Source organism: Corynebacterium ciconiae DSM 44920 (assembly GCF_030440575.1).
Classification (GTDB): Bacteria; Actinomycetota; Actinomycetes; order Mycobacteriales; family Mycobacteriaceae; genus Corynebacterium; species Corynebacterium ciconiae.
On sequence record NZ_CP047189.1, the window covers coordinates 633,607 to 747,750 of the forward strand.

Sequence of the window (114,144 nt, forward strand, 5' to 3'; positions counted from 1 at the left end):
AGGGCTTGGGCTTTGGCGCCGAGGTGCGCTCTCTTAAGCCGGATACGTCCAAGAATATCTTCACCGAGGTGCGTCCCGAGGATCTCGTGAAGTTCGGTCTCATCCCGGAGTTTATTGGCCGCCTACCTGTGGTGGCCTCTGTGGCCAACCTGGACCGTGAGGCCCTGGTTAAGGTGTTGACCGAACCGCGTAATGCCCTGGTCAAGCAGTATCAGCGCCTCTTCGAGATGGACGGGGTTAATCTGCAGTTTAGCGAGGAGGCCTTGGATTCCATCGCTGATCAGGCGCTCGAGCGTAAGACGGGTGCCCGTGGTCTCCGAGCAATCATGGAGGAGATCCTGGTGCCGATCATGTACTCGGTGCCCGACCGGGAGGACGTCTCCACCGTCACGATCACGGGCGCGGTTGCCCGCGGCGAGGGCGATCCCGAGTACTCAGCTGAAGGTGACGGCGCAGAAAAAACCGCCTAACAATGGCTGCGCCTAGCTATGTTGGGCGCATAAAGAAACGACACAAGGCCAGCTCCTCGTGGTGAGGGGCTGGCCTTAGTGCATGTGGGGAAGGGGAGCGTCGATAAGCGCTGGCCCTTAAGAGTTGCCGTAGAGGCTATCTTCCATGGAGTAGATGTCCTCGCCGCCGGCGTGGTTGTCGTTTTTGAGATGCGTTGTGGCATCGGCGCTGAGATAACTCATTCCGCCGCTGGATTGCATGTTGGAGGTGAGGAAGCTCAGCACGGTATCGACCGCCATACGGCGCATACCCTCGGTGTTGTCCTGGGAGAGCAGGTTCACGCTGTAAAGATTGAGGTAGGCGGCGTGGTAGGTCGAACGCATGAGGGTAAGCGCGATGATGATGGTGTAGATGTCAATGACGGAAATGCCCGGTCGGAACGCACCAGAATCTTGGCCCAGCATGAGCAGCTTCTCCATGTGCAGCATCGCCTGAGACTGGTCCGCAAAAGGCCCAGACAGCTCCATGTTGGCGTGGTTTTGCTGCGACTCCATCACCAGTAGGCGCGCTGCGAGCGGATGGGCGGTGATCTGGTCATAGATGGCCTCGGCCATAGAACGCATGCCCTCCACCGGCACCGCGGTTTCGAGGGCCTGCTCGTCGATGGCAGGGCGCAGATCAGCGATGGCGCGTTGAATCACGCGCACATACAGCCCGCGCTTATCGCCGAAGTGGTAGTGGATCATGCGCTTGGACATGCCCGATTCGCTGGCGATGGCCTTGAGCCGGGAATCTTTAAAGCCATAGGTGGCGAAGGTGCGTAGCGCCACCTCCACGACGTGCTCTGGGGTCACCCCCTCCTCGTTGTCTGGGCGCTCGGCCTCGACGAGGTCCGCCTCGGGGGTGCTGGGAAGCGGCATGCTGCCATCCTCAAAACTCAAGGGGGCGAGATCTTCTCCCTCGTACACCGAGGACTGCGGGGAGTTCGCGGAGGTGTAGGTGTAGGGCGAGGAGTCTGATGTCATGATTGCGCGTTATCCTCCTTCGGATCGGGCCACTGACGTCCGTATCGTGTGGGTTTAGCGGCCGTCACGTGCGGTGTTCCTTCACTTTTCTATCGTGCCCTAAAGCTCCTCGCGGTGAAGCGCACTGGGCAGCGGGTGGTGTCTTTTCCACCCCAAATGATGGTACTACCCGCACATTTGCTCCACGTCCGCTACGGAGCTCGCCACACCATTTAGGGGTTGGAACTCCCTCACCCGCGTGTGGTGTTGGGGCCGTACTTTTTCGCTTATCGACGCCCATTCGGCGGGGCCACCGGCATGTCCGCTTTGTTGACTCTATCCAATAAAATCGGGCAGTGAAAGTCCGAATCTGTGGCGTTTGGGCGGGTATTGGCCCCAAAAACAGACATGTGATGTGTGCAATCAAAGAAGCAAAACATGAACGGACTCGCTATGCTGGGCGTCAAAGTACTCTAGAGAGAAAGGGCAGAGAGCACATCATGTCCCAGACCCCCAAGAAGGTTGTCGTTACCGGCGCCGCCGGCCAGATCGCCTACTCCCTGCTGTGGCGCATCGCCAATGGCGATGTCTATGGCAAGGACGTTCCCGTAGAGCTGAAGCTCCTTGAGATTCCCGCCGCCGTGAAGGCCACCGAAGGTGTGGCCATGGAGCTGCTGGATTCCGCGTTCCCCTTGGTGAAGAACATCGACATCACCGATGATGCGAACGTTGCCTTCGAGGGCGCCAATGCTGCGTTCCTCGTGGGCGCCAAGCCGCGCGGCAAGGGCGAGGAGCGCTCCGCGCTGCTGCAGGCTAATGGCAAGATCTTTGGCCCCCAAGGTAAGGCCATTAACGATCACGCTGCGGAGGATGTCCGCGTGCTCGTGGTGGGCAACCCAGCGAACACCAACGCCTTGATCGCCATGTCTGCCGCCAAGGATGTCCCGAATGAGCGTTTCAATGCCATGATGCGCTTGGACCACAACCGTTCGCTGTCTCAGCTTGCCACCAAGTTGGGCAAGGACTCCGCCGACTTCGAGAACATGGTGGTCTGGGGTAATCACTCCGCCACCCAGTTCCCGGATATCACCTACGCCACTGTGGGAGGCGAGAAGGTCTCCGAGCTGGTGGACCAAGAGTGGTACCTCAATGAGTTCGTACCGCGCGTGGCCAAGCGTGGTGCCGAGATTATCGAGGTGCGTGGCAAGTCTTCCGCTGCATCCGCCGCCTCTTCTGCTATCGACCACATGCATGACTGGATCAATGGCACCAGCGCGTGGGCTTCTGCCGCAGTTCCGGGCACCGGCGCCTACGGTGTCCCCGAGGGCATCCTCGCTGGCCAGCCCACCATCGCTGAGAACGGCGAGTGGAAGATTGTGGAGGGTCTGGACATCTCCGAGTTTCAGGCCGAGCGCATCGCTGCCAACGTCAAGGAGCTGCTGGAAGAGCGCGCCGCCGTAGAAAACGCAGGGCTGCTCTAAAACGCAGCGCGCCGTCACATGCGGCGTGTGCTGTCGCGACCGCCAGATTTTCCCGAGAAATCTGGCGGTTTTTGCTTGCTTCCCTCCGTTTGGCCGATGTACATTAAACAAAGTTAGCCAAACCTAAAACTAGGAGGAGTCTCTATGAGCGCCCCGACGCACACCAGTGAGCTTCCGGTGGGGCGCTCGCTCAATAGCCACCACCTGTCCCCGCACGAATCCGCAGCGATTGCTGCGGCCTTCAAGGTGCTCGGGGATCCCACGCGTCTGCGCTTGCTCTCCTTGGTGGCATCGGATAATTCCATCTCCTCGGCGCAGCTGGAAGAGATCCTTGAGATTTCCCAGCCCACGGTGAGCCACCACCTGAAGAAACTGCACGAGGCGGGGCTGATTCACCGCTACCAACAAGGCCGGCGGGTGCGCTATACCATCAGCGATGAACAGTTCACCCACTTGGCACGTTTGCTCATGCCTTAAAGGCTCAGGTGGGCGTCGATAAGCGACGGGCTAAGATGGGTGAGATACGAACGACTTCTATTCTGAAGGGGGAGTGCCAACCCGTATGGCCAACCGCAGCGAGCAGCTTCCGAAGAGCTGGGACCCATCGAATGTTGAACACGAGCTCTACCAACGGTGGGTAGACGCCGGATACTTTACTGCGGACCCCGCCTCTGACAAGCCGCCATTTTCCATTGTGCTGCCTCCGCCGAATGTTACCGGCCAGCTTCACATGGGGCATGCCCTCGACCACACCCTGATGGACTCCATCGTGCGCCGCAAGCGCATGCAGGGATACGAGGTATTGTGGCTGCCCGGTATGGACCACGCCGGCATCGCCACCCAAACCAAGGTCGAAGCCATGCTCAAGGAGACTGAGGGCAAGGATCGCTTCGACTACACCCGCGAAGAATTCGTGGAAAAGGTGTGGGAATGGAAGCGCCAATACGGAGGCACAATTACTCGCCAGATGCGCGCCATCGGTGATTCCGTGGATTGGTCCAAGGAGCGCTTCACCATGGATGAGGGGCTGAGCGAGGCGGTGCAGACCATCTTCAAGCAGCTCTACGATGCCGGAATGATTTACCGCGCGAACCGTTTGGTCAACTGGTCGCCGGTGTTGGAAACGGCCGTCTCCGATATCGAGGTGGAGTACAAGGATGTTGAGGGCGAGCTCGTGTCCATTCGTTATGGCTCCCTCGACGATGCCGAACCGCACGTGATCGTGGCCACCACCCGCGTGGAAACCATGCTCGGCGATGTTGCCGTGGCCGTCCACCCCGATGATGAGCGCTACCGCGACCTAGTCGGTACCACCCTGCCGCACCCCTTCCGCGAAGATCTCTCGCTGGAGATCATCGCCGATGATTATGTAGACCCCGAGTTCGGAACCGGCGCGGTCAAGATCACCCCCGCGCACGACCCGAACGACTACGAGATGGGTCTACGCCACGACCTCGAGATGCCCATCATCATGGACAAGAAGGGGCGCATCGCCGATACCGGAACTCGCTTTGATGGCCTTAGCCGCGAAGAGGCCCGTGTGGCCGTGCGGGAAGCACTCGCGGCCGAGGGACGCATCGTGAAAGAGATCCGTCCCTATGTGCACTCGGTGGGCCACTCCGAGCGCAGCGGCGAGCCCATCGAGCCGCGCCTCTCCCAGCAGTGGTGGGTCAAGGTTGAAGAGCTGGCCAAGATGGCCGGCGATGCCATCCGCCAGGGCGATACCACCGTGCACCCCACCTCCCTTGAGCCACGCTACTTCGAGTGGGTGGACAACATGCACGACTGGTGCATCTCTCGTCAGCTGTGGTGGGGCCACCGCATCCCCATCTGGTATGGACCCGAGGGCGAGGTGCTCTGCCTCGGCCCAAGAGAAGAAGCCCCTGAGGGCTACGAGCAGGACCCGGACGTGCTGGACACCTGGTTCAGCTCGGCGCTGTGGCCGTTTTCCACCATGGGCTGGCCCGCCGATTCCGATCTGCTGGCCAAGTTCTATCCCACCTCCGTGCTGGTCACCGGCTACGACATCCTGTTCTTCTGGGTGGCGCGCATGATGATGTTCGCCAACTTCGCCGCGACCCTGGAGGGTTCCGAGCTGGGCACCGCCGAGGGGTCCGAGCGCCCGCAGATCCCGTTCAAGGACCTCTATCTGCACGGTTTGGTGCGCGATGAGCGCGGCAGAAAGATGAGTAAGTCCCTTGGCAATGGCATCGACCCCATGGAGTGGGTGGAGCGCTTCGGCGCCGATGCCCTGCGTTTCGCCCTGGCACGCGGTGCCAACCCCGGCGTCGATCTGCCCCTAGGTGAGGACGCCGCCCACAGCGCCCGTAACTTCGCCACCAAGCTGTTTAACGCCACCCGCTTCGCGTTGATGAACGGCGCCGAGGCAGGCGAGCTGCCCGAGCGCAGCGAGCTGAGCGACGCCGACCGCTGGATCACCGACCGCCTCAACGAGGTGGTCGCCACCGTCAACCGTTACCTCGACGATTATCAGTTCGCGAAGGCCAACGAGGAGCTCTACCACTTCACCTGGGATGAGCTCTGCGACTGGTACCTCGAGATCGCTAAGGTGCAGATCCCGCGTGACGCCGAAGCCGCAAGCGAGGCTGAGCGTCGTCGTGGGGCCACCACCCAGCGGGTGCTCGGCCATGCCCTCGACACCGTGCTGCGGTTGCTGCATCCCACCATGCCCTTCGTGACAGAGGTGCTGTGGACCGCTCTCACCGATGGCGAGAGTCTGGTGGTGGCCTCGTGGCCCGAGGCTGAGGAGCGCGATAGCGACGCCACCGCGCAGCGCCGTATCGACGACACGGTCAAGCTCATCACCGAGATTCGTCGTTTCCGTTCGGACCAGGGAGTTAAGCCCTCCCAGAAGGTGCCGGCACGGGTGGACTTCGCCCGCGTGGATCTGGACAACCAGCGCGAGGTGATCACCTCCTTGGCGCGTTTGGATGCTCCCGGCGAGGACTTCACCGCCAGCGCAAGTGTGGAGGTACGTCTCAGCGCCGGCACTGTGAGCGTGGATCTCGATACCTCTGGCACCGTGGATACCGCGGCGGAGCGTAAGCGCCTAGAGAAGGACCTGAAGAACGCCGAGAAGGAACTCGAGACCACCGCGAAGAAGTTGAACAATGAGAACTTCCTCGCCAAGGCCCCCGCGGCTGTGGTGGATAAGATCCGCGCCCGCCAGCAGGTGGCCCGCGAAGAGTTCGACCGTATTAGCAAGCGACTTGAGCAGCTCTCATGAATGATCACGAAGAATTCGGAGACCTTGAGCTCTCCGAAACTGGGTTGAGTTTGCCTATCGACGTCAACCAGGAGGTGGAAAAACCCGAATCTCCGGAGATCACCGCCGAGGACATGCAGGCGCTCGCCGCCTGCGAGGCGGAGCTGGATCTGCGTTGGCCAGAGACCAAGCTGGATCCCAGCCTCGAGCGGATCGAGAAACTCATGGATCTGCTGGGGTCGCCGCAGCGCAGCTATCCCACGATTCACGTGGCAGGCACCAATGGAAAAACCTCCACGGTGCGCATGATTGAGTCTCTGTTGCGCGCCTTCCACCGGCGCACCGGGCGCACCACCAGCCCGCACTTGCAGCTGGTGACCGAGCGCATAGCCATCGATGGCGAGCCCATTCACCCGCGGGACTATGTGCGCACGTGGGAAGAGATCAAACCCTATGTGGAAATGGTCGACGCCTCCTCAGAGGTGCCGATGTCCAAATTCGAAGTGCTCACCGCCATGGCCTACGCCGCCTTCGCCGATGCTCCGGTGGATGTCGCCGTGGTGGAGGTGGGCATGGGCGGCCGCTGGGATGCCACCAACGTGATTGACGCGGATGTCGCTGTGATTATGCCTATCGGACTCGACCACACGGATTACCTCGGTGAGAGCATCGAGGAGATCGCAGCAGAAAAGGCGGGCATCATCAAGGCCCGCTGGGATGCTTCTGATCTGCTTACTCCGCCGGACAACGTGGTGGTTGTGGGCAACCAGGAACCCGCCGCCATGGACGTGGTGCTGCAGCAGGCCGTGTCCTCCGATGCCTCCGTGGCCCGCCATGGCCAGGAATTCGGCGTGGTGAGCTCCACCGTGGCGGTCGGCGGCCAAGACATCACTATCCGCGGATTAGCTGGCGACTACGAGGACATCTTCCTGCCGCTATCAGGCGCACACATGGCCCACAATGCAGCGTGCGCCCTCGCCGCCGTGGAGGCCTTCTTCGGCGCCGGCCCGGGCCGTGAGTTGGACCTCAATACGGTGCGCGAGGGTTTTGGCACCGTCAGCTCGCCTGGGCGGCTGGAGCGAGTGCGCTCCACCCCAAGCGTGTTTGTCGATGCCACTCACAATCCGCATGGCGCCACTGCCTTGGCACAGGCGCTGGATCGCGATTTCAACTTCCGCCGCCTAGTGGGCGTGCTCGGGGTCTTGGGGGATAAGGACTCCCGCGGCGTCATGCAGGCCCTCGAGCCGGTGCTCGACGAGGTGGTCATCACCCAGAACACCTCGCCGAGGGCGATGGATGTCTACGATCTCGCCGATACCGCGCGGGAGATCTTCGGCGAAGAGCGCGTCCACGTGGCCGAGCAGCTACCCACCGCGGTGGAGTTGGCTATCGAATTGGCCGAGGACACCGGCGAGGTGGGGGAGATGGTCTCCGGCTCAGGTGTGGTGATCACCGGCTCGGTGGTGACGGCCGGCGAGGCCCGTGCCCTGTTTGGAAAGGAACCAGCATGAGCAAAAACGTGGAATACGGCCCCCTCGGCCCCGGCCATGCCCCGGAGAAGGATCCCATGAAGGGGCTGCGCGGGGTGATGGCGGGGATTTTGAGCATGGAGTCCATCTCCTTGCTGCTGGTTCTCACCGTGATTCTGCGCGTTGATGACGGCGCCTATTGGACCACATTCAACTGGATGTACGTGACCGTGGTGGGCGTGGCCCACATGGTGCTGGCATTCATGATGAAGGCTCGGTGGGCTCTGCCGGCGATTTGGGTGCTGCAAGTGCTGGCGCTCGCCGGTTTTGTGGTGCATGTGTCCATGGGCGTAATGGCGCTGATTTTCATCGCAGTGTGGGCCTACGTGTTTTATCTGCGCAAGAACATCCTCGAGCGGATGCGCCGAGGCTATCTCGCCAGTCAGCACTTCTAGGAGGTGGGGCGGAGGCATGCGAAACTCTCAACGCGATCTCTATCAGCTGATCACCCTCTCGGCGGTGGTGGTAATTGCCTCGCTGGCGGGGGTGCATCCCCTGATTACCTTGGCCCTGCTGCTGCTCATGCCTCTGCTCCTCGCCTCGTGGGCGCGGCATCGCCGCGATGAGCGCACCGGCACTATTCGCTTGTCCCGCCCCCAGCGCGCGCAGTTGCGCACCTTAGATCCCTCGGCGGCCGCAACCCGGGTGGCCTACTGGTTTCCTGGGGCCGGAGCCCGTGCAATAAAGAAAGCCCTCGAGAAGGAGAACGATGAGTAAGGACCTCGTGCTGAGTCTTGCCGGCTGGTTCTTAAGTGGGCTCTCGGCGGTGTTTTTGCTTATCGACGGCGCCATCGGCAGCTGGTTGTTCGTGGGAGCTATCACCCTATTCGTGATCTGCGGCGCCACCGCATGGTCACAGTATGTGCGTGCTCGACATCCCCGTCCCATCGAGCTCAGCGATTCGCAGCGTACTCACGTGCTTAACCTTAAAGCCGAGGACGCAGTTGCCGCGGTGAAGCAGGTACGACGCTATGATCGGCGGGCCACTGTGCTGGAAGCGAAAAACTATGTCGACGGCCTCTAAGGTGCTGCTGCACCGAGAGGGGGAGGATGTGCGCGCGCCGTAGCGTGGTGCATTAGAGTAAGACACCATGACTGAACGTACACTCATTTTGATTAAGCCCGACGGTGTCAACCGTGGACTGGTGGGCGAGATTCTCGCCCGTATCGAGCGCAAGGGCCTGAAGTTTGCTGCCCTGGATCTGCGCGTCGCCGATAAGGAGACCGCTGAGAAGCACTACGCAGAGCACTCCGATAAGCCTTTCTTCGGCGAGCTGGTGGACTTCATCACCTCCGCGCCGCTGATTGCCGGCGTGGTGGAAGGCCCCCGCGCCATCGAGGCGTGGCGCCAGCTGGCCGGCGGCACCGACCCGGTGTCCAAGGCCGCCCCGGGCTCCATCCGTGGTGACTTTGCCTTGGAGGTTGCCGAGAACGTGGTGCACGGTTCGGATTCCGCAGAATCCGCCGAGCGTGAGATCTCCATCTGGTTCCCGAACCTTTAAAGACACCCCGCGTATGCACGCACAAGCACTCCCCGCCGCTCGGCGGGGAGTGCTTGTGTCTTATGGTGGTGCCGCACTAGTCCAAGGCGGCACGTATCGCCTCTACGGAGGCTCGGGCATCGCCGAGCAGCATGTCCGCGTTGTCCTTATAGAACAGCGGGTTAGCCACCCCGGCATAGCCGGCGCCCATAGAGCGTTTGAATACCACCACGTGCGCTGCCTCCCACACCTTGAGCACGGGCATACCGGCGATGGGGGAGCCAGGCTCATAGGCGATCGGATTCACGGTGTCATTGGCGCCGATGACCAAGACCACGTCTGTGTCTGCGAAGTCCTCGTTCACCTCGTCCATGTCCAGCACAATGTCGTAGGGCACTGTGGCTTCGGCTAGAAGCACGTTCATGTGCCCAGGCAAGCGACCGGCAACAGGATGAATGCCGAAGCGCACGTCCACCCCGCGTTCACGTAGCGCGGCGCACAGCGCAGCCACCGGATGTTGGGCCTGGGCCACCGCCATGCCATAGCCGGGGGTGATCATCACGCGGCGGGCGGCGGCGAGCCGACGAGCCACCTCCTCGGGGGTGGTTTCGGTGTGGGTGCCCACATCACCGGCAGCGCCTGGGGTGGCGCTGTCTGTGCCGAAACCGCCGAGTATCACCGAGAGGAAGGAGCGGTTCATCGCCTTGCACATGATGTAGGACAGGTAGGCGCCAGAGGAGCCCACGAGCGCGCCGACGATAATGAGAAGGTCATTGCTCAGCATGAAGCCGGCTGCCGCCGCAGCCCAGCCGGAGTAGGAGTTGAGCATCGAGACCACCACGGGCATATCCCCGCCGCCGATAGCCGCTACTAGGTGCAGGCCGAGCAGTAGCGCCAGCACGGTCACGGCCAGCAGCGCCAGCCACGCCCACACCGAATGTGACTCGCCGATACGCACGAACACCACCACCGCGGCGAGCGCCAGCACAAGCAGGCCGAGGTTGATGGCATTGCGGCCCGGCAGTTCGAGTGGCGCGCCTTTCATGCGGGCCGAGAGCTTGAGATAGGCCACGATCGAACCGGTAAAGGTGACAGCACCAATGAAGATGCCCACGCTCACCTCGCCCAAGTGAAAGCCCAGCATCTCGTGGGGCACCGCGTGGGCGTGCATATAGGAATTGACGCCGATCAGTACCGCGGCGAGCCCGACGAAACTGTGCAGCGCGGCGATGAGCTCCGGCATGCCCGTCATCTCTACCTTGGCGGCGCGTAGCCAGCCGATGATCCCTCCGAGTGCCATCGCCACAGCCACCAGCATCAGGATCGTCAGAGGAGAGCGATAGTGGGAGGGCTCCTCGGCGGAGGCCATCATGGCTTGGGCGATGGTGGCGAGCACCGCGATGGCCATGCCACAAGCACCACATCGGTTGCCGCGGGCGGCGGTTGTTTGCCGCGATAGCCCTGCCAGCGCGAGGATGAAGAGCAGTGCCGCCGCCAGATAGGCCAGTTGAGTGATGCGATCGACAAGTTGTGCGCTATCCATTGCCTAGCCCTCCTGCCGAAACATGGTGAGCATGCGAGAGGTCACGCTGAACCCGCCGAAGATATTGATGGAGGCGATGGTGATGGCCACGAAGGACAAGGCAGAGACCAGTAGATTGGTGGACCCCACCTGCGCAATGGCCCCGAGGATCACGATTCCCGAGATGGCATTGGTCTCGCTCATCAGTGGTGTGTGCAGCGAATGAGTCACCGCTGTGATCACATAGAAACCCACCACGATGGCCAGCAGCAGCACGATATAGTGCGAGGCCACCGCCAGCGGACTGGAGAGCACCAAGGCCACAGCCGCCGCGGCACCGAGGAGATACCAGATGCGTGACGACGCCACCTTCGGCTCATCCACCACCTCCGGTGCCGCGGGCGGTTCGGGAGGTGTCTGAGCCTGCGAGACCTTCACCGGCGGAGGGGGCCAATAGATGTGGTGATCGTGGGTGACGGTGATGGCGCGGATGATCTCGTCCTCAAGATCCATCACGAAACGCCCATCGCGGTCGGGGCAGAGGAGGTCAATCAGATTGACGATGTTTTGACCATAGAGCTGGCTGGCTTGGGTGGGCAGCCGCCCCGCTAGATCCTTGAAACCGAGGATGGTCACCCCACCGGCGGTGGTGACTACCTCGCCGGGGCGGGTGAGCTCACAATTGCCACCACTCGCCGCGGCCATATCCACGATCACACTGCCTGGGGCCATGCGCTCCACATTCTGACGCGTGAGCAGCAGCGGGGCCCGAGTGCCGGGAATGTTGGCGGTGGTGATCACGATATCGGCCCCTGCAGCCTCCCGCGCGTAGAGCTCTGCTGCGGCCGCGGCCTGATCGGTGGTCATCTCAGTGGCGTAGCCATCTGTGGATTCTTCCGTTTCGGCCGGAATGGGCACGAACTCCGCGCCCATGGACTCCACCTGCTCGGCCGTTTCGGGGCGGAGGTCGGTGGCGCGCACGACCGCGCCCATGGAGTGTGCGGTGCCGATGGCGGCGAGACCCGCCACCCCAGCGCCGATGATGTAGACCGTGGCCGGTGGCATTTTCCCGGCGGCGGTGACTTGACCGGTAAAGAGACGGCCGAAGGCGGTGGCCGCCTCGATGACAGCGCGGTAGCCGGCGATATTGGACATCGATGACAACACGTCCATGGATTGGGCGCGCGAGATGCGAGGAATCGCATCCATGGCCAGCGCGGTGATTCCGCGTTCGCTCAGATGGGTGAGTATGTCTTCGTTCCGAGCGGGGTCCATGCGAGCTATGAGCGTGGCTCCAGTGCGCAGCGTGTTCAGAGCCTCTCTATCGGGAGTGTCGAGGCATGTGACGATGTCTGCCCGCCACACCTCTTGGCCAACCAGCCGGGCACCAGCTTGCTCATACAGTTCGTCCGGATACGCACTGGCTTCACCTGCGCCGCGCTGTACCTGCACGTCAAAGCCCCTTTTGATGAGCTTGGCTACGGTGTCGGGGGTGGCAGAGACGAGGGGTTGTGCGGGGTCGGTCTCCTGGGGGATACCTATCAGCATGACGCTGGTTCTCCTCACCTTGATGCAACCTAATGAATGTCTCTTTAGACTAACGCGGGCGTGAGGCGCATCCCTACCCCGAGGCCTGTGTTACCTGCCACACAACAGTTCGGTTTGCGCGATCTGCAACGCCGCGCCGGTCCAACACCCAGAGCGCCTAGGGGGATGTGCCACAATGGGAGGCAGAGATTTTCAGACAAGCAATAACTTCACACCGAACTTTCATCCAGATTTGAATCCCGCGCGGTCGAGCCGAGCTCCCCCGTGGATTCGTATAAAGGAGTAGAACGTGGCCGAAAAGCCCAACACAACTGAACTTGATATCGACCAGCTGGGGGAGCGGACCAGGGTTTTCGCTATGGCGAAGATGCTGGGAATGAGCTCGAAGGAGCTCATCATCGAGCTGGACAAAATAGGGCTGGTGAAGGTGGCGCAGTCCTCCCTCACTAAGGATGAGGTCTCGAGATTGCTCGAGGCGCTCCGCAGCGAGCCAGACACCGACACGCCGGAGGCGGGGGACGAGGCCCCCGAGGTGCGGATTCGTAAGCGCGTGGAAAATAACGTGAAAAACGAGATCAGCCAGATCGAGGAAAAGGTAGACAAGCAGCTCGCCAGCTACGCCTCGGAGGAGCTTCTCGAGGAAGTTGTTCCCGCGATCACCCCAGCGCCAGAGGATCCCTCGTCCGCGGCTGCCCCGATGCCGCTGTTTATGGCCCCGGCGGTGGAGGACACCCCAGTGGAGGAGCCGGCCCCCGCCGCCGTCAAGAAGTCAGCTCGGCGTGAGAAGTCCCGCGAGGCCAAGACTGCTGATGACACCCCCCGCGAGGAGAAGCCGAAGAAGGACAAGGCGCGCAAAGAGTCTCAGCCCGCTACACCACAGGCCGATCCCGAGCTCATCGATGAGCCCAAAGCCATCAAGGGATCTACGCGTCTCGAGGCGCAGCGGCGCCGGCGAAGTGAGCGTCGAGAAGCGCGCAAGAATGAGCGCCAGATCGTTAGCGAGGCCGAGTTTTTGGCCCGCCGCGAATCCGTGGAGCGCACCATGGTGGTGCGGGAGAAGGAACGCACCGATCACCCCGGTCGGGTGACGCAGGTTGGCGTGCTGGAAGACGGCATGCTGGTGGAGCACTTCGTTACCTCCGATACGCAGTCCTCGATGGTGGGCAATATTTACTTGGGTCGCGTGCAAAACGTGCTGCCCAGCATGGAGGCCGCCTTCATTGATATCGGCAAGGGACGCAATGGTGTGCTCTACGCCGGCGAGGTGGACTGGCGTGCCGCTGGCTTGGGTGGGCGCCGCCGCACCATTGAGCACGCGCTGAAAAGCGGGGATCAGGTGCTTGTGCAGGTAGTCAAGGACCCGATCGGGCACAAGGGTGCCCGCCTGTCTACCCAGATCTCGCTCGCGGGGCGTTTCCTGGTGTACGTGCCGGGTGGTCGCACTGCGGGAATCTCGCGCAAACTGCCCGCACCCGAGCGCGCTCGGCTGAAGGATATTCTCAAGCGCGTGGTGCCTGAACAGGGCGGAGCTATTATTCGCACCGCCGCTGAGGGGGTCAGTGAAGAGGCGATCGCCGCTGATGTGGCGCGGCTACACGCCCAATGGGAGCAGATCGACGAACGCACCAAGAAGGAAAAGTCCTCTAAGGGTGCCAAGCCGGTCACCATGTATGAAGAGCCCAACATGCTGGTGAAGGTGATCCGGGACCTCTTCAACGAAGACTTCTCCCACCTCGTGGTGGATGGTCGCAAGGCGTGGAATACCGTGCATGCCTATGTGCACTCGGTGGCCTCCGATCTCGAGGATCGGGTGGAGAAATACGATGCCGAGGCGCATGGCGGCGTCGATGCTTTTGAGCACTACCGCGTGGACGAGCAATTGGCGAAGGCGCTGTCGCGGAAGGTGTGGCTGCCCTCCGGCGGCACCTTGGTGATTGACCGCACCGAGGCCATGACCGTGGTGGATGTCAACACCGGCAAATTCACCGGCGAGGGCGGCAATCTCGAGGAAACCGTCACACGCAATAACCTCGAGGCGGCCGAGGAGATCGTGCGCCAGATGCGGCTGCGGGATCTCGGCGGGATGATTGTGGTGGACTTCATCGATATGGTCTTGCCTGAAAACCAAGATCTCGTGTTGCGTCGCCTCAAGGAAGCGTTGGGTAGGGACCGCACCCGCCACCAAGTTTCCGAGGTGACCTCGCTGGGTCTGGTGCAGATGACCCGTAAGAAGCTGGGGACGGGGCTGCTCGACACCTTTGCCACCGAGTGTGAGCACTGCGATGGTCGTGGCCTCATTATCCACACCGATCCGGTTGAGCACAGCGAGCAGCCAGCCCACAAGTCTCGCCGCCGCGACAAGGCCGAGAAGCCCGAGCGGCGCGAGAAGAAGGACCGGCAGGAGAAGAAGCGCACCAGCCACGATCCGGCCTCGCACCCCGCGGCGCTTGCCATGCACCGCGAGGACGAGCCAGAGAAGAGCATCGAGGAGCTTGCCGACGCCGTCATCGCCCTGAGCCCCGACGCGGAGGGCAGCGAGCCCCAGGCCGAGAACACGAGCCGGGATGATAAGCCTGCCAAGCGGCAGCGGCGCGGACGTCGCCGTAGCACCACGCGCAGCAGTGAGCGGGCAGACGGGCGAAAGGACTCCCGCCGTGGCGCCGATAGCAGTGCCGAAGATGTGCAGGCCATCGCTGCGAGCGCGGTGAGTACCGCCGATGCGGAGGATCCGGACGAGCCCTCGGGGGCGAACTACACCCCAGCCTCCTATGAAGAGGCCGTGGCGGAGTTCGAGCGCTCGCCGCGCCGCAAGCGTGCGACCCGCGGCAACTCCCGCTCCGATCACGCGCCCAAGCCGGAGGATTTCGGAACACGCAGTGGGGAGTCCTCCGCGGCAGCGCCCGCTGAGGAGGAGGCGCAAGAGAGCTCCGAGAAGCCACAGCGGCAGTCCGCGCGCCGGAGTCGGGGCGGAAAGCGCCGCAGCACCTCCCGGTCCGGCCGCGACTCGGCTGGGCAGCACTCTGGCGAGGTAGCGGATACTCGCGAGAAGACAGAGCAGGGCGCGCCACAGCAGGACGAGCCGGCGAATAAGCCTGAACAGAGCGATACCCCCCGACGTCGCCGTGGTCGCCGCCGCGCTGTGCGCACCCATGGCAGTGCCGCAGCGAAGAGCACTGAGAAGGCGTCTGGCGAGGCTGCTTCCGCCAAGCAGAAGTCGAGTGCGCAGCGCGATGCTGGGCGCGGCGAGGTGGCGTCGACAAGCAAGGGCCGGAGGCGCCGGGCGACACGCCGGAGCACAAACAAAAAGTAGCGGTTTGTGTTTTTATACGCGATAAAGGTAGTCTTGGACAGTCGCTGTTCGCAGTGCGTTCAGCATGAGATAAAGAACAAGTCCTTAAATCGGGCGCCTCGAGTGCCCGAGCCGAGTTTTTAGAAAAAGGGGTAGCCCTCCTATGTACGCGATCGTCAAGACCGGCGGCAAGCAGTACAAGGTTGCCGAAGGTGACCTCGTCAAGGTCGAGAAGATCGAGGGTGAGCCGGGTTCGTCCGTGGCTCTCACCCCGGTTCTTCTCGTCGACGGCGCCGATGTGACCACCGACGCTGATAAGCTTGCCAAGGTGGAAGTTTCCGCGGAAGTTATCGAGCACGTCAAGGGCCCGAAGATCCGCAACCTGAAGTACAAGAACAAGAGCCGTTACATGAAGCGTCAGGGTCACCGTCAGAACCTGACCGTCATCAAGGTTAGCGGCATCAAGTAGGCCGAGAAGGCTTAAAGGAGAAAAACCGTCATGGCACACAAGAAGGGTGCATCCAGCTCCAGCAACGGTCGTGACTCCGAAGCAAAGCGCCTCGGCGTGAAGCGCTTCGGCGGCCAGAAGGTTAACGCAGGCGAGATCCTCATCCGTCAGCGCGGCACCAAGTTCCACCCCGGTGAGAACGTTGGACGCGGCGGCGACGATACCCTCTTCGCCCTTGCAGCAGGCTCCGTCGAGTTCATCACCAAGCGCAACCGCCGCATGGTGAACATTGTTCCGACCGAAGCTGCCTAAAGCTTCTGGAGCTTAAGATCTAAGCCGCTTGCTTCCCATCTCCGGGAGGCGGGCGGCTTTAATCTTGTCCCCCAATGGGCTCCCAGTACCGCCACAGTGCTTTCCGGGGAAGTCGGCTGTAGGCAGCCAGCCTTCAAAGGAGCGCCGCGGCGGATAGCCCGGAGGGGGTGCCTTAGCCCCTAGTCATCTCCGCGGAACGGGGAAGTCTACGGAGATGGCGCGAGGTGGCCACCATAGTCAGCGAGACGATAAAGACCGCCACGCACATCAACATCCCCGGTGTTGCCCCATAGGAATCGAAGAGGAAACCGCCGGCAGTGGAGCCAGCGGGCATTAATGCCATGCCGGGCACGCCACAGGCCGCAGCGACGCGGCCTTCATTCTCGTCAGTGCAGCTTAAGGCCATGTACGCGCCCTAATCTGAGTTGAACAGCGGGAGGAAGAAGAAGGTGCAGAGCAACACCGCACAGCTCAGGGCGAGCGAGTTAAGTGTGAAGTTCAGGATCATCGCTCCCGCGGCCAGACTGCTCAAGGCCATGAGCGCGGCACTGAAGAAGGCGAATCTGTCCGCGTAACGCTCCGCAAAGAAAGCGCCCGCCACCATTGCCATGCCCATTGCGGCCGATAGGATTCCAAGCTTCCACGGTGCCGCCCCACGCACAATAGTCATCGGCGACAACGCCATGGCGAAGTTGCACAGCCCAGCTGTCATCGCGATAATCCGGAGCCAGTCGTCACGCAGGACAAATCGGAACCCCTCGGGGCGTCCATGGTAAAACCTTTGGGTCAAGTACGGTGGGGTGGTGTATCTGTTCTTTCTCAATCGTGGTTGATATCAGGGTCTGGTTCGGATCTGGTGCCCGTTCTTTAGGATGCTTTCTGGTAACCATCGTTGTGGTGACACGGTGGCGTATTCAGCGCCGCAAACACTGTCAGCCTGGGCGGATATCATCTGGTTGATGAAGCCTGCCAGCATCTGATCCGAGTTCGACGACAACGAGGGTATTGCTGGTGGTGGCGTACTGAGTGAAAAATGTGGTGAGAACAGCTTCGCTTTGTTCGATCCATTTGGATTGAACCGTTGTGGCATTCGAGTCGAGCACGCAGGCGTGGTGGAGCACTTTCCTGCATCCACGCTTATGACGTGGTCGTATGTCATGGGTATCTCCTAGCGGAGAACGTGGTTGGGTTGGGTTCGTTGCTGGGAAACTGGAGTTCGTCGGGCGTCACTCGCGGCTGGCAGCCACGGTACAAAGAGGCCTCACCGCATATTGGGGTGGGTCAGGTTCCTATGAGCAGTTTGGAGTGCGCCACTGCCTCCGGCGGCATCCACCCCCTCGGATCAGTTGATAGACAGCGAGGGCAATAGAGCCATGCCGGAGCAAGCGACTAGTTACTTTCTTTAGGGAGGGGAACGGAACTTAAGCGTAGCGCGGGGTGAATGCCCCTAGGGCTGTGCTGTGAGGACGGTTCCCTTCCGAACTGGAACTGGCTAGAACGTGATAGGGGTTGGGTTTGGGCAAGTGTGGGCTGGCCGCCTGTCAGACCGAGCTATGCGTAGTGAGCGAAACAAGGGGCTAAGAGGTCGGTCGTTGCAGGCCTTAGGTCGAGCGAGATGTTGTAACGACTCAATAACAATCGCAACTATGACATAGCTCACTAAGGAACATATAACTAGACTGAGCACACACTATTTTCAACCTAGTAGGAAGGGGGTTCGTGATGTCAAGAACCTACGATCTAAAAAGTATTGCCTGTATGCAGGCGATGGTGCTTCTCGTGGTAGGTGATAGTTTGACGCCTGTGGCTGCGGAAGAGTCCGGTCGAGGTGCCTCAACCTGTCAAGGAGCAGAGGTTTCTCGTAGCGATTTGAGTTCCGACGAAATCTCGAAAGAGTACACAGAATTTGGAAAGCTCAGTGCGATTAGCGCGGAGTGGACAGATTTTGGCCGCTACTCGAATAAGCTAGGGTCGTCGTCAGCATTGAAAGATGGCCGCACTATAGTCTCCTTAGCGGGGTTTAGCGAGGTTGATGGTGTTCTTCTTGTTCGAGAGATTGATACCAATGGTCAGACGCTGAGGTATCGTGCGCTGCGAATCTTCAATAACAACGGCGAACTCGCGGTTTCCTCAAAGGTTGAAAATAAGGCCAACAAGCGAAGTAAGCGTGAGGTTCGGTGTATTCGCTGGGATAACGCTTGCCTTGAGCGAGCCAAAAAACTGACTGTGCATCGCGGCACTGCAAATGGGTGTTCTGGAACCCATGGGCGTTTGACGCCTGTCTGTTCGCCTCCAGTATGACCCACTTCTACGATTGCTGTAGAGAATATGATGGCGGTGGTGCAGGTGGAACGGACTAGAAGTGATACTGCCGGAATTGCAGGCGCTATTCTCCTTGTTGTCATCCTAGCCCTCACTATCGTGCGGCAGCCTGACAATATCGAGCCACGTGCATTCGCTGTCGCCCTCACCATAGTGCAGCTGCTCGCCATTGCTTCGTATTGGCTTTTTTATCACGACCTAGCAGAGCGCTTAACGAAGTCCGCTGGTACCGCAGTATGCGTCGGCTGGGCTATCGTGCCGCTGGTTGTGATGGGGCTTGCCTTCGCAGTGGGGCAGTCGCCACTGAGTTCGCCCGTACTCTCCGCAGCGGGGATCGTATGGATTGCTGCAGCTTTGAGTTACAATCAGGTGCTTAAAGCTTCCTCGATCCAAAGGACCACATGAACCGTTTCGTAGACCGCGTTGTGCTGCACCTGCAGGCTGGTGACGGCGGGCACGGCTGTGCTTCTGTGCACCGCGAAAAGTTCAAGCCTCTCGGTGGGCCGGATGGTGGCAATGGCGGCCACGGCGGAGACATCATTCTTGAAGTTTCTGACCAGGCCCACACTCTGCTGGATTTCCACTATCGCCCCCACCTGAAGGCCTCCCGCGGCAACAATGGCGCCGGCGATCACCGCAACGGCGCCCGCGGTGAGGACCTCGTGCTCGAGGTGCCGCCGGGCACCGTTGTGCTCAACGAAGAGGGCGAGGTGCTGGCGGATCTGGTGTCCGTAGGTACCCGCTTCGTGGCCGCCTCCGGTGGTTTTGGCGGTCTCGGTAACGCGGCGCTGGCTAATAAGCAGCGCAAGGCCCCGGGCTTCGCGCTGAAAGGAGAACTAGGGGAGCAACGCGATCTGATCTTGGAACTGAAGTCCATGGCGGACGTGGGGCTGGTGGGTTTTCCCTCTGCCGGTAAATCCTCGTTGATTTCGGTGCTCTCAGCAGCACGGCCCAAGATTGGCGATTACCCCTTCACCACCTTGCAGCCCAATCTCGGCGTAGTGGACATGGGCAATGATTCCTTCACCATCGCCGATGTGCCGGGTCTGATTCCGGGCGCCTCCGAAGGCAAGGGGCTTGGTCTGGACTTTTTGCGCCATATCGAACGTACTGCCGTGCTCGCCCATGTGGTGGACCTAGCCACAATCGAGCCAGGACGCGACCCGGTCTCAGATATCGAGGCGCTGGAAAACGAGCTGGCAGCCTACCAATCGGTGCTCGATCATGACACCGGCCTAGGCGATCTGCGGGAACGCCCGCGCGTGATCATTTTGAATAAGGCCGATATCCCCGAGGCGCGGGAGCTGGCCGAGTTCGTATTGGAGGATCTCCGCGAGGCCTTCGGATGGCCGGTGTTTATCATCTCTGCCGTGGCGCACCAGGGTTTGGATGCGGTGCGCTACCGCCTCATGGAGCTGGTGAAGGAGCACCGGAAGAAGCATCCCAAGGCCGCCGAGCAGCGCACCGTGGTGCGCCCCGTGGCCGTGGATGCGCGCAAAAAGGACGACTTCCGCGTGGTTGCTGATCCCAATAACCCCGGCGGCTACGAGGTGCTGGGTGATAAGCCGCGCCGCTGGATTCAGCAAACGGACTTTGAAAACGACGAAGCGGTGGGCTATCTCGCGGACCGTCTGGCCAAGCTGGGCGTGGAGGACGCCCTGTACAAGATGGGCGCCCGCGAGGGGGCCGAAGTGACCATCGGCGAGATCACCTTCGAGTGGGAGCCGCTGACTACCGCTGGAGTGAGCGAGAGCGGTTCTCCCGCTACCGCCCGCGGTACGGATGCCCGCATTGGTCGTTCTACCCGCTCCACCGCTGCCGAGCGTAAGCGCGCCTCCCAGGCCCGCCGCGGCCTGATCGACGAGTTCGACTTTGGTGATGATGAGGCCTCCCGCGAGCGTTGGGAGGGCTAAAGCCAGCATGAGCGATAATTCGACACTGCCAACTTCTCCCTACGAGCTGAACGACACCCCGCCGGCCGAGTTCCCGCCAGCGGGTATTCCCGAGACCGTCCTGGCACAGCCGGCGACCGCTGGTCTGCGCGAAGAAATTGCTGGCGCCAAGAAGATCGTGGTCAAACTGGGAAGCTCCTCGGTAACGGATGACAACTATGCGGTCTCGCCGGAGAAAATCAACCGCTTCGTTGATGCCTGCCAGGCTCGCATGGAACGCGGCACCGATGTGATCATTGTTAGCTCCGGTGCGGTTGCCGCCGGCATGGCGCCGATGGGGTTGAAGAGCCGACCGAATGACCTCGCCACTAAACAGGCAGCCGCCGCGGTGGGGCAGGTGCATCTGGCGTATCAGTGGGGCCGTTCCTTTGCCCGCTACGGCCGCACCACCGGCCAGGTTCTGCTCACCGCCTCCGACGCAGCTGAGCGCTCGCGTGCCCGCAACGCTCAACGGACCGTGGAACGGTTAAGGCAGCTGCGCTGCGTGCCCATCATCAATGAAAATGACACGGTGGCCACCTCGGAGCTGCGCTTTGGCGATAATGATCGTTTGGCGGCGATTGTGGCTCACCTGATCAGCGCCGATGCGCTCGTGCTGCTCTCGGATGTGGACGGGCTCTATGATCGCAACCCTGCCGAACCCGGCGCCCAGTTTGTCTCCGACGTCACCGGGGTGGAGGATCTCGCAGGGGTGGTGGCCGGCGATGGCGGCCGGGTCGGCACCGGCGGCATGGCCTCGAAGGTCTCTGCGGCTCGTCTGGCCTCGCGTGGCGGTATCCCTGTGCTACTGGCCAGTGCGGACAATATCGGTCCGGCGCTATCCACCGCCCAGGTGGGCACCGTTTTCCACCCCGAGCAAGGGCGTGTGAAGGCGTGGAAGTTTTGGGCGCTCTATGCCGCTGACGTCTCTGGGGTGGTGCGCGTGGATGAAGGCGCAGCCCAAGTAGTGCAACGCGGTGGCTACTCGCTGTTGCCTGTGGGGGTTACTGAGGTGGATGGGGATTTCCGCTCTGGCGATATTGTGGAGATCCAGAATCCTCAAGGCACGACCATCGCCCGTGGCGAGGTGGCCTACGATGCCAAGACTCTGCACGGGATGGTGGGCAAGCACACCCACGAGCTGCCGGAAGGGATGAAGCGGCCGGTGATCCATGCGGATTACCTGTCGAGCTATTCCTCACATGCGTAGGGTGGGGTGCATGAAATATGCAATGGGACCAACCCACTGGGACACCGTAGAAGAACAATTGGCAGCCATCGGCGGCGAGCTCACCGACGATCTTTCCGAGGCCGAGCTGCTTGTCTATAACGGCTCGGCGGAAGATTTTCCTGATCTGCCCGACTCTGTGAAGTGGGTGCAGTTTGGTCTTGCCGGTATCGATGCCTACTTCAACCACGGCGCCATCGACGGATCGCGCCGGTACACGAACTGCTCGGGCACCTTCGCTCGGCCGGTGGCGGAGTCCGCCGTGGCGCTGTTGTTGGCCCAGCTGCATCAGCACACCCCCGTGGCGCGGGCGCAGTCGTGGAGCTGCCAGAAGCAGGTGGATAGCGCCACTCGGTGGCTCAGCGATAGCACGGTGAGCATCATTGGTGCCGGTGGTATCGGCCGCGAATTGGTGCCGATGCTCAAGGGCTTTGGCTGCACCGTGATCGCGGTGAATAATTCCGGCACCGCCGTCGAGGGCGCCGATAAAACCTACTCTTCCGAGCATCGCGATGAGGTTTTGGCCTCCTCGGATGCGGTGATTCTCGCCGCCCCTCTCACAGAGGACACCCACCACCTGATTAATGAGCGCACCCTGAAGCTCATGCCCAAGCACGCGGTGCTGATCAACGTTGGTCGTGGCCCGCTGGTGGATAGTGATGCCCTTGTCGAGGCCCTGAACAATGGTGAGATCGCCGGCGCTGGTCTCGATGTCACCGAGCCGGAGCCGCTGCCGGACGGACATCCGCTGTGGGAGATGGATCAGGTGGTGATCACTCCGCACACCGCGAACACCAAGGATTCGATTCGCCGGCTTATCGCCCCGCAGATCGTGGAGAATGTCAAGGCCTATCAGGCAGGGGAGACCATGCCCACCGAGGTCACGGTGGATCAGGGCTATTAACCCAACCGCGGCGGAGATGGGCCTGCGAGATGGCGTCGTAAAGCATGAGCACACGCTAGAGTTGTGATCTATGACTGCAGAGACCCCCACCATCGAGCTGGCCCTTGCCGCGCGCGAGGCAGCTACCACCATCGCGCAGTTGCGCTCCCCAGCAAAGAACGAGGTGCTGCTGGCCGCAGCCACAGCCCTCGAGGAGCGGACGGCTGAGATTATGGCCGCCAATGAGCGGGACCTCGAGCGCGAGCGTGCCGCCGGGACCTCCGAGGCGCTGCTTGACCGACTGGCGCTGAGCGCTGAGCGCATCACCGGTATCGCGGATGGGCTGCGCCTTGTTGCGGGCCTCGCCGATCCGGTGGGCGAGATCATTCGCGGCCACACCTTGCCGAATGGGCTGGTGCTTAGCCAGGTGCGCGTGCCCTTGGGGGTGATTGGCATGGTCTACGAGGCGCGCCCCAACGTGACTGTCGATGCCTTCGGTTTGTGTCTGAAGTCCGGCAACGTGGCACTGCTGCGTGGATCTAAGTCTGCAGTGGAGTCGAACACCGCCCTTGTGGCGATCCTGCAGGATGTGCTCGCCGAGCACAGTCTGCCGCGCGCCGCCGCGCAGCTTCTGCCCTGCGATAGTCGCGAGAGTGTCACCGAACTGATTACCGCCCGCGGGCTGGTGGATCTGGTGATTCCGCGCGGCGGGGCGGGTCTGATCAACGCCGTGGTCACCGGTGCTACGGTGCCGACCATCGAAACGGGCACCGGCAATTGTCACCTCTATATCGACGGCTCGGCTGATCTCGAGCAGGCGATCGCGCTGCTGATCAACGGCAAAACCCGCAGGGTGAGCGTGTGCAACGCCACCGAGACCGTGCTTATCGACGCCGCCCTGCCCACCCCCAGCCGCCGCGCCATCATTGATGCACTGGTGGCTGCAGGGGTGACGGTCCACGCCGATGAGAAGCTGGTGGACCTCAACGATGCGGTGGTGGCGGCCACCGCCGAGGATCTCGACACCGAGTATCTCTCCATGGACATCACCGCCGTGGAAGTGCAGGGAGTTGCCGGGGCCATTGAGCACATCGCCGCTCATTCCTCGGGACACACCGAGGCGATCGCCGCCACCGACAGCAGCGTGCTGGAACGCTTCGGCCGCGAAGTGGATTCTGCCGCGGTGATTCTTAATGCCTCCACGGCGTTCACCGATGGGGAGCAGTTTGGCTTTGGCGCGGAGATCGGCATCTCTACCCAGAAGCTGCATGCCCGCGGGCCTGTTGGCCTGCCGGAGCTGACCTCCACCAAGTGGATCGTGCGCGGGGAAGGACACACCCGGCCGTGAGCACTGTCGCACGCATCGGCATCATGGGCGGCACCTTTGACCCGATCCACCACGGCCACCTAGTGGCTGCCAGCGAGGTAGCCGACCGCTTCCAACTGGATCAGGTGCTCTTTGTGCCCACCGGTGAGCCCTGGCAAAAGGCCGGACGGGATGTCTCTGATGCCGAGGATCGTTATCTGATGACGGTCATCGCCACTGCCTCCAATCCCCGTTTCGCTACTTCTCGGGTGGATATAGATCGCGGGGGTAGCACCTATACCATCGACACGCTGCACGATCTTCGGGCACAGTTCCCAGCGGCGGAGTTGTTTTTTATCACCGGTGCGGATGCGCTGGCGAAGATCGTTACCTGGCGCGACTGGGAGGAGATGTTTAGCCTCGCGCACTTTGTGGGCGTCAGCCGCCCAGGCTATGAGCTAGAAGAAGACATCCTCCCTGAGGTAGATCGCAATCGGCTCTCCATTGTGGAGATCCCTGCCATGGCGATTAGTTCCACTGATTGTCGCGCCCGCGCCAGTGCCGGTCGGCCGGTTTGGTACCTTGTGCCCGACGGGGTGGTGCAGTACATAGCCAAGCGACAGCTCTATCGGCCCGAGGGCCGTGATCGCCTCTCGCAGCCATCCTTTGAGGCGCAGCGCGGCGCAGCTATGCCCGCAGCTCAGGGCGCGGGCGCGGAAACTCACGCCGAAGGCGGCCAATAGATTACGGTAGAAGAAGAATTTTAAAGGAGTTTTATTAAGTGACAGCACGAGAATCCGCTAAAAAATACGCATCGATCGCAGCGCTCGCGGCAAGCGAGAAGCTAGCTGAAGAGATCGCCGTGATTGATGTGTCTGAGCGCCTCGCCATTACCGAGTGTTTTGTGATTGCCAGCGCCGACAACGAGCGCCAAGTCAACGCCATCGTGGAGGAGGTCGAGGACCAGCTGGCTAAGGCTGGCCGGAACCACCCCACCCGCCGCGAAGGCACCCGCGAGGGACGGTGGGCGCTGCTGGATTATGAGGACATTGTGGTTCACATCTTCCGCGGCCCTGAGCGCCAGTTCTATGGCCTCGATCGCCTGTGGGCGGACTGCCCGCTGGTGGATGTTGAGGGCCTAGAAACCCTCACTCGCCCTGAGGATTGGGGCGATGAGGTAGATATCCGCCAGGTCAGCGACATCAATCAGATCCCCCTTGCCGGCGAGGATCCCTCCGAGAACGAAATCTAGAATCATGGGCCGACGACTTGTCCTGCTGCGGCACGGGGAGACCGAATACAATGCCACCGCTCGCATGCAAGGTCAGCTGGACACGAAACTCAGCGAGCGGGGTGTCATTCAGGCCCGTCAGGCGGCGCGCTACCTGTCGGGGCTGAACTTCGTGCGCGTTGTGTGCTCGGATTTGCAGCGCGCTCACGATACGGCGCGGGAAGTCTCGGCCTTGCTGGATGTTCCGCTTGTCACCGACGAGCGGCTGCGCGAAACCCACCTCGGTGAGTGGCAGGGCAAGTCGCATGCGGAGATCGACGCCGCCTCCCCCGGGGCGCGGGCTCGCTGGCGCCATGATGTGGCGTGGGCACCGCCCGGCGGAGAAACCCGCCTCGAGGTTGCCGCCCGGGCTCGGGCCGTGGTGGATCAGGCCATGGCCGAGTGTGAGGAATGGGAGGACGCCTCCATTCTGTTTGTGGCCCACGGCGGCACGATTAATGCGCTCACGGGATCGCTGTTGGGCTTCAGCACGGCGGAGGAGTTTTCCCGCCTGTCTACAGTGTCCAATACCTGCTGGGCACAGCTGCAGGCCCGCCCTCACTATGCCCCCGGCTCCTCTCGGCCGAAGTCTTTTACCCCAGAGAACATCGCCGATGCGCAGTGGTATCTCGAGGGGTGGAATGTTGGCGTCACCCCGGGACTTACAGTGTGTGAGGGCACGAACCCATGACGGTGCGCATCGTCACCGATTCCACCGCCTGTCTGCCGCACAAGCTCGCGGAGCAACTCGGCATCACGGTGGTGGATATTCATGTCACCCACTCCGATAAAGACAGCACCACTGCTGGGCTTTCGGCCCTCGAGCTGGTGGCCGCCTATGCCCGCCAGCTGGAGCGTGGCGGTGACGAGGGTGTGCTCGCCCTTCATATGTCTAAGGAGATTTCCTCCACGTGGTCTGCGGCTGTCACGGCCGCCGGGGTGTTTGACGAGAATATGGTGCGCGTCATCGACACCGAATCGCTGGGCCCCACCATCGGAAGTGCATGTGTGGCCGCGGCGCTTAAAGCGAACGAGGGCGCTGAGCTCGATGCCTGCTATGACGCAGCCATGGAGGTGCTAGAGCATTCCGAGGTGTGGTTTTATGTGCACAAGATCGATGACCTGCGCAAATCCGGCCGCCTTTCCGCCGCCAATGTGCTGTTCTCCGCCACTCTCGCTATTCGCCCGCTCATGCACCTCAAGCAAGGCCGCATCGAGATCGCGGCGAAAACCCGCACCCAAGCTAAAGCGCTGGCGAAGCTCGCCGAGGTGGTGGAGCTCTACTGCTGCGAGGAGCCCGCGGTGGTGACTGTGTTGCACCACGAGGCCCGTGAATCCGCCCGTACCCTGGCCACCCACATTGTCGAACGCATTCATCCTGCCTCCGCAGTGCGGCTCGATACCCTCGGCGCCGCCTTGGCCACTCACACCGGCCCCGGCACCATAGCGGTGAGTGTCACTCGCGGCAATCCCAGCGCCATCATCGCCGCCATGGCTGTGGATAACTAAACGTTCTGCACAGCCCTTCCCGCGCGCTTATCGACGCCATCTCCCTCACCCCTTAGCCTGCGGGCATGACTTCAGCCTCCCCTCTTGATCGCCTGCGCGCCCTTACCCGCCCCACCGGCGAAGAAGACCTGCTCCACGTTCGCTACCCCGATAACCCGCGCCTGCGCCTGACCCCGCGCCACGGGATCATCGCAGCTGTGGTCCTGCTTGTGCTCGGCGCGGCGTGTGTGCTGCCACAGCTGCGCGGTGCCGCCCCACCACCGGTGGAGTCGGTGGCTGTGTATGACGATGAGACTGTCGCGGACGAGCCGGAGGAGATCGTGGTGGCCGTGATCGGACATGTCGCCAACCCCGGGCTGCAACATCTGCCCGCGGGGGCACGCACCGATGATGCCTTGCGGCACGCCGCGCCGCTTCCAGAGGCGCAGCTTTCCGCCATCAATCTCGCCCAAAAACTCAGCGACGGACAGCAGCTCTACATCCCTGGGCCGGGCGAGACCCCAGCTCCCATCGGTGCCGCTGGCGGCGCCCCCGCTGATCCCGCTGCAGCCGCCGGCGGAAAAGTCTCGCTCAACAGCGCGGATAACACCGCCCTTGAGGCACTGCCCGGGGTCGGCGAGAAGACGGCCGCTGCCATCATCGCCCATAGAGAATCCGCCGGCCCTTTTACGAGTATTGAGCAACTCCGCGAAGTCAAAGGAATAGGGCCCGCAAAATTTGAGGCGCTCAAGGACGCAGTCACGTTGTGAACACCCCAGCCGCCTTCGTTGAACTACGCCTCGTGCCCCTTGCCTGCATGGCATGGGCAGTCACCTGGGTAGTGGTAGCCACCGACCACGGGATGGTGCTGGCTCCACTCCTCGGGCTCGCAGGGATCGCAGTAGCGATGGCATGGCGTGCGCCGGGTAGCGCGGTGGTGCTCGGTGTTTTGGCTGTGGTGCACGGCGGTGTCGCTCAGCTACGTCGGGTGCTCATCCATCAACACCCCGTCTCACATGCGCGCGGGCACTATGAGCTCAGGGGGCGTGTTATCAGCAGCGCCGAACTCAGCGGCGGGCGCAACTGCCTTACCCGGTTGCGACTGAGCCGCTACCCAGCTGATCTGCCCGTCTTTCACTCCTGCGAACGCTGGCAACCCGAACGCGGGGCGCAGGTGGAAGCGAGCGTGCAGCTCAGCGACGATACCCGCGCGGGGCTGAATGCCGTTATCGCCCGGTTGCAGGATGGGCGGGTGATTGCCGAGCCGCGTTGGTGGCATGACTGCGCGAATACCGTGCGCGCCCGATTCATTGACCTCGTGCAGCACACAGTGGGGGAGCGCTCTACTGGGCTTATCCCCGGCATGGTCTTTGGTGATACCTCACTGCAGAGTGAGAACGAGACCGCCGCCTACCTTGCTACGGGTCTTAGCCATCTCTCGGCTGTGTCTGGGGCGAATGTGGCCATGGTGACCACAGCCTGCGTGGTGCTGTGCCGGCTCGTTGGAGCAGGCCCGCGCCTGCAATGCACAGCTGCGGGATCCGCACTGGTGGCTTTCGTGCTGCTGGTGGGGCCGGAACCCTCGGTCAAAAGAGCAGCGGTGACGGGAACGGTGGGATTAGTGGTAGTGCTCACCGCCTCTCGTGCCGAACCGCTGCATACCCTGTCGGTGGCCATCATCGGCCTGTTGCTGTGGGACAGTGACCTCGCCGTCAGTTATGGCTTCGCTCTCTCCTGTGCAGCCACGGCGGGGATCGTGGCACTCAACCCGTATCTCTATCCGCGGCTGGCGCGACTACCCATCCCAGACATTGTGGCGCGCGCACTATCCGTAGCGATCGCTGCGGACATCGTGACCATGCCTCTCATTGCCCTCATGGCTGGGCGGGTCTCTCTCGTGGCGGTGGCAGCGAACGTGACCGTGGCCGCTGCAGTAGCACCCGTGACCATTCTGGGGCTGTGCGCTGTGGTGCTGGTGGCGGTGCGGGCTGAGCCGCTTGCAGCTCTGCTATTACATCTCATCGAGCCCTGCACCTGGTGGATCCACCGCTGCGCCGAATTCTATGCAGGCCTGCCTTGGGCCACCATCGATATCGACTCCGGCCCCCACTCCGTCATCGGCGTGGTGCTTGCCTGCTGCTGGTTCCTGGTGATGCTGCCTCCGCGGCGGAAGGGGGTGGGTAAGAAGGAAGGCGCGCCTCAGACCTCGTGAAGGCTAATGCAGGCACCATCGCTGCACTGCATTTTTTCAAGCCCCTGCGCTATTCGCGGCCGAGAGTGACGGCTCCACGCGGTAGTCGATGTTCACCTATTACGTGCGCTGCGTGATTATGGCGTTTATGGCGAGGGGGCTGGATTCAAATGAGCCCTATTGCTGAGAGATTCCAACACCTCGGTGAACCCCAGGTTGCTGAGGGCCTTACTCTGCCCGCTGTTGCTTCCCCCGTGGCGGCGCGTGGCATGATGGAGGGCGTGTCTGTACCAGCCTTGCACCTCGTTCTGGGCGAGGAGGAGTTTCTCGCCGAGCGCGCTCAGCGCGCGGTCGTTCGCGCCGTATCTGAGCAAGCGGGCCAGCCGGTGCCGGTAACCAAGCTGCGCGCCGGTGAGGTCACCACCAGTGAGCTCATCGAGCTGCTTAGCCCTTCGCTTTTTGCTGAGGAACGAGTGGTGGTGTTCACCCACGCACACGAGGCGGGGGAGGAGGCCGCGAAGCTGCTGCTAGAGGCGGCGGTGGACCCAGCGGAGGGCATTACGCTGATCGTGCTGCACTCTGGTGGGGGTCGGCAGAAAAAGATGGCCACCAAGCTGGCCAAGATCGCCACGGTGCACGAGGCGCACAAGATTAAGCGGCACGAGCTTCCCGGCTTCGTCAACGCTGAGTTCCGCTCCCACGGGGTGCGCCCCACCCCGGATGTGGTCACGGCCGTGCTGGAAGGCGTTGGCTCGGATCTCCGAGAGCTTGCCAGCGCGGTGAGCCAGCTGGTCTCCGATACCGATGGCGATGTCACCCTGCAGGCCGTGCGCACGTTCTACTCCGGCGTGGCAGAGGTTTCGGGCTTCGATATTGCCGATCTGGCCTGCGCCGGCCGAGTGGAACGAGCGGTGGCCTCCACCCGTCGCGCCTTGCAGCTTGGGGTATCTCCGGTGTTGATTTCGGCGGCCTTGGCTAACTCGGTGGGGGCGATTGCGCGGCTGTACTCGGTGCGCGGTCGAATCAATGGCCAAGAGCTGGCTCGGGTGGTGGGACTGCCGCCGTGGAAAGTAGAGAAGGTGGCCGCCGCGGCGCGGCGCTGGAGCAGCCGCAATGTCAGTGAAGCCGTCATCGTGGTGGCAGAACTCGACGCCGCGGTAAAAGGCCAAGGCCTAGAACCCAATTACGCGGTGGAGTTCGCCGTGCGTCGCATCGCGGAACTCGCCCGCTAGCATCCGCCGGTTCCGCCCCAGCCACCAGCGCAGAAAAAACCGCGCCGAGCACACAGAATGTGAGTGCCTACGGCGCGGTGGGGGAGAAGGCGTGCACGCCTTCTGGGAGGCTTTTAGCCCTCCATCTTGTTGAAGGCGTGAGCCATCTTGGACTTCTTGTTCGCCGCGTTGTTGCGGTGGAACACGCCCTTGGACACAGCCTTATCCAGCTTGCGGGAAGCAACGCGCAGCTGGGACTCAGCGGCAGCCTTGTCGCCGGCCTCGACAGCCGCGCGGAACTTGCGGATCTCGGTGCGCACAGCGGAGCGGATGGACTTGTTGCGCATACGAGCCTTCTCGTTGGTCAGGATGCGCTTCTTCTGAGACTTGATGTTTGCCATGGTCTAGAACCTCTTTATCGTTGGCGGAGTATGGTCACTGTCAGCCACGTTCGCGCTGGTATAAACCATGTCCGCCGCTCAAGAAAGCTCAGGGCGGACGCGTGGAGCAGGGAGATGAACTCAAGGTACTGAACATCTATTGCGCCACTCTGGCTCGGCGACCACCGACGATGTATCGGTAGTTCGCGCGCGCGAAAATGAACAACTCGACACACTCTAGCAGGAGGCGGTGGGGCCGACCAAACAGTCACTAACTCCAGCCGAACTCGGAGCGCAGCCGGTGCGCGATCTTGCCGAAACGCCGCCGCGGCAGAATCGCCCCTTGGCGCCTGATACCCAGTTCGGAGGCCTCGATCACTCGGTCAATGCGCACCCAAGACTGCCCGCCGGCGAGATCCCAGTTGCCGGAACCGATATCGAGCCACGAAGGATCGTTTTGATGCTCCGGGTTGGAGGAGATGAGCAGGCCTAAAATGGTTTGGCGGGTGCGTCCCACCACCACGAGGGCGCGGTCTTCCGGTTCGGAGGTTGCTTCCGTGCGCAGCCACACCCACACCACCTCGCCCGGCTCTGCTTGGCCGTCCATGTCTGCTGCGTAGTAGATGTTGCGCGAGAGCATGCGGCTATCGTGCACCAGCACCGAGGTGGCGGCGCGCAAGCGGCGCAAGTCTTCGGTGGTTTCGGTGCCGGAGATCCCGAGGCGTTCGCGCACGGTGTCGAGGGTATCGTCCAGGTCATCGTCGCTGGGAGGATGAAATTGTTCGGCGACATAGCGCACCGAGGACCGCAGCGAGGAAGCGATGGCGCCGAGTCTGTCTCCCATGCCTGCCCAGTTTATACGCCGTTGGCGTGGGCGTCGATAAGCCTCGGGTAGGGTATGAGGGGCTAAAACAGGGAAGGTTGAGATATGGCAATCAATTGTGCGGAAACTACGTTCACGGATCCGGCGCAGATCCGTAATTTCTGCATCATCGCGCACATTGACCACGGCAAGTCCACATTGGCGGATCGTATTCTGCAGCTGACGGGCGTGGTCGATGAGCGCGATATGCGTGATCAGTACCTCGACAACATGGATATTGAGCGCGAGCGCGGTATCACGATCAAAGCGCAGAACGTGCGCCTGCCGTGGGTGCCGCGCACCGGCGCCCATGCCGGGGAGCAGATCGTGCTGCAGATGATCGACACCCCCGGCCACGTGGACTTCACCTACGAGGTCTCGCGTGCCCTCGAGGCATGTGAGGGCGCAATTTTGCTTGTCGACGCCGCCCAGGGCATCGAAGCCCAAACCCTGGCGAATCTCTATCTGGCGATGGAAAACGATCTCGAGATCATCCCTGTGCTCAACAAGATCGACCTTCCCGCCGCGGATCCTGAGAAATACGCTTTCGAGATCGCCCACATCATCGGCTGCGAGCCGGAAGAGGTGCTGCGGGTCTCAGGCAAGACAGGCGAGGGCGTGGAGGCCCTGCTCGATAAGGTTTGTGAGCTCGTGCCTGCCCCCACCAGCGTGGTGCCGGCCACGGCACCGGCTCGCGCGATGATCTTCGACTCGGTGTATGACACCTACCGTGGTGTGGTCACCTACATTCGTGTCTTCGACGGCAAGCTCGAGCCGCGCCAGAAGCTGAAGATGATGTCTACCGGTGCCACTCACGAAACCCTCGAGATCGGCGTGATGAGCCCCACCGCGAAAAAGTGCCAAGGCCTCGGCCCCGGCGAGGTGGGCTATTTGATTACCGGTGTGAAGGATGTGCGCCAGTCCAAGGTGGGCGACACCGTCACTTGGGCCACCGGGGGTGCAGAGACGCCCCTGCGCGGCTACCAGGAGCCTAAGCCGATGGTGTATTCCGGTCTTTTCCCGATCTCCCAGGAGCAGTACCCGGATCTCCGCGATGCGCTGGAGAAGCTGCAGCTTAACGACGCCTCGCTGACCTTCGAGCCCGAGACCTCCGTGGCACTGGGCTTCGGTTTCCGTTGCGGTTTCCTTGGCCTGCTGCACATGGAGATCACCCGCGACCGCCTCGAGCGCGAATTTGACCTAGATTTGATCTCTACTGCGCCGAGCGTGAACTACCGCGTGGTTGATGAGGCTGGGGTGGAGTCGATCGTCTACAACCCCTCGGATTGGCCCTCGGGCAAGCTGCGCGAGGTGTGGGAGCCGATCGTGAAAACCACGATCATCATCCCCGCCGACTTCGTGGGCCCCACCATGGAGTTGTGCCAGTCCAAGCGCGGCCAGCTCGGCGGCATGGATTATCTCTCCGAGGACCGCGTGGAGCTGCGCTACACCATGCCTTTGGGCGAGATCATCTTTGACTTCTTCGACATGCTCAAGTCCCGCACCAAGGGCTATGCCTCCCTCAACTACGAGGATGCCGGCGAACAAGAGGCCGATCTGGTGAAGGTGGACATCCTGCTCCAGGGTGAGCCGGTGGATGCTTTTAGCGCTATTGTGCACCGCGATCACGCCCGCACCTATGGCAATAAGATGACCGTAAAGCTCAAGGAGCTCATCCCGCGCCAGCAGTTCGAGGTGCCGGTGCAGGCTGCGATCGGCTCGAAGGTGATTGCCCGCGAGAACATTCGTGCCCTGCGTAAGGATGTGCTCTCCAAGTGCTACGGCGGCGATATTTCGCGTAAGCGCAAGCTGCTGGAGAAGCAGAAGGCCGGTAAGAAGCGCATGAAAAATATCGGCTCGGTGTCGGTGCCGCAGGAGGCCTTCGTGGCCGCGCTGTCCACCGATGAAGGCAAATAGTTAGAGCAAAAAATAAGGGTGCGAGATCGCAGGCGCATGTCGCCGCGGTCTCGCACCTTGTGCGTCTGGAGGGGTTTACCAGGTGGTGGGGTCGGTCTTGCGCACCCAAGCGATCACGGCATAGGTGATGGGCATGACCACGATTTCCATGGCGGTCTTCCACACGAAGCCCACGATGGTGTAGTTGATGGCATCGCCCCAGGTAGTGATGCCGATGACAGAGGCGGCGATGGCACAGAAAATGATGGTGTCGGCGAGTTCGCCCACAACGGTGGAACCCAGCAGGCGGGCCCACAGGTTCTTTTGGCCGCTGCGCTTTTTCATCGACGCCAGCACGAAGGAGTTGAGCAGCTGGCCGACGAGATAGCCGGCGAGGGAGGCAATGAAGATCTGGGGGACCAAGCCCAATACCGTGGCAAAGGCCTCGTCATTGTCGTAGAAGTCCGCGGCAGGAAGCCAGATGGCGATGTAGAAGGTGACGATGGCCAGCACGGCGGTGCCGAAGCCGGTGAAGATCATCCGGCGGGTGTTTTTAAAGCCGTAGCATTCGGTGAGGACATCGCCAATCACATAGGCGAGGGGGAAGAGGAAGAAGGCGCCGTCGGTGACCAAGGGGCCGATGCTCACACCCTTGGTGGCGGTGATATTCGACAGCAAAAACACGGCGACAAACACGGCGCCGAAGATGGGAAACAGCGAGCGTTGTGGCTGAGGGCCACCGGAGGTAGACGCGGCGACGGAGGCTGTTGACTCCGCCGCCTGCCCAGATGCGGGCGCATTATGAACAGTCATAGCCAAGCATTTTAAGGCCGCACTGTCAGCGTCTGTGACAACACCCCGATCGGGCCCTTCTCGTCGTGCAGATGGGTGTGGGTGAGCCCATGGCCTGCGGGGCCGATGCTCATGGTGGTGTCCGCGCCAAACCAGTGGCCTTCGGGGGAGCGGAAGAGGTGAATGCTGAGATCGATATTGGGATAGGCCACCTCCTTGGGGTTGTGCTTGAGCACCAGCCCGTTCACGATGTCCACCACCGTCATTAGCTTCACTAGTGGCGACACCTTAACCCCCTCGAGCAGGGGCGTGCGTGAAGACAACCACCCCTGGGCATGGCCTGGGCTGATGACCGTGCGGTGCGCATCCACACTATCGACAAAGGCGCCCTCCCACGCCTCGAGGAAATTCCATGTGGGAATGGCGTAGCGGGAGGGCATGCGCTCCAGTGCAGTCGATTCGATGCGTGCGGTATCGAAGGCGGTGGAAAACCAGCCGCGGGCAATGGCCACGGGGCGATCGCCAATGATCAGCCGCGCCTGCACCAACTCGATGGTGCGGCCGGGGCGAATCACCTCGGTATCCACCCGCACCTCGCCAATCGGGGCGGTGCCCAAGATGTCAAAGCTGATCCGAGAGAGATCTAGGTTGTCCTCACCGCGGCGGGCGGCGAAATCCTCCTGCAGGATGTGAGTGAGCAGTCCCAACGCGGGGGCGATATGAATCTCTTTCGGATTCCACGCGCCGGCCGTGAGCTCAGTGGCAACAAACTCGGTGGCGCTCCTGCGAGTGAAATAGGCGTTTGACATAGGTCACACTCTACTCGGCTGCTTTACCTCGTCCCCCGTTTTTGGGCGAGTCAACCACCAGCTCGAGGGCCGGTCGGTGCCCACCCATCCAGCTGGCCTGCTGGGCGCGCAGGTGCTGGCCATGCACCTCAAGGGTGTCGCCTGAGGCGATGGGTTGGTGCGTCAGCGCCCACTGGCACACATCGGTCATCACGTTGTAGACCTCGCTGGGGCTGGCCGTCGAATGTAGCTGTAGCTCCGGATGCCCAGCTTCCACCATGCCGATGCTCATGCCCTGGGCCCCTGTGGCGGTGCGGGTGACAACCACATCCACCACATAGCCGGAGACCACATCGTGGCGCACCGCCTCGATAAACACCAGCGGATCCAGGGCGAAGGGGCGGCTTGCGCCGCGGAAGGCGTGACACACCGCGAGGGCATCGGGGCGGGCGGCCACGGCCGCGGCCAACTCGGCGTGCATATAGTTCAGTTCCCGCACATTCTCGCGGTGAGAAAGCAGTGGGCGCACATCGGAGTGCACGCCCACCTCAAGCACCGAGGCGGCGTCGGCAAGCGTGCGCTGCGGCCCGAGAACGGCATGCAGGTGAGGCGTGGGGTAGTTGCTGGCGCTGTGGGTGCTGAGGGCATAGCGCACCTGCTCATCGAGGACGCACCCAAGACCAGGGTGCTCGTCGAGCTGGGTAGCGAGACGGTCGCCGAATATCCCGTGCAGGTGGCTGCGTATCTCCTGCAAGGAGGGGGTATCGGTGAGCAGTACGCGATAGCTCGGGCGAGGGGTGAGGGCCGCGGGGTCGACGCTGATGGGTGTCAGCGGCGCGGAGGTAGACGGGCTCATGGATTTCTCCTTCTAGTGAGGGACAGCCTCCATGCTAGAGATCCGCACCGGCTAGTCGATTTCGGTGAACTTACGATCCCAGGCGGATCGCACCGGATTGGCGTCGGCAAGCACCATGTCGAAGCGGTCATTAGCGATCTCGACGATCTCGCTCAAAGTGCGGCGCAGCTCTTGTTCTTCGGAATTTTCGAGGCGGTGCACACCATCGGCGATGATGGTCTCGATGGTGGCATCGGTGCGCAGACAGGCCACCCAGGGCATGCCGAACTTCTCGCGATAGGAGTTGGCCAGCAGCTGCAGCTGCTCGGTCTCTACGTCATCGGCCTCGCCAAGCCCCACCGAGCCGCGGGCGCGGTGCAGGCGCTCATCCGCAGAATCAGTGGTGCTGAGCACGAGGGTGGCCATATCGGGGTAGTCGTCGATGAGGCGAATGCGCTCCTCCGGCTCGGCCATGAGCACGGCCACCTGTACCGCTTCGCGTAGGGCCTGGACATCCTCGAAGGGGCGGGCCTCCCAAGCGCGCTCCAGCGGCCACTTCTCCTCATTGAACAGCGGGGAGAGGGTGCGCACGAACTCCTCGCGGTCCATGTTGTTGACAGAGCTCAACGACACCCCGCGGCCATTATGCCGAGCCACATCCGAGCCAGCCTGGGCGCCGAGGTGGAAGAACACAATGTTGAGCACGATGGCGGTGATTGCGCCAATGGTCATGCCGGAGGAAACAAAGATGCGTGCCCATTCGGACAGGGCATCAGCGATCTCGGGTTTGAAGGTCACCAGCATCGCCAAGCCGAGCGCGGTGGTCACGATCACGGCGTTGCGATCGTCCTTCCAATCGGACTTGCCGATGGTTTGCATGCCCACCCAAGCGACGTTGGCGAACAAAGCCAGCGATGCACCGCCGAGCACCGGGGCGGGAATGGAGGCCACGATAGCGCCCGCCTTGGGCAGAAGGCCCAAGAGGATCATGAAGCCCGCGGCGGAGGCGGCCACCCAGCGCGACTTCACACCGGTGATGCGCACCAGCCCAACGTTCTGGGCGAAGCAGGTGTAGGGGAAGGAATTGAGAACACCACCGAGCAGGGTGGACAGGCCATCGGCGCGAATGGCGCGCTCCACATCCGGCTTGCCAATGCGCTTGCGCACGATCTCGCCGGTGGCGAAAACATCGCCGGTGGTTTCCACCATGGTGATCACCATGACGATGAGCAGGGAGACGATTGCGGCGGCGTTAAACTGCGGCACGCCGAAATAGAAAGGAGTGGTGATTCCCAGCGGGGCGGCATCGCCGACCTTGGACAGATCGGTATCCCCCAATAGCAGCGCCGCGGCGGTGCCCAGGACCAGGCCGAAGAGCACCGAGAGCGTGCCCATGAAACCACGGAAGAAGCGCTGCACCAACACGATGATGGCCAGGGTGCCGAAGGCGTAGGCGAGATCGCGGGAATCTGGGGTGCCCTCGGCGTAATTAGTGAAGTCATTGGCAGAGACCGCCAGCAGCGAGGTGCCCATCACCAGCAGCACGGTGCCGGTGACCACGGGCGGGAAGAAGCGCAGCAGGCGCCCAAACAGCGGCGCAACAAAGAAGGTGAAGAGGCCGGCGGCAATCACCGCGCCGTAGATGGTGGGCAGCGACTCCGCACCGCCCTGGCCGTCGGTCACGCCGAGGCCGATCGCGATGATCGGCGCCACCGCCGTGGTTGTGACACCCTGCACCAGCGGCAGCCGCACGCCCACGTGCTTGCCTATGCCCACCACCTGAATCAGGGTGGCGATGCCACAGGTCAGCAGATCGGCGTTAATGAGGTGAATAGTGGTTTCCGCGTCCAGATTCAGTGAGCTGGCGATCAGCAGCGGCACGATCACCGCGCCGGCGTAGAAGGCCAGCACGTGCTGCAGGCCGAGGGCCGCGAGCTTGCCGGGGGAGGGGACGTGGTGAACAGGATGGGTGCGCTGCACGGCGGTGGGGGTGGAAGTGGCCACGGCTGGCGTCTCTCCTTATCTCAGAAAAGAAGCTGGAAAGGGCAAAATATGCGCCTTTCACCTTAGAGCCTGCTGATAATCGAACCTAGCTGTGGGGCCGCAGCCTCACCCCCGCCACCGCGTAATGCACGGTGCTTATCGACGCTCACAAGCGGTGAACAGCGTTCGAGGTGGTGTGTTATCGTTGACACATCTGTTGCTAAACGATGTTCATCTCATGCAACACCATCGCCCACGACACAGGAGTACAGCTATGACCACGGCTACGCAGGACGCCCAGGGTAGCGCCCTTGATGAGAGCAACATTCTCGAGCTCGCACGCACCAAGGTGCTCGAGCGCGGCGAAGGACTGAACTACGAGGAGACTCTCGCGGTGCTGAATCTGCCCGACGAGAAGATCGAAGAGCTCCTCGAACTGGCGCACGAGGTGCGCGTGAAGTGGTGCGGCGACGAAGTTGAGGTGGAGGGCATTGTCTCGCTGAAGACCGGCGGCTGCCCCGAGGACTGCCACTTCTGTTCCCAGTCGGCCATGTTCAACAGCCCCGTGCGTGCCGCGCGTATTGACATCCCTGAGCTGATTGAATCGGCCAAGCAGACCCGCAAGACCGGCGCCAGCGAATTCTGCATCGTGGCCGCCGTACGCGGCCCGGACGAGCGGCTGATGAATGATCTCATCGACGCCACCCATGCCATTAAGGACGAGGTGGATATCGAGATCGCTGCCTCGGTGGGCATGATCACCCTCGAGCAGGCGCAGCGCCTCAAGGACGCCGGCGTGCACCGCTATAACCACAACCTTGAGACCAGCGAGTCCTACTTCCCGCAGGTTGTTACCACCCACACCTTCGAGGAGCGCATCGACACCCTCAAGAACGTGCGCCAGGTGGGTATGGAGGTCTGCACCGGCGGTATTTTGGGGCTGGGTGAAACCCGTGAGCAACGCGCCGAGTTCGCTCAAAACTTGGCCTCGGTGGACCCCACCGAGGTGCCCATGAACTTCCTCGACCCCCGCCCGGGTACTCCCTTTGCTGATAAGGAGCCCATGGAGGCCAACGAGGCCCTGCGTGCCATTGGTGCCTTCCGTCTGGCTCTGCCCAAGACCACCCTGCGCTTCGCCGGTGGACGCGAACTCACTCTCGGCGATCTCGGTGCCGAGCAGGGCTTGCTGGGCGGTATCAACGCGGTGATCGTGGGCAACTACCTCACCACCTTGGGCCGTCCCGCCGAAACCGACCTCGACATGTTGGGCAAGCTGCGCCTGCCGATCCGAGCCCTCAATGAGACGATCTGATTCGGACGAGCTGCTCATCGCCGTTCTCACCGGCGAGGCCCCCATCTATCACCCCAACACGGGCCAGCCGGTGGACGAGTCGGCTGAGCGCAACACCAAGGGGCTGAAGGAGCTGAGCCGCGGCGCCAAGATTGGCCTTGAGCCGCCGCGATTTTGTCAGATCTGCGGCCGCCGGATGATCGTGCAGGTGCTGCCCATGGGCTGGGTGGCGCACTGCTCGCGCCACGGCGAGCTCGATTCGCGCGCCCTCGAGCGCTAGCTCGGCAAAGTATCCTCCGCGCTCGGGTAGGAGGTTTGGGCTCCTGCGCGAGTTGCGGCGAAGGCGCCGACTCGACAGCCCAGCGCGGTGGCTTCCACCAGTTCTGCGCCGCTGTCGAGTGCCGCCACCAACGCCCCCGCGCAGGCATCCCCGCAGCCGGTGGTGTCTACTGCCTGCACCGTAGCGGCCGGCACCCGATGGATTCCCGCCGCGGTGGCCACCAGCGCCCCCTGCGCGCCCAAGGTGAGTACCACGCTGGCAAAGCCCGCCGCGCATAGTCGTTCCGCCAGTTCCTCGGGGCTGCCCTGGGAGTCAAGGTTGTAGTGCTGTGCAATCAGGCCCGCCTCGTGCTCATTGGCAATGAGCGGATCAGCGTGCAGCAGCGCCTGCCGATCCATCTCAATCACCGGCGCAAGGTTCACCACTACCCGCACCTCGTGGTGGCGGGCCAGTTCAATGGCCCGCTCGATGGTGGTGGCTGGGATTTCGCCCTGAAGTAGCAGGATTGAGGACTGAGCAATGAGGTCCTCGTGGGCATCCACCATCTCGGGGCTCAGGGCGGCATTGGCGCCCGGCACCACCACGATGCTGTTCTCCCCGTCCTCGGCCACGGTGATCACCGCCAACCCAGTGGGGCCGTCTACCGTGCTGATGCCCTCCTCACCCATGCCGGTCTGCTGCATGATGGCGCAGGCCGGTGCAGCATAGGAATCGGTGCCTACGGCGCCGATCATGTGCACCGTGGCCCCCATGCGGGCGGCAGCCACGGCCTGGTTGGCGCCTTTCCCACCGGGGGAGACGGTGCTGCTGGTTCCCAGCAGGGTTTCACCTGGGGCGGGTTGCCGCTGCACCGTCACGGTGAGATCGGCATTGATAGAACCTACGACAGCGATGCTCATGCCCCCGAATTCTAGCCGATAGCAGCGCAATCGAACGCAGCTACGAGTGGGCTACGTGGGGTGTCTGGGGGCTGTCTTAGAATGCGGTTGAAGCATGGTCTACACAGGTCGTGTTCGAGGATGAGGAAGAAGGAGAGCGCATATGGTCAGGTCACATCAGCTTGAACGAGCACGCGGCGCCCTGTACGGGCAGTTGATTGGGGATTCCCTCGGGAGCCTGGTGGAGTTCCAATCCGCGGAGTCCATCCATACCCAGTACCCGCAGGGGGTGCGCGCTCTCGCCGACGGTGGCACCTATGGGCTTAGTGCCGGCCAGCCCACCGATGATTCCGAGATGGCGCTGTCGCTGGCAGAGTCTCTGGTGCGACACAACGGTTTCGTGGTGGAGGATGTGGCCGCCACTTATCGACGCTGGGCGCACTCCGATCCCTTCGACATCGGGCTCACCTGTTCCTCGGCGCTCAACCGCGGAGAGAAGAACCCGAAGTCCCAAGCAAACGGTGCCCTGATGCGTGTCAGCCCGCTCGGCATCTTCGGCGCCCGCCTGTTGGAAGAGCCCGATGGGGCAGAGCAGCTGGCGCAGTGGGCGCGGGAGGAATGCGCGATCACCCACATCAACCCGCTGTGCACCGACATCCAAGCGGTGTATGTGCTGAGCATCGCCCGCATCATTTCCACGGGCGCGGACCGCGCCGAGGCCCTCGAGATCGTCCAGGCCGAGGCAGCATCGCATCCGGAAGTGGCGGCCTTGGTGCGCGAACACATCGACACGCCACCGGCCGAATATCTCATGCACCAGGGGTGGGTGACAATCGCCTTCGGCAACGCCGTCTATGAGCTCGCCTCGCCGCTGCGGGCCGAGGAATCTTTGGTGCGCACCGTGGGCAGGGGCGGGGATACCGATACCAATGCGGCAATCACCGGCGCGCTTGTGGGCGCGGTCGACGGCATGCACGCCTGGCCTTCTCGCTGGGTGGATGTCATCGACTGCTTCCACCAGGACGACAGCTCGCCTCGGCCCAGGCCCCGCGAATACTGGCCCAATCACGCCTATGCCTTGGCGGGCTCACTGGTGGGCGCCTAGGGGTGAAGCTGGGGGACGGCGTCGATAAGCGCGCGCGTGTAGCTGGCGCGGGGAGCGGAAAAGAGCGCGGCAACCTCTTCCTGCTCAATCAGCTCTCCTCGGCGTAGCACCATCACCTCGGAGCACAGCGCCTGGACCACCCCGAGGTCATGGGAGACAAACACCAGCCCCAGTTGATAGTCGTGTACGACCTGGGTGAGTAGGTTGATCACCTGGGCGCGGGCGGAGACATCGAGGGCAGAGACAGGCTCATCCGCCAGCAGCACTCGCGGACGCGGCGCCAGGGCCCGGGCCAGCGAGATGCGCTGGCGCTGCCCGCCGGAAAACTCGTGTGGATAGCGCTGGGCCACGTCCGGCTCCAACCCCACATCCGCTAGTACTTCCCGCACCCGCTCGGCCCGCTCCGCCGTGCTCATGCGCGCCGCGCGCAGCGGCTCGGCGATGCTCTCCCCAACGCGCATCCGCGGATCGAGTGAGGCGGCGGGGTCCTGAAACACCATCTGCGAGCTAGCCTGCAGCACGCCAGAGCTAGCTCGGCGTCCATCGACGCGTATCGCGCCGGTGTCACTGGTATCGAGTCCGGCGAGCAGGCGCACAAGGCTGGACTTGCCCGAACCAGACTCGCCCACCACTCCCAGCCTTTGCCCAGCCCGCAGCTGCAGCGACACCGGGGCCAAGGCCTGGGTGGTGCGGCGGGAACGGGCCCGCCACCCACGAAAGCGATAGCTCTTCGATATCCCATCGGCTTCCAGCACCACCGGCCCGAGAGCGGGAAACTCTGGGCGGGCATGGGCGTGGCCGGGGCTGTAGCTCTCATCCGCGCTGCCCACCGTGTACAGCCGTCCCTGGGGATCGCGCGCCGCCAGATCTGAGGCAGCCACCAGCCCCCGGGTGTAGCTATGGGTGGGCTCGTGCAATACCTGCTGGGTGCTGCCGCGCTCGACGATCTCGCCGCGGCGCATCACCATGACCCGCTCGCACATCCGCGCCATCACCCCAAGATCGTGAGTGATAAACAGCACCGCTGTGCCGCGCTGCTGGGCCAGCTGGGTCAGGGTGTCCAGAATGGAGGCCTGCACCGTGGCATCGAGGGCGGTGGTGGGCTCATCGCAGATGATGAGCTCGGGGTCGTTGGCTAGGGCGATGGCGATAAGCACCCGCTGTCGCTGGCCACCGGAGAGCTGGTGCGGATAGCGCCCGTACAACTCCTCTGGGTCCGGTAGGCGCACCTGGTCTAGCAGCTCCACGCTGCGGCGCCTAAGAGCGGGGGAGTCGAGATTCGGCTGGTGCAGCTTGAGCGCTTCTCGCACCTGCGGCCCTATTTTCATCAGCGGATTCAGCGCCGTCATGGGTTCTTGAAACACCATGGAGATCCGGCGGCCCCGCAGCCGCGCATAGCGGCGAGGGGAGTAGTCCAAGAGATTGCCGGGCTGATCGCGCAACGTGATATGCCCGCTGCTGTGCAGCGTGTGCGAGTGCAGGCCCATGATGCTCAGCGCGGTTAGTGACTTGCCCGAGCCGGATTCGCCAATAATGCCCACCGTTTCGCCGGGGGCGATCGACAGGCTCACCCCGTTGAGTAGCTGGTGCCCGTCTCTTGTGGACACCTTCAGATCCTCTACCTTCAGTACGGTATCGCTCATTGGCTGGCCTTTCGTGTCGAGTGCAGGCGGGGATCTAGGAGGTCGCGCAGCCCATCGCCGAGCAGGTTGAAGCCCAGCACCGTGGCGGCGATCGTCAGGCCCGGCCACAGGGCTAGCTGCGGGGCGGTATAGAGCGATGCCTGGGCCGATTGCAGCATTCGCCCCCACGAGGGCTCCGGCGGTGGGGTGCCCAAACCGAGAAAGCTCAAGCCCGCCTCGGCGAGAATCGCCAAGGCAAAAGCCACCGAGGCCTGGACGATCACCAGACTGAGAATATTGGGCAGCACATGCCGCAGCGCGATCGCCGGCCCCGAGGCCTGGGACATGCGGGCGGCGGCGATGAAGTCCTGGGAGAGCACGCTGAGAGTGGCGGCGCGGGCCACCCGCGCGAAACCTGGAATCGCGGCAATACCGATGGCCACCATCGCCGACCAGGTAGAAGTGCCCAGCACCGCCCCGAGCACAATGGCCAGCAGTAGCGCGGGGAAAGCCAGCAGCAGATCGGCGCCGCGCATCACCAACGCATCCACCATGCCCCCGCGCATCGCGGCGGTCATCCCGAGCGGGACCCCACAGAGCATGCCGATGCTCACCGCCACCATCCCCACGCCGAGAGTGATATGTGCCCCAGCCATCAACTGGGAGGCCACGTCCCTGCCATAGCGGTCGGTGCCCAGCCAGTGCTCGGCGCTCGGGCCTGCGAGCCGGTGCTGCGGCATCGCGTGTAGGGGATCGAAGGGCGTCCACACCAATGCCACCAGTGCGGTGAGCACCACCAGCGCTACGAGGGTGCCACCGATGATGAGGCTGGTGGGAAGGCGGCGGCGCGCGCCGCGGGGACCCCGAGAACTCCTAGGCATCTGCTTTTCTTCCTTTAAGTCTCAGTGTCCGGCGCGCAGGCGCGGATCGAGCAGGCTATAGGATACGTCGACAAGCAAGGTGGTGAGCAGGACAATCAGCACCAACAGCATTACGACGGATTGCACGGCGGTGAGATCGCGGCCGGTGACCGCGTCGAGCAGATAACTGCCCACCCCGGGTAGTACGAAGACGCGCTCGATCACGACCGCGCCCACGATCAGGGCCGCCATCTGCAGCCCGGTCACGGTGACCACCGGCAGCGCGGCGTTGCGCAGGCCGTGGGCGCGCATCGCCTGCCACACTGTCATGCCCTTGGCTAAGGCAGTGCGCATGAAGTCCTGGTGCAGCACGTCGAGCACTGCAGAGCGCACATAGCGGGTCATGATGGCCGCCTGCACGCTGGCAAGCGCCAAGGTGGGCAGAATAAGCCGGGCAATAAAGCCGGTGGGATCGGCCCCGGGTGGAACCCAGCCATTGGCGGGAAGCACCCCCCAGCGCACGGAGACCACGCTCACCAGCAGGATGCCGGCGAGGAAGCTCGGTAGTGCCACCCCCACTTGGCTCATCGCCGTGATGGCTACTCCATCTGGGCGGTGGCGTCGAATAGCTGCCCACATTCCCAGCGGCACAGCGATCGCTAGGGCCAGCGCCATAGACGTGCCCATGAGGATCAGGCTCACCTGGAGACGGTCCCACACGATGGGGGTGATGTCCTCGCCGGATTGCATGGATACTCCCCAGTGGCCGCTGAGCAGCCCGCCCATCCACGTCGCGTATTGCGCAATGAGGGGTCGGTCGGTGCCGAGCTCGGCCTGCTTCTGCCGAATGAGATCATCGGTGGCATTGACTCCTAGGGCAATGGCCGCTGGGTCGCCTGGGATCAATCGGAGCAGGACGAAGATCACCACGGAGGCCACCAGGGCGGTGAGGGTGAAGCGGGCGGCGGCGCGCGCCAGCAATCGGGGCATCAGCTGTGCTCCTTTGCTGCATTGTCGGTGCGGTGGATCGTGGCTAGCTCGAGGCCTTCGGTGATGCGCTCCGCTCGAACGCCCGTGATATCGCGGTCACTGACCACAATATTGGGGAAGTTGAACAAGGTGTCCGCACCGGCTTCGGCCATGATCTGATCCACGGCCTCTTTCATATAGCGCACCTGTTCGTCCTCGCTGCCCCGATCGGCCTGGGCGAGTAACTCGTGCACCGTAGGGGAGTCGAAGCCGAGGTAGTAGTCGGGGTTGCCGAAGAGCTGGGGGATATCGCGGGGCTCGATGTGCATGACAAGCGAGATGTCATAATCCTGCTGCTTCATCACCTCGTTCAGCCACACCGCCGGAAACTCGGTGGAGCGGATGGAGACATCGAGGCCGATATCGCGCAGCTGCGATACCACGATCTCGCTCGCGGCCACGGCATAGGGCAGCGAGGGCACGGAGAAGACCACCTGATTATTGCTTTCATCGATGCCCGCCTCGTCCAGCAGCTGCCGGGCTCGCTCGGGGTCGAAAGGGTAGCGAGTGGAAGGCTCGTACCACGGGTCGGTGGGCGGCACCGGCGCGCCGCCGGTATCGATGCCGTGGCCATCCCAGGCAGTATCGATCACCGCCTGGCGGTCGATGCCGTACATCACCGCTTGGCGCACCCGAACATCATCGAAGGGGGCGCGGTTATTGTTCATCGATAGCAGCACCTCGCCGGTGGTGGATCCCACCTCCACGGTGTAGCGCTCGGGGTCGAAGGTGTGCAGCAGCCCGGGCGATTGCATGGAATAGACCACATCCACATCGCCGGAGCGCAGCGCGTTGGTGGCGGCCACCGCGTCCGCGAAGTAGCGGATGGCGGCGCCCTCATTGAGCGGGGCCGGGCCCCAATAATCCTCGCGCGCCCGGAAAGACAGCGAATGCCCGAGCGCAAAATGACGCACCTCATAGGGGCCGGTGCCCACCGGGGCGGTGGCGAGGGTGTCCATGGCCGAGGGAGTCATCATTGCCCCCACCAACGTGGCCATATCCCACAGCCACTGCCGGGAGGGAGCCATCAAGCGCACAGAGACCTCGGTGGGGCTGTGTACGTTCACGGACTCGACGATGTCCATCTTCTTTTTCAGCCCATTGCTCCACGCATCGGAGCGCACGCGGTCGATGGAAAACTTCACCGTCTCGGCGGTGAAGGCATCACCATTAGAAAAACGGACATCATCGCGCAGCTGGAAGGTGTAGACCAACCCCTGCTCACTCACCTGCCAAGAGGTGGCCAGCCACGGCACGATCTCGCCGTGCTCATCGATGCGCACCAGGGTTTCGTACACATTGCTCATGAGCGCATCGGGTATCGCCGCGCCCGAGTTGGTGGTGAAGTCCAGCGACACCGGGGCGGTGGAGGTGGCCACCACAATATCGCCCGCCCCAGCTACCCGACCCACCTGCACCGCGGTGGAGCCGGCGCTGCAGCCACTCATGCCTACGGCGAGGGCCGTGGCCACCACGGCAGTCCGGCGAGCGGTGCGGGCACGCCGCACGCGGCGAGAGGGGAGATTCATACTTGCACAGGCTAGTCGCCCCTGAGTTCTTCCTAAGAATGAGGGGTTCGCTGCAGTCGCGGGTCGTAGCACGGCGAGCGTGGGCGGGCTGCCTAGAATGATCTCCATGACTGAGGCGGGACAGAGAAACCGGGACCAAGGCATCAGCGTGGTGCGCATAAGCGGCGCGGCGATCCTACGCTCCAAGACCACCGCCGTGTGCGTCGTCTCTGTACTGGTCTTCGGCCTCATCGGCGCGGCCTTGGTGGGCGCCTGGGCCTCAGAAACCCACGAAACACTGCGCACCCTCTATGGGGTGGCGGCCGCCCTGCCCATCGTGGGGGTGATCATCGCGCTGCTGCAATTTTGCCGTTTCGTGCTTCACGCCCGCACCCGCCGGCTCATCGTGGGCCGCATGATCACCATCCCCGCCACGGGGGTGAGCTTTCATCGCGATCAACTGCGCCGCATCGACATTTGGTCAGAGCAGCGCGCCGGGGTGATCACGACCTTCATGACTCTGGTGCCGGAGCACATCGAGCAGCGGGTAGATGCGCACAGCCTCGCCCACGGGGTGCCCGCACAGCTGCGGGACTATTGCGTGCGCCTGCCGCTGGGCACCCGTCCCACGGCCTATGAGCTGGCCGATAACCTGCGCGAGAGCTCCCCGGCTCTCGAGGTGAACAAGATCGGCAAGATCGCCTAGGCCGCAGCCGGGGTCTTTCGGGTTGCGGGAGCGTGATCGAGGATGAGTCCTACCACGATGAGCCCGATAACCGGCAGCAGCCAGCCGAGCTGCTGCTCATGCATGGGCGACCAGCCAATGAGACTCTCGATGCGTGCGCTGGCTACTCCCACCGAGGACAGTGAGGCCAGCAGTGACCACACCACCGCACCCCACACGCCGAGGCGAAAGGTGTAGTACAGGCGGCGCTGCCACAGCGGCGCGAGCAGGGTAATGGCCACCAGGGTGATGGCCGGCGGATAGAGGAATCCGATGATCGGCCCGGCGATCGCCAACACCGACTGCAGCCCCACGGTGGAGACCGCGAAGGAGACCAGGGTGAACACCAGCACCCACTGCTGGTAGCTCACGGCCGGCAGCAGGCGGTGAAAGAAGCCGGAGGTGGAGCCGATCAGCCCCGCGGCAGTGCCGATGCAGGCCAGCAGCACCACCGATCCGAAGAGCACTCGGCCTGGCTGGCCCATGGTGGCGTAGGCGATATCGGTGAGGATGGCGGCACCGTCCTCGTACTGCTCCGGATGAGGCACGACTCGGCCCACCAGCCCGAGAGCGATGTAGACGGCACCGAGTAGCGCCCCAGCGCCGATTGCGGCGATGATCGCAGCCCGTCGCAGGCCCATGCCACCGCCGGCGCCGATGCCCTTTTCCCGCAGTGCGGAGATCACCACGATGCCAAAAGCGAGAGCAGCCACCGAGTCCATGGTCAAATAGCCCTCGATCAGGCCGGTGGGCCCGGGGTGCTCGGCGAATTTCTCCGCGGCCGCAGCCCCAGTGGGCTCCAGCTGGCGCAGGGCCATGAGCACCATGAGCGCCAGCAGGACCAGCAGCACGGGGGTGAGCCACTTGCCAATACGATCGATCAACCCGGTTTCGCGGTAGCACATCAGCCACACCACCAGGAAGTACACCGCGCAAAAGGCCACGGTGCTCGCCTGGGAGTCCACTCCGAACACGGGGGAGAAGGCGGTGGAGTAGCTCACCACCGCGGTGCGGGGCACGGCGTAGAACGCGCCGATGGAGAGGTAGATGAGCACCGGGAAGACGACGCCAAAGAAGCGGCCCGCCTGGCGCGAGAGGTCAAGCACATCCTCGCCGGAGAGCACGACCGCGATCATCGATACCACCGGCAGTGCCACCCCGGCGGCGAGGAAGCCGAGGATCGCGGGAACAAAGTGGGTGCCGGCCTGGGCGCCCAGAATGGGCGGGAAGATGAGGTTGCCGGCGCCAAAGAACATGGAGAAGAGCATGAGCGTCGCCGTGGTGAGGGTGGCGAACACTGCCGTCGACTGCACAGCGGGGGACTGGGCAGCCGAGCGAGCGGAATCAGACATCTGCGAAGGGCTTTCTAGACACAATGTGACATATCGTCACAGCAGCCTAGCAGTAGTGGTCCTACCACTCGTTCTTCGGAGCGAGTGGCGTGCCCAAGGTCACGTCCGCCCCGCGCAGGGCGTCTACGAAGCGCTCAAGATTCTCCGGCGAGGTGGCAAAGTTCAGCCGGGCACAGGAGGCAAAGCGTCCCGCGGGGGCAAAGCCCAACCCGTCGTTGAGCACCGCTCCACAGTGATGCTGCACAGCCGCCGCGGCGGACGACTCTGCGGCGAAGGGAGTGTCGCTGAAGTCGAGCCACATGAGATAGGTGGCCTCTGGGGTGCTGGTGCGTAGCCCCGCGACCGCATCGGGGAGAGCCTGGAGGAGATAGTCGCGGTTGCGCCGCAGCAGGGCGAGCTGCTCATCCAGATAGTCGGTGGAGGCGGTGTAGGCAGCGGCCGCTCCGACGAGGCCGAGCGTGGAAAAACCGCCGGTCACTAATGGACCGGCGGTGTGAAACGCCTGCTGGTGCTCGGGGTTGGTGAAATACATTTGGGCGCATTTCAACCCAGCGATATTCCACGCCTTCGAGGTGGCGGTGGCAGTCACACAGACTCGACGCGCGTTCTCGCTCACCGAGGCCACCGGCTCGTGGGGGCGCTCGTAGCAGATAGGGGCGTGGATTTCGTCAACGATCACGAGGATGCCGAGCTCCGCGGCGAGGTCAGTGAGCTGCACCAGACAATCGCGGCTATACATCACGCCCAAGGGATTGTGCGGGGAGCAGAGGATCAACACCCGTCCGCCACGGGCGTGGGCCTGGCGCAGCTGGTCGAGATCGGGCTGGGGATCGGCGTCGATACACAGCATCTCTCGGCCGGTGATGCGCGGCAGCTCTAGGAAGGGCATGTAGGCCGGAACGGGCACGATGATGGCGTCGTCCGGCGAGCTGAGCAGTTCGATGGCCAGCTGCACCGAGCGCACCACATCGGAAGTGATCTCCACCTGCTCGGGGTCGGGTGCCCAGCCGTAGCGCCGACGGTAGAAGGACGCCATTGCTTCTTTCACACAGTCGACATGGATGGGATAGCCGAAGGCTTCGCGTTCTACCGCCTGTCGCAGTGCGGCGGTGACTTCCGGATGGGTGGAGAAGTCGGATTCGGCGATCCACAGGGGCAGCAGTGCGGGGTCATAGGCATTCCACTTTTGGGTGCCTCGGCGGCGCAGCGTCTCGTTATCGAGGAAGTGACAATCCATGGACCCATTGTGCATGGCTACGATCACCCCTGCCCACCCGCTATGGTGGATCAGTATGAACGCCTGCGAACGCGTCGTGGTGCTCGATAGCAACAATCAGCCGATCGGCACCGCTGTGAAATCCGAGGTCCACACCACCGACACCCCGTATCATTTGGCCTTTTCCTGCTATGTGCTCAGCGATAAAGGTGACGTGCTGTTGACCCGCCGCGCATTAAGCAAAGCCACGTGGCCGGGGGTATGGACCAATAGTTTCTGCGGGCATCCCGGCCCTGGCGAGGAGATTCCGGCGGCGATTAGGCGGCGCGCCCAGCAGGAGTTGGGTCTCGAGGGGCTCTATGGCATCGAGGAGGTGCTGCCCACCTACTCCTACCGCGCGGTGGATTCTAGCGGCATCGTGGAGCATGAATTCTGCCCCGTCTACATTGCGCGTATCGACGCCACCTCCACGCCCCAGCCCGCCACAACCGAGGTGGATTCCTTCGGCTGGGCCACCCCCGCAGAGCTGGCCGCCGCGGTGGATGCCACCGGTTTTGCATTCAGCCCGTGGATGGTGGACCAGCTGAGGCACCGGCGGCTGCGCGAGGCGCTCGGCTGCCTCCGTTAGCTAGCGCACAATCGCGTTGACCGCGCCGAGCGGAAGCCACATCCAATCGGGGCGGTTATTCGCCTCGTAGGCCACCTCGTAGAGCGCCTTGTCCAGCACGAAGGCATCGAGGATATCGAAATTCGCCTGGGTGCTGTGGTCGAATCGGTAGCCGTCCAGCAGCGAGGCGGTGGCCGTATCGCACCACATGTGGCGGGACTCGGAGGTGCCGGCCTGCTCGAAATTGGCGGCATAGTCGATGGATCGGATGAGCCCAGCCACATCGCGAAGGGGGCTGTCCATGCGCCGCCGCTCCGCGAGGGGACGAGCGGGTTCGCCCTCGAAGTCGATGAGGATGTATTTCTCGCCCTGCTTGAGGGTTTGGCCCAAGTGGAGATCGCCGTGGACGCGCTGCACCGGAACCTCATGTTCGTGCAGCCGCTGGTACACCGCCCGGGCCTGCTCGGCGTAGGGCTCGAGATCCGGCACTTGGGCGAGGACATCCTCCAGTCGGGTGCTAAGAGCCCGCGCCACCGTAGAACCGGGCACTGTCTCGGCGCCGAAATGGCGGGCCAGCAGCTGGTGCACCTCGGCGGTGGCTACCCCGAGGTTACGGGCGGAGTCGGAAAAGTCCGCACCCTGGCGCACCGCGGCGAGAGCATCGGCCCAGCCGTCGCTGGCCTCGGGCACGAAGTCCTGCACCATGCCGGTGATCATGGTCTCGCCCTCGATCTCGTGGGTGAGATAGCCCCGCAATGGGGCGATGTGCCCGCAATGATGTTCCGACAGCCCTGCCAGCAGCTCCACATCGGGGTTGATGCCGCCGGCGAGTTTGCGGAAGAACTTCACGATCACCTTCTCGCCGAAGATGATGGAGGTATTGGATTGCTCGCCCTCGATCACCCTGCCGAGAGCCCCGTCCGGCGGCAGCGGCTGGGTGGCCCCAGGCACGGTGTGGACCTGGCCGCCGCCGGGCAGAGAGTCGGTGGTGATGAGCTCACCCATGCGGGCCGCGATGGCCGGCTGGGCAAGAACGTCGGTGTTGGTACCGTCGAGAAGCAACTGATACAGATCGGAGCCGCTCGCTCGGTGTACCCGCGCCACCACCCATCTGGCGTCGTCGCTACCGCTCAGCGGGGCGGTGTGGACCACCTCGATATCGGTGATGGCCTCTGATTTTGCGCCGTAGAAGCGCTGGGAGGCCAGCATGGTTGCGAGTGCGGAATCCATGATCAGCTCCTAAGCGTCGGGATCAGTGAGTTCGAACCAGAAGAAACCGTGCGGGGCCAGGGTAACGACCCACGGCTCGTCGGTGATCTCCGGGAAGTGTTCGCCACCGCTGAGCTCCACGGGGATGCGGCCGGCGAACTCGGAGAGGTCCAAGGACACGGCCTGCGGGCGGCGCGACATGTTATTCACGCACAGCAGCGTCTCCTTCTCATCACGCAGCAGGTAGCTGAGGATGGCAAAGTTTTTTGCCGGCACCTCGGTGAACTCGCCGAAACCGAAGGCCGAGTGCTGCTTGCGGGTGTGGATCAGATTGCGGGTCCAGTGCAGCAGCGAATTCTCGCCGGCCATCTGGGCCTCCACATTCAGGGCATCGTAGCCATACTGGGCGTTTTGGATCACCGGCAAGTAGAGGCGCTCCGGATCGGCCTTGGAGAAGCCGCCATTGCGGTCGCTGCTCCACTGCATCGGGGTACGCACGCCGTCGCGGTCGCCGAGCCAGATGTTATCGCCCATGCCGATCTCATCGCCGTAGTACAGCACCGGGGATCCGGGCAGCGAGAGCAAAAGCCCGGTGAAGAGCTCCAGCTGGTTGCGGTCGCCCTCCAGCAGCGGCGCGAGACGGCGGCGGATACCCACATTCGCCTTCATGCGCGGCTCCTTGGCGAACTGCTCGTACATGAAGGCGCGTTCCTCGTCCGTCACCATCTCGAGGGTCAGCTCATCGTGGTTGCGCAGGAAGATGCCCCACTGCGCCGAAGACGGAATGGAAGGGGTGTCCTTGAGGATCTCGGAGATGGGGCGGCGCGATTCGCGGCGCACTGCCATAAAGATGCGCGGCATGAGCGGGAAGTGGAATGCCATGTGGCACTCATCGCCCTCCACCGGCTCGCCAAAGTACTCCACTACATCGGCCGGCCACTGATTGGCCTCGGCCAGCAGCACCCGTCCTGGGTACTCCTGGTCGATCACCTCGCGGCAGCGCTTGAGGAACTCGTGGGTCTTGGGCAGGTTCTCGCAGTTGGTGCCCTCTTCCTCGAAGAGATAGGGCACCGCATCAAGGCGGAAACCATCAAGGCCCAGATCCAGCCAGAAGCGCAGAACATCCAGCATGGCTTCCTGAACCTCGGGGTTTTCATAGTTGAGGTCCGGCTGGTGAGAGAAGAAACGGTGCCAGTAGTACTGCTGGCGCTCCGGATCCCAGCTCCAGTTGGAGGTTTCGGTATCCACGAAGATGATGCGGGCATCGGCATACTTCTTGTCCGAATCGCTCCACACGTAGAAGTCGCCATAGGGCCCCTCTGGATCCTTACGGGACTCGATAAACCAAGGGTGCTGGTCAGAGGTGTGGTTCATCACCAAGTCGGTGATGATGCGAATACCGCGCTTGTGGGCTTGGTCCACTAGCTCCACGAAATCATCCACGGTGCCGAACTCGGGCAGCACCTCGCGGAAGTTGCGGATATCGTAGCCGCCATCGCGCAGCGGGGAATCGTAGAAGGGCGGAAGCCAGAGGCAATCCACGCCCAACCACTCCAAATAATCCAGCTTCGAGATCAGACCCTGCAGGTCGCCGGAGCCGGAATTTGTGGAGTCATGGAAGGCGCGAACAAGCACCTCATAAAACACGGCTTCCTTATACCACCCTGGCTCGAGGCTGTTCTCGGCCATCTTCGGGGTGGCGTAGTCCTCTGAGGAGGGTTCTACAACATAGCCTTCCGCGTCGACTTCCGGTTCGGCGGCGGGCTCGTGGTGTGCGAGTTTCAACGGGTCTTCTGCCATATAGACCAGATTAGAGAAAACTCCCGCCGCGCGCGGCAGCTCCCCCTGCTTAACCTTCGAGGGCCGCCCGCCGACTCATGCGATACTGGCCGATATCGGTCACGGTGGCCTCATTCACGCCCCGGGAATAAGCACCTGGGGCGAAGGTGCGTCCCTCGCCGCTGCGGGTGTTGAGCGGGGTGTCGCCGATAAACTCGGCGCGGGCCTGGCGGGCCAGGGAGGCATCGTCGATAAGCGCTAAACCGTAGGCAGCGGAGGTATCGGCGGCTCCGTGCTCGGCCTCCTCCAGCCGAGTGGAGATCATGGTGATAAAACCACGCATGAAGCTGCGCCTGAGCGTGACCGTGGAGTGATACAGCCCGCGGTGATAATCCTGGCGCAGCTCCCAGGCGCGGGCCAGCATGATCGGGTTAATGAGCGTATAGAGCGTAGATACCCGCTCGAGGTGTCGGGCGCGGCCGAACACCACGGCCTCGCCCACCTTGGTGGAGCGGTAGGTGGAGTAAACAAAGCCTTCGCAGTGCAAGCAACGGGCGATCGCCATCAACAGCGTGCTTTGCATATCTGTATAGGACCCGCCGAAGTGAATATGCATGTGGGTAACGGCATCGCCTGGATCGTCCCCGCCGAGATCCCGCTCGTCGAGTTCGTAGTGGGCCATGAGCTCGAAGGCCTTGGCAAAGTAGGTATCGCCCTCATCGGTGCCGGCGCGATCACACGCCTGTGCGAGAACCTTACGGATCTTGTCTTTGATGGATGTCAGTGAGCTGGCCATGGATGTCTCCTTCAGAATTGTGGCGGTGGCGCCTGCCTCACAGGCACCAGGTATCCGCAGCCTAGAAGCTCCATGAACGCGAAGGAGCCCATCCTGAAGAAAACCGGCCCAGGCTGTGCATAGCCCCATTTTCTATCCACAGCCCCACAGTGGCCCGTGCCGGCCAGCTACTCCCACGCCTCGCGCCGAGCGGGGCCGCGCTGTTTCACCGGCAAACGAAAATGCACCCGCACCCCGTAGAGCGGATCGGTGACTACCTGCGGCGGCGCGCCCGGATCGGCCAAGGAGAGCGACAACGCTGCGCGGTTGCCGCGGCCTGGTTCGTGGGCGGGCCACTCCGGGCGCTCGTTTCGGGCAAAACCGAGAAGCAGCTGGTGCATCTGCCGTGCCCGCGGGGCCAGCCGCTCCGGATCCGTGCCGGCGAAGGTGGCCACCATGGGGGAGGGGTGATTCAGCACGTCGAAGGCGAGTAGTAAATCCACGCAGTGCAACGCCGGGCGGTCCCGCTCGGCCTCCCCACCCAGCTGCACCAGCCACGTCGAGCCCTGCTGTCGTTCGGTCACGGCCTGCACCCAGCGGGTAATCGAGGCATCGGAGATAAACCGTCGCGCCACTTGGCCGGGATAGTGGGTAGCCACCCAGTGTAGATAGCTACGGGTGCTGTGCAGGAGGAACCGGCTCGCCAACAGTCGCACTCCCATACCCACCAGCCAGGGGGCGTTTTCATCGAGCCACGCCGCGGTGGGCTCGAGATACATTTCGTGCTCGGTGTAGGTGAGCAGAATATCCACATCCGCTAGCTCCCCGGGGATGAAAGGATAGGGGCCAACCGCCGGCCCATAGAAGTAGCGTCGCCGCAGCGAGGCATAGGCCTTCGCCAGCTTGGCCGGCTTGCGTTCGGCCACCTTATTGAGCGAGGTTTGGGTGATCGGCGCGCCGAGAGCACTGCGCAGCCAGCCGCGCCGGGCATAAAAGTCTTGCGGCGGAAAGCCCGGCGACATTGCCACCAGCCGTCGAAACGTGCCGGTGTAGTGGTCGCGCCGGGCCAGCCACAGGGCGATGCCCGCCCCAGCGGATTGGCCCACCAGGGTGACATTGGTGGGATCCCCGCCGAAGGATTCGATGCAGCGCTGGATCCAGTCCAATCCCATCTGCACGTCGCTGACCCCGCGATAGGCGAAGTCTTCGTCGGCGCGAAATTGGGCGAATCCTTCCAAGCGCATGCGATAACCGATCGACACCACGATCGCCCCCGAGTGGGCGAAGGCATGGGAGCGGTACCACGAGCCGTCATAGTGGTCGGATTCGTAGCGGCCGCCGTGCACGAAGGCGATCACGGGCAGATCCTTGGGCACCCCGTGCCCGGCGCGCGGCAGGGCGGAGACGGGAGCGATCACGCTGAGCCCCACCTCGCGTTGGCGTGGCGTGGTGGCATCGATAACCTCGCTGGTGGCGGCGGCACGCTCGGGGAAGTCGAAAGGCTGTGCATAGTGCACGTGGGGGATGCCGCAAAACTCGGCCACCCCGTCCTCGTAGACCCTCCCGCGGATGGTGCCCACAGGGCTCGGCACGGTGATCGTGTTCTCACTCATGGGTGTTTATGCTATCGCAGGCAACACTACTTTCCCCAAGAAAACAGTGGAGCATGCTTATCGACGCCACCTCTCCTGCCGCGCGATCCTTATTGACACTCTTCGCTACTATTGGCGGCTATGACGTCTACCACTGAGAGTAACCCCCTGTTGTCCCCGTTCACTCTGGATTACCAGTTGCCGGACTTTGCCGCCATCCGCTTTGAGCACTTCCGCCCTGCATTCACCGAGGCTATGCGTCGTCACGATGAGGAGATTAGCGAGATTCTCAGCAATGAGGGCTGGGAAGATGTGGTGGAGCGTCTCGAGGCCTCGGGCCGCGACCTTGCCCGAGTGGAATCGGTGTTTTTCAACCTCTGCAATACTGACGCCACGGAGGAGATGCTGGAGCTCGCTGCCGAGCTGGCCCCAGAGCTTGCCGCCCACAGTGATGCCATCATTCAGAACACGCAGCTCTATGAGCTGGTGCGTGATGCCGAGGTGCCGGAGGGTGAGGAATCCCGCCGCCTGCACGAGTACTACCTGCGCCTGTTCAAGCGTTCCGGTGCCACCTTGGATGAGGAGAAGAAGGCCGAGCTCGCCGAGCTGAACCGTGAGCTCTCCTCACTGTCGGAGCGTTTCGGCTCCCAGCTGCTCACCGATACCCAGAAGCTTGCGGTGGAGTTTGACTCCGAAGAGGATCTTGCGGGGCTGTCGGCCTCTGCGATCGCCTCGGCGCGCCAAGAATCCGGCACCTATGTGCTGCACTTGGATCTGCCCAGCGTCCAGTCGGTGCAATCGCAGCTCGAGCGGGCCGAATCGCGGCGCCGCGTCTACGAGGCTTCGCTGGCCCGCGGCGTGGAATCCAACACTCCGGTGGCGGTGCGCATGGCGCAGCTGCGCGCTCGCAAGGCCGAGCTGCTCGGCTACCGCACTCACGCCGAGCTGGTGGTGGAGGAGGAAACCGCGCCGGATACCGCCGCGGTGTGGAGCCTACTCAAGGATCTCGCCCCGGCTGCTTCCGCCAATGCGCACGGCGAATACAAGCGCATCCACGATGTGGCTGGGGGCGAGGAGATTAGCGCCGCCGACTGGCCCTATTGGGAGAACAAGCTGCGCGAGCAGGATTACGCCTTGGATGAGTCTCGCCTGCGCGAGTACTTCCCGCTGCGCAGCGTGGTGGAAAAGGGCGTGTTCTTCGCCGCCGAGCGGCTCTATGGCATCACGGTGCATCAGCGCGAGGATCTACGCGGCTACCACGAGGATGTGGACGTGTGGGAGGTGCGCGACGGAGATGGCACCGGCATCGGCCTGCTGCTCACCGATTACTATGCCCGCCCCTCCAAGCGCGGCGGCGCCTGGATGTCGGGCTTCGTTGAGCAGTCGGAACTGCTCGGCACCAAGCCGGTGGTCATCAATGTTCTCAACATCACCAAGCCCGCCGATGGCTCCGAGGCGCTGCTTAGCCTGGGCGAGGTGACCACCCTCTTCCACGAGTTCGGCCACGGCCTGCACGGGCTGCTGTCGGATGTGCGCTACCCGAGCTTCTCGGGTGCTAACGTGCCGCGCGACTATGTGGAGTTTCCCTCCCAAATCAACGAGAACTGGGCCCTGGAGCCCGAGGTGCTGCACAACTACGCCCGCCACCATGTCACCGGCGAGGTGATTCCCGCCGAGCTTATCGACGCCATCGAGGCCTCGCGCACCTTCGGCCAGGGCTTCGGCACCAGCGAATACCTCGGTGCTGCCATCATCGATTACGCCTGGCACAGCCTCACCGCCGCGGAGGCCGAGAAGATCGCCGCCACCCCAGAAGCTGTGGCCGAGTTCGAGCGCAACGCACTGGTGGATGCCGGGCTTGAGGTGGAGCACATTGCCCCGCGCTATCAAACCCGCTACTTCAACCACATTTTCGCCAGCGGCTACTCGGCGGGCTACTACTCCTATCTGTGGGCCGAGGCCCTCGATGCCGATGGCTTCGAATGGTTCAAGGAGGTCGGCGCCGCCAGTGGCTCTGCCCCCAACGATTCCGGCCCCGCCGGTGTGGACGCCGCCTCGGTGCGGGCGGCTGGGCAGCGCTTCCGCGAACTCGTGCTCTCGCGCGGTGCTTCCCGTGATTTCACCGAGGCCTTCGAGACGCTGCGTGGACGAGAGAAGGATCTCACGCCGCTGCTTCAGCGCCGCGGCCTAGCGGGTGCGACCCGCTAAACTAGCAAGCTATGGATGCGCTGCGAGATATCTACGTTGAGATCACCAATGAGCTCGGCCAGTCGATTGTCTCGCTGCCCGTCTGGCTGCAAGCACCCGTGGTCACCACCGCCGCACTGATCCTCTGTGGGATCGGGGCGGTGGTGTTGTTGCGTGTCATTGACCTGGTGGGCTCGCGCATTCACACCTGGGTGCACCCCGGGGCGGTGGTCTCGCGCGGCGGCGCGATGACCAGCCGACCAGCCTCGGCGGCGCGGGGTACTAAGATCGTGGTGAACCAAGAGCCCGTCGCGCGGAAAGAGTCCACCACCGAATGAAGAACAAACCCCAGCGCCCACGCCCTTCCTACGGCAAGTCGCGGGTGACGCTCGCGCTCATCGCGCTGCTGCTCTTCGTCGTGGTGATGGCCTTGCTGGGGCATCTTTAACGCGCGGCGGCCGCGGCGACCGTCTGGAAGAACTCCGCCTCCGCCAGGTCCTCGATGAGTACCGGTTCGCCCGCCGCATTCTTCAGCGGCACACACCAGTTGGGGTACTGCTCCTTTGTGGTGCCGGGTTGATTCTGCACAGCTACATCGCCCACCAGATCCACCAACGAGGTACAGGTGAGTAGCGAGGGGGTGGCGGCAACATAGCGGTGCAAGGCGGCCACCAGCTCTACGAGCGGTCCGCGTTCGCCACGCTCGGCGCCACGGAAATCACCAATGGGGGAGTGGCCCTCAAAGTAGCCGAGCTCGCGAACGCGCTCGAGTACCTCGTTTTGCCACGCCAGATCCTCGGCGTTTTCCTCCTCCATCGACCGGCTGAACAGCCCCAGCTCATCCCGTAGCCGCACATGGGTTCCGGCGAGATAGCCGGCCGTGGGCGGCAGATCGTGGGTGGTCACCGAGGTCAAGCACAGCTCGCGGTAGTGCTGCGGCAGCCGCGGGCCGCGGCCGTCGGCCTCGGACTCGAACCACAGGATCGAGGTGCCCATGATGCCGCGCTCGGCAAGCACATCCTGCACCCAAGACTCGAAGGTGCCGAGATCCTCGCCGATCACCACGGCCCCGGCGCGTTCCGCCTCGAGGGCGAGGATGCCCACCAGTGCGTTGTAATCGAAGTGCACGTAGGTGCCCTCCGTGGGCGGCTGCATGCGGGGAATCCACCACAGGCGGAACAGGCCTAAGATGTGATCGATGCGGATGCCGCCGCTGTGGCGCAGGATGGTGCGAAGCATATCGCGCCACGCCGCGTAGCCGGATTCGGCGAGCTTGAACGGATCCCACGGCGGCTGGGACCAGTCCTGTCCTTGCTGGTTGTAGGCGTCTGGCGGGGCGCCCACCGAGGCGCGCGGGGCCAGCACTTCGGCGAGGTTATGGGCATCCGCGCCACCCGGGTGCACTCCGACGGCCAGATCCGCCATGATGCCAATGCTCATCCCGGCGGCGAGGGCGCGTCGATGAGCCTCGCGTAGCTGGCAATCGCAGAGCCACTGCAGCCAGGCATAGAAGCCGGCCACCTCGGTGGGATCCTCGTGGGCGGCGTGATTTCCCTGTTCGGCGGTGTGATCGGAGTCCGCAGCAATGTCCTGCTGGGCGCACCAGAGAGAGAAATCGACGAGGCCTTGGCCCTCCATCTCCACATACTCTCTAAACTGTCGCTCCCGCTCAGCAGAGCGCGGGGTGTTGTAGAGCTCGCGCAGCACCTGCAGCTTGGTGGCGTAGATCGGGTTGCGGTCAATCAGCCCGCCGGAGTGGTTGAGCTGCTTCAGCGGCGCGGCCAGCTGCTGGATCTCGGCTTGGGTCTGCTCGTCGAGGCACTGGTATTCCTCGATCGATTCAATGTGCAGATAGATCGGGTTCATGAACCGGCGGGTGGTGGGCAGATAGGGCGAATCCTCCACCGGTGGGAAAGGCTCGGCCGCGTGCAGTGGGTTGACCAGCACATAGTCGGCGTCGGCATGTGTGGCGAGCACCTCGGCGAGGCTGCCGAGATCATGGAAATCGCCGATGCCCCACGACTCGGCCGAACGCACCGAGTACAGCTGCGCCATCACGCCGCTGCGATGCTGCTCGCGCAGTGAGGCAGTAGTGCTCAGGCTGGCCGGGGTGACCACCAGATGGCACTGAGTGTCAATACCATCGGAGCGCAGCTGGAGCGTGTGCCAACCCAGTGGTAGATCGGCCGGGGTAGAGAAGGTGGCCTCGCCCCAGCTCTGGCCGTCGACGCTGCGCGGGGGAGTCCAGTTATCCTCCTGGCGAGGGCGGACCTCGCCACCCTCTTCGAGCATAATGCGCACATCGGCGGGCGCGCTATCATGCACGTGGACATTAAAGAAGTGGCGATCCCCCTCGCGGGCTACCACGCACCGCGGCAGGGGACGGGTGGCTTCCGCATCCTCCACGCGGGCGCGCAGCTGTGCCAGCTCCTTCTCGGAGGAGTCGGCGGAGAGCTCATAACCTAAGGCGCCGATGATAGAGATGAGAGTCTCATCGCTGACGTTCACCACGGTGCCGTCGTTCGCGGTGTACTGCGTGGCAACACTCAGGGTACTGGCTAAATTACGAAGTTCGTCTCTACAACTCACAGGAACCATAGTGCCATTGACCGCCGAGGATCGTGCAATAATTGCCTGCTGCCTTCCCACCCGTGTGCGCTCGGCCCCTGGGGGCGGGTAGCTTACAACGTGAAGGTTTATTCATAAAAAGATGACAGGGCGCCCGCGTCCGTCAGCATCTTTTAAGGAAAGGTCCACAGCAAGCATGGTGAATGAGTACGCCACCCCCGCGAAATACAGCATTGGCGAGCACGACACGTGCCTCAGCGCCATGCTGGACACCGCCCGCTCCCGCCCCTACGGCATTATGTTTACCCGCCCCCAAAACTTCGAATGGGTCAACGTGACCTCCAAGGAGTTTGCCGATGAGGTCTACGCCGTGGCCAAGGGGTTGATCGCCAATGGTGTGCAGAAGGGCGACCGCGTGGCGCTGCTGTGCGAAACCCGCTACGAGTGGACGCTCATCGACTTCGCCATCTGGGCCGCCGGGGCGGTATCGGTGCCCATCTACGGCTCTTCCTCGCTCAGCCAGGTCCAGTGGATCATCGAGGATTCGGGGGCGGTTTTCGCCTTTACTGAATCGAAGGAACACACCGCGCTCATGCGTAACTTGCTGGTGGACGAACAGGGCGTGCCGCGGCTCTCGGGCTCGGAGTCCAAACTGCGCCGCATTCTGGAGATCAACGCCTCCGCGGTAGACACCATTATGTTCGAAGGCCGCGAGATTGATGATGCCGCGGTGGAGCAGCGCATCGCCGAGACCCGTTCCTCGGATCTCGCCTCCTTGGTGTATACCTCCGGCACCACCGGCCGCCCCAAGGGCTGCATGCTCACTCACCACAACTGGCTGGCCGAGGTCTACGCCCTGCTTACCCACCCCATTGGCCAGGTGGCCACCCCCGGCAATAGGGTGTTGACCTTCCTGCCACTGGCGCACGTGCTCTCCCGCGCGGTGTCGCTCGCGGTGGTGATCTCTGGCGCCACCCAGAGCCACTGGTCTGATTTCTCCACCCTGCCGGTGGAGTTCCAGCGCTCCCGCCCGCATCTCATTCTGGGCGTGCCGCGAGTGTTTGAAAAGGTGCGCAATGGCGCAGCGCTCAACGCCCAGCAGGCAGGCCCCATCAAGGCGGCGATCTTTGAGAAGGCGGAAAAGACCGCCCGGGAGTACTCCAAGTCGCTCGACACGGAGGAAGGCCCCAACAAAGCGTTGCAGTGGAAGCACACCACCTACGACAAGCTGGTGTATTCCAGGATCCGCGCCGCCATAGGCAACTCGGTGCGGTATTGCATCTCGGGCGGCGCCGCCATGGACCGAGACCTGCTGCACTTCTACCGCGGCATCGGCGTGACTGTGTACGAGGGCTATGGTCTCACCGAGCTCACCGCGGCAGCGGCTGTGAACTTTGATGACAACATCATCGGCACCGTGGGCCGCCCGGTGGGCGGGGTGACGGCCCGCCTCTCCGAAGAGGGCGAAGTGATGTTCAAGGGCCAGACCCTCTTCAAGGGCTATTGGAACAACGATGATGCCAACCGCGAATCCTTCGATGAGGACGGCTGGTTCAACACCGGCGATCTCGGCGAGATCCACGATTCCGGCCACATCGAGATCACCGGGCGTAAAAAGGATCTCATCGTCACCGCCGGAGGTAAGAATGTCTCGCCCGGCCCGCTCGAGGATCAGCTGCGTTCTCACCCGCTGATCTCCCAGGCACTGGTGGTGGGCGATGGCAAGCCCTTCGTGGGCGCGCTCATCACCCTCGAGCCGGAGGCCTTCGAGCATTTCAAGGCCCAGCGCAACATCTCCAGCTCGAAGTCGGTGGCCGATGTGGCACACGATCCGATGCTGCGCGCCGAGATCCAGGATGCGGTGAATTCCGCCAATACTCTGGTCTCGCACTCGGAGGCGATCAAGAAGTTCTACATCCTGGATCGCGACTTGAAGGAAGAGGAAAACGAGCTCACTCCCACCATGAAGGTCAAGCGCAACGTGGTGGTGCGGCGCTTCTCGGAGGAGATCGACATCCTCTACCGCAAGAACTAATCCCCAGTCGGGATGTCTCCTCGGGCCACGCCCGGCGAGGCATCCCCCTTTTTACTGAGAACTGGCTTAAAGTCGTACGCGCAGATGACACCGACGGGAGCAAAGGAGCAGCACGTGGAGCTACTTGATGCCAAGCTGCGCCTCAAAGAGCTCACCCAAGAGATGTACAACATCGGCGATGAAGTGGCCGAATACATCGAGCACATCGCCGAAGCCATCGCCGATTGGGACGCCGAACTCGTGGAGGAGTGCCTGCTCGAGTTCGATGAGATTGCGGTGGAAGCCATCAACGATGCCCGAGTTGTGGTCTCGGAACTCAGCGGTATCCGGCAGGCGCTGATCTCTGGGCTGCGCGCCGGCTCCATGGGCGTGTGGGAATCGGTGAAGCGCACCGAGCGTTTCGCGCGCCCTCAGCTTGTCGACGCCCACCTGCTCACCACCTCCTTCGCACTGTCCACCCCCATCTCTGTGCCCGCGCTGAGCGATGCCATGCAGGGGCGCACCGAGCTCGCTACTCAGCAGCTCGCCGCGATTGTGGAATGGGAATTGGACCAAACCGCCTGTGCCGCCGCTGACCTCGAGAGCGTGAGCCTAGCCACCATGTACACCCGCACGCGCCGTCTCGTGCAGGCCTGTGCCCACGGCTGGCTGGAGACTGTGGCCCGCGCCCATCCCGCCTATGCCGCGGCGGCGCGGGGGACGAACCCGCCGGAGTTTTTGACCGAGCGGGCCTGGATCGACGGGGTGGTGGCCTCGGTGCGCCGCCGCATGCACGCCAGCGACCGAGGCGCATGAGCCCCATCATGAGCACCTTCGGCGTGTATATCCACGTGCCCTTTTGTGCCACTCGCTGTGGCTATTGTGACTTCAACACCTACACCCCGGGCGAGCTGGGCAGCGATTCCTCGCCCGAGGCCTATCTCAGTGCGCTAGCTACCGAGCTGCGGCTGTCCGCTGCGGCCACCAGCCATCGTCGGGTGGATACCGTCTTTGTTGGCGGCGGCACCCCCTCGCTACTCGGCGCGGAGAAGCTGGGATCGATCCTGCAGATGATCCGCGATCATTATGAGCTCGCCGAGGATGCGGAGATCACCACCGAGTCCAACCCAGAATCCACCTCGGCCAGCTATTTCGAGCAGCTGCGCGCCGCGGGATTCACGCGGGTGTCGCTGGGCATGCAGTCCGCCAGTGAGAAGGTGCTGGCCACCTTGGATCGCACCCATACCCCCGGTCGGGCAGCCCGCGCCGCCGAGCAGGCCCGCGCCGCCGGCTTTGAGCATGTGAATCTCGACATGATCTACGGCACCCCAGGCGAAAGCGATGATGATGTGCGCCTTACCCTCGAGACAGTGCTTGGCGCCGGGGTCGATCACGTGTCCGCCTACGCACTCATCGTGGAGCCCAACACCAAGATGGGCCGATTAGTGCGCACCGGACAGCTGCCCGCGCCCGATGATGACGTGATGGCGCGGCGCTACGAGCTCATCGCTCACAGCCTGGAAGCGGCTGGTTTCGACTGGTACGAGGTATCCAACTGGGCCCGCCCAGGAGGAGAGTGCCGACACAATATCGGCTACTGGACCGATGCTGATTTTTGGGGCGCCGGCCCCGGCGCGCATTCGCACCTCGGCGACCGCCGCTTCTTCAACGTCAAACATCCCCGCACCTATTATCAGCGTTTGGGGCAGGGTGAACTGCCCATCCAGGAGAGCGAACAGCTCAGCGCCGCTGAGCGGCACACCGAAAAAGTGATGCTCGGGCTGCGGCTGCGCGAGGGAATTGCACTCGATACGCTGGGCCCGTCCGCCGCGCCCATGATTGAGCGTTACGTGGAGCGGCAGCTGCTGAGCGTCGATAAGCATCGGCTCACCCTGAGCGATCAGGGCCGGCTGCTGGCTGATGGGATCATCGCCGATCTGTTGCTCGCGGAAGAGGGGCACTAGGCTGGAGCGATAACAAGGGAGGTAGAAGCATGTCCACAGCCACCGACGCGCGGCGCGCCCGAGTGCTGCGCGCCATCGTTGCCGATTACATCAGCTCGCAGGAGCCCGTGGGGTCGAAGTCGCTGGTGGAGCGCTACAACCTTGGGGTGTCCTCGGCCACGATCCGCAATGACATGGCGGTACTGGAATCGGAAGGCTTCATCACCCAGCCGCACGCCTCTTCTGGGCGAGTACCCACGGAGAAGGCCTATCGCAGCTTCGTGGATTCCATCCATGACGTCAAGCCACTCTCCAGGCCCGAACGCCGCGCCATTCTCTCCTTTCTCGAAGAAGGCGTGGACCTAGAGGATGTGCTGCGCCGCGCCGTGCAGCTGCTCTCCCAACTCACTCGCCAAGCAGCCGTAGTGCAGATGCCTATGCTGCAGGTCTCGCGCGTCAAACACTGCGAGGTGGTGCTGCTCAGCCCGGTGCGGCTGCTGCTCGTGCTCATCACCGATACTGGGCGGGTGGAGCAACGCAATGTGGAGCTCGAAGAGATCATTGAGCCCGAGCAGGTGGCGCAGCTGCGCGACGCCCTCAACCGCGCCCTCGGCAATCACACTCTCTCCGATGCCTCGGTGGCGCTCGCCGATCTTGCCTCCCACGCGCCGCGCGAGATTCGGCTTCCCGTGATCGCATGCGCCACCGTGCTCATCGAGACCCTTGTGGAGGCGCCATCGGATCGGCTCATCCTTGCCGGTGCCTCTAACCTCAGCCGCGCCCGCGGCGATTTCCCCCAAGGGCTGCCCGAGGTGCTCGAGGCCCTCGAGGAGCAGGTGGTGGTGCTCAAGCTGCTGTCCAACGTCCACGATCTCGGCTCGGTGCGGGTATCCATCGGTGGGGAGCACGAGGATTCCGAGCTCAAGCACACCTCGCTGGTGGCCACCGGGTATGGCACCGGGGAGCGCTTGGGCGGGATGGGCGTGATGGGGCCAACCTATATGGACTACTCCGGCACCATGTCCAAGGTGCAGGCCGTGGCCAGCTACGTCTCACGGGTGCTCACTGGCGAGTAGGTGAGGGGGAATAATCTCCTAAAGTTTCCCCTTGTAGTTCAGGAGACTAAGCTAGCGGTGTTTGAGCACCGTCAACAAACGACAACTTAGGGGAAAGATTTAGACTCGTGGCTCGTGACTACTACGGAATCTTGGGCGTGGACTCCTCGGCCAGCGATGCGCAGATTAAAAAGGCCTATCGCAAACTAGCCAGGAAATACCACCCCGATGTCAACGACACCGAGGAAGCCGCGGAGAAGTTCCGCGAGATCTCGGTGGCCCAAGAGGTTCTGCTCGATCCCGAGAAGCGCCGTGTGGTGGACATGGGTGGAGACCCGATGGAGCAGCGCGCCCAGGGCGGCTTCGGCGGCGGCTTCTCCGGTGGTGGCTTCGGCGACATCTTCGAAGCCTTCTTCGGCGGCGCCGGTGGCGGCGGCCGCGGCCCGCGCTCCAGGGTGCAGCCCGGCAATGACGCCCTGCTGCGTACCGAAATCTCCTTGGAAGATGCCTTCCGCGGCGTGAAGAAGGACATCACCGTCGATACCGCCGTGCTGTGTGATCACTGCGAGGGCACCGGCTCGGAATCCAAGTCCGCGCCCGTGACCTGCGAGACGTGCCACGGCACCGGCGAGATCCAAGAGGTGCAGCGCAGCATCTTGGGCAATGTGATGACATCTAGGCCTTGCCGCGCCTGCCAGGGCTTCGGGGAGATCATCAAGGACCCCTGCTCGGAATGCTCCGGCGAGGGACGGGTGCGCAAGCGCCGCGATCTCGTGGTCTCCATTCCGCAGGGCATTGCCGATGGCATGCGCATCCGCATGGCCGGCCAAGGCGAGGTGGGGCACGGCGGCGGCCCGGCTGGTGATCTCTACGTGGAGGTCTCCACCGCCCCGCACCCGGTGTTCACTCGCGATGGAGACACCTTGCACTTCACCGCCAAGGTGCCCATGGTGGATGCCGCGCTCGGTGCCGAGCTGAGCGTGACCGACCTCAGCGGCGAGGAGCTTAACCTGACCATCCAACCCGGCTCTCAGCCCGGCCAGACCGTGCGCCTGCACGGGGCCGGCATGCCGAAGCTGCGTGCCGAGGGATCCGGCGATATGGTGGCGCACCTCGATGTCACCGTGCCCACCGAGCTGGACGATTCCTCCCGTGAGCTGTTGGAGAAGGTGCGCGCCCAGTCCTCTGAGTCGGTGCGCGTGCACAGCAACAATCGCGAGGGCGAGGGCTTCTTCGACCGTGTTCGCAGCCGCTTCCGCAGGTAATAGCAGTGTCCTTGCCTGTCTTTATCGATAGCGCGCTGAGTGCGGCACCACCGGTGGGCACTACTCTCGAGCTGCGTGGCCAAGAGGCCACCCATGCCGGAACCGTCATGCGGCTGGGGCAGGGCGATCAGCTGCGGCTGAGCAATGGCCGCGGGCTGGTGCTGCGCTGCACCATCGCCGCCCCGCCCACCAAGCAGCGGGTTCAGCTGAGCGTGTCCGAGGTGGAGGAGACCACCACCGCCCAGCCGCGGGTGAGCATCGTGCAGGCCCTGCCCAAATCGGAGCGGGCCGAGCTGGCCGTGGATCTGGCGACGCAAGGCGGGGTGGATAGCATCATCCCGTGGCAAGCCAGCCGGTGTATCGCCAAGTGGCCGGAGCACAAACGCGCCAAACTCCACGAGAAGTGGGTGACAGCGGCGATAGCCGCGGCCAAGCAGTCGCGCCGGGCCTTCGTGCCGGAGGTCGAGCAGCTGCACCAGACCGCCGATATAGTGCAGCGGGTCCGCGCCGTTATCGCGGCCGGCGGGCGGGCCTATGTGCTGCACGAGGACGCGCGGACGTCGCTGGCCACCGCGGAGGTGGATGTGAACGAGCTGGTGCTCATCATCGGCCCCGAGGGCGGTATCAGTGACCACGAGTGCGCGGAGTTCCACGCCGCCGGCGCCGAATCTGTGCTGCTCGGCCCCGAGGTGCTGCGCACCGCGAGCGCCGGGCTGGTGGCCTTGGCCGCGATTGGCTCGCGCACGTCACGCTGGCACGTACGTTAAGCTGCAGTGGAGCAGTCTGAGGACAACAATGACGAAAGAGAGCACGTGGGAATCTACGAGCGCACAGAAACCGCATCGTTGAGCTATAGCATTGAGCCGCAGTTGGCCCAGGCCGTCTGCGGGATCAATGATGAAAACATCAAGGTCCTCGACAATCAGCTGGCCTGTGATTTCTTCGTCCGCGGCAATGAGATTACCCTCACCGGGCCAGCTCCGGTGGTGGCTCAGGCCCGCCGGGTACTCAATGAGCTGCAGGCGATGGCTCGCCGTGGGCATGTGATTAGCCGTGACACGGTGAAGCACACCATCACCATGGTGAGTATCGAAACCCCGGAGGGGGTGAATCGCCGTTTGGCCCAGGAGATTGTGGCGCGCCGCGGCAAGGTGATCCGCCCGAAGACTCGCGGCCAGCAGGACTATGTAGACGCCATCGATGATCACACGGTGGTCTTCGGCGTGGGGCCCGCCGGCTCCGGTAAGACTTATCTGGCGATGGCGAAGGCTGTGCAGGCCTTGCAGTCCAAGGCGGTGTCGCGCATCATTCTCACCCGTCCCGCTGTGGAGGCAGGGGAGAAGCTGGGCTTTTTGCCCGGCACACTGAACGACAAGATCGATCCCTACCTACGCCCGCTGTACGATGCGCTGCGCGACATGATGGATCCCGAGGCCATCACCAAGCTCATGGAGGCGGGCGTGATCGAGGTGGCGCCGCTGGCCTATATGCGTGGCCGCACCCTCAACGATGCCTTCGTGATCTTGGACGAGGCTCAAAACACCACGCCTGCGCAGATGAAGATGTTTCTAACCCGCTTGGGCTTTGGCTCCACCATGGTGGTCACCGGCGATATCACCCAGGTGGATCTGCCCGGCGGGCAGAAGTCGGGTTTGCGTATCGTCCGCGAGATTCTAGCCGGGGTGCCAGATATTCACTTCGCTGATCTCGGCGCGGATGATGTGGTGCGCCACCAACTCGTGAGCGCGATCGTGGACGCCTACGATGACTACGATGAACGCCACCACAATCGGAAGGCTGAGCAGTGAGCATCGAAATCTTTAATGAATCCGGATACCCGGGCGTGAACGAGGAAGCGCTGATCGACGTCGCCGGCTTCGCGCTGCGGCACATGGACATTAACCCGGCCGCCGAGCTGTCTATCCACATCGTCGATCTCGACACGATCGCTGATCTGCACGTGCGCTGGCTCGATCTCGAAGGCCCCACCGATGTGATGAGCTTCCCCGTGGATGAGCTCACCCCCGGCTCCGGCGGTCGCCCCGACGCCGCCGACCCCGGCCCCGCCATGCTGGGCGATATCGTGCTCTGCCCCGAGTTCGCCGAGCGCCAGGCCACCAAGGCCGGCCATAACCTCTCCCACGAGCTGGCGCTGCTCACCGTCCACGGCTGCCTGCACCTCATGGGCTTCGACCATCTTGAGCCCGAACAGGAGCGCGAGATGTTCGCGCTGCAGAACGAGTTGCTGGCCGACTGGTACGACGACATTGCCGAGCGTGAGCTCGAATTCCCCGCCAAACCCTCCGGCGCCTCGGCATTCCCCTCCGCCGCCGATCGCGCCGCCTTGGATGACGCTGAAGGACACATTCCGCCCATCGCGGAGCCTCGCACCTAACTCATGGAACCCACCCTGTTGCTCACCTTTATCCTCGGGGCGGTGGTGGCCACCATCGCCTCCGCGGCTTTCGGCACTATCGAATCCGCCGTCAACTCCATCTCGCCCGCGCGGGTGGAGGAGATGGTCAAAAGCGAGAAGGAAGGCTCCAAAACCCTTCTCAAGGTGTTGGAGCGTCGCGCCGACAACATCAACCTGTTGGTGCTGTTGCGCACGCTTCTCGACGCCACCGCCGCGGTCCTCATCGCCCTGTTTACCGTCGACCTCATCGACCAGAAGGCCTGGGCGCTGCTCATTGCGGTGCTCGCCTTCAGCCTTATCAACTACCTCGTGGTGGGAGTGTTCTCCCGCACCATGGGGCGCAAAAACCCCTACACGGTGTCGCTGCGCTCCGCGGTGGTGCTGTCCACCATCGGCTATGTGCTGGGCCCAATTAGCCGCATCCTCATCTGGGTGGGCAATAAGCTCACCCCAGGCGATGGCTTCCGTGATGGCCCCTTTGCCTCCGAGGTGGAAGTGCGCGAGATGGTGGACATCGCCTTGGAGCACGGCATTGTGGAAAACTCCGAGCGGAAGATGATCCAGTCGGTCTTTGATCTCACCTCCACCACGGCCCGTCAGGTGATGGTGCCGCGGCCCGAGATGGTGTGGATCGAGCAGGATAAAAACGCCGGCCAGGCCACCTCGCTATGCGTGCGCTCCGGCTACTCCCGGATCCCCGTGATTGGGGAAAATGTGGACGATATCGTGGGCGTGGTCTACCTCAAGGACCTGGTGCAAAAGACCTACTATTCCACCGATGGGGGCCGCAGCGTGGCGGTCACCGAGGTGATGCGGGAGCCCACTTTCGTGCCGGACTCGAAGTCTCTCGATGAGCTGCTGCAGGAAATGCAGCTGCAGCGCTTCCACATCGCCATGCTGGTGGATGAGTACGGCGGCATCGCCGGGCTGATCTCGATTGAGGACATCCTGGAGGAGATCGTGGGCGAGATCGCCGACGAGTACGACTCCGATGAGATCGCCCCTATCGAAGAGATCTCCGAACGCCGCTACCGGGTGCACGCGAAGCTTTCCCTCGACGAGCTCGAAGAGTTCGTGGCCGAGGAGCTCGAGCACGACCTTGAGTTTGATGATGATCTCGATGTGGATACCGTCGGCGGGCTCATGGCCTTCGGCTTGGGGCGCGTGCCCCTGCCCGGCTCCAGTACTCACACCCACGGGCTCACCCTGACTGCGGAAGGCGGCACGGATCGCAAGGGCCGGTTGCGTATCGTCACCGTGGTGGTGAGCGTCGATAAGCCAGCGGAGCAGGAGGAAGAAAGATAAAAGGCATCGCGTATGCTTAAGCGCATGTTCACCGATACACCTGAAGGTTTCCGCTCCGGATTTGTGAGTTTTGTAGGGCGGCCCAACACCGGAAAGTCCACACTGATGAACGCCCTCGTGGGCGAGAAGGTAGCGATTACCGCCGATCAGCCGGAAACCACCCGCCACACCATTCGCGGGCTGGTGCACCGCCCAGAGGCCCAGGTGGTGGTCGTGGATACGCCAGGTCTGCACCGCCCGCGCACGCTGCTCGGTGAACGCCTGAACGAGATGGTGGCCGATACCTACGCGGATGTGGATGTTATTGGCATCACTATCCCCGCCGACGAGAAGGTGGGGCCGGGGGATCGGTGGATCGTGGAGAACGTGCGCAAGGTTGCGCCGCACACCACGCTGCTCGGCGTGATCACCAAGGTGGATAAGGTGAGCCGGGATACCATCGCAGAGCGGCTCCTGCAGGCCCATGAGCTGCTCGGGCCCGAGGCCGAACTTGTGCCCGTATCCTCCATGTCCGGCGAGCAGCTCGACGTGCTCATGGATGTGATCGTGGGGCTGCTACCCGAGGGGCCCAAATACTATCCAGACGATCACGTCACCGACGACTCCACCGACAAGCGCATGGCCGAGCTCATCCGCGAGGCAGCGCTCAGCGGGCTCAAAGAGGAACTGCCGCACTCGGTGGCCGTGGAGATCGACGAGGTGCTCGACAACCCCGAGCGCGCCGGGGTGAAGAATGTGCACGCCGTGATTTATGTGGAGCGTCCCGGCCAGAAGAAGATCCTCATGGGCAAAGCCAACCGACGCTATGGTCGGATCGTGCACAACGCTCGGCAAGAGATCATGCAGCTGCTCGGCCACAACATCTACCTAGACCTGCGCATCAAGGTGCTCAAGGATTGGCAGCAGGATCCCAAGTCCTTGGGTCGACTCGGCTTTTAAGGGAGGTCCTCACGCGTGCGACGCGGCAGCTTCCGCGACCGCGCCCTCGTGGTGCGTACCTATGATTTCGGCGAAGCCGATCGGATCGTGGTGCTTCTCACCCGCCAGCACGGCCTCGTCCGCGCCGTGGCCAAGGGCGTGCGACGCGCCCGCTCTCGCTTCGGCTCCCGCATTCAACGCTTTGTGCTTCTCGACGTCGAGTGCTACCCAGGCAAGAGCCTGGCGCTCATCAGCGGCGCCGACACCGTCGACTACTACGCATCAGGCATCATCGAGGACTACCAGCGCTACAGTGCCGCCTGCGCGGTCCTCGAAACCGCCGAGAAGCTCTCGCTGGCTGACCTGCCCGACTCCGCGCTTTTCGACCTCGCCGTCAGTGCCCTCGAGGCGTTGCGCCACGACGACACCCCGCTGATCAGCCTCGACATCTTTCTCCTACATGCCATGGGCAGCGCCGGCTGGCTCCCCGAAATGTTCAACTGCGCCCACTGCGACAAGCCCGGACCCCACCGTGGCTTCGACCCCGGCTCCGGCGGCGCAGTCTGCTCCGAATGCCGCCCACCGGGGGCGACCACCGTGCCCACCGAGGCACTCCGGCTCATGTGGTGGATGGCGCATGGGCATTACGACGCCATGGCCCAAGCGCAGCAGGCCGACCCCGCCCGCTGGGCGGGGCTCGTCGACACAGCGCACCGCCTTATCACCGATCACGTGCAATACCACCTCGAGCGGGGCGTGCTCAGTCTGCGCGCGGATTAATGGCACAATAAGGGAGTGAATTCATCTGCACTCACCCCGCCGAGCATTCCCGCCGAGTTCATTCCACGCCACATCGCGCTGGTCATGGACGGAAATGGGCGCTGGGCCCAGGAACGCGGCCTCAAACGCACCGAAGGCCACAAGCGCGGCGAGGCCGTACTCATGGATGTGGTAGACGCCTGCCTCGCGCTCGGGGTGGACTACCTCTCCGCCTATGCCTTCTCCACGGAGAACTGGCGGCGCAGCACCGACGAAGTGCGCTTCCTCATGGGATTCAACCGCGATGTTCTGCGCCGGCAGCGCGACGTCCTCAACGACAAAGGCGTCCGGGTGCGCTGGGTCGGACGCCGGCCCCGGCTGTGGCGCAGCGTCATTCGCGAACTCGAAGAGGCCGAGAACCTCACCAAAGACAACACTCGGATGACCCTCGCCATGTGCGTGAACTATGGCGGCCGCGCCGAAATAGTAGACGCCGCTCGCGAGATCGCCCGCCAAGCTCGGGCCGGTGAGCTCGCACCAGGGGCCATCACCGAGTCCACCTTTTCCGACTTCCTCGACGAACCGGACATGCCGGACGTTGACCTCTTCCTGCGCCCCTCTGGGGAAAAGCGCACCTCCAACTTCCTGCTCTGGCAGTCCGCCTATGCCGAGATGGTCTATCAAGACAAGCTCTTCCCCGACTTCACTCCCGCCGATCTCTTCGCCGCCGTGGAGGAATACGCCCGCCGAGATCGCCGGTTCGGTGCGGTGAAATAGGAGATCCACCTCACTGCCATAATCTCTCCCAGTTGGCTGGGTTGCCTAGAGGGGTTAAGATACCGGCGGTCGCGTGAAGTTAGGTCACGCTAGTGTCGTGGCGGTGCTGCGGTGGTGCGGTGCTGCGGTGCTGCGGTGGTGCCGCGAGGTAGAGCTGGGAGAGATATGTCGGATGTGGCGAAGGGTGCTGCGAGTGTCTCGGGCGCCTCGGGTGCTTCGGGTGCTGAGCCGCTGAGCGCGGCGAGCCCGAAGCAGGTGAAGCGCTGGCGGCAGTACCTCGCTAATGAACGTGCCGAGGCCGCCGTGTATCGCGAGCTGGCTCGCGGGAAGACGGGGGAGGAACGCGAGATCCTGCTCGGTATCGCCAATGCCGAGTCGCGTCATGAGCAGCACTGGCGCACTCTCCTGGGCGATGAGGTGGGAATGCCCATGCAGCCCGATCTGTCTACGCGTTTCATGGCTTTCTTGGCCCGCCACTTTGGTTCGGTGTTTACGTTGGCGCTGATGCAAAACGCCGAATCGCGTAGTCCTTACGAGGACGATCAAGACGCCACCGATCAGATGCAGGCCGATGAGCGCATCCACGCCGAGGTGGTGCGTGGTCTTGCGGCGCGTTCGCGGGAGCGCATGTCCGGCGGGTTTAGGGCCGCGGTGTTTGGGCTCAATGATGGCCTCGTCTCTAACCTGGCCTTGGTGCTGGGTGTGGTGGGCTCGGGGGTGTCCCACAACGTCATCTTGCTCACCGGGATCTCGGGGCTGTTGGCCGGCGCTCTGTCGATGGGGGCAGGGGAGTACATCTCCGTACAGTCGCAGAAGGAATTGCTGGAGGCGTCCACTCCCGATCCGGAGGTACATTCCGCTCTGCCGCAGCTGGACTTCAACGCTAACGAGCTGGCTCTGGTCTATCGCGCCCGCGGAATGGGGCAGCAGGAGGCCGAACGTAAAGCTCAGGCGGTGTTGCAGCGCATTCACAGCGCTCATGACGCCGAGGCAGCGACCGAGTGGGGAGAGTCCTCCTCCGATACCACCACTGTGGGGTCGGGTGTCACCGCCGCGCTGTCCAGCTTCTCCTTCTTCGCCGGTGGTGCTCTCATTCCTATCGTGCCGTTTCTTTTTGGTCTTCCCACTACAGCGGCTGCGGTGGTCGCTATTGTGCTGGTGGGTGTGGCTCTGATCCTCACCGGCGGCGTGGTGGGGGTTCTTTCTGGTGCTCCGCCAGCCAAGCGGGCTGTGCGTCAGCTCGCAATCGGCCTTGGGGCGGCCGGTGTGACCTGGCTATTGGGCACGGTCTTCGGTACCAGCATCACCTAGCTCGGCGCTTATCGACGCCACCTCCCCAGCCAAAAAACTTTCCCCTAGCTATTGAACTTCGAACATGAGTGCGGGATAATTCTCTTAAGGGGAATTATCCAGTGAACGAATGATCCATAGGGGGAAGAATGTTCACACAGCTAGTAGAAAGTCAATTATCACCAGATATACACTCCACCTACGGCGAGCATCCTCTGTTCGATTCGGTGTTAGAACGTATTAACGATACTGATTGTTGCTACAGTCACGAGGTGGCGGATCTGCCATACAGTGCCCTTGAGGTCAACAGGCGCCGAATGGAGCTCATCGATTACCTCTCGGATGCAGCTGGGCAGGAAGATGCGGTGGAATACACGGCCGCACGCTTTGCCGGGCAGTTGGGGTGCACCGAAAACTTCGTGGTGATGCTCCTCGAGCTTTCGCAGCTCTTTAGGCAATTTCCGCTGATCGCGGCAGTGCTACGGCTCCGCCTTATCTTCAATGACTCCCATCTGATGGCCCTGTCCTCGGCGCTCGTGGGCATCGCCCCAGACAAGCGGGTGGAATTCGAGCTGAATTTTGTGCTCGAGGTGCTGCCGCGGCGTCACAAGCAGCAGCTTAAAGGGCGCTACTGGTTGCGTGGGAGGATTAACGAGATCCTTAAGCGGATTGATCCTCTCGGAGTGGATTCCAGTGGGAAGAAGGATCCACGCCGGACCACTCAGGAATCGGTGACCTTTTGGGACAATCCAGAGGGGGAGACCGGCTATATCGACATCGAGCTAGAAAATCACCGCTACCACCAGGTCATGGGCACGATCGCCCAGGTGGCGAAGCAGCGCGGCATTTCCCACGCAGACGCTCTGGTTGAGCTGATGGCAGGGCACACCAACACAAAGGTGGTGTTTCACGTTTATGCCAACTGGTTCGAGAAGCAGGCGTGGACGCCCGAGCAGGGATAGCTGGCGGACTATGCCACGGACGAGCTGCTCAAGCAGGTGACCGCCCTGCAATTGCTCTCGGATTCGGAGGTGGATTCCTACCAGCCCACTGAGTCCCAGCGGCACGCAGTGATTGCGCGTTATGGCAGCTGTAACTTCCCGGGCTGCACCATGGCGGCGTCGAAGTGCCAGATGGATCACGCGAAGGAATACAACCGAGGTGGCCCCACGGCGACATGGAATCTCCAGCCGCTGTGTACGAAGCATCATCGCCTCAAGACCCTAGGGGAGTACACAGTGGAGCTGGATCCGCAGGGTAACGCCATCTGGAGGTCGAAGGATGGGGAAGAGGTTACGTCGGTGCCGGAGGGAGTGCTCAAGGACATGCGTCGGGTGACTCTCGACGAGCGGATGCAGCGCAAACACCAGGTGCGGCGCGAGAAGAACGAAGCTATCTACGGCCCAGTGGTTGAGGAGCCGGCCCCGTTCTAGAGGCTAGGACGCAGAGTGGCGCGGGGCGCAGTCAGAGCACAGTCCGAACACCTCGGCGGTGTGGGCGGTGAGCTTGAACCCGTGTGCCTGGGCGGCCTGTTGGGCCCACGCTTCCACAGGGCCACCCTCGATCTCCTCGGTCTTACCGCAGTCGGTGCACACCAAGTGGTGGTGGTGCTCATCAGTATCGCAGTGGCGATACCGAGTTTCGCCGGAGGCCATGTTCAACACATCCACTGCCTCGATGTCGGCTAGAGACTGGAGGGTGCGGTAGACGGTGGTCAAGCCCACGCGATAGTTGCGGCGGGTGAGCTCCTCGTGGATGGTCTTCGCGGAGGCGAAAGCATCCAAGTCGCGGAGAACGTTCACCACGGCGGCGCGCTGCCGGGTGGAGCGGACGCCAAGTTTGGGGATGGTCGGGTCGTTACGAGTACTCATTGAGCTGACTCCTTCGGGTTGCGGGGTGAGCAATCACTCGGCGAGGCTGACTTTCGCCGAGCCGTGGGTCATCAGGCCTTAGTGTAGGCCCCAGCATGGGTACGCCACGGCATTGCCATCGGTTTCCTTTAAGGTTTATCGAAACTGAAATGAAAACGGTTACATCAGGGATAGGACGTCCCTGAGTTAAGGAGATGAAAGCGGCTGTGGGTGCTAGCGATAGTATGGTTGAGACTTACTTGTGTAGACGCTAAAAGAGGAGCATCCTGTGGCACAGCAATCTGTTGTCGATTCCGTGGTCAATCTCTGCAAACGCCGAGGTCTGGTGTATCCGTGCGGTGAGATCTACGGCGGCACCCGCTCGGCCTGGGATTACGGCCCGCTGGGCGTGGAGTTGAAGGAAAACATCAAGAAGCAGTGGTGGCGTACCTTCGTTCAGGGCCGTGCCGATGTGGTGGGCCTTGACTCCTCGATCATTCTGCCGCGGCAGGTGTGGGAGGCCTCCGGCCACGTCGAGACCTTTACTGACCCGCTGGTGGAATCCCTGCACACCCACAAGCGCTACCGCGCCGATCATCTGCTGGAGGCCTACGAGGCCAAGCATGGCCACCCGCCGGCTAATGGGCTCGCGGATGTGAAGGACCCCGAGACCGGCCAAGAGGGCAAGTGGACGGAGCCGCAGTTGTTCTCCGGCCTGATGAAGACCTTCCTTGGTCCCGTCGATAACGAGCAGGGTCTGCACTACATGCGCCCTGAGACCGCCCAGGGTATCTTCATCAACTTCAAGAATGTGATGACGACCGCCCGCATGAAGCCGCCCTTCGGCATCGGCCAGGTGGGTAAGGCCTTCCGCAACGAGATCACCCCGGGTAACTTCATCTTCCGCACCCGCGAGTTTGAGCAGATGGAGATCGAGTACTTCGTCAAGCCCGACGAGGCGCCGGAGAAGTTCGACGAGTGGGTCGAGGCCTGCTGGAACTGGTTCATTGACTTGGGCATCGCCCCCGAGAACATCCGCCAGTTCGATGTTCCGGAAGACGAGCGCGCCCACTACTCGGACCGCACCATCGACTTTGAGTACAAGTTCGACTTCAGCGGCAACCCCTGGGGCGAGCTGATGGGTGTGGCTAACCGCACGGACTTCGATCTTTCCAGCCACATCACGGCTTCCGGTGAGGATCTCTCGTACTTCGACCAGGCCAGTGGCGAGCGCTATGTGCCATACGTGATTGAGCCTTCCTTTGGTCTCACTCGCGCCCTCATGGCCTTCCTCTGCGATGCCTACACCGAGGACGAAGCCCCGAATGCTAAGGGTGGCGTCGATAAGCGCACCGTGCTCAAGCTGGATCCGCGACTGTCTCCGATCAAGGTGGCTGTGCTACCGCTGTCGAAGAAGGAGACACTCACCCCGACCGCCGAGAAGGTGGCAGCGGAGCTGCGTAAGTACTGGACGATCGACTACGACGTCTCCGGAGCGATCGGTCGCCGCTACCGTCGCCACGATGAGATCGGCACACCCTTCTGCGTCACCGTGGACTTCGACACCCTCGAGGACAATGCCGTGACCGTGCGTGAACGCGACACGATGCAGCAGGAGCGCGTCTCCCTCGACCAGTTGCAGGGCTATCTGGCCCAGCGCCTCATCGGCTGCTAAGGAGAACACCTCATGGACAACCTGCAGTGGTCGCGCCGCGAAAAGGGCGATTCCGGCACCATTATGAAGCTGCGCCAAGGCAACTCGGTGGTGGCCGTGGATGAGATCACCCAAGAAGGCGTATCGGGGCGCATTAGCGTCTGCGGCGGCGAGCCGTGGCGGCTGCACGTGGCCCCCGATGATGGAGCCCGCGCCGCCACCCCGGATGGCCGGGTCTACAGCGCTAAGCCCGAGGAGGCCGGAACCAAGTTCACCAAGGCGAAGGCCTTCAGCGTGGATGCCAATGGCCGTGCCATGCGCGTGGTCAACGAATCAGCCAACAACTGGGTGGTGGAAGACCACGACGGTACCAAGTTGGGCCAATTCACCGGTTTCAACTCCGGTGTGCGCGACGTGGTGTTGGACTTAAGTGATCTTCCCTCCGATGATCTGCTCAGCCGCGACGAAGCCGTTTTCCTCGCCTGGCTGGCACGCATCGCGTTGGAAAATCGACTCGAGTCGCGATCCACCATCATCATCGCCTCCCTGGTGCTGCTCACCATTTTGGCGCTGGCCGTCTTCCTGCTTTAGATCCCCACAGAAAGGGCGCTCCATCATGGTTGAGCAGCGAGTCTCCACCACCCCTGGGCAATCGCCATGGGTGTGGGTGTGGGACGAAAACGAGCTGCTCGACCGCGATGATGTCCTCATCGCCCATGTGCGCTCGGATGTGATCTATGTTGATGGCCAGCGCCTGCTCGTGGAATACACCCCCGGCGCCACCTCCTTCAGTTTCCGGGCTACGGCAGCGGACGGGGAGATGATGTGCGTGCGCCAAGCGGGTTTCACGATCACCTCGCTCGAGGCCGAATGCGGCGACCGGCGCTACAAGCTCGATCGCTGCTCCGTGTGGCGCAAAGAACGCGCCATCACCACTGCCGATGGCGGGATCGCTGCCTTCACGCGGCCGCGGGTGTCTGGGCGGGTGGAGATAGAAAATGGACCGGCCCATGCTCGCATCCCGCTTATCGACGCGGTCGTGCTCACATGGGCCTGCGTGGTGGTGGATTCCCCGATCCGGCGACCGCGCTACTAGAAGCGGCCGCCACCACCAAAGGAGCCGCCGCCCCCGCCTCCGCCGCCGAAGGAACCACCGCCGAAGCCGCCTCCGCCGCCACCGCTGAGCATGCTGTTGATCACCATGCCGGCCAGAAACGCCCCCGAGGTCGAGCCCGACGAGCGGTGGCGATCGTTATACCGAGAAATCTCCTCCTCCGCGGCGCGATACGCCCGATCAGCGGCGCGGTGCGCCTCCACCGCAGTATCGGCAGCACCCCGCAGATTCGTTGGACGCAGTTGCTGCGCCTGGGCGCGCAACTGGGTGGCTTCGGCCAGCAGTGTGCGGGGGCGGGCCCCAATCACGCGGCCGCGGGTAGCCACCAAATCCTGGGTGGCTTGGATGAGGCGATCTGCGGAGGCCACCGTGCTATCGAAGCGCCGCTGCAGCTGCTCGCCCATGCGCGAGGTGGTGCGCAGAGTCTCCAGTAGCTGATCCAGCTCGCCATCGGCTTCGGTGAGGGTGGCGTGAGTGGACAAAGGATCGGCCTCGCCTTCACGTTGTGCCTGGGTCATTGCCTGCTCGGCGTGCTGGGTGACGGTGGTGAAACGGTGCTCGTCCACCTTCACCCCCGTGCGGCGGCTGCTGCCCATGAGATCCTCAGCCTCGCGCAGCTCCGCGCGCACCTCCTCGATCAGATCGGGCAGGGCGGCGCGGGCGCCGGCAATGTTGGTATCGGCATGCTCCACTCCGGCCAGCAGCTGATCGGCCTGGTCCACGAGTTTTTCGGTTCCGGTGATCAAATCCACCACATCGGACTGCTCGCCAGCGGGGAGCTGGGAGCGCTCACGGGCGGTATCCATGGTGGATTCCGCCTGGTTCAGGTGCTCCTCGGCCATCTCCACGTTGTCGTTGATCGAGCCCACAGTGCTCGCGCTGTAGCGGGCACGCAGCTGCTCGAGTTGCTCAGCGGCGCGGGGCAGGCGGGTGCGAAGGTCCACGATGCGTTGCGTGAGCCGATCGAGATTCTCGGTGGCGTTGAGCAGCACATTGCGCATGCGGGCGAAATCCTCGGAACGGGCGTCCAAAATGTCGTCGGCGCTCGCGCAGGACGTCACGATCTGCACCAACCCGTCGCGGCGCGAGCCCCCAAAACGCCCCGCATCGAGGGCGCTCTTGATGGCAAAAGCCTCGTGCAGGGTGCGCTGAGAGGACTCGAGGGCCTGGGTGAACTGACGGGTGCGGATCTCGCCGAACTCGGCCTTCGCCAAACGCAACTCCTCCTGGGCGCGGCGGATCGACTCATCGGTAGAGACCAGCTCCTCCTCGGCCAAAGAGGCCAGCACCTCGGTATCGAGACTGCGGAAGCTATCCACATCGTCCGAACGGAACTGGCGGGCCTGCTCGATCTGCTGATGCTGTTCCTGCTTGCGGCGTCGCTTCGAGGCGTACCACAAACCGCCGCCGGCACCCACCACGGCCACGGCGCCGCCGCCGAGCCAACCGATCTCCTCGCCGCTCAAGGAGCCCGAGGAGGCATAGGAGTCAGCCATGCTCTGCGCAGCCGCCGCCCAGTCGCTCTCCCCAAGGGCGGGCAGGCCAGCGTCGATGATGCTCGTAACCTCGGACTTCGACCACTCGGAGCCAGCGTGATAGCCATAATCGCGCTTGGTCACATCCACCGAAATGATCGCCACGTTATCGCCCGACAGCTGCTGAAACCACTGTTCGGCACGTTCGGTGCCGGTGCCCTGATACTCCGATTCGAAGACCAGATACAGCAGCCTGCCGTGATCCTGAAACCCTTGTTTGAGCGTCTCGCTGATCGAGGATTCCTCAGACGCGGAGAACACCTCGGCGAAATCGCCCACATAGCTTTCTCGCAGAGTCTGATAATCCGCAGACGACACCTGGGTCACCGGTGGCGCGGCGGCGAGAGCACTGGGGCCCGCAGCGAGTAGACCTACGGTGCCGGCGGCAAGGAGAGTGGCGTACAAAGGGCCAACGATGCGCTTAGTCATGAAAGCCAGAGTAGTGCACAGGCCTGTGCTAGTCTCGGCACCACTATGAGCACAGCCCCCATAGCGCTGGTGATGGGAACCTCCCAATACGATGGCGTGCCCTCGCAGGTCTTCGCCGCGCGCCTCGACACAGCCCGAAGGCTCTATGAGCGCGGTGAGGCCCAAGCGATCGCGGTAGTGGGAGGAAAACTGCCGGGGGACCGCTTCACGGAAGCAGAGGCGGGGGCCGCCTACCTAGCCGAGCACGGAGTGCCGCGCAGCGCCCTGCTCGAGGTGCCCGAGGGGCACGACACTCGCGGCTCGTTGCGGGCGGTGGGAGGTAGCGTCGATAAGCGCACTCCTGTGATTGTGGTGACAGATCGCACCCACCTGCTGCGGGCTGTGTGGGTGGCGCGGCGAGAAGGATATACCGCCACCGGTGTGGGAGTGCGCTCGAAGCTGCGGGCCTATGAGCTCACGCATGAGGCCGGCGGGCTAGCCGTGATTGCCGTGGATGTTGTGGCTGGGGAGCGCTGGGCGCGGCGCGTAGAGCGAGGTTTTCGTACGCTCGGCTCCCACTGTCGGCCGAGTCTGCGCGCCCGAATGAAGCAACTCTACTAGCGTCACTAGGGTGAACGTCTATTCCGCCAGCGATTATGAACGCCGCCTGAGTGAACCGGCCAAAAGCGCGCAGCTGCCCGGCACCGCCGCCGATGCGCGCAGCGACTTCTCCCGCGACCGGGCACGTGTACTGCACTCGGCAGCGCTGCGGCGGCTCGCGGATAAAACCCAGGTGGTCGGCCCCCGCGACGGAGACACCCCACGCACCCGGCTCACTCACTCCCTCGAGGTGGCACAGATCGCGCGCGGTATTGGCAGCGGGCTCGGGCTGGACCCGGATCTGTGCGAACTCGCTGGGCTGTGCCATGACATTGGACACCCACCCTATGGGCACAACGGAGAAGTGGCGCTCAATACCGTCGCCGAGGACGCCGGCGGATTCGAAGGCAATGCCCAAACCCTGCGGATCATCACCCGCCTTGAACCCAAGGTGCTCGGCGAAGACGGCACCAGCTACGGGCTGAACCTATCGCGCGCCGCAGTCGACGCCGCCTGCAAATACCCGTGGACCGCCGGCGAAGGACACCGCAAATACGGTGCGTATGACGAAGACCGCGACATTTTGCGCTGGGCCCGCCTAGGCATCAGTGGCCACGGGAAATGCATGGAAGCCCAGGTGATGGACTTCTCCGACGATGTCGCCTACTCCGTCCACGACGTCGAAGACGGCATCCTCTCCGGACGCATCCACCTCGGGGTGCTCTGGGACCTCGTGGAACTCGCGGCCCTCGCCCAGCAAGGTGCCCATGCCTTCGGAGGCACACCCGAGGAGCTTATCGACGCCGCCGACCGGCTGCGCCAACTCAGCTGCGTTTCCCGTGCCGCGGACTTCGATGGATCCCTCCGCGCCCTCGCAGGGCTGAAAGCTATGACCTCCCAGCTCGTCGGCCGCTATGTGGGTGCCGCTATCACCGCCACCCTGTCCGCCCACCAGGGCCAGCCGTTGGGCCGCCACCACGGCCACCTCGTAGTGACCCCCGAGGTGGCCGCCGAAGTGCGGATGCTCAAAACAATCGCTGTGTTGTATGTGATGGAAGAAGACCAGCACCAGCGCAGGCAGAACCGGCAGCGCGACCTCATCTACCGCGTCTACGACTACCTGCACCTCAGCGCACCCGGATCCCTCGATCCGATGTTTGCCGCGTGGTATCGCGATGCTGAGAACGAGCAGCAACGCCAGCGGGTGCTTGTAGACCAGATCGCCTCCATGACAGAATCCCGCCTCGAGCGCACCGCCCGCAGGGCCGCAGACATCTCCGTGTTCTACTGCTAAAGCGCGCCCAAGGGTCCGCCCGAACGATCACCGCGCATTCGCTTGAGCACATTCTCCGCAGAGATCAGACACATCGGCACCCCCACCCCGGGCACCGTGGTGGCGCCCGCATAGTAGAGCCCATCCAGCGTGGAGGAGGCATTCGAGCCGCGCAGAAAAGCAGACTGGCGCAGGGTATGCGCCGGGCCTATCGCCCCGCCCCGCCACGCGTGATAGCGCTGCGAGAAATCAGCCGGGCCGATCGTGCGCACAACCTCCGCCCGAGCAGGCAGGCTCGGCTCCGCAATAGCCGCACCCACCTGCGCCAGCGCAGCCTGGGCGATGGCCTGCACCTCTGGGCTGGGCGAGCAGCCATAGGCATCACCGTGGCCCAGGCTGATATCCGCAGGAGTAGGAACGAGGAGAAACAGATTCTCCTTGCCCTCTGGCGCAACACCCGGGTCTGTGGCAGAGGGGCGAGACACATAGATCGACTCGGAGGCGCCGAGCGGGCGCTGTGGGTGAGGACCGGAAAACACCGCATCGAAATCGGGCGTCCAGTCGGCAGAGAAAAAGAGATTGTGGTGGCTGAGCTGCTCCAATGGGCCATCGATGCCGGCGAGTACCAACACCGTGCCGATACCGGGGTCGCGCCGGGAGAAATAGCGCTCCGAGTAACTACGCAGCCGTTCGGGCAGCAAGGTGGTCTCTGTGTGGTGCAGATCTGCGCCGGAGACAACCGCATCCGCGGTGAGCGTGGCGGCACGGCCTTGGGCGTCGAGCACCCGCAGGCCCGTGGCACGCGAGCCGTCATGGGTAATGGCAGTCACCCGAGTTCCAAGATGGAAGCGCACCCCCTCGGCGCGGGCCAAACGGTAGAGAGCATCGATCACCGCAGCGAAACCACCCATGGGGTAGCGCACCCCCTGAGAGAGATCCGTGTGGCTCATCAGGTGATACAGCGCGGGCGTGCGCTCTGGGCGGGAACTGAGAAACACCGCCGGATAGCTCAGAATATGGTGCAGTCGCGGATCGCTCACTCGGCGGCGCACATGCTTATCCAGGGATGTTCCGAGCAAGCCAGCGAGCGTGCCCAGCCGGCGCAGCACGCTGGGATGCAGCAGCGGCAAGGGAGAGGAGAAGGTGGTGTAGAGGAAACGCTGCACGGCTATGTCATAGACATCCGCGGCCTGGTCCAGATACTCGTTCACCACCGCCCCGGCCCCAGGTTCGAGGGACTCGCACAGCTCCACCACGGCAGCTCGGCCAGCGGGAACATCGAGGGGCTTGTGCGGGTCGACGAACACCCGATAGCTAGGATCTAACAACCGGAGATCCAGCTGCTCGGCGGTGGAGGTGCCCATGAGCTCAAAGAAATGATCGAAGGCATCGGGCATGAGATACCACGATGGGCCGGTATCCCAGCGATAGCCGCCTTCCTCGAGTAGCCCCGCCCGACCGCCCACCTCGCTATTCTTCTCCACCACCTCCACCTGGATACCGCTGCGGGCCAGCAGGGCGGCGGTGGCGAGGCCGGCAACACCGGCACCGATCACGAGTACACGAGACGGATACATCAGGACCTTTCCACATCTCGGATGCTGTGGGCGAGCGATCGGATAATAATGCCTGCCTTGCGGGTGGGCCCCAGCCGCAGTCGCTGCCGATAGAGCAGCTGGGTGGGGGCCTTGTCCAATTCCTCGGTGAGAGCAGCAAAGAGATCGGTGGCCGAGCGCACCGCCAGCGCCGAGGAGGTGGGCAGCAGAGGGATCGCGGCATAGGAGAGCTGCAAGTCTTGGCGGATCTCGGTGATCAGGGCAGCCTGAGAGCTGGGGGTGAGCTCGCCCAAATAGGCGCGTCCTAAGGAGGTGCTGTCTTCGGAGAGATCGCGTAAGAAGTTGATCTTCTGAAATGCGGCGCCGAGACTGCGGGCGCCGCGCTCCATCGCTGCCCGATCCTCTGGGCTCACGCTGCGGCCGGAGAGAAAGATCTGCACGCACATCAGGCCGATCACCTCCGCAGAGCCGTAGATATAGGCGGCGAGGCTCTCGGGAGTGTGGCTGCTGCGCTCGAGATCTTGGCGCATCGAGGCGAAAAAGGCGGCCATGTGCTCGCGTTTGAGCCCGCAGCGGCGGGCCGTGCCGGCATAGGCATGGAGCACTGGGTCGGTGTGGAAGCCGCGCTCGGGGGCGGCCATCACCTCCGCCTCGTAGCGATCCAGCTCGGCGCGGATTTCGGCGGGGCTCATACCAGCGGCCGCCGCGGTGCCGTCTACGATCTCGTCGGCGATGCGCACCACCGCGTACACATTATGAATATCGCGGCGCACCGCCGGGGCGAGCAGCCGGCTGCTGAGCCCGAAACTGGTGGAATAGGAGCGGATCACCTGCCGGGCGGCGGCATCGGCGCAGTCCTGAAAGCGCCGCAGATAATCCGAGGGGGAGGCACTCATGTTTTAGCGGCACACCACCGTCACATTGGCGGCGCGAGCCACCGTCTCGACGGGGTCGAATTCGGCAGCCTCGAGCCGTACGCCGCGCAGCAAGAGGTGCGTGACCGGCTGCTCCTTGAACACGTCGTATAAGCCATCGAGGTTCAGAGCCCGTTGATGCGGCTGAGCGCTGAGCGCATCGGAGATCAGCGCGATCAGGTCGCCGCAGCTGCGGGCGCGGCGACAATCCACTGCCACTAGCTGCATGCCTAAACTCCCGTCATTTCGCAAAAACTCTCGTAGTGATCGGCCGTGTAGTACCACACATCCGGTTTCTCACCGCCGGTGACGATGCGCCTCGGCCCGCGGTGATTCAGCCCAGGGGTGGCTACTGTGTATTCGCGGTAATAATCTTTCGCCCGCTGCGGCAGCAGCTGCTCATAGTTGCCGAAATGGGTGCCGTCGTTTTCCGGGTACTCGAACGGTCCGCCGGCCTCGATGCGCTCGACTACCTCGGCGGCCTCTGGGGGCAGGCTGCTCAGCGCACAGGTATCCCCGTTAGCCTCACCGCTGCTATCGCTGCCGCCGCTTTCGCCGCCGTCAAGGCCAAGATAGGTGCCCACACCGGCAAGCAGGACAGCGCCGAGGGAGAGCGCCACTCGGCGCAGAGAGCCGCTCGGGCCCGAGGAACGTTCATCAGCCATAAACACGTAGTGTATTAGCCCCCGTTGGTCGAGGTCATCTGCGGTGGCATGATTCGTGTCTCAGCTGCACGCTAATGTAGGGGCCATGGGTAAAGGACGTATCCCTGAGCGGGACATTCAAGCGATCAGAGAGGCCACGCCGATCGACGAAATCGTCGGCGACTATGTGCAGCTCAAGCCCGCTGGTGTGGACTCGCTGAAGGGACTGTCGCCCTTCAAGGATGAGAAGACGCCTTCCTTCCATGTGCGCCCCGCCCGCGGCTACTTCCACTGCTTCTCCTCCGGCGAGGGGGGAGATGTGTTCTCCTTCCTCATGAAGATGGAGCATCTCAGCTTCCCCGAGGCGGTAGAGGCCTGCGCGGAAAAAATCGGCTACCACATCACCTACGAAGGTGGGGGACCAGGCCGGCGCGAGGATGTGGGCACCCGCCAGCGCCTCATCTTGGCCAACAAGATTGCCCACGAGTTCTACCAAGAGCACTTGGACTCCGCCGAGGCGCAGCCGGCCCGGGACTTTCTTAGCGAGCGCGGCTTCAGCAAAGAGCACGCCCGCGAATTCGGTTGCGGCTATGCCCCCGCTGGGTGGGACACCCTCACCAAGCACCTCGTGCGCAAGGGCTTTGATGTCAAGGAGATCGAAGCCGCAGGCCTAGGGAAAATGGGTCGCCGCGGCCCCATCGACCGCTTCCATCGCCGGCTGCTCTGGCCGATCAAAAACCTCGCTGGGGATGTGATCGGCTTCGGAGCTCGCAAGCTTTTCGACGATGACAAGCTGGGCAAGTACATGAACACCCCAGAAACCCTGCTGTACAAGAAGTCCAAGGTGCTCTTCGGGCTAGACATGGCCAAAAAGCACATCGCTGCCTCGCGCCAGGCGGTGGTAGTCGAAGGCTACACCGATGTGATGGCCATGCACGCCGCAGGGATCCACACGGCTGTGGCCGCCTGCGGCACCGCCTTCGGCGAGGACCACCTGCAAATGCTGCGGCGGCTCATGCTCGATGATTCCTATTTCCGCGGCGAGCTCATCTACACCTTCGACGGAGACGAAGCCGGGCAAAAAGCCGCCATGCGCGCCTTCGAAGGCGACCAACAATTCACCGGGCAGTCCTATGTGTCGGTGGCGCCCGAGGGGCTTGATCCCTGCGATCTCCGCCTCGAAAAGGGCGATGCCGCCGTGCGGGACCTCGTGGCCAGCCGTGAGCCCATGTTCGAGTTCGTGGTGCGTTCGATCATCGAGGACTATGACTTGGACTCTGTCGAAGGCCGGCTGCAGGCCCTCAGGCGCACCATCCCAGTCATCGCCGATATTCATGACCACACGCTGCGCGATGAATACGCCCGCCGACTCGCCGGCTGGCTGGGCTGGCGCGACATCGATGAGGTGGTCCGGAAAGTGCGGGAACAGGCGCGGGCGCCGCGGAAAAAGCAGCAGCCGAGGCAGCGTCGAGAAGCCACAGCCAGCGAGCCTTCGGTGCCACGGCCGGACCCGCGCGATAGCCGGCTCTGGCCGGAACGGGAAGCAATCAAACTCGCGCTGCAGCACCCCGAGATCGCGGTGCCCTACATGCGGGCCTTTGATGATTCCACCTTCACCCATCCCTCCTATGTGCTGGTGAAACAGGCAGTGGACACGGCGCTCACAGCCGAGGCGGAGAAGGAAGGCGTGGACTGGCTGGCGGCAGTCGCAGGGGAGATGCCGGACATTCACAGTAGGGCGCTGGTGTCCGAGCTAGCCGTGGAGCCGATCCGCGTGGATGCAGCGCATCTGCTTCGCTACGCGGACTCGGTGTACTCCCGGCTGCAAGAAGTGCGGGTGGGGCAGATCATTGCGCAGCTCAAAGGGCAGCTTGAGCGGATGAACCCCACTAAAGACGAAAAGGCCTACAACAGCCTTTTCGCGGATGTGGTGGCGCTAGAGCAACAGCGCCGGCAATTGCTGGAGCGGGCGAACCGCTACTAGTCCTCGTCCGGCTCCAGCACGGACTGGCTATCGGAGCGCAGGTTCTTGACCTCGCGCATCCGCGGCTGCGGATCGAGCTTGTTAGCGATAGCCTTCCGGGTGGCGTTCACGGCCGCCTTGGAGGCGGGGGAGTTCACCGCCGCCTGGTAGGCGTTTTTGATCTGGGAATAGCGTTTACGGCCTGCTTTAGTGCCGAAGACATAACCGGCGGCAGCGCCGACAACGAACTGAATCATTCCTGTCCTTTCCTGTGCGCAACGTGTATCGCACCACTGTAGCAAGAGGCGGCCAGGACGCTAGGGGGTGCTGCTAGTTCTGATTCTGGTTCAAGGTGGCCGGATCCGGCAGCCAGCGAGGCACCACCTTGCCACTGTCGTTACGCGGCAGGTCGTCGACCCAGAAGATGTACTCCGGCACATTGTGCTCGGCGAGAGCCACGCGCACCTTCTCCCGCAGCTCGTCCTTGGTGAGGTCTGCGGCCGAGCCGGACTTCACCACCCAGGCCTCTAGGTGGGCGATCACATCGTCCTGCTTACCGGCCACATACACATCGGCGACTTCCTCGAGCGCGCCGAGATATTCCTCCACCTCGCGTGGGAACACATTCTCGCCACCCTTGATCACCATGTCATCGGCGCGGCCCTCGAGGTGGAGGAAACCGTCCTCGTCCAGATAGCCGAGATCGCCGGTAGCAAGCAGACCGTCCTGGGTGACGGGGGTGTACTTATCGGAAAGGAAGCCCAGCATGGTCATGGAGTTGGCGGAGTAGACCTCGCCCAACTCGCCCACGCCCGCCTCGGATCCGTCATCTTTGAAAATCTTCAGCTCGGTGCCCAGATTGGGGCGGCCGGCATTGGAGGAATCGGCCAGCATCTGCTCCGAAGTGGAGATCGAGATCTGCGAGTGCTCGGTGGAGCCGTAGAGGCTGTAGAGCACCGGGCCGAAGGCATCCACCAGCTCCTCTACCAAGTAGGCAGGAACGGCATTGCCCGAGTTGGCGATGAACTCGAAGGGGCCAATATCGGCGGAGGTGTTCTTCGCCTCGGCCACAAAACCGCGAAGGAACACGGCGGAGGAAATGATGGCGTTGACGTTATAGCGAGCGCAATCGGCCACGGCCTGGGCCGGGTCATAGTGGCGGCGCAGGATCTGGGTGCTGCCAGTGATGAGGGTGACCAGCAGGTTGCCATAGCCCCACGCATGGAAAATGGAGGCGGTGGCCTGCACGGTCATGTTCTTGCGCCACGGGATCACGCGGGTGACACCACCGAGCGCCTTCGGGGTGCGCGGAATGGGCATCACCACACCCTTAGGGATGCCGCGGGTGCCGGAGGACATGATCACAGTGTTCTGGGCCTTCGGGCGCTTCGGTAGCTGGAAGCTCTGGGAAGGGGTGGCGGTCAGCTCCGAGAGGGTGCGGCTACCGGAGATATCCACCTGGTCCTCGGGGTTGGCGGCCACGGCGCCTTCCACCACGTAGTGCGGCACGTCTGGGTTGGCGTGGGCGACATCGGCGTATTCGGCGTCCACGATGAACACATCGGCGCCGTAGGTGTTGAAGATGTTGGTGATCTGCGTGGTCGAGGATGCCGGGTTGACGATCATCGGTTGCGCGCCGATGTAGCCGGCAGCGGCCAGCGGCAAGATGATGCCGCGGGAGTTGCGGGCCTGGATGGCGATCATATCGCCTTCCTTCACCCCATTAAGCGCCAAGTTGGTGGCCATGTTGCGGGCTTGATCACGCAGTTCGGTGAAAGTGAGCTCGCCAAAGTCATCGATGATGGCGGTGCGGTCCGGGAAGTCCGCGGTTGCCTGCTCCACGAGGGAGGAGACGCTCAGTCCCCACCGGCTCAGAGCGGTGAACGTATCCTTCCAGCCGCTGAGCGGTCGATTCCGCAGCACCCCGGCCTTGATTAAGGGCTTAATACTGCGCACGAGCTGATCTGCGTGGGTAGCTACGCTCACATGAGCGGTGCGTTGAGACATCGTCTGATAGGGCCTTTCCTCTGCGGTTCCTGGCGGTGGACTTTGCGCTTCACCTAGGTGTATCGCTGACACTACGTGCAAGGTTACAAATCGATAAAAAGCTATTGCTCACCTACATTTTAGGGATATGCAGGACATTTCCAAGATAGGGTGCCCTAATAGGTGTGGGGAGCAGGCTATATATGCAGCACCCCCACGCCCGACGGGTGGGGCAGGTGGGGTGCTGTGACAGATGTGAAAGTGGGGCCGCCGGGGCTCGAACCCGGGACCAGCGGATTATGAGTCCGCGGCTCTAACCGACTGAGCTACAGCCCCACGCGCCGTGTCATGGCGCGATGGTCATTATAGCTGCTTGCTTGTGCAGAGTAATAGTGGTGTCACCAAGTGGTTAAAAAAGTGGAAGAGCAGGGAGTTTGCCTGAGTTTAAGGCCTCGGGCTATAGTTACTTCTCGTTGCCAGCGAGGTCGGAACATGGTCGGTCTTATGGTTAACACAATCCCCCATAGCTCAACGGCAGAGCATTCGACTGTTAATCGAAGGGTTGTTGGTTCGAATCCAACTGGGGGAGCTTTTTCATGTCTGGGGTAGGAGGTGTGCGTCTGTGACTGCACTGGTGGCCCCCTCCATTCTTACCCTCTGGGCCGTATTGGATCTCATTGGTGTTGTGCTCAATGGGGTTATCGGCGGCACCATTGCCCGTCAGCGCGGATTCGACGTGGTGGGCTTCTTCTTTCTCGCGGTATTTTCCGCCTTGGGTGGCGGCATGGTGCGCGATGTTCTCATCCAGCAGGGCGCCCCAGCGGCGATCACGAACCCGATCTACCTGCCCATGGCTGGGGTGGGGGCGCTTATTGCGCTCCTGCTCGACCTGCAGGGTCGCTGGTGGACAATGTTCCGTGTGCATGCCGACGCCATCATCTTGGGTGTTTGGGCCGTGACCGGCACTACCAAGGCTCTGGCCTTCGATCTGCCCATAGCCTCTGCCATGTTCCTTGGACTCATCACGGCCGTCGGTGGCGGCATGATTCGAGACGTATTCGCCGGCAACCCTCCGGCCGTATTTGGTGGTCAGCCGCTCTATGCGGTGCCGGCGCTGGTGGCCTCGGCCGTGCTGGTGGTGTTTCATTCCCTCGGCATGCTGGGTCTGGGCATGGTGGTGGCGGGTGCGACGGGCGCATCCATGGCCATCTTTGCCTTCTGGATGGGGCTGGTCTTGCCGCAAAATGCCACCCTGAACGCCCGCGGAGTGTGGCGGCGCACTCGCACTCTGGTTAATCCGCGGCGGGTGCGGGGCTCGATGGCAGCCCGGGCGCGGCATACCTGGGCTACATACATGACGAAGAAATAGACAAACTTGTCTCTATTGTCCGAACAGGTTGGTGCGGTTTAGGATAGGGGCTTGGTGCAGCACGGGCTGCGCCTGCCCGCATGTGGGTGTCGATAAGCATCCACAAGAAAGACCATGCACATGACCGCCACCTCCTCGCCGCGCTGGCGAACCTTCACCAGCTTCGGCGCGCAAGTAATCTACGGCCTCATTATCGGAATGATTCTGGGATTTTTCGCCCGCCAGATGGGCGAGGACTCCTGGCTTACAGGGCTCGTGAGCTCTCTGGGCTCCACCTACGTGAGCCTATTGAAGCTGCTCATCCCGCCGCTGGTGGTGACCGCCGTGATCACCTCGGTCGCGAACCTGAGGGAGGTCACAAACGCCACCCGCCTGGCGGGGCAGACGATCCTGTGGTTCGCACTCACCGCCCTAGCCTCGGTAGTCACGGGGCTGATTATTGGCGCAGTGCTACGACCTGGGGCGGCCAGTAGCGTGGATGCCTCCAGTGCCGCGGAGCCGGAAACCGTGGGCTCGTGGCTGGGCTTTATCACCTCGCTCGTGCCCGAAAACATGCTCGGATTGAGCGTGAAGGTGAGCGATACCGCCGATGGCCTCAGCGCCACCCCAAACTTCAACGTGCTGCAGCTGCTCTTGCTCTCCATCGCTTTCGGAATTGCCGCCGTGCAGGTGGGCAAGGCCGCTGAGCCGGTGATCGAGTTCTCCCGCTCTTTGCTGGCACTAGTGCAGAAGGTGCTGTGGTGGATTATCCGCCTCGCGCCGATCGGGTCGGCGGCGCTCATCGCTCGCGCCGTGGCCACCTATGGGTGGGAGACCATCGGCTCGCTCGGGGCCTTCGTGCTCGCGATCTACATTGGGCTCGCCGTGGTCATCGGCGGTATCTATCCGGCCGTGCTGTCGCTGCATGGGCTGAGCGTGCGCACCTTCTATCGCAAGGTGTGGCCGGTGACCTCCCTCGGTTTTGTCACTCGTTCTTCCATGGGCGTGATGCCGGTGACCGAGCGCACCACGGAACAGGCGCTCGGCGTGCCTCGCAGCTACACCAGCTTCGCGGTGCCACTCGGAGCCACCACCAACATGGACGGCTGCGCTGCCATCTACCCGGCGATCGCCGCGCTCTTTGTGGCGCAGTTCTACGGCGTCGAGCTGGGTGTGAAGGACTATCTGCTCATTGTGTTCGTCTCGGTGATCGGCTCGGCCGCGACCGCCGGCACCACCGGCGCCACCGTCATGCTCACACTCACTCTCTCTACGCTCGGCCTGCCGCTGGCGGGTGTGGGGCTGCTACTGGCGGTGGACCCGATCATCGACATGGGGCGCACAGCCGTGAACGTCACTGGCCAGGCCCTAGTGCCGGCCGTGGTGGCCAAGCGCGAGGGAATCCTCGACGAGACCACCTATAGCGACGAGCGTGCCTCCACCTACGGAGAGGAGCGCACAGACACGGAAGTCAGGGCCTAGTCCGCAGATACGAGCGACTACCATGACGGGTATGCAGCTTCTGGAGAAGATTAGGCAGTGGCCCGTGGATAATGTCGCAGGGGCGTTGGTTCAGCTCGATCGCGACACCGGCGCGGCCACCCTCACCGAAACCATCGGCGATACCAAGAAGGTGGTTCCGCTCGCGAGCGTGACCAAGCTCCTTTCTGCCTACACCTTCCTCATTGCTGTCGAGGAAGGTGTCTTCGAGCTCGACACCCCGGCTCCTGCACCCGCCCCCGAGGGCTCTACCGTGCGCCATCTTCTGGCCCACGCCTCAGGGGTGGGTTTTCATAAGGGCGACCGCATGCGCGGGGTGGGCGAGCGCCGCATCTACTCCTCCTATGGTTTCGAGCTGCTCGCTGAGTTGCTGGAGCAGGAATCGGGTATCGGCTTTGAGGACTATGCCCACGAGGCCCTCTGCCAGCCGCTGGGCATGGCCACCACGGTGCTCAAGGGCTCGCCGGGCCATGGTGGGGAATCGAGTGTGTCCGATGTGGCGAAATTTGCCCAAGAGTTGCTCGTTCCTTCGCTGCTGTCGGAGGAGATGAGCCGCGAATTTGCCACCGTGCAGTACCCCGAGCTCATCGGTATCGTGCCCGGCTATGGCATGCAGAAGCCCTGCCCGTGGGGGCTAGGATTCGAGATCAAGGGGGAGAAGGATCCGCACTGGACCGGGGCGTCGATGCCGCCGGAAACCATCGGTCATTTCGGAGTGAGCGGCACCTTTATGTGGTGCGTACCTGAGGCCCGCACGGCCTTGGTGGTTCTCACCGATCGGGAGTTTGGGGAGTGGGCCAAGCCGCTGTGGTCCGAGTTCAATGACGAGCTCTGGCGCACCCTGCAGCAGCAAAACTAAGAGCAGCATCAGAGGGGGCTGTGAGCCTCAAGTTCCACTTGAGAAAAAGGGGGTATCAACTGGTGGTTGAGGGTTGCTGGGGTGGTGGGATGTTCAGCACTATGGCTTCTATACGCGCGCCGCATACCGCGCGCTCCATGTTTCGAGGTCGTTGGGGAAGACGCACCTCGTCTTAGGGCATCCGCGTCGTCGGGGATGCCCATTGCTTATCGACGCCACCTGCTTCACTCAGGTGCCCGCAGAGAAGAAACGAGCCAGCACCATGACCTTCCCCGCCACCCGCCATCACTTCGCCCACCGCGCCGCACTGCGGCCCGCCTTGAGGGCGCTTCCTACCCCCACCGTGGATGATGTTCAGATCGCCGTGGTGGACATTGCTGGACTGCCACGCTCGCGGCGCATGGCAGTAGAAGAGCTGTTTTATACCCACCTGCGCTCGGAGCCGGCCGTGCCAGCGAGCGCCACCGTGGATTATGAGGCGAATTGGTGCACCCAGTGGCGCAGCGATCCGGCAAGCCGTACCGTCAGTTGCTCCCAGCTGCTCAGTGGTACCTCGGCGGAATTGGAAACGCTCGCGGCCTCCCTGAGTGAGCTGGGTAGAGATCTCAACACGGGGATGACCACGAGCGTAAGGGTTGTTTCGGCCTAGCTCTTCTTCTTCGAGCCCTTCTTCTTACCCGAGGACTGGGCGGAGCTGTCCGCGGCATTGTCGGAGTAGTAGCCATCCTCGAAGGGATCGAGGGTGTGGCCCACCAGATCTGCCACCGAATCCACCACCTTAGTGGGACGGTAAGGGAACTTGGTGATGGAATCGTCATCGGAGATGCCGGAGCGCACCAGCACGGTACGCATGCCGGCTTCGAGGCCGCACTTGACGTCGGTATCCATGCGGTCGCCGATCATCACGGTGGACTCCGAGTGCACTCCCAACTCGTTGAGGGCGCTGCGCATCATCACCGGGTTGGGCTTGCCCACAAAGTAGGGCTCTTGATCAGTGGCGGCGGTGATCAGTGCAGCCACCGCGCCGGTGGCGGGCAAAATGCCCTCCGGCGAGGGGCCGGTGACATCGGGGTTGGTGCAGATGAACTTAGCGCCATCGCGAATCAGGCGGATAGCGCGGGTGATCGCCTCGAAAGAGTAGGTGCGGGTCTCGCCCAGAATCACATACTCCGGCTCCTTATCCGAGATGATCCAACCGGCCTCGTGCATCGCGGTGGTCAAACCGGATTCGCCCACCACGAAGGCGGTGGTTTCGCCCACCTGGCTAGAGAGGAAGCGGGCGGTGGACAGCGCGGAGGTCCAGATGCGTTCCTCGGGGATTTCCAAGCCAGTGTTGCGCAGCCGAGCTGCGAGATCGCGGGGGGAGTGGATCGAGTTGTTGGTGAGCACCATGTACTCGATGTCATTGGACTCGAGCTCGGCGATGAAACGATCAGCGCCGTCGATCATCTTGCCCTCTTGGATGAGGACACCGTCCATGTCGGTCAGAAAGGAAATATGAGCAGTCATAGCCTCTATTGTGCCTTGTTCTGCTTATCGACAGCGGCAATCACATCCGCTGCCGTGGCGAAGGTGAATGCGTCCTCGTCACCCACCTGCACACCGGTGGCCTGTTCCACCCGCAGCGCCAACTCCAGCAGCTGCAGCCGAGACAGCCCTAAGTCCGTGACAAAGTCGGCGTCACAGTCCACCTCTTCGCGGTCGATGCCGGCCACCCTCGCAACCAGCCGCGTGATCTGGGTGCGGGTGTCGGCGGCGTCGGTGGGGTCCTCGGCCGCCGCCGGTTGGGCGCCCAAGGCGCGGGCGAGCTGTTCTCCTAGTTGGCTCATGCGTCCTAGCTTAACCGTGCGGCTAGGATGAACACTTATGGATCTTGTTCCGCGCCGCTTCCAACAGCTCACCCAAGCCATGGTGTGGCGGCTCACCCCTAGCGGGCGTAAGAAGCTCCGCGAGAGCCAGTATCGCCACGCCTCGGACCAGCACGCCCCTGGGCTGACCAATCCCACCGCCACCGGCACCGTCACCGTCGATGACATACCGGTGCACTACTACCAGCTCGGCTGCGAGAACGAGCCCGCGGCCACCATTGTGTTCGTGCACGGCTTCACCCTCACCGCCGACTCCTTCTTCATGCAGATCGATCACCTACGCGAGCGCTACCCCCAGGTGCGCAGCCTAGCGGTGGATCTGCGCGGGCACGGGCGCACCGGCGAGGTCGACCCACGGCTGTGCACCATCTCTGGGGCCGCCGATGATGTCTTCGCCGCCATCAACGCCCGCACCCAGGACGAGCCCCTCATCCTTGTGGGCCACTCTCTTGGGGGCTTCGTGGTGTTTAACCTCCTGCGCCGCTATCACGAGCACCTTTCGGGCCGAGTACGCGGGCTCGTGCTGGTGGATACCGCCATCGATTCCTTCTCCGCCCAGGGGGTGCCGCAGGTGTTGGCCTCACCGATCGCGGAGATGGCCTACAACGCGGTCGAAGCCGCCCCCGATGTGGTCCAAGGATACCGCGACACCCTCACCGAGCTGCTCGGCCCAGCTCTCGCGACCTCGGTGTTTAAGGCCCACGATATCGAGTACCCCATCGTGGAATTCCATGCGGAGATGATCCGGCACACCCCCTTGGCCACCATGGTCGGGTTCTTCGATGACCTTCAAGAACACGAGGAGCTGGAGGCAGCGCAGTATCTCCGCGGCATCCCCGGCTTCATCCTGGTGGGTAAGAAGGACATTTTTACTCCCGTGAGCCAATCTGAGCGCATCCACGAAGTCTGGCCCTATGCCACGCTAAAGATGGTCGCCGACACCGGGCACATGCTGCCGCTAGAGCAGCCCGATCTGCTCAGCGCCTGCATCGATGAGCTGATCGACACGCTCGACTAAGCCCCTCAGCGCGCACAACCGCCCCCACCCGAGGAAAGAACGGGTGGGGGCGGAGGCGCTTGTTTAAGGAGAGTTTATGCCTCGGTGGGGTCGTCGAGCTTGTACTCCTTGGCGGCCTGAGCCACCACATCCTCGTCCACCTTGCCCTCGCGGGCGAGCGCGGCCAGGGTGGCCACAACGATGGATTCGGCGTCGATGTTGAAGTAACGGCGCGCCGCCGGGCGGGTATCGGAGAAGCCGAAGCCATCCGCGCCCAGCACGGTGTAATCGCCAGGCACCCACTTGCGGATCTGGTCCGGCACGGTGGTGGCGAAGTCCGAGACGGCCACAAACGGGCCCTCGGCGTCGGCAAGCGTGCGGGTGACGAAGGGCTGCTCGTGCTTCTCGCCGGGGTGGCGCAGCGCGGCCAACTCATAGGCCTGACCATCGCGGGCCAGCTCATTCCAGCTGGTTACCGAGTAGATGTTGGCGGAGACATCGTAGTCCTCGCGCAGCATCTCCTGGGCCTTGAGGGCTGCCTGCATGCCGATACCGGAGGCCAGGATGTTCGCGGAGTGCTTCGCGGAGGCGGCATCGTCGTAGAGGTAGATGCCCTTGAGCAGACCCTCGACATCAAGGTTCTCTGGCACTGCGGGCTGCGGGGTGGGCTCGTTGTAGATGGTGAGGTAGTAGATCACGTCCTCGCCACGGCCCTCGCCGTACATGCGGTCGATGCCCTCGCGCACGATATAGGCCAACTCGTAGGCGAAGGCCGGATCGTAGGAGACCACCGAGGGGTTGGTGGAGGCCAGCACGGGGGAGTGACCATCCATGTGCTGCAGGCCCTCGCCGGTCAGCGTGGTGCGGCCGGCGGTGGCGCCGAGCAGGAAGCCACGGGCCATCTGGTCGGCGGCGGCCCACACGGAATCACCGGTGCGCTGGAAGCCGAACATCGAGTAGAAGATGTACAGCGGAATCATCGGCACGCCGTGGGTGGCATAGGAGGTGCCGGCGGCGATGAACTCGCCCATAGAACCGGCCTCGTTGATGCCCTCGTGCATGATCTGGCCGTCGATCGCCTCGCGGTAGGAGAGCATGAGGTCATGATCCACCGGGGTGTAGTTCTGGCCGTGCGGGTTGTAGATCTTCAGCGTCGGGAACCACGAGTCCATGCCGAAGGTGCGGGCCTCATCGGGGATGATCGGCACGAAGTGCTGCGCCAGCTCCTTATCGCGCATCAGGTCCTTGAAGATACGCACCACCGCCATGGTGGTGGCCACCTTCTGCTTACCCGAGCCCTTAAGCGCAGACTTCAGCTTCTCAATTGGGGGAACACTCAGCGGCGTGTAGCTTTCGCGACGCTCCGGCAGGAAGCCGCCGAGCTCCTTGCGGCGCTCCAGCATGTACTTGACTTCCTCGGATTCCGGCCCGGGGTTGTAGTACGGCGGCAGGTAGGGATCCTTCTCCAGTTCCTCATCGGAGATCGGGATCTCCTGCTTATCGCGGAACTTCTTCAGATCCTCCGCGGTGAGCTTCTTCATCTGGTGGGTGGCGTTGCGGCCTTCAAAGTTGTGGCCCAAGCCGTAGCCCTTAATGGTGTGCGCAAGGATCACGGTCGGGCGATCCTTGGTTTCCATGGCGCGCTTGAAAGCGGCATACACCTTGCGGTAGTCGTGGCCGCCGCGGCGCAGGTTCCAGATCTCCTCGTCGGTCATGTCCTCGACCAGCTTGGCGGTGCGCTCGTCGCGGCCGAAGAAGTGTTCGCGCACATAGGCGCCATCGTTGGCTTTGAAGGTTTGGAAATCGCCGTCCGGGGTGTGGTTCATCAGGTGAACCAGGGCGCCTTCCTTGTCCTTCTCGAAGAGCTTGTCCCACTCGCGCCCCCACACAACCTTCACCACGGACCAGCCGGCGCCGCGGAAGAAGGACTCCAGCTCCTGGATGATCTGGGTGTTACCGCGCACCGGGCCGTCCAGGCGCTGCAGGTTGCAGTTGATCACGAAGGTGAGGTTGTCCAAGTTGTCGAGGGCAGCCATGTGGATCAGGCCGCGGGACTCGGGCTCGTCCATCTCGCCGTCGCCCAAGAACGCCCACACATGCTGGTCCGAGGTGTCCTTGATACCGCGGTTGTGCAGGTAGCGGTTGAAGCGCGCCTGATAGATCGCGTTCATCGGCCCCAGGCCCATGGACACGGTGGGGAATTCCCAGAACTTCGGCATCAGGTGCGGGTGTGGGTAGGAGGGCATACCACCCTGGGGGCGGGAGACCTCTTGGCGGAAGCCATCGAGATCGTCCTCACTGAGTCGCCCCTCGAGGAAGGCGCGAGCATACATGCCGGGGGAGGCGTGGCCCTGGAAGAAGATCTGGTCACCGCCGCCCGGGTGGTCCTTACCGCGGAAGAAGTGGTTGAAGCCCACCTCGTAGAGCGGGGCAGCGCCGGCATAGGTGGAGATGTGGCCACCGACCTCGATGCCGGGGCGCTGGGCGCGGTGCACCATGATCGCGGCGTTCCAGCGAATCCAGCGACGATAACGCTTCTCGATGGTCTCGTCGCCGGGAAACTCCGGCTCCATGCTGGTGGGGATGGTATTCACGTAATCCGTCGAGGTCAGAGACGGCAGTGGCACGCGGCGGGCGCTGGCGCGCTCCAGCAGGCGCAGCATGAGGAAGCGGGCACGGGTGATGTCCGACTCCGCGAGCATGCCATCGAGGGATTCCAGCCACTCGCGGGTCTCCTCGGGGTCCACGTCATTGAGATACGACGCAACGCCATCACGAATGAGAGAGAAGTTTGATTGGTCTTGAGAGCTGTCGCCGGCGGCGGAAGCCATGCCTAAATCCTCCTAAGGTCAAAAAGTGGTCCTTCGTTGAATACCCCATCACCCTCTAAAAGGGGGCGCGCGGAGGCGGCTGGGGTGTTCGCGGCAGACTATGTCTGCCTAACAGAATACGGATCATCCTACGGCGGCGTTCAACGGCATTCCCCCGATCCTTTTGTACACAATGCTTATCGACGCCACCCACCCGTCTTTTTGCCCCGTGCCTGCGGATTGGTCCGCGCCCTTTATGCAGCTAAGCGCTTCGCATGGCAGGGCAGTGGCGGGCGGGTAGTGCCAACCCGGCTGGGAGGTGATGTGTGTGGCTGGCGGGGGTGTATCCCCACATGCGTGGTGGGACGTGTGGGGTAGGCCTTAGGGCATTTTTAGTTTGGGATGAGATAAAAGGCTTCGAGGGCTGTAGTCTCAGTAGGGTGACCTCAACGAAATCTCAGGAAGGAACCAACGCAGTGGGCGACGCCCCCGGCGCCGCAAAGAACAGCGGAGCAGATTATGCCCAGCTGCTGGACGTAAAGTCCGGCGACATCATCCAAGAAGTCGGCTGGGACGAAGACGCAGACAGCGCCATCAGTGAGGCGATCGAAGACGCCATCGGCGCCGAACTCCTCCAAGAAGACACTGACGAACTCTGCGATGTCGTGCTGCTGTGGTGGCGCGAGGAAGACGGAGACCTCGTCGATGGCCTAGTGGATGCCATCCGCTCCCTCGCTGATAGTGGCGCGGTGTGGCTACTGACCCCGGGTGCTGGGCATCCCGGCACCATCGAACCGGGCGTGATCGCAGAATCCGCTCAGCTCGCCGGGCTCGTGCAGACCAAGGCCGAACGCCTCGGAGATTGGCAGGGCTCCTGCCTCGTGCAGCGTGGCTATAAGCGTTAACTCACCTTTGCTATTCGCGCAGCTAGAGTGTGCGATTTTAAGAATTACTCTCTAGCTGTGCTACTGTGTCGACACGGCTCACTGTGGTGAGCGTGCGCGCCTTTAGCTCAGCTGGAAGAGCAGCTGGTTTACACCCAGCAGGTCGGCGGTTCGAGCCCGTCAGGGCGCACAGATTCACAGCCTCATCTGCGTCAGTGGTGGGGCTGTTTCTCATGTCGGTGGTTGTGAACTCGAAATAGTGAACGATGGGAATAGTATTCCCCCGCAACGTGCATCGCCGCAGTACAGGCCTAGAGTGGGGCCATGACAATCACATCCGCAACCCAGGTACAGACCGTCATGGTTGCCGGATCCGGCGTCCTCGGCGCTCAGATCGCACTCCAATGCGCAGTGTTTGGCAAGACGGTTCATCTCTACGACATCTCAGACGATGCCCTCGCTCATGCCGAGAAAGTCCTCGACATCATCGCCCCGAAGGTTGTCGCCGACACCTCCTTCACCACCTCCCTGGTGGATCAAGCTCGCGATCGCATCACCATGACCACCCAGTTGGACGAGGCCACCGCCGGCGTCCAGCTCGTGATCGAAGCAGTTCCAGAGTCCACAGACATCAAAGACGAGTTCTATTCCCAGCTGGCTGAACATCTGGATGAGGATACGATCCTCTGCACCAACACCTCCACTCTCGCCCCCAGCACCTTTGCTCAGCACACGGGGCGGCCAGAGAAGTTCTTGGCGTTGCACTTCGCCAATGAAATCTGGAAGAACAACACCGGTGAAGTCATGGGACATGCCGGCACAGACCCGGCAATCTTCGACATCGTGGTGCAATTCGCCGAAGACATCGGCCTTGTCCCGCTGCCGCTCCATAAGGAATGGCCCGGCTACATCCTCAACACTTTGCTCGTGCCGCTGCTCAACGCCTCGCTGCGGCTGCTCGTGGAGGGGGTATCTGATGCTCCCACCATCGACCTCACGTGGCGCACCGCCTCCCACTCCCCGCTGGGGCCGCTGCAAATCCTTGACCGCGTGGGCATTCCCACCGCGTACCACATCATCTCCACCCGCGGTAAGCAAGGCGATGAAGAGTCCGCCAAGATCGCCGCATTCCTCAAAGAAAACTACCTCGATACCGGCCGCACCGGTCTCAACGCCGGCCACGGTTTCTACGACTATGACGAGAAGGGACATCAGCTGTGAGCAGCACAGAGAAGATCTACCAAAAGTCATTTCCCGTGTCTCCCGATGGCAACCCCTATGTGCACAATGACCTCGGGCGATACACCCAGAACAGGCCCGTACCGCCCGCCGATGTGGCAGAGCGCAAGGCCTATCTCGTAGGCAGCGGCATCGCCAGCCTCATTGCGGCCGCCTATTTGGTGCGCGATGGCCAGATGCCGGGAGAAAACATCACCATCCTCGAAGAGCTGGCCATGCCTGGTGGCGCCTTCGATGGCAACGGCGACACCGAGCGAGGCTTCATCGCCCGCGGCGGCCGCGAGATGGGGCAGCACTTTGAGTGCTTCTGGGACATCATGAAGGACATCCCCGCCTTAGAGATGCCGGAGCCCTATTCGGTGCTGGACGAGTTTCGCATCACCAATGAAAACGATCCGAACAAGTCCAACTGCCGCGTGATCAACTCCGGCGGCGAGAAGGTAGATACCTACAAGATGGGTATCAACAAGAAGGGGCAGCTGGCCATCATCCGGCTGCTGTTGGCGAAGGAAGAGGACACCTACTACAAGACCATCGAGGACTGGTTCGATCAGGACTTCCTCGACTCGATGTTCTACACCCTGTTCAAGACGATGTTTGCCTTCGAACAGTGGCAGTCCTTGACTGAGATGAAGCGCTACATGCATCGCTTCCTGCAGTACCTGCCGGGCTTCTCGGATCTGTCCTGCCTGCGATTTTCCAAGTACAACCAGTACGACTCCTTTGTGGTGCCGCTGGTGCGCTGGCTCAAGGATCGCGGTGTCGTGTTCCAGTACAACACCCAAGTTCTTGACCTAGACATGGAGATCACCGCCCACCGCAAGGTAGTCACGGGCATCGTCACCCGGCGCACGGAGGCCGATGCCGCAGCGCCCGTCGAAGCTGACATGGGCTCGGTCACCCGCGGCGGGAGCGAAGGGGCGGAAGAGACCATACCGGTGCGCGCCACCGACCTAGTGTTTGTGACCAATGGTTCGCTCACCGAGTCCACCGGCTACGGCGATATGGACACAGCGGCTCCCTATCACAAGGACGCCGAGGATGGCTGGGTCCTGTGGCGCAATCTGGCGAAGAAATCCGCCGTCTTCGGCCGTCCCGATGTGTTCACCGCCGACACCGATAAAACAGTGTGGCAGTCGATCTCCTTCAACTTTATCGGCGAGGACCACCCCTTCCTCCGACGCATCAAGGAACTCTCCGGCAATGATCCGCTCTCCGGCACAACGGTCACCGGCGGCATCATCACCGTGCAGGATTCCTCTTGGTGCATCTCGTTGACCATGAACCGCCAGCCGCAGTTCCACGGTCAGCCTAAGGACTGGGGCGTGGCCTGGGCTTATGGTCTCTACCCGCTGAAGAAGGGCGACACCACCGACAAGACCATGCTGGAGTGCACCGGCGAGGAGCTCCTCAAGGAGTACTGCTACCACTTCGGCTTGATGGATCAGTTCGAGGAGATCAAGGCGCGCACCAAGGTGCGCATCGCCACCATGCCGTATGTGACTGCCTTCTTCATGCCGCGCGGCAAAGGCGATCGCCCCGAGGTGATCCCAGAGGGCTGCGTCAACCTGGCGTTCCTGGGCCAGTTTGCCGAGACTCCGGACGATTGCATCTTCACCACCGAAGGCTCCGCCCGCACCGCGATGATGGGTGTGTATGGTCTGCTGGATCTGGACAAGGACATCCCACCGATCTGGCCGGCCCAATACGATATTCGCGCTCTGCTCGCCAGCGCCAAGACCATGAACAACGGCACGCTGCCAGGCGGGAAGGTGCTCCGTCGCTTCCTCAAGAACACCTACTACGAAGACATCCTGCCCTAGAGCAGCCTCGCGGAACGCAGCGTGTCTGCCAGATGATCTGTGGTCTCGTCCGAACACCACAGCGTTGAACGCGACATTCCGCCGGCAGCGAGAGTGAGTTCATGATCTCGCCGCGTCAGCCGAGTAGACACGCGCACACCCTCACAATCACCACCGCCGTTAGCCTGAAGCATTACCGAGGTGCTTAGGCTGACGGCGGTGAGTTCTGTTGCGCCCACCGCCTCTGCCGCGGCCACCGGCATACCTGCCAGCAAGTAGCTGGCAACAACCACGTCGAGGGCGCGGCGGCGAAGCTCGGCTGGAGCATCCACACCTTGGGCGATCGCCTGCACTAGTTGCTGAACTTCGGCCGCGCGGGGAGTCGACCTCAGCGCGCTCAGGGCATCGAGGATGCTGAGGCTTTCCGCAGTCGTTGGCGTGAGCTGGGCGAGGTGGGCGTTATGAAGCGTGCAGAGCTGATTCTGCACATCCTGAACGGATAACCGCGTGTGGCTCACCCACGGATCGAGCAGCCACGAGATGCGTGCGAGCGAGTGCATCCAGACGGCAGTAGGGGAGGCGTGCGGGTCGGCGGTGGGATCACCGAAAGCAGTATGGATGAGCGTGACCACCCCCTCGGGAGATTCGGCTGTATGGGGGTCGAAGCCTCGGCCGGTGAGTGTATGCAGCGTGATCCCGAGGCGCTCGGCGAGCAGGCTGAGAATCTCCGGTGGTGGGAATCCACAACCCCGTTCCCACCGAGAAATTGAACTCGGCGAGCACACACCCCGCGCCAGTTCGGCTTGGGAAAGCTGTCGATCGAGGCGCGCGTGGTGCAGGCGTCGACCCAGATCTGCTGCATCTCTCACGCGATCCTCCTGAACACCCTGTTCGCGATAGTGGCTAGGACAGTTCCTGCCAACGCTACCGCAGCAAGCCCAGCGCCGAGGCCAGCAGAAGAACCTGGCCACGCCCCCACCAGTGCAGTACCCAGTGCGCCACCGAGCTGCAGCATCAACCGTGTATGGGTGCCCACCACTGCGGCCTGCTCATCCGGCACACCCTCATAGGACGCTGAGAGTGCCACGAGGGTGCACGCTCCCAACCCCAGCCCGCGCAGGGCAGCAGCGACGAGAAGTCCCCAGCTCATCGAGGAAATAGTGTGGATTCCGAGAGTGGCTGCCCCCGCGACACCGAGGCCCGCACCCATTACAAGAAACGCTGGGGTGGAGGCGAAGCATGTCTGCATGGCGCGCCGGGCTATCCACGCCCCGCCACCCTGTACGCCGAGGACCACTCCAGCCATCGAGGTGGTGCCGCCGAGCGTGTTGTGGATATGCAGTGAGGTGGACAGCAGGCTGCCATAGAAAACGCTACCAATGAGCACACATAGAATCATCGTGGTGGAAAAACGGGTATAGCGATAGATTGAGACGGACAGCAGCGGGTGTTCGCTGTGTAGATCCAGCAGACTAAAGAGAACAATGAGAAGCGCTGATGCTCCCAACACAGCACCCAGCGTTGGAGCGGGTAGGTAGGAGGAGTAATTCAGGGCGCTCACCAGTCCCACGCCGCCGATCACCGCGGGGAGTGCTTGCACTATGCCCAAGGGTGCTGGGTGAGTCTGGGGCTCGGCTAAGCTGCCGCGGAAGATGAGCGCCAGCAGGACGAGCGGCAGGTTGATAGCAAAGAGCGGACGCCAGCCGACGAGTTCCTGCAGTAGTCCGCCGAAGAGTGGGCCGAAGGCAGGGGCGATAACGGCCGGGACCCCGATGGTGGTCAACGCTGCGCGCATTCCCGCACGCCCTACAGCTTCCACCACGAGCGTGTGCACGGCTGGCATGATGAATCCACAGGCGAGGCCCTGCACCAGCCTGGCAGTCAGAAAAACAGTGACGGTGGGGCTTAAGGCCACAGCGACAGAGGCGAATGCGAAACCACCGAGTGCGATCTGCCATATAGTTCGGGTGCCGAAGCGGCGCATACAGGTGCTAGAGACGATAATGCCCACCGTGGCGGTGAGTATAAACCCTGAAATACCCAGTGGAAGCGCTGCGGCTGAGCCAGAGATAGTTGTGGCAATAGCGGGCAGCAGCACAGTGACGATGCTGGAATCGATGAGGGGAAGCAGCGCCGAGAGCAGGAGGGCAGCAGTCGCTCGTCGGCTCAAGCAGGGCGTGGCAGTGTTCATGCAGCCCAGTATGCGAATCATCTCTCTGCGCCAGCAGCTCGTGCAGGGGTGGCTCGCGAATACGGGCGAAGCCCCAGCTAGGGCCGCTCGTTCTTAGGAGAGTTTCAGACAGTTGTGCAGGGGCCACCCCCGAACACAAGCCATCGTGGGGCTCGTGTGACTGATGGGGAAATTGCGAATTTTGAACACAAAAGGGGGTTATCGAAGGTTTATTTTCCACGCCTGGAATTAGCCTGAGTAACCGGCTGGTAAGTCAGGAACAAAAGAGTGTGTGCACTGGGCAAAGAGGGGGCAGAGGCCTAAGAGGGGAATAAGGGAATGGGGCGTTTTTAGGCAGCGTGGCTCTTAGATAACGGTTGTGTCACGAATGTCTATGATCTATCCTCAACTCGTGTATCTACACTCTCTGTCCGGTAGGCCTGATGGTCTCGGAGAGAGAGCATCAGTCTGACCGCCGTGCAGTCTCGGCCGCCTAGCTCCATGTCACTGCCTCTCCTGTATAAGTGGGGGTGCGTGCGCCTTGGCGGGGCTGCATTTTCTAGGAAATGTGAGTTATGCGTCGTTTCTCCTCCTCCATCGTTAAGGCCACTGTCGCCGCGCTGACCGTGGCCACTATCGGTCTGGGCTCCGCTAATGTGGCCTCCGCCCAGCTGCCCCCGCTGCCGCCGCTTCCTCCGATGCCGGCTACTCCGGGTGTGCCCCCGGTGCCGGGCCTGCCCTTCCAGCCAGCTCCGGCGGGTGAGAAGGAGATGGTGACCTTCGGTGACTCCTTCACCGCCAACGCCGGCAAGGGTGGCCCCCGTGGCCTGCAGGCCGCTCAGAGCCCGCTCGTGCCGAACTGTGCCACCGACATGGAGAACTGGCCCAAGACCGCTGCCCGTGAACTGGGCTACTCGCTCGCTGACTGGTCCTGCAACGGTACCGGCGGTGCCCCCATCGTGCAGCTGCGCGCCTACTTGGAGCTCGCCATCCAGCAGGGCTCCATCGGTCCGGGCACCAAGGAAGTTGCCATGATGTACGGCGGCCTGGACACCCTGCAGTGGGTGGACGCCGGCATGGACATGGCCAATATCCCCACCCCGGACTCCACCATCTTCCGCGAGTCCATGCGCGATGCCGCCGACCGCATCCGTCAGGTCGCACCGAACGCCCGCATCTCCCTGGTGTCCTACCCTGAGTTCGCCACCAATGACCAGGTGTGCTTGTTCAACGAGCAGAACGTGCTGCACCCCATTGCCGCACCGGGCGCCACCCAGGTGCAGGAGAAGTTCCGCGACTCCCTGCGTAACGCCGCTCGCTACGCCGGTATGAACTTCGTGGACATCTACCCGGAGACCATCGGCCACGGCACCTGCGCCGCCCGTAACGAGGATCGCTGGGTGGCTGGCGTGGTGGACCCGGTGATCGGGCCGCTGCCGAACCACCCGACCGTTCAGGGCACCAAGGCCATGGGCAAACTCGTCGCCCAGAAGCTGCGCTAGACAGAAGCTTCTCACTGCACAGCTGATCGCCGCCCTCACACCTTTCTCTGGTGTGGGGGCGGTTGTCGTAGGCTTACACCCCATGAGAGGTTCATCGAGGGGCCGCGCTGGGGCCCGCGGCATTATTGCCGGTGTAGTGGCCGATCGAGTGATCGGCGATCCCCAGCGCGCCCATCCCGTGGCTTTGTTTGGTCGCTATGCGCTGTGGTTGGAGCGTCATCTCTACGGTGATTCCATTGCGCGCGGCGCAGTTTTTTGGGCCGCAGCCGTGACCCCCGTCGTGGGCCTGACCCGACTGGCAGCACGGCGCGCCCCCGAGGTCACCATGGCGGTGGTGCTGTGGGCCAGCCTGGGAGGCACCACCCTTGAGCGCGTTGGCCTCAGCCTCGCCGAGGCGCTCGAAAAAGACGATAGCGAGGCCGCCCGCAGCTGGATACCGTGGCTGTGCTCCCGCGATCCACAGCTACTCGATGCACCAGACATGGCCCGGGCGGGCACCGAATCCCTGGCAGAAAACACCTCCGATGCTGCAGTGGTGCCGCTAGTCCTTGCCGCCACTGGTCGGCCTGAGCTGGTGGCCGCCCATCGCGCAATCAACACCCTCGACGCCATGGTGGGCTACCGCTCCGAACGCTACCTGCGTTTCGGCCGGGTGGCCGCGGTGGTCGATGACATTGTGGCCTATGTGCCCGCCCGCATCAACGGCGCCCTGCACGTAGGACTGGCCGCCACCCGCGGCTGCGCCCGAGCCACCCTAAGGATGTGGCGTGAGCAAGCCCCCCAGCACCCCAGCCCGAACGCCGGGGTTGTGGAATCCACTGCGGCCGGCTACCTCGGAGTGCGCCTCGGCGGGCCCACCGTGTATGCCCACGGCACAGAAAACCGGCCCCATCTTGGGGCCGGCGCGCCGCCGACGGTGAGCGATCTGCGGGCAGGGGTGCAGCTAGCACGCCGTACCCAGGTTCTCGCGGCGGTGGGGTCAGTGCTGGTGGCTCAGAAGCGTTCCTCGTCGCGTTCCGCGCGACGGTGGAAGGCGCTATTGCGCTTCTCGCCATAGCGGGCCCGCTTCGGCGGGGCCTCGGTGGGAGTTTCGCTGAGATAGGGCTGCGGTTGGGAGAGCGGGTCCAGCGCCGAAGCCTGCGCCATGTCCTCCTCATCGCGGCGGCGCTCGCGCAGCTCGGCGAAGACAAAATAGCCGAGGGCAAGTGGCGCCATGATGCCGAAGGCGATCCACTGCAAACCATAGGAGAGATACGGGCCGCTCTCCTTCGCCGGCAGTGGCTGGGCGGTAAGCACACCAGGCTGATCGGCGGTGAGCTGCACAAAATCGTGGGCCAGCGGGAGACCGGTGAGCTCAGAGATCTGTTCGGTATTAATGCCCCACACCTGCTCATAGCCCTGATCGTTCATCGGGGCCTGGGTGGGGGTTGGCTCATCAACCCGCACGTGGGTGGTGAGAGTCACCTCGCCGCTCGGGGCGGGGGCGATCGGCGGCACCTCGGTGTTGCGGGCCGGAACATAGCCGCGATTGACTAACACGATCTCGCCGGAGTCCAGCTCGAAGGGGGTCAGCGCATTGAAGGCGGGGCCACCACCGACAGGACGCATGCGCAATAGCACCTCGTGTTCGGGCACATAGTGCCCGCGTAGGATCGCCCGGTGCCATTCATCGCTCGGGTCGATCCTGCCGCTGTCATCAGCCAGCTCAGCAAAGTCCACTGGTTGTACCGCGAAGGCGGCATCGAGCTGCTCGTTACGCTCATTGGTATCGGAGTTCTTGCCCAACTGCCACGGCGCGAGCACCGCGATGGCGAGATAGGTGAAACCGACCACGAGCACGGCGGCGATCACCCAGCCAGGGTTCAAAAAAGCCTTCAGGCCGGGCTTGTCGCTGCCCGTGATGGGGCTATTGTTTCCAGACACGTAGCTCAGCTTAGCGAAGTCGCCTCGCGCACCCAGTCCACAATCCCAGGCGTGGCCGCCTCAATCTGCACACGGGTGGTACTAAAACCCTCGGCGTCGCCGTAATACGGATCTTCCACGATGGCTTCCGGATCGGAATCTGGGTCGAAGGAACGAAGCAGCCGAATACGCTCCGGATCGGCGCCCTGGGCCTGAAGGTCACGCACATGGCCGTGGTCGAGTGCCACCAGCAGGTCGGCGTCGATAAGCGAACTCGATAGCTGCTGGGCGCGATGCGACTCGCCATCATAGCCGTGGGCCGCCAGCTCGGCGCGGGCGCGACGATCCGCCTGCTGTCCGCTGTGCCAGCCGCCGATACCGCAGGAAGAGATCTCGACGGCATCGTCTAGCCCGGCGTCTTCGACTGCGGCCCGCACGATGACCTCGGCCATGGGGGAGCGGCAAATATTGCCGGTGCAGACGAACACAATATGGGGCTTAGCGGAAGTAGTCATCGAGAATCCTTTCGGTGGCTGCAAAATCGGGTGCGGAGTGGGTGGCCTCCGCGTACTCGGCCGGGCGCCCGTATCCCCACTCGGCCGCGATTGAGTCGATCGACCGTGCGGTCGCCGCCTCGAAATCGTGGATGCGATCGCCCACCAGAACCACCCGGTCGCGGCTGGGATCGATCGCGAGGGAATCCAACACATAGTCGAGCACCGCAATTTTAGTGCGCCGAGTGCCATGCTCTTCGGCCGCCCCAAGAAAATCGAGATGCTCCATCATTCTGAAGTGCTCCAAGGTGCGGCGAGCAAAGGCCTCGCCCTTACTGGAACAGGTAGCCACCTTCAGCCCCTCGGTGGCGGCGGCGCGGCGCAAGAAATCGAGCGCACCGGGATAGGGTTGGGACATCGACCATCCCGACTCGCCGAAATAGCGCAGATAGGTATGCAAGCCCCGGCGGGCCTCATCCTCATCCATGCCTAACCGGCCCAACGTCTCCTCCATCGGTGGACCAGCGATGGTGGAGAGGAACTCCTCACTAGGGCGATCCACCCCGAGCTCATCCAAAGCGAGCAGCAGACTGTGGCGGATTCCGGCGAAGGAATCAACGAGCGTTCCATCGATATCGAGCAGTAGAAAACTCCCAGAACTCATGCCGTCCAGTCTGGCAGAAACCACAGCGCCATGCTTTAGGCTTAACGCTTGTGTCCCTCTACGATCTGCACTATCACGGTGATGTGTCGGCGGCCGCCGCCGAGCTCGACTTCGCGGTCAATGTTGCCGCCCGCACCCCCGAGTGGCTCCGAGCCGCGCTGCACGCCGAACTCGATAACCTGAGGGACTATCCCGATCACGGGCTGGCGGCTGCCGCGAGGCAGGCCATCGCAGAGATGCACGGGGTGCCGGCCGAGAATGTGCTGTTGCTGGCAGGCGCCGCCGAGGGCTTCGCGCTGCTTGGGCGGCTGGAACCGCGTCATCCCGTGGCGATCACCCCCAGTTTCACCGAACCGGCGGCCCAGCTGCTCGACCAGGGTTATCAGGTGCAGCTGTGTTATACCGGCGATGACTTCGCGCTGCCATCGCCGCCGCCGGAAGCGGACATGGTGGTGTTGGGCAACCCCACCAATCCCACCGGCCGGCTCTATAGCGCCAGCGACATCGCCGCCGTGAGTGCTCCTCATCGCACCGTGGTGGTGGACGAGGCCTTCATGGATATTGTCGGCGAGCAATACAGCCAGATTCCCTCGGCCGCGGCGGGCAGATATGTGGTGCTGCGCTCGCTGACAAAAACTTTCGCCGTGGCGGGATTGCGCTGCGGCTACGCGGTGGCTAGCACTGAAGTTCTCGAGCAATGGGCGCGCTACCGCCCGCCTTGGCCGTTGGGCACCCTGCAGTATCGCGCTTTTCTCTCCATCGCCGAGCACGGCGCGAGCTTTCTTCGCCACCACCGGCAGTGGCTGGCCGAGGCCAAACAGCGCCAATGTGCCCTGCTCGCCCCGCACGCCACGATCCACCTCCCCGATTCGCCCGCCCCCTTCATGCTCATCGAGCCGCACTGCGCCCATCCCGAGCGGGTGCGCCGCGTCATGGCCCAGGCCGGGGTGAGCGTGCGGCCCTGCCATAGCTTTCCTGGACTGGATGAGCGCTATTGGCGGCTCGCTGTCCGCGAGGAGGCGAGCGTGCGCAGGCTTATCGACGCCTACCTGCACGCCATCGCCGCCACCACGGAGTAGGCAACTACGCTGGGGCGGTAGCAGCCCGCACACACGCAAGCTAGGAGTAACTGTGCCTATGAGCTACACCGTGGCCGATATTCGCCGCATTATGGACCGCGCCTATCCGCCCTACCTGGCGGAGTCTTGGGACAAAGTGGGATTGATCTGCGGCGACCCAGCCGCAGAGGTGCGCTCTGTGGGCTTCGCCCTTGACTGCACTCTCGAGGTGGCCACCCGTGCCGTGGAGCTGGGGCTGGACATGCTGATTGTGCATCACCCCTTGCTGCTGCGCGGGGTGAACTCCGTGGCCGCCGACACCCCTAAGGGCCAGGTGCTGCACACTCTCATTCGCGGCCAGGTGGCCCTCTTTGCCGCCCACACTAATGCCGATTCCGCTCGGCCGGGCGTAAACGATGCACTCGCCGAGCTGGTGGGCATCACCCCCGGTAGGCCGATCAAGCCCATCGATCCGGAGGGGCTGGATAAGTGGGGCGTGCAGGTACCCGAGAGTCACCTGGAGCAGGTGAAACAGGCGCTGTTTAGCGCCGGCGCTGGGGAGATCGGCCACTACTCCCAGTGCGCGTACAGCTTCCGCGGCACCGGCCAATTCGAGCCCCAAGAAGGAGCCGATCCCTATGACGGGGAGGTGGGCACGCTTCAGCACACCGCCGAATGGCGGGTCGAGTGCGTGGCCCCGCGTGCCCGTCGGCGAGACATCTACGCCGCTGTGCAGCAGGCCCACCCGTATGAGGAGGTGGCCTTCGATATCGTTGAACTCGCCGGAATCACTGACGTGGAGCAGGCCTATGGTTTGGGCCGCATTGGGCAGCTCCCCGAGCCGATGCGCCTGGGCGACTACGTCCAGCAGGTGGCAGATGCCCTGCCTGAGACCGCGTGGGGTATCCGCGCTACCGGCGATCCGGAGCAGCTGGTGCAGCGCGTGGCGGTATCCTCCGGGGCTGGGGACAGCTTCTTGGACACCGTGCGTGGATTGGGGGTGGATGTCTACGTCACCTCGGATCTGCGGCACCACCCGGTGGACGAATATCTGCGCGCCGGCGGTCCCGCGGTGATTGACACCGCCCACTGGGCCAGCGAGTTCCCGTGGACGTCGCAGGCCAGCGAGCTGATCGCGGAAGAAACAGGGCTAGACACTACAATCATCGACATCCGTACCGACCCGTGGACGATGTCCGCACACCCGCACCACCACTAGAGGAGAATCATGCGCCTAGCTGCGCACTTGCAGCCCATGCTCGCCGAATTAGCTCGCCGCGAACGCGTCGGGGCCGGCGCGCTGAAGAAAGAAGAGCAGGCTGAGCGCGACACTCTCGAAGCGCTGCTCGCCGAGCGCGCCGAAGAGCGCAACGCTCGTGCCGCCTCCCAGATGTCTACCGAGGACCAGCGCTGGGCGGTCAGCCGCATCGAGGCGGATATGCGCAAGCTCACCCGCCGCGAGAAGGCCAATGTGCAGGCGCTCGGCGCCACCACGGACCCCGAGGTGCGGCGCGATCTTGAGCACGATCTGCGCTCCACTCGGAGCAAGCTGAAGGAGCAGCAGAAGCTGCTGCGCGAGGCGGAGCGCAAGGTTAGCGCCGCCGAGATGAACACCATGGCCACCGGCGCGGAGTCGGATGAGCTCGACCGCAAGATCGAGACCGCGGAGCGGGCCGTGGCTGCCGCCCAGCACGCCACCGAGGCCGCAGAGGCCTCCAATAATGAGCGCGTGGCCGAGATCCGTGCCGAGCTCCCCGAGGAGGCCGTGCGGCTTTATGACACCAGTTCTTCCGCCTTCGGCGCTGCCTTCTTTAATGGGCGCACCTGCGGCGGCTGCTCGATCATCCTGCCGGCGGCGCAGGCCTCGGCCATCATGTCCGCCCCCGCCGATAGTGTGCCTACCTGCCCCGAGTGCGGCACCTACTTGGTGCGCGAGCGCGGATAGCGGGGCAGGCGCGTGAAGCTAGTTATTGAATCCGATGGCGGCTCGCGGGGTAACCCGGGCGTTGCTGGGGCCGGAACAGTGGTCTACAACGCCACCCGCAGCCGCGAGCTGGCCACCGTGGTGGAGTATCTAGGCTCAGCCAGCAACAACGTGGCGGAATACCACGGGATGATCAACGGCCTGCGGGTGGCCCGGGATCTCGGCGCCACCGAGGTTGAGGTGTTCATGGACTCTAAGCTGGTGGTGCAGCAGATGTCCGGGGCGTGGAAGATCAAGCACGCCGATATGCAGAAGTTGGCGCTGGCTGCGCGCACCTTGGCGCAGGAGATCGGCCAGGTGAGCTATCACTGGATTCCGCGCGCCAAGAACAAGCGCGCCGACGAGCTGTCGAATGAGGCCATGGACTTGCACGGTACCGGGGTGAAACCCGGCCACATGGTGCTCGGCGGGGAAGACCGGCCACAGCCACGGGCTAGCCATCCGCTGCTCGCCACCGATGAGCCCGGCACCGTGCAGGAGCTGCCGCTCGATCCTGCCCCCAGCGCGCCTGAGACGGCGGCCCGCTGGACGGGGGCGAGCTCCACCCCGACGCGGCTGATCTTGCTGCGTCACGGCCAAACCGGGATGTCCGCCAAGAAACTCTACGCTGGGCAGTCCGACGCACCGCTGAACGCCGTGGGGGAGCAGCAGGTGGCCGCGGCCGCGCAGCGCATCGCCCAGGGCCTTGAGGGCGAGGGCTTCTACGGTGCGCAGCGCATCGACGCCATCGTGGCCTCTCCACTCAGTCGCGCCCAGCGCAGCGCCCAGATTCTGGCCGAGACTCTCGATGGCCCTGAGGTGGAGGTGGCCGACTGCCTGCGAGAAATGGACTTTGGTCAATGGGATGGGCTGAGCTTTGCCGAGGCCCACGAGCGTGACCCGAAGCTGCACAGCAGCTGGTTGGAGGATTCCTCCATCGCCGCCCCCGGTGGCGAATCGGTGCTCGAGGCGGATGCGCGCGTATGGGACGGGGTGCAGGAGCTTATTGCGGCTCACCGCGAGCAGACCGTGGCCGTGGTGGCGCATGTCACCCCGATCAAGGCGGTGCTGCGCCACGCCCTTGGTGCCAATGAGCGTTTCTTCCACCGGCTACACCTAGATCTCGCCTCTGTGTCTGTGGTGGAGTTTTACGCCGACGGGCCGGTGAGTGTGCGCATCGTGAATCTCACCGGCTAAGCTGGCTTCTTGCGAATGAGTCGGCTGGGTAATCGCGGCGGGCGTAACTGCACGAGCTACGTGTATGTCGCTGCGTCGAGGAAAGTCCGGACTCCATAGAGCACGGTGGTTGCTAACGGCAACCCAGGGTGACCTGCGGGAAAGTGCCACAGAAAGTAAACCGCCCCCAGCTGCGCTGGGAGGTAAGGGTGAAAGGGTGCGGTAAGAGCGCACCAGCGCCCGCAGTGATGCGGGCGGCTAGGTAAACCCCACCGGGAGCAAGGCCGAAGGGCGCACCACGGGTGTGCCTGCACACGGACACGAGTGAAGGTTGCTCGCCTTCAGGTTCACTTCCGTGTGGGTTGGCTGCTTGAGGCCCGTCAGCAATGGCGGGTCCAGATGGATGATTACCGCCCTGACGGCAGTGTTCA

Annotated in this window: 105 protein-coding genes, 3 tRNA genes and 1 other RNA gene (2 of these 109 cut by a window edge); 70 read left to right on the plus strand and 39 right to left on the minus strand. The window is 63.1% G+C overall.

What is annotated here, in order from left to right; genetic code table 11:
* Window positions 1-470, plus strand: the end of a protein-coding gene (clpX, locus tag CCICO_RS02750; RefSeq protein ID WP_018018935.1) for an ATP-dependent Clp protease ATP-binding subunit ClpX. It extends 805 nt beyond the left edge of the window; only the last 470 of its 1,275 coding nucleotides appear in the window; the start codon falls outside the window, past its left edge; it ends in the stop codon at window positions 468-470.
* 117 nt (window positions 471-587) lie between these two features.
* On the opposite strand, the gene CCICO_RS02755 is transcribed toward clpX, so the two are convergent.
* On the minus strand, window positions 588-1,475 hold the full coding sequence (locus CCICO_RS02755) for a TetR/AcrR family transcriptional regulator (protein ID WP_018018936.1): 888 nt from the start codon (window positions 1,473-1,475) through the stop codon (window positions 588-590).
* Between the two features lie 479 nt (window positions 1,476-1,954).
* On the opposite strand from CCICO_RS02755, the gene CCICO_RS02760 reads away from it, so the two are divergent.
* From CCICO_RS02760 to ndk, 8 genes are all read left to right on the plus strand, one after another.
* Complete coding sequence (locus tag CCICO_RS02760) at window positions 1,955-2,935, plus strand: malate dehydrogenase (RefSeq protein WP_018018937.1); 981 nt, start codon at window positions 1,955-1,957, stop codon at window positions 2,933-2,935.
* A gap of 144 nt (window positions 2,936-3,079) precedes the next feature.
* The gene (locus CCICO_RS02765) at window positions 3,080-3,412 is read left to right on the plus strand and encodes an ArsR/SmtB family transcription factor (protein ID WP_018018938.1); all 333 of its coding nucleotides are present in this window, start codon (window positions 3,080-3,082) and stop codon (window positions 3,410-3,412) included.
* 85 nt (window positions 3,413-3,497) lie between these two features.
* Window positions 3,498-6,182 carry a valine--tRNA ligase gene (locus CCICO_RS02770; RefSeq protein ID WP_018018939.1) on the plus strand — a complete coding sequence of 895 codons (2,685 nt, stop codon included), beginning with the start codon at window positions 3,498-3,500 and terminating at the stop codon, window positions 6,180-6,182.
* The gene (gene folC, locus CCICO_RS02775) at window positions 6,179-7,672 is read left to right on the plus strand and encodes a bifunctional tetrahydrofolate synthase/dihydrofolate synthase (protein ID WP_018018940.1); all 1,494 of its coding nucleotides are present in this window, start codon (window positions 6,179-6,181) and stop codon (window positions 7,670-7,672) included. Before CCICO_RS02770 ends, folC begins: the two co-directional genes overlap by 4 nt.
* Window positions 7,669-8,085: a DUF4233 domain-containing protein gene (locus CCICO_RS02780; RefSeq protein ID WP_018018941.1), complete on the plus strand. Its 417-nt coding sequence runs from the start codon at window positions 7,669-7,671 to the stop codon at window positions 8,083-8,085. Before folC ends, CCICO_RS02780 begins: the two co-directional genes overlap by 4 nt.
* A gap of 16 nt (window positions 8,086-8,101) precedes the next feature.
* The gene (locus tag CCICO_RS02785) at window positions 8,102-8,407 is read left to right on the plus strand and encodes a hypothetical protein (protein WP_018018942.1); all 306 of its coding nucleotides are present in this window, start codon (window positions 8,102-8,104) and stop codon (window positions 8,405-8,407) included.
* Entirely contained in the window at window positions 8,400-8,714 is a 315-nt protein-coding gene (locus CCICO_RS02790) for a hypothetical protein (protein ID WP_018018943.1), read from the plus strand. Before CCICO_RS02785 ends, CCICO_RS02790 begins: the two co-directional genes overlap by 8 nt.
* 67 nt (window positions 8,715-8,781) lie before the next feature.
* Entirely contained in the window at window positions 8,782-9,192 is a 411-nt protein-coding gene (gene ndk, locus CCICO_RS02795) for a nucleoside-diphosphate kinase (RefSeq protein WP_018018944.1), read from the plus strand.
* Between the two features lie 76 nt (window positions 9,193-9,268).
* Here the strand turns inward: ndk and CCICO_RS02800 are convergent, their stop codons facing one another.
* Both CCICO_RS02800 and CCICO_RS02805 read right to left on the minus strand, forming a co-directional pair.
* Entirely contained in the window at window positions 9,269-10,714 is a 1,446-nt protein-coding gene (locus tag CCICO_RS02800; RefSeq protein WP_018018945.1) for an NAD(P)(+) transhydrogenase (Re/Si-specific) subunit beta, read from the minus strand.
* A 3-nt stretch (window positions 10,715-10,717) separates the two neighbouring features.
* Window positions 10,718-12,241, minus strand: a complete 1,524-nt coding sequence (locus tag CCICO_RS02805) for a Re/Si-specific NAD(P)(+) transhydrogenase subunit alpha (protein ID WP_018018946.1) — start codon at window positions 12,239-12,241, stop codon at window positions 10,718-10,720.
* Window positions 12,242-12,530: 289 nt separating this feature from the next.
* Between CCICO_RS02805 and CCICO_RS02810 the strand changes: the two genes are divergently transcribed.
* The 3 genes from CCICO_RS02810 (at window position 12,531) to rpmA (ending at window position 16,290) form a co-directional block, all read left to right on the plus strand.
* A complete protein-coding gene (locus tag CCICO_RS02810; RefSeq protein ID WP_018018947.1) occupies window positions 12,531-15,551 on the plus strand; it encodes an Rne/Rng family ribonuclease in 3,021 nt (1,006 codons plus the stop codon).
* 142 nt (window positions 15,552-15,693) lie between these two features.
* Window positions 15,694-15,999 (plus strand): 50S ribosomal protein L21, encoded by a 306-nt coding sequence (gene rplU / locus CCICO_RS02815; protein WP_018018948.1) that lies wholly within the window; start codon window positions 15,694-15,696, stop codon window positions 15,997-15,999.
* Window positions 16,000-16,029: 30 nt separating this feature from the next.
* Window positions 16,030-16,290, plus strand: coding sequence for a 50S ribosomal protein L27 (gene rpmA / locus CCICO_RS02820; RefSeq protein WP_018018949.1), 261 nt, complete (start codon window positions 16,030-16,032; stop codon window positions 16,288-16,290).
* A 415-nt stretch (window positions 16,291-16,705) separates the two neighbouring features.
* Here the strand turns inward: rpmA and CCICO_RS02825 are convergent, their stop codons facing one another.
* The gene (locus CCICO_RS02825; protein WP_156809801.1) at window positions 16,706-16,960 is read right to left on the minus strand and encodes a hypothetical protein; all 255 of its coding nucleotides are present in this window, start codon (window positions 16,958-16,960) and stop codon (window positions 16,706-16,708) included.
* A 1,052-nt stretch (window positions 16,961-18,012) separates the two neighbouring features.
* Between CCICO_RS02825 and CCICO_RS02830 the strand changes: the two genes are divergently transcribed.
* From CCICO_RS02830 to holA, 12 genes are all read left to right on the plus strand, one after another.
* Window positions 18,013-18,591 (plus strand): hypothetical protein, encoded by a 579-nt coding sequence (locus CCICO_RS02830; protein WP_156809803.1) that lies wholly within the window; start codon window positions 18,013-18,015, stop codon window positions 18,589-18,591.
* Between the two features lie 422 nt (window positions 18,592-19,013).
* On the plus strand, window positions 19,014-20,525 hold the full coding sequence (obgE, locus tag CCICO_RS02835) for a GTPase ObgE (RefSeq protein WP_018018954.1): 1,512 nt from the start codon (window positions 19,014-19,016) through the stop codon (window positions 20,523-20,525).
* Window positions 20,526-20,649: 124 nt separating this feature from the next.
* Entirely contained in the window at window positions 20,650-21,753 is a 1,104-nt protein-coding gene (gene proB / locus CCICO_RS02840) for a glutamate 5-kinase (RefSeq protein WP_026161316.1), read from the plus strand.
* Between the two features lie 10 nt (window positions 21,754-21,763).
* Window positions 21,764-22,675 carry a D-isomer specific 2-hydroxyacid dehydrogenase family protein gene (locus tag CCICO_RS02845; protein WP_026161317.1) on the plus strand — a complete coding sequence of 304 codons (912 nt, stop codon included), beginning with the start codon at window positions 21,764-21,766 and terminating at the stop codon, window positions 22,673-22,675.
* 70 nt (window positions 22,676-22,745) lie between these two features.
* On the plus strand, window positions 22,746-24,002 hold the full coding sequence (locus tag CCICO_RS02850) for a glutamate-5-semialdehyde dehydrogenase (RefSeq protein ID WP_018018957.1): 1,257 nt from the start codon (window positions 22,746-22,748) through the stop codon (window positions 24,000-24,002).
* Window positions 23,999-24,703 carry a nicotinate-nucleotide adenylyltransferase gene (nadD, locus tag CCICO_RS02855; protein ID WP_018018958.1) on the plus strand — a complete coding sequence of 235 codons (705 nt, stop codon included), beginning with the start codon at window positions 23,999-24,001 and terminating at the stop codon, window positions 24,701-24,703. Before CCICO_RS02850 ends, nadD begins: the two co-directional genes overlap by 4 nt.
* 38 nt (window positions 24,704-24,741) lie before the next feature.
* Complete coding sequence (gene rsfS, locus CCICO_RS02860; RefSeq protein WP_018018959.1) at window positions 24,742-25,212, plus strand: ribosome silencing factor; 471 nt, start codon at window positions 24,742-24,744, stop codon at window positions 25,210-25,212.
* A 4-nt stretch (window positions 25,213-25,216) separates the two neighbouring features.
* On the plus strand, window positions 25,217-25,921 hold the full coding sequence (locus tag CCICO_RS02865) for a histidine phosphatase family protein (RefSeq protein WP_018018960.1): 705 nt from the start codon (window positions 25,217-25,219) through the stop codon (window positions 25,919-25,921).
* Window positions 25,918-26,739 carry a DegV family protein gene (locus tag CCICO_RS02870; RefSeq protein ID WP_018018961.1) on the plus strand — a complete coding sequence of 274 codons (822 nt, stop codon included), beginning with the start codon at window positions 25,918-25,920 and terminating at the stop codon, window positions 26,737-26,739. Before CCICO_RS02865 ends, CCICO_RS02870 begins: the two co-directional genes overlap by 4 nt.
* Window positions 26,740-26,804: 65 nt before the next feature.
* A complete protein-coding gene (locus CCICO_RS02875) occupies window positions 26,805-27,488 on the plus strand; it encodes a ComEA family DNA-binding protein (RefSeq protein ID WP_018018962.1) in 684 nt (227 codons plus the stop codon).
* The gene (locus CCICO_RS02880; RefSeq protein WP_018018963.1) at window positions 27,485-28,930 is read left to right on the plus strand and encodes a ComEC/Rec2 family competence protein; all 1,446 of its coding nucleotides are present in this window, start codon (window positions 27,485-27,487) and stop codon (window positions 28,928-28,930) included. Before CCICO_RS02875 ends, CCICO_RS02880 begins: the two co-directional genes overlap by 4 nt.
* 248 nt (window positions 28,931-29,178) lie before the next feature.
* Window positions 29,179-30,141 carry a DNA polymerase III subunit delta gene (gene holA, locus CCICO_RS02885; RefSeq protein ID WP_018018964.1) on the plus strand — a complete coding sequence of 321 codons (963 nt, stop codon included), beginning with the start codon at window positions 29,179-29,181 and terminating at the stop codon, window positions 30,139-30,141.
* A gap of 113 nt (window positions 30,142-30,254) precedes the next feature.
* Here the strand turns inward: holA and rpsT are convergent, their stop codons facing one another.
* Entirely contained in the window at window positions 30,255-30,521 is a 267-nt protein-coding gene (gene rpsT / locus CCICO_RS02890; RefSeq protein ID WP_018018965.1) for a 30S ribosomal protein S20, read from the minus strand.
* Window positions 30,522-30,771: 250 nt separating this feature from the next.
* Window positions 30,772-31,344, minus strand: coding sequence for a type II toxin-antitoxin system PemK/MazF family toxin (locus tag CCICO_RS02895; RefSeq protein ID WP_018018966.1), 573 nt, complete (start codon window positions 31,342-31,344; stop codon window positions 30,772-30,774).
* 84 nt (window positions 31,345-31,428) lie between these two features.
* Here CCICO_RS02895 and lepA point away from each other — a divergent pair, with 84 nt between their 5' ends.
* Window positions 31,429-33,279, plus strand: coding sequence for a translation elongation factor 4 (gene lepA, locus CCICO_RS02900; protein WP_018018967.1), 1,851 nt, complete (start codon window positions 31,429-31,431; stop codon window positions 33,277-33,279).
* Window positions 33,280-33,354: 75 nt separating this feature from the next.
* On the opposite strand, the gene CCICO_RS02905 is transcribed toward lepA, so the two are convergent.
* The 4 genes from CCICO_RS02905 to CCICO_RS02920 are packed head-to-tail and all read right to left on the minus strand — an operon-like array spanning window position 33,355 to window position 37,677.
* Entirely contained in the window at window positions 33,355-34,071 is a 717-nt protein-coding gene (locus CCICO_RS02905; RefSeq protein ID WP_018018968.1) for a queuosine precursor transporter, read from the minus strand.
* An 11-nt stretch (window positions 34,072-34,082) separates the two neighbouring features.
* Window positions 34,083-34,859: a thioesterase family protein gene (locus tag CCICO_RS02910; protein ID WP_018018969.1), complete on the minus strand. Its 777-nt coding sequence runs from the start codon at window positions 34,857-34,859 to the stop codon at window positions 34,083-34,085.
* 10 nt (window positions 34,860-34,869) lie between these two features.
* Complete coding sequence (locus tag CCICO_RS02915; protein ID WP_018018970.1) at window positions 34,870-35,694, minus strand: hypothetical protein; 825 nt, start codon at window positions 35,692-35,694, stop codon at window positions 34,870-34,872.
* Between the two features lie 51 nt (window positions 35,695-35,745).
* Window positions 35,746-37,677, minus strand: a complete 1,932-nt coding sequence (locus tag CCICO_RS02920) for a solute carrier family 23 protein (RefSeq protein WP_018018971.1) — start codon at window positions 37,675-37,677, stop codon at window positions 35,746-35,748.
* A 253-nt stretch (window positions 37,678-37,930) separates the two neighbouring features.
* Here CCICO_RS02920 and bioB point away from each other — a divergent pair, with 253 nt between their 5' ends.
* Both bioB and bsaP read left to right on the plus strand, forming a co-directional pair.
* Window positions 37,931-38,968 (plus strand): biotin synthase BioB, encoded by a 1,038-nt coding sequence (gene bioB / locus CCICO_RS02925; protein WP_018018972.1) that lies wholly within the window; start codon window positions 37,931-37,933, stop codon window positions 38,966-38,968.
* On the plus strand, window positions 38,955-39,227 hold the full coding sequence (gene bsaP / locus CCICO_RS02930; RefSeq protein WP_018018973.1) for a biotin synthase auxiliary protein BsaP: 273 nt from the start codon (window positions 38,955-38,957) through the stop codon (window positions 39,225-39,227). The genes bioB and bsaP overlap by 14 nt, the downstream gene beginning before the upstream one ends.
* On the opposite strand, the gene CCICO_RS02935 is transcribed toward bsaP, so the two are convergent.
* Complete coding sequence (locus CCICO_RS02935) at window positions 39,224-40,126, minus strand: ribokinase (RefSeq protein ID WP_018018974.1); 903 nt, start codon at window positions 40,124-40,126, stop codon at window positions 39,224-39,226. The two genes, bsaP and CCICO_RS02935, sit on opposite strands and share 4 nt — an antisense overlap.
* Before the next feature lie 142 nt (window positions 40,127-40,268).
* On the opposite strand from CCICO_RS02935, the gene CCICO_RS02940 reads away from it, so the two are divergent.
* Window positions 40,269-41,210, plus strand: coding sequence for an ADP-ribosylglycohydrolase family protein (locus tag CCICO_RS02940; protein ID WP_018018975.1), 942 nt, complete (start codon window positions 40,269-40,271; stop codon window positions 41,208-41,210).
* On the opposite strand, the gene CCICO_RS02945 is transcribed toward CCICO_RS02940, so the two are convergent.
* From CCICO_RS02945 to CCICO_RS02960, 4 genes are read right to left on the minus strand one after another with little or no spacing between them, the layout of a single operon-like run.
* Window positions 41,207-42,853, minus strand: a complete 1,647-nt coding sequence (locus CCICO_RS02945; protein WP_018018976.1) for a dipeptide ABC transporter ATP-binding protein — start codon at window positions 42,851-42,853, stop codon at window positions 41,207-41,209. The two genes, CCICO_RS02940 and CCICO_RS02945, sit on opposite strands and share 4 nt — an antisense overlap.
* Window positions 42,850-43,713, minus strand: a complete 864-nt coding sequence (locus CCICO_RS02950; RefSeq protein ID WP_018018977.1) for an ABC transporter permease — start codon at window positions 43,711-43,713, stop codon at window positions 42,850-42,852. Before CCICO_RS02950 ends, CCICO_RS02945 begins: the two co-directional genes overlap by 4 nt.
* Window positions 43,714-43,734: 21 nt before the next feature.
* On the minus strand, window positions 43,735-44,682 hold the full coding sequence (locus tag CCICO_RS02955; RefSeq protein ID WP_018018978.1) for an ABC transporter permease: 948 nt from the start codon (window positions 44,680-44,682) through the stop codon (window positions 43,735-43,737).
* Window positions 44,682-46,250 (minus strand): ABC transporter substrate-binding protein, encoded by a 1,569-nt coding sequence (locus CCICO_RS02960; RefSeq protein ID WP_018018979.1) that lies wholly within the window; start codon window positions 46,248-46,250, stop codon window positions 44,682-44,684. Before CCICO_RS02960 ends, CCICO_RS02955 begins: the two co-directional genes overlap by 1 nt.
* Window positions 46,251-46,356: 106 nt before the next feature.
* Here CCICO_RS02960 and CCICO_RS02965 point away from each other — a divergent pair, with 106 nt between their 5' ends.
* Complete coding sequence (locus CCICO_RS02965; RefSeq protein ID WP_018018980.1) at window positions 46,357-46,935, plus strand: hypothetical protein; 579 nt, start codon at window positions 46,357-46,359, stop codon at window positions 46,933-46,935.
* On the opposite strand, the gene brnQ is transcribed toward CCICO_RS02965, so the two are convergent.
* Together brnQ and CCICO_RS02975 are read right to left on the minus strand one after the other, a co-directional pair.
* Entirely contained in the window at window positions 46,932-48,305 is a 1,374-nt protein-coding gene (brnQ, locus tag CCICO_RS02970) for a branched-chain amino acid transport system II carrier protein (protein WP_018018981.1), read from the minus strand. The genes CCICO_RS02965 and brnQ overlap by 4 nt on opposite strands.
* Window positions 48,306-48,366: 61 nt before the next feature.
* Complete coding sequence (locus CCICO_RS02975) at window positions 48,367-49,542, minus strand: MalY/PatB family protein (RefSeq protein WP_018018982.1); 1,176 nt, start codon at window positions 49,540-49,542, stop codon at window positions 48,367-48,369.
* A 55-nt stretch (window positions 49,543-49,597) separates the two neighbouring features.
* Between CCICO_RS02975 and idi the strand changes: the two genes are divergently transcribed.
* On the plus strand, window positions 49,598-50,149 hold the full coding sequence (idi, locus tag CCICO_RS02980) for an isopentenyl-diphosphate Delta-isomerase (protein ID WP_026161323.1): 552 nt from the start codon (window positions 49,598-49,600) through the stop codon (window positions 50,147-50,149).
* Here idi and CCICO_RS02985 read toward each other — a convergent pair whose 3' ends face one another.
* The 4 genes from CCICO_RS02985 to CCICO_RS03000 all read right to left on the minus strand — a co-directional run bounded on the left by CCICO_RS02985 (window position 50,150) and on the right by CCICO_RS03000 (window position 55,504).
* Window positions 50,150-51,358 (minus strand): phosphotransferase, encoded by a 1,209-nt coding sequence (locus CCICO_RS02985; protein WP_018018984.1) that lies wholly within the window; start codon window positions 51,356-51,358, stop codon window positions 50,150-50,152.
* A gap of 9 nt (window positions 51,359-51,367) precedes the next feature.
* Window positions 51,368-53,137, minus strand: coding sequence for a maltose alpha-D-glucosyltransferase (gene treS, locus CCICO_RS02990; protein ID WP_018018985.1), 1,770 nt, complete (start codon window positions 53,135-53,137; stop codon window positions 51,368-51,370).
* Window positions 53,138-53,186: 49 nt separating this feature from the next.
* On the minus strand, window positions 53,187-53,912 hold the full coding sequence (locus CCICO_RS02995) for a DUF2786 domain-containing protein (RefSeq protein ID WP_018018986.1): 726 nt from the start codon (window positions 53,910-53,912) through the stop codon (window positions 53,187-53,189).
* Window positions 53,913-54,079: 167 nt separating this feature from the next.
* Complete coding sequence (locus CCICO_RS03000; protein ID WP_018018987.1) at window positions 54,080-55,504, minus strand: carboxylesterase family protein; 1,425 nt, start codon at window positions 55,502-55,504, stop codon at window positions 54,080-54,082.
* Window positions 55,505-55,624: 120 nt separating this feature from the next.
* On the opposite strand from CCICO_RS03000, the gene CCICO_RS03005 reads away from it, so the two are divergent.
* The gene (locus CCICO_RS03005; protein ID WP_018018988.1) at window positions 55,625-57,691 is read left to right on the plus strand and encodes a M3 family metallopeptidase; all 2,067 of its coding nucleotides are present in this window, start codon (window positions 55,625-55,627) and stop codon (window positions 57,689-57,691) included.
* An 11-nt stretch (window positions 57,692-57,702) separates the two neighbouring features.
* A complete protein-coding gene (locus tag CCICO_RS03010) occupies window positions 57,703-58,008 on the plus strand; it encodes a hypothetical protein (RefSeq protein WP_018018989.1) in 306 nt (101 codons plus the stop codon).
* Between the two features lie 106 nt (window positions 58,009-58,114).
* Here CCICO_RS03010 and malQ read toward each other — a convergent pair whose 3' ends face one another.
* Window positions 58,115-60,259, minus strand: a complete 2,145-nt coding sequence (malQ, locus tag CCICO_RS03015) for a 4-alpha-glucanotransferase (RefSeq protein WP_026161324.1) — start codon at window positions 60,257-60,259, stop codon at window positions 58,115-58,117.
* 175 nt (window positions 60,260-60,434) lie between these two features.
* Between malQ and CCICO_RS03020 the strand changes: the two genes are divergently transcribed.
* The 15 genes from CCICO_RS03020 to CCICO_RS03090 all read left to right on the plus strand — a co-directional run bounded on the left by CCICO_RS03020 (window position 60,435) and on the right by CCICO_RS03090 (window position 75,413).
* The gene (locus CCICO_RS03020) at window positions 60,435-62,273 is read left to right on the plus strand and encodes an AMP-dependent synthetase/ligase (protein WP_018018992.1); all 1,839 of its coding nucleotides are present in this window, start codon (window positions 60,435-60,437) and stop codon (window positions 62,271-62,273) included.
* A 114-nt stretch (window positions 62,274-62,387) separates the two neighbouring features.
* Window positions 62,388-63,068 carry a hypothetical protein gene (locus tag CCICO_RS03025; protein ID WP_018018993.1) on the plus strand — a complete coding sequence of 227 codons (681 nt, stop codon included), beginning with the start codon at window positions 62,388-62,390 and terminating at the stop codon, window positions 63,066-63,068.
* 8 nt (window positions 63,069-63,076) lie between these two features.
* A complete protein-coding gene (gene hemW / locus CCICO_RS03030) occupies window positions 63,077-64,216 on the plus strand; it encodes a radical SAM family heme chaperone HemW (RefSeq protein WP_026161325.1) in 1,140 nt (379 codons plus the stop codon).
* 29 nt (window positions 64,217-64,245) lie between these two features.
* A complete protein-coding gene (gene hrcA, locus CCICO_RS03035) occupies window positions 64,246-65,271 on the plus strand; it encodes a heat-inducible transcriptional repressor HrcA (RefSeq protein ID WP_018018995.1) in 1,026 nt (341 codons plus the stop codon).
* Window positions 65,272-65,378: 107 nt separating this feature from the next.
* Complete coding sequence (dnaJ, locus tag CCICO_RS03040) at window positions 65,379-66,515, plus strand: molecular chaperone DnaJ (RefSeq protein WP_018018996.1); 1,137 nt, start codon at window positions 65,379-65,381, stop codon at window positions 66,513-66,515.
* A gap of 5 nt (window positions 66,516-66,520) precedes the next feature.
* On the plus strand, window positions 66,521-67,282 hold the full coding sequence (locus CCICO_RS03045; protein ID WP_018018997.1) for a 16S rRNA (uracil(1498)-N(3))-methyltransferase: 762 nt from the start codon (window positions 66,521-66,523) through the stop codon (window positions 67,280-67,282).
* A 45-nt stretch (window positions 67,283-67,327) separates the two neighbouring features.
* Window positions 67,328-68,323 carry a PhoH family protein gene (locus CCICO_RS03050; RefSeq protein ID WP_018018998.1) on the plus strand — a complete coding sequence of 332 codons (996 nt, stop codon included), beginning with the start codon at window positions 67,328-67,330 and terminating at the stop codon, window positions 68,321-68,323.
* Window positions 68,320-68,910 carry an rRNA maturation RNase YbeY gene (gene ybeY, locus CCICO_RS03055; RefSeq protein WP_018018999.1) on the plus strand — a complete coding sequence of 197 codons (591 nt, stop codon included), beginning with the start codon at window positions 68,320-68,322 and terminating at the stop codon, window positions 68,908-68,910. Before CCICO_RS03050 ends, ybeY begins: the two co-directional genes overlap by 4 nt.
* Window positions 68,911-68,913: 3 nt before the next feature.
* Window positions 68,914-70,236, plus strand: coding sequence for a hemolysin family protein (locus tag CCICO_RS03060; RefSeq protein ID WP_018019000.1), 1,323 nt, complete (start codon window positions 68,914-68,916; stop codon window positions 70,234-70,236).
* 12 nt (window positions 70,237-70,248) lie between these two features.
* Window positions 70,249-71,175 (plus strand): GTPase Era, encoded by a 927-nt coding sequence (gene era, locus CCICO_RS03065; RefSeq protein ID WP_018019001.1) that lies wholly within the window; start codon window positions 70,249-70,251, stop codon window positions 71,173-71,175.
* Window positions 71,176-71,190: 15 nt separating this feature from the next.
* Window positions 71,191-71,934 (plus strand): DNA repair protein RecO, encoded by a 744-nt coding sequence (gene recO / locus CCICO_RS03070; protein WP_018019002.1) that lies wholly within the window; start codon window positions 71,191-71,193, stop codon window positions 71,932-71,934.
* Window positions 71,935-71,949: 15 nt separating this feature from the next.
* A complete protein-coding gene (locus CCICO_RS03075; protein WP_018019003.1) occupies window positions 71,950-72,690 on the plus strand; it encodes an isoprenyl transferase in 741 nt (246 codons plus the stop codon).
* Between the two features lie 165 nt (window positions 72,691-72,855).
* Window positions 72,856-74,001, plus strand: coding sequence for a VIT1/CCC1 transporter family protein (locus CCICO_RS03080; protein ID WP_018019004.1), 1,146 nt, complete (start codon window positions 72,856-72,858; stop codon window positions 73,999-74,001).
* 296 nt (window positions 74,002-74,297) lie between these two features.
* On the plus strand, window positions 74,298-74,942 hold the full coding sequence (locus CCICO_RS03085) for a hypothetical protein (protein ID WP_018019005.1): 645 nt from the start codon (window positions 74,298-74,300) through the stop codon (window positions 74,940-74,942).
* Window positions 74,943-74,978: 36 nt separating this feature from the next.
* The gene (locus CCICO_RS03090; RefSeq protein WP_018019006.1) at window positions 74,979-75,413 is read left to right on the plus strand and encodes an HNH endonuclease signature motif containing protein; all 435 of its coding nucleotides are present in this window, start codon (window positions 74,979-74,981) and stop codon (window positions 75,411-75,413) included.
* A 3-nt stretch (window positions 75,414-75,416) separates the two neighbouring features.
* On the opposite strand, the gene CCICO_RS03095 is transcribed toward CCICO_RS03090, so the two are convergent.
* A complete protein-coding gene (locus CCICO_RS03095) occupies window positions 75,417-75,851 on the minus strand; it encodes a Fur family transcriptional regulator (RefSeq protein ID WP_018019007.1) in 435 nt (144 codons plus the stop codon).
* Between the two features lie 268 nt (window positions 75,852-76,119).
* On the opposite strand from CCICO_RS03095, the gene CCICO_RS03100 reads away from it, so the two are divergent.
* The 3 genes from CCICO_RS03100 to CCICO_RS03110 are packed head-to-tail and all read left to right on the plus strand — an operon-like array spanning window position 76,120 to window position 78,580.
* Entirely contained in the window at window positions 76,120-77,505 is a 1,386-nt protein-coding gene (locus tag CCICO_RS03100) for a glycine--tRNA ligase (RefSeq protein ID WP_018019008.1), read from the plus strand.
* Window positions 77,506-77,517: 12 nt separating this feature from the next.
* On the plus strand, window positions 77,518-78,075 hold the full coding sequence (locus CCICO_RS03105; protein WP_018019009.1) for a hypothetical protein: 558 nt from the start codon (window positions 77,518-77,520) through the stop codon (window positions 78,073-78,075).
* A gap of 25 nt (window positions 78,076-78,100) precedes the next feature.
* A complete protein-coding gene (locus tag CCICO_RS03110; RefSeq protein WP_018019010.1) occupies window positions 78,101-78,580 on the plus strand; it encodes a hypothetical protein in 480 nt (159 codons plus the stop codon).
* Here CCICO_RS03110 and CCICO_RS03115 read toward each other — a convergent pair.
* Window positions 78,577-80,562 (minus strand): TPM domain-containing protein, encoded by a 1,986-nt coding sequence (locus CCICO_RS03115; protein WP_018019011.1) that lies wholly within the window; start codon window positions 80,560-80,562, stop codon window positions 78,577-78,579. The two genes, CCICO_RS03110 and CCICO_RS03115, sit on opposite strands and share 4 nt — an antisense overlap.
* A gap of 45 nt (window positions 80,563-80,607) precedes the next feature.
* On the opposite strand from CCICO_RS03115, the gene CCICO_RS03120 reads away from it, so the two are divergent.
* Window positions 80,608-81,162, plus strand: coding sequence for a YdcF family protein (locus CCICO_RS03120; RefSeq protein ID WP_026161327.1), 555 nt, complete (start codon window positions 80,608-80,610; stop codon window positions 81,160-81,162).
* A 10-nt stretch (window positions 81,163-81,172) separates the two neighbouring features.
* Complete coding sequence (locus CCICO_RS03125; RefSeq protein ID WP_018019013.1) at window positions 81,173-82,435, plus strand: deoxyguanosinetriphosphate triphosphohydrolase; 1,263 nt, start codon at window positions 81,173-81,175, stop codon at window positions 82,433-82,435.
* Here CCICO_RS03125 and crtI read toward each other — a convergent pair.
* Genes crtI through CCICO_RS03145 form a run of 4 tightly spaced genes read right to left on the minus strand, consistent with a single transcriptional unit; the run spans window position 82,432 to window position 85,549 of the window.
* Complete coding sequence (gene crtI / locus CCICO_RS03130; RefSeq protein WP_018019014.1) at window positions 82,432-83,991, minus strand: phytoene desaturase family protein; 1,560 nt, start codon at window positions 83,989-83,991, stop codon at window positions 82,432-82,434. The two genes, CCICO_RS03125 and crtI, sit on opposite strands and share 4 nt — an antisense overlap.
* Window positions 83,991-84,866 (minus strand): phytoene/squalene synthase family protein, encoded by an 876-nt coding sequence (locus CCICO_RS03135; RefSeq protein ID WP_018019015.1) that lies wholly within the window; start codon window positions 84,864-84,866, stop codon window positions 83,991-83,993. The genes crtI and CCICO_RS03135 overlap by 1 nt, the downstream gene beginning before the upstream one ends.
* 3 nt (window positions 84,867-84,869) lie before the next feature.
* Complete coding sequence (locus CCICO_RS03140) at window positions 84,870-85,112, minus strand: hypothetical protein (protein WP_018019016.1); 243 nt, start codon at window positions 85,110-85,112, stop codon at window positions 84,870-84,872.
* A gap of 2 nt (window positions 85,113-85,114) precedes the next feature.
* Window positions 85,115-85,549 carry a guanyl-specific ribonuclease gene (locus CCICO_RS03145; protein WP_018019017.1) on the minus strand — a complete coding sequence of 145 codons (435 nt, stop codon included), beginning with the start codon at window positions 85,547-85,549 and terminating at the stop codon, window positions 85,115-85,117.
* 85 nt (window positions 85,550-85,634) lie between these two features.
* On the opposite strand from CCICO_RS03145, the gene dnaG reads away from it, so the two are divergent.
* A complete protein-coding gene (gene dnaG, locus CCICO_RS03150; RefSeq protein ID WP_018019018.1) occupies window positions 85,635-87,512 on the plus strand; it encodes a DNA primase in 1,878 nt (625 codons plus the stop codon).
* On the opposite strand, the gene CCICO_RS03155 is transcribed toward dnaG, so the two are convergent.
* The 3 genes from CCICO_RS03155 to CCICO_RS03165 form a co-directional block, all read right to left on the minus strand.
* The gene (locus CCICO_RS03155; RefSeq protein WP_018019019.1) at window positions 87,509-87,748 is read right to left on the minus strand and encodes a hypothetical protein; all 240 of its coding nucleotides are present in this window, start codon (window positions 87,746-87,748) and stop codon (window positions 87,509-87,511) included. The genes dnaG and CCICO_RS03155 overlap by 4 nt on opposite strands.
* Window positions 87,749-87,821: 73 nt before the next feature.
* Window positions 87,822-89,498: an AMP-binding protein gene (locus CCICO_RS03160; protein ID WP_018019020.1), complete on the minus strand. Its 1,677-nt coding sequence runs from the start codon at window positions 89,496-89,498 to the stop codon at window positions 87,822-87,824.
* 241 nt (window positions 89,499-89,739) lie between these two features.
* A tRNA-Ile gene (locus tag CCICO_RS03165) sits at window positions 89,740-89,813 on the minus strand.
* A gap of 181 nt (window positions 89,814-89,994) precedes the next feature.
* Between CCICO_RS03165 and CCICO_RS03170 the strand changes: the two genes are divergently transcribed.
* From CCICO_RS03170 to CCICO_RS03190, 5 genes are all read left to right on the plus strand, one after another.
* A tRNA-Asn gene (locus tag CCICO_RS03170) sits at window positions 89,995-90,066 on the plus strand.
* A gap of 33 nt (window positions 90,067-90,099) precedes the next feature.
* Window positions 90,100-90,846, plus strand: a complete 747-nt coding sequence (locus tag CCICO_RS03175) for a trimeric intracellular cation channel family protein (RefSeq protein WP_018019021.1) — start codon at window positions 90,100-90,102, stop codon at window positions 90,844-90,846.
* Window positions 90,847-90,966: 120 nt separating this feature from the next.
* On the plus strand, window positions 90,967-92,307 hold the full coding sequence (locus tag CCICO_RS03180; protein ID WP_018019022.1) for a dicarboxylate/amino acid:cation symporter: 1,341 nt from the start codon (window positions 90,967-90,969) through the stop codon (window positions 92,305-92,307).
* A 31-nt stretch (window positions 92,308-92,338) separates the two neighbouring features.
* Complete coding sequence (locus CCICO_RS03185) at window positions 92,339-93,184, plus strand: serine hydrolase domain-containing protein (protein ID WP_018019023.1); 846 nt, start codon at window positions 92,339-92,341, stop codon at window positions 93,182-93,184.
* Between the two features lie 151 nt (window positions 93,185-93,335).
* Window positions 93,336-93,833 carry a hypothetical protein gene (locus CCICO_RS03190; protein ID WP_156809805.1) on the plus strand — a complete coding sequence of 166 codons (498 nt, stop codon included), beginning with the start codon at window positions 93,336-93,338 and terminating at the stop codon, window positions 93,831-93,833.
* Here CCICO_RS03190 and CCICO_RS03195 read toward each other — a convergent pair.
* Window positions 93,830-94,693 carry an HAD-IIA family hydrolase gene (locus CCICO_RS03195; RefSeq protein ID WP_018019025.1) on the minus strand — a complete coding sequence of 288 codons (864 nt, stop codon included), beginning with the start codon at window positions 94,691-94,693 and terminating at the stop codon, window positions 93,830-93,832. The genes CCICO_RS03190 and CCICO_RS03195 overlap by 4 nt on opposite strands.
* A gap of 5 nt (window positions 94,694-94,698) precedes the next feature.
* Window positions 94,699-95,013 (minus strand): acyl carrier protein, encoded by a 315-nt coding sequence (locus CCICO_RS03200; RefSeq protein ID WP_018019026.1) that lies wholly within the window; start codon window positions 95,011-95,013, stop codon window positions 94,699-94,701.
* Between the two features lie 37 nt (window positions 95,014-95,050).
* Here CCICO_RS03200 and CCICO_RS03205 point away from each other — a divergent pair, with 37 nt between their 5' ends.
* Window positions 95,051-96,070, plus strand: a complete 1,020-nt coding sequence (locus CCICO_RS03205; RefSeq protein WP_018019027.1) for an alpha/beta fold hydrolase — start codon at window positions 95,051-95,053, stop codon at window positions 96,068-96,070.
* 74 nt (window positions 96,071-96,144) lie between these two features.
* Here the strand turns inward: CCICO_RS03205 and aceE are convergent, their stop codons facing one another.
* Window positions 96,145-98,880, minus strand: coding sequence for a pyruvate dehydrogenase (acetyl-transferring), homodimeric type (gene aceE / locus CCICO_RS03210; RefSeq protein WP_018019028.1), 2,736 nt, complete (start codon window positions 98,878-98,880; stop codon window positions 96,145-96,147).
* A 455-nt stretch (window positions 98,881-99,335) separates the two neighbouring features.
* Between aceE and CCICO_RS03215 the strand changes: the two genes are divergently transcribed.
* The 4 genes from CCICO_RS03215 (at window position 99,336) to CCICO_RS03230 (ending at window position 102,805) form a co-directional block, all read left to right on the plus strand.
* The gene (locus CCICO_RS03215; protein WP_018019029.1) at window positions 99,336-99,764 is read left to right on the plus strand and encodes a DUF3052 domain-containing protein; all 429 of its coding nucleotides are present in this window, start codon (window positions 99,336-99,338) and stop codon (window positions 99,762-99,764) included.
* Between the two features lie 96 nt (window positions 99,765-99,860).
* A tRNA-Val gene (locus CCICO_RS03220) sits at window positions 99,861-99,933 on the plus strand.
* 134 nt (window positions 99,934-100,067) lie between these two features.
* On the plus strand, window positions 100,068-100,964 hold the full coding sequence (locus tag CCICO_RS03225) for a 3-hydroxyacyl-CoA dehydrogenase (RefSeq protein WP_018019030.1): 897 nt from the start codon (window positions 100,068-100,070) through the stop codon (window positions 100,962-100,964).
* Complete coding sequence (locus CCICO_RS03230; protein ID WP_018019031.1) at window positions 100,961-102,805, plus strand: oleate hydratase; 1,845 nt, start codon at window positions 100,961-100,963, stop codon at window positions 102,803-102,805. Before CCICO_RS03225 ends, CCICO_RS03230 begins: the two co-directional genes overlap by 4 nt.
* Here CCICO_RS03230 and CCICO_RS03235 read toward each other — a convergent pair.
* Window positions 102,802-103,653 carry a helix-turn-helix domain-containing protein gene (locus CCICO_RS03235; protein WP_018019032.1) on the minus strand — a complete coding sequence of 284 codons (852 nt, stop codon included), beginning with the start codon at window positions 103,651-103,653 and terminating at the stop codon, window positions 102,802-102,804. The genes CCICO_RS03230 and CCICO_RS03235 overlap by 4 nt on opposite strands.
* Window positions 103,650-104,975 carry an MFS transporter gene (locus CCICO_RS03240; protein WP_018019033.1) on the minus strand — a complete coding sequence of 442 codons (1,326 nt, stop codon included), beginning with the start codon at window positions 104,973-104,975 and terminating at the stop codon, window positions 103,650-103,652. Before CCICO_RS03240 ends, CCICO_RS03235 begins: the two co-directional genes overlap by 4 nt.
* Window positions 104,976-105,529: 554 nt before the next feature.
* On the opposite strand from CCICO_RS03240, the gene CCICO_RS03245 reads away from it, so the two are divergent.
* Both CCICO_RS03245 and CCICO_RS03250 read left to right on the plus strand, forming a co-directional pair.
* Window positions 105,530-106,456, plus strand: a complete 927-nt coding sequence (locus CCICO_RS03245; protein WP_018019034.1) for a GDSL-type esterase/lipase family protein — start codon at window positions 105,530-105,532, stop codon at window positions 106,454-106,456.
* Window positions 106,457-106,538: 82 nt separating this feature from the next.
* Window positions 106,539-107,513, plus strand: a complete 975-nt coding sequence (locus tag CCICO_RS03250) for a CobD/CbiB family cobalamin biosynthesis protein (RefSeq protein WP_026161329.1) — start codon at window positions 106,539-106,541, stop codon at window positions 107,511-107,513.
* On the opposite strand, the gene CCICO_RS03255 is transcribed toward CCICO_RS03250, so the two are convergent.
* From CCICO_RS03255 to CCICO_RS03265, 3 genes are read right to left on the minus strand one after another with little or no spacing between them, the layout of a single operon-like run.
* Window positions 107,450-108,379 carry an SURF1 family cytochrome oxidase biogenesis protein gene (locus tag CCICO_RS03255; protein ID WP_018019036.1) on the minus strand — a complete coding sequence of 310 codons (930 nt, stop codon included), beginning with the start codon at window positions 108,377-108,379 and terminating at the stop codon, window positions 107,450-107,452. The two genes, CCICO_RS03250 and CCICO_RS03255, sit on opposite strands and share 64 nt — an antisense overlap.
* A 5-nt stretch (window positions 108,380-108,384) precedes the next feature.
* Entirely contained in the window at window positions 108,385-108,873 is a 489-nt protein-coding gene (locus CCICO_RS03260) for a low molecular weight protein-tyrosine-phosphatase (RefSeq protein WP_018019037.1), read from the minus strand.
* A complete protein-coding gene (locus CCICO_RS03265; RefSeq protein ID WP_018019038.1) occupies window positions 108,857-109,516 on the minus strand; it encodes an HAD hydrolase-like protein in 660 nt (219 codons plus the stop codon). Before CCICO_RS03265 ends, CCICO_RS03260 begins: the two co-directional genes overlap by 17 nt.
* 50 nt (window positions 109,517-109,566) lie before the next feature.
* On the opposite strand from CCICO_RS03265, the gene CCICO_RS03270 reads away from it, so the two are divergent.
* The 5 genes from CCICO_RS03270 to rnpB form a co-directional block, all read left to right on the plus strand.
* On the plus strand, window positions 109,567-110,595 hold the full coding sequence (locus tag CCICO_RS03270) for an aminotransferase class I/II-fold pyridoxal phosphate-dependent enzyme (protein ID WP_018019039.1): 1,029 nt from the start codon (window positions 109,567-109,569) through the stop codon (window positions 110,593-110,595).
* Window positions 110,596-110,653: 58 nt separating this feature from the next.
* Window positions 110,654-111,793: a Nif3-like dinuclear metal center hexameric protein gene (locus tag CCICO_RS03275; protein ID WP_018019040.1), complete on the plus strand. Its 1,140-nt coding sequence runs from the start codon at window positions 110,654-110,656 to the stop codon at window positions 111,791-111,793.
* Between the two features lie 9 nt (window positions 111,794-111,802).
* A complete protein-coding gene (locus tag CCICO_RS03280; protein ID WP_018019041.1) occupies window positions 111,803-112,519 on the plus strand; it encodes a C4-type zinc ribbon domain-containing protein in 717 nt (238 codons plus the stop codon).
* A gap of 12 nt (window positions 112,520-112,531) precedes the next feature.
* On the plus strand, window positions 112,532-113,734 hold the full coding sequence (locus tag CCICO_RS03285; RefSeq protein WP_018019042.1) for a bifunctional RNase H/acid phosphatase: 1,203 nt from the start codon (window positions 112,532-112,534) through the stop codon (window positions 113,732-113,734).
* Between the two features lie 16 nt (window positions 113,735-113,750).
* An RNA gene (rnpB, locus tag CCICO_RS03290) (RNase P RNA component class A) lies at window positions 113,751-114,144 on the plus strand; it runs 45 nt beyond the window's last position.

What these genes read in the sequence shown, in the direction of transcription:
- CCICO_RS02755 (WP_018018936.1), bottom strand. Translation starts at nt 1,475, where the DNA reads ATGACATCAGACTCCTCGCCCTACACCTACACCTCCGCGAACTCCCCG.
- CCICO_RS02760 (WP_018018937.1), top strand. Translation starts at nt 1,955, where the DNA reads ATGTCCCAGACCCCCAAGAAGGTTGTCGTTACCGGCGCCGCCGGCCAG.
- CCICO_RS02765 (WP_018018938.1), top strand. Translation starts at nt 3,080, where the DNA reads ATGAGCGCCCCGACGCACACCAGTGAGCTTCCGGTGGGGCGCTCGCTC.
- CCICO_RS02770 (WP_018018939.1), top strand. Translation starts at nt 3,498, where the DNA reads ATGGCCAACCGCAGCGAGCAGCTTCCGAAGAGCTGGGACCCATCGAAT.
- folC (WP_018018940.1), top strand. Translation starts at nt 6,179, where the DNA reads ATGAATGATCACGAAGAATTCGGAGACCTTGAGCTCTCCGAAACTGGG.
- CCICO_RS02780 (WP_018018941.1), top strand. Translation starts at nt 7,669, where the DNA reads ATGAGCAAAAACGTGGAATACGGCCCCCTCGGCCCCGGCCATGCCCCG.
- CCICO_RS02785 (WP_018018942.1), top strand. Translation starts at nt 8,102, where the DNA reads ATGCGAAACTCTCAACGCGATCTCTATCAGCTGATCACCCTCTCGGCG.
- CCICO_RS02790 (WP_018018943.1), top strand. Translation starts at nt 8,400, where the DNA reads ATGAGTAAGGACCTCGTGCTGAGTCTTGCCGGCTGGTTCTTAAGTGGG.
- ndk (WP_018018944.1), top strand. Translation starts at nt 8,782, where the DNA reads ATGACTGAACGTACACTCATTTTGATTAAGCCCGACGGTGTCAACCGT.
- CCICO_RS02800 (WP_018018945.1), bottom strand. Translation starts at nt 10,714, where the DNA reads ATGGATAGCGCACAACTTGTCGATCGCATCACTCAACTGGCCTATCTG.
- CCICO_RS02805 (WP_018018946.1), bottom strand. Translation starts at nt 12,241, where the DNA reads ATGCTGATAGGTATCCCCCAGGAGACCGACCCCGCACAACCCCTCGTC.
- rplU (WP_018018948.1), top strand. Translation starts at nt 15,694, where the DNA reads ATGTACGCGATCGTCAAGACCGGCGGCAAGCAGTACAAGGTTGCCGAA.
- rpmA (WP_018018949.1), top strand. Translation starts at nt 16,030, where the DNA reads ATGGCACACAAGAAGGGTGCATCCAGCTCCAGCAACGGTCGTGACTCC.
- CCICO_RS02825 (WP_156809801.1), bottom strand. Translation starts at nt 16,960, where the DNA reads ATGACTATTGTGCGTGGGGCGGCACCGTGGAAGCTTGGAATCCTATCG.
- CCICO_RS02830 (WP_156809803.1), top strand. Translation starts at nt 18,013, where the DNA reads ATGTCAAGAACCTACGATCTAAAAAGTATTGCCTGTATGCAGGCGATG.
- obgE (WP_018018954.1), top strand. Translation starts at nt 19,014, where the DNA reads ATGAACCGTTTCGTAGACCGCGTTGTGCTGCACCTGCAGGCTGGTGAC.
- CCICO_RS02845 (WP_026161317.1), top strand. Translation starts at nt 21,764, where the DNA reads ATGAAATATGCAATGGGACCAACCCACTGGGACACCGTAGAAGAACAA.
- CCICO_RS02850 (WP_018018957.1), top strand. Translation starts at nt 22,746, where the DNA reads ATGACTGCAGAGACCCCCACCATCGAGCTGGCCCTTGCCGCGCGCGAG.
- CCICO_RS02865 (WP_018018960.1), top strand. Translation starts at nt 25,217, where the DNA reads ATGGGCCGACGACTTGTCCTGCTGCGGCACGGGGAGACCGAATACAAT.
- CCICO_RS02870 (WP_018018961.1), top strand. Translation starts at nt 25,918, where the DNA reads ATGACGGTGCGCATCGTCACCGATTCCACCGCCTGTCTGCCGCACAAG.
- CCICO_RS02875 (WP_018018962.1), top strand. Translation starts at nt 26,805, where the DNA reads ATGACTTCAGCCTCCCCTCTTGATCGCCTGCGCGCCCTTACCCGCCCC.
- holA (WP_018018964.1), top strand. Translation starts at nt 29,179, where the DNA reads ATGATGGAGGGCGTGTCTGTACCAGCCTTGCACCTCGTTCTGGGCGAG.
- rpsT (WP_018018965.1), bottom strand. Translation starts at nt 30,521, where the DNA reads ATGGCAAACATCAAGTCTCAGAAGAAGCGCATCCTGACCAACGAGAAG.
- CCICO_RS02895 (WP_018018966.1), bottom strand. Translation starts at nt 31,344, where the DNA reads ATGGGAGACAGACTCGGCGCCATCGCTTCCTCGCTGCGGTCCTCGGTG.
- lepA (WP_018018967.1), top strand. Translation starts at nt 31,429, where the DNA reads ATGGCAATCAATTGTGCGGAAACTACGTTCACGGATCCGGCGCAGATC.
- CCICO_RS02905 (WP_018018968.1), bottom strand. Translation starts at nt 34,071, where the DNA reads ATGACTGTTCATAATGCGCCCGCATCTGGGCAGGCGGCGGAGTCAACA.
- CCICO_RS02910 (WP_018018969.1), bottom strand. Translation starts at nt 34,859, where the DNA reads ATGTCAAACGCCTATTTCACTCGCAGGAGCGCCACCGAGTTTGTTGCC.
- CCICO_RS02915 (WP_018018970.1), bottom strand. Translation starts at nt 35,694, where the DNA reads ATGAGCCCGTCTACCTCCGCGCCGCTGACACCCATCAGCGTCGACCCC.
- bioB (WP_018018972.1), top strand. Translation starts at nt 37,931, where the DNA reads ATGACCACGGCTACGCAGGACGCCCAGGGTAGCGCCCTTGATGAGAGC.
- bsaP (WP_018018973.1), top strand. Translation starts at nt 38,955, where the DNA reads ATGAGACGATCTGATTCGGACGAGCTGCTCATCGCCGTTCTCACCGGC.
- CCICO_RS02935 (WP_018018974.1), bottom strand. Translation starts at nt 40,126, where the DNA reads ATGAGCATCGCTGTCGTAGGTTCTATCAATGCCGATCTCACCGTGACG.
- CCICO_RS02940 (WP_018018975.1), top strand. Translation starts at nt 40,269, where the DNA reads ATGGTCAGGTCACATCAGCTTGAACGAGCACGCGGCGCCCTGTACGGG.
- CCICO_RS02945 (WP_018018976.1), bottom strand. Translation starts at nt 42,853, where the DNA reads ATGAGCGATACCGTACTGAAGGTAGAGGATCTGAAGGTGTCCACAAGA.
- CCICO_RS02950 (WP_018018977.1), bottom strand. Translation starts at nt 43,713, where the DNA reads ATGCCTAGGAGTTCTCGGGGTCCCCGCGGCGCGCGCCGCCGCCTTCCC.
- CCICO_RS02955 (WP_018018978.1), bottom strand. Translation starts at nt 44,682, where the DNA reads ATGCCCCGATTGCTGGCGCGCGCCGCCGCCCGCTTCACCCTCACCGCC.
- CCICO_RS02960 (WP_018018979.1), bottom strand. Translation starts at nt 46,250, where the DNA reads ATGAATCTCCCCTCTCGCCGCGTGCGGCGTGCCCGCACCGCTCGCCGG.
- CCICO_RS02965 (WP_018018980.1), top strand. Translation starts at nt 46,357, where the DNA reads ATGACTGAGGCGGGACAGAGAAACCGGGACCAAGGCATCAGCGTGGTG.
- brnQ (WP_018018981.1), bottom strand. Translation starts at nt 48,305, where the DNA reads ATGTCTGATTCCGCTCGCTCGGCTGCCCAGTCCCCCGCTGTGCAGTCG.
- CCICO_RS02975 (WP_018018982.1), bottom strand. Translation starts at nt 49,542, where the DNA reads ATGGATTGTCACTTCCTCGATAACGAGACGCTGCGCCGCCGAGGCACC.
- idi (WP_026161323.1), top strand. Translation starts at nt 49,598, where the DNA reads ATGAACGCCTGCGAACGCGTCGTGGTGCTCGATAGCAACAATCAGCCG.
- CCICO_RS02985 (WP_018018984.1), bottom strand. Translation starts at nt 51,358, where the DNA reads ATGGATTCCGCACTCGCAACCATGCTGGCCTCCCAGCGCTTCTACGGC.
- treS (WP_018018985.1), bottom strand. Translation starts at nt 53,137, where the DNA reads ATGGCAGAAGACCCGTTGAAACTCGCACACCACGAGCCCGCCGCCGAA.
- CCICO_RS02995 (WP_018018986.1), bottom strand. Translation starts at nt 53,912, where the DNA reads ATGGCCAGCTCACTGACATCCATCAAAGACAAGATCCGTAAGGTTCTC.
- CCICO_RS03000 (WP_018018987.1), bottom strand. Translation starts at nt 55,504, where the DNA reads ATGAGTGAGAACACGATCACCGTGCCGAGCCCTGTGGGCACCATCCGC.
- CCICO_RS03005 (WP_018018988.1), top strand. Translation starts at nt 55,625, where the DNA reads ATGACGTCTACCACTGAGAGTAACCCCCTGTTGTCCCCGTTCACTCTG.
- CCICO_RS03010 (WP_018018989.1), top strand. Translation starts at nt 57,703, where the DNA reads ATGGATGCGCTGCGAGATATCTACGTTGAGATCACCAATGAGCTCGGC.
- CCICO_RS03020 (WP_018018992.1), top strand. Translation starts at nt 60,435, where the DNA reads ATGGTGAATGAGTACGCCACCCCCGCGAAATACAGCATTGGCGAGCAC.
- hemW (WP_026161325.1), top strand. Translation starts at nt 63,077, where the DNA reads ATGAGCACCTTCGGCGTGTATATCCACGTGCCCTTTTGTGCCACTCGC.
- hrcA (WP_018018995.1), top strand. Translation starts at nt 64,246, where the DNA reads ATGTCCACAGCCACCGACGCGCGGCGCGCCCGAGTGCTGCGCGCCATC.
- CCICO_RS03060 (WP_018019000.1), top strand. Translation starts at nt 68,914, where the DNA reads ATGGAACCCACCCTGTTGCTCACCTTTATCCTCGGGGCGGTGGTGGCC.
- era (WP_018019001.1), top strand. Translation starts at nt 70,249, where the DNA reads ATGCTTAAGCGCATGTTCACCGATACACCTGAAGGTTTCCGCTCCGGA.
- CCICO_RS03080 (WP_018019004.1), top strand. Translation starts at nt 72,856, where the DNA reads ATGTCGGATGTGGCGAAGGGTGCTGCGAGTGTCTCGGGCGCCTCGGGT.
- CCICO_RS03085 (WP_018019005.1), top strand. Translation starts at nt 74,298, where the DNA reads ATGGAGCTCATCGATTACCTCTCGGATGCAGCTGGGCAGGAAGATGCG.
- CCICO_RS03095 (WP_018019007.1), bottom strand. Translation starts at nt 75,851, where the DNA reads ATGAGTACTCGTAACGACCCGACCATCCCCAAACTTGGCGTCCGCTCC.
- CCICO_RS03105 (WP_018019009.1), top strand. Translation starts at nt 77,518, where the DNA reads ATGGACAACCTGCAGTGGTCGCGCCGCGAAAAGGGCGATTCCGGCACC.
- CCICO_RS03110 (WP_018019010.1), top strand. Translation starts at nt 78,101, where the DNA reads ATGGTTGAGCAGCGAGTCTCCACCACCCCTGGGCAATCGCCATGGGTG.
- CCICO_RS03115 (WP_018019011.1), bottom strand. Translation starts at nt 80,562, where the DNA reads ATGACTAAGCGCATCGTTGGCCCTTTGTACGCCACTCTCCTTGCCGCC.
- CCICO_RS03120 (WP_026161327.1), top strand. Translation starts at nt 80,608, where the DNA reads ATGAGCACAGCCCCCATAGCGCTGGTGATGGGAACCTCCCAATACGAT.
- crtI (WP_018019014.1), bottom strand. Translation starts at nt 83,991, where the DNA reads ATGTATCCGTCTCGTGTACTCGTGATCGGTGCCGGTGTTGCCGGCCTC.
- CCICO_RS03135 (WP_018019015.1), bottom strand. Translation starts at nt 84,866, where the DNA reads ATGAGTGCCTCCCCCTCGGATTATCTGCGGCGCTTTCAGGACTGCGCC.
- CCICO_RS03140 (WP_018019016.1), bottom strand. Translation starts at nt 85,112, where the DNA reads ATGCAGCTAGTGGCAGTGGATTGTCGCCGCGCCCGCAGCTGCGGCGAC.
- CCICO_RS03145 (WP_018019017.1), bottom strand. Translation starts at nt 85,549, where the DNA reads ATGGCTGATGAACGTTCCTCGGGCCCGAGCGGCTCTCTGCGCCGAGTG.
- dnaG (WP_018019018.1), top strand. Translation starts at nt 85,635, where the DNA reads ATGGGTAAAGGACGTATCCCTGAGCGGGACATTCAAGCGATCAGAGAG.
- CCICO_RS03155 (WP_018019019.1), bottom strand. Translation starts at nt 87,748, where the DNA reads ATGATTCAGTTCGTTGTCGGCGCTGCCGCCGGTTATGTCTTCGGCACT.
- CCICO_RS03160 (WP_018019020.1), bottom strand. Translation starts at nt 89,498, where the DNA reads ATGTCTCAACGCACCGCTCATGTGAGCGTAGCTACCCACGCAGATCAG.
- CCICO_RS03180 (WP_018019022.1), top strand. Translation starts at nt 90,967, where the DNA reads ATGACCGCCACCTCCTCGCCGCGCTGGCGAACCTTCACCAGCTTCGGC.
- CCICO_RS03185 (WP_018019023.1), top strand. Translation starts at nt 92,339, where the DNA reads ATGCAGCTTCTGGAGAAGATTAGGCAGTGGCCCGTGGATAATGTCGCA.
- CCICO_RS03195 (WP_018019025.1), bottom strand. Translation starts at nt 94,693, where the DNA reads ATGACTGCTCATATTTCCTTTCTGACCGACATGGACGGTGTCCTCATC.
- CCICO_RS03200 (WP_018019026.1), bottom strand. Translation starts at nt 95,013, where the DNA reads ATGAGCCAACTAGGAGAACAGCTCGCCCGCGCCTTGGGCGCCCAACCG.
- CCICO_RS03205 (WP_018019027.1), top strand. Translation starts at nt 95,051, where the DNA reads ATGGATCTTGTTCCGCGCCGCTTCCAACAGCTCACCCAAGCCATGGTG.
- aceE (WP_018019028.1), bottom strand. Translation starts at nt 98,880, where the DNA reads ATGGCTTCCGCCGCCGGCGACAGCTCTCAAGACCAATCAAACTTCTCT.
- CCICO_RS03225 (WP_018019030.1), top strand. Translation starts at nt 100,068, where the DNA reads ATGACAATCACATCCGCAACCCAGGTACAGACCGTCATGGTTGCCGGA.
- CCICO_RS03240 (WP_018019033.1), bottom strand. Translation starts at nt 104,975, where the DNA reads ATGAACACTGCCACGCCCTGCTTGAGCCGACGAGCGACTGCTGCCCTC.
- CCICO_RS03245 (WP_018019034.1), top strand. Translation starts at nt 105,530, where the DNA reads ATGCGTCGTTTCTCCTCCTCCATCGTTAAGGCCACTGTCGCCGCGCTG.
- CCICO_RS03250 (WP_026161329.1), top strand. Translation starts at nt 106,539, where the DNA reads ATGAGAGGTTCATCGAGGGGCCGCGCTGGGGCCCGCGGCATTATTGCC.
- CCICO_RS03260 (WP_018019037.1), bottom strand. Translation starts at nt 108,873, where the DNA reads ATGACTACTTCCGCTAAGCCCCATATTGTGTTCGTCTGCACCGGCAAT.
- CCICO_RS03265 (WP_018019038.1), bottom strand. Translation starts at nt 109,516, where the DNA reads ATGAGTTCTGGGAGTTTTCTACTGCTCGATATCGATGGAACGCTCGTT.
- CCICO_RS03275 (WP_018019040.1), top strand. Translation starts at nt 110,654, where the DNA reads ATGAGCTACACCGTGGCCGATATTCGCCGCATTATGGACCGCGCCTAT.
- CCICO_RS03280 (WP_018019041.1), top strand. Translation starts at nt 111,803, where the DNA reads ATGCGCCTAGCTGCGCACTTGCAGCCCATGCTCGCCGAATTAGCTCGC.